The sequence below is a fragment of the Vibrio sp. ZF57 genome, from assembly GCF_001691235.1.
GTDB lineage: Bacteria > Pseudomonadota > Gammaproteobacteria > Enterobacterales > Vibrionaceae > Vibrio > Vibrio crassostreae_C.
On sequence record NZ_MAKD01000072.1, the window covers coordinates 1 to 98,170 of the forward strand.

General features: G+C 43.5%; 88 protein-coding genes, 2 tRNA genes and 7 pseudogenes. 45 read left to right on the top strand and 52 right to left on the bottom strand.

The features are described from left to right. From A6D97_RS08470 to A6D97_RS08485, 4 genes are all read right to left on the bottom strand, one after another. Positions 1-141 (bottom strand): NUDIX domain-containing protein (locus A6D97_RS08470; RefSeq protein WP_139074308.1); only part of this gene is annotated, 141 nt, incomplete at its 3' end. Further along, entirely contained in the window at positions 134-973 is an 840-nt protein-coding gene (locus tag A6D97_RS08475; protein WP_065584197.1) for an HNH endonuclease signature motif containing protein, read from the bottom strand. The genes A6D97_RS08470 and A6D97_RS08475, both read right to left, overlap by 8 nt. Positions 974-1,006: 33 nt before the next feature. After that, on the bottom strand, positions 1,007-2,977 hold the full coding sequence (locus A6D97_RS08480) for a hypothetical protein (protein WP_065584198.1): 1,971 nt from the start codon (positions 2,975-2,977) through the stop codon (positions 1,007-1,009). Then, complete coding sequence (locus tag A6D97_RS08485; protein WP_065584199.1) at positions 2,974-6,465, bottom strand: hypothetical protein; 3,492 nt, start codon at positions 6,463-6,465, stop codon at positions 2,974-2,976. The genes A6D97_RS08480 and A6D97_RS08485 overlap by 4 nt, the downstream gene beginning before the upstream one ends. A gap of 142 nt (positions 6,466-6,607) precedes the next feature. On the opposite strand from A6D97_RS08485, the gene A6D97_RS08490 reads away from it, so the two are divergent. After that, positions 6,608-7,468 carry a WYL domain-containing protein gene (locus tag A6D97_RS08490; protein WP_065584200.1) on the top strand — a complete coding sequence of 287 codons (861 nt, stop codon included), beginning with the start codon at positions 6,608-6,610 and terminating at the stop codon, positions 7,466-7,468. A gap of 96 nt (positions 7,469-7,564) precedes the next feature. On the opposite strand, the gene A6D97_RS22015 is transcribed toward A6D97_RS08490, so the two are convergent. The 5 genes and pseudogenes from A6D97_RS22015 to A6D97_RS08505 form a co-directional block, all read right to left on the bottom strand. Next, on the bottom strand, positions 7,565-7,711 hold the full coding sequence (locus A6D97_RS22015; RefSeq protein ID WP_170791816.1) for a hypothetical protein: 147 nt from the start codon (positions 7,709-7,711) through the stop codon (positions 7,565-7,567). A gap of 28 nt (positions 7,712-7,739) precedes the next feature. Further along, positions 7,740-10,628 carry a UvrD-helicase domain-containing protein gene (locus A6D97_RS08495; protein WP_065584201.1) on the bottom strand — a complete coding sequence of 963 codons (2,889 nt, stop codon included), beginning with the start codon at positions 10,626-10,628 and terminating at the stop codon, positions 7,740-7,742. A 114-nt stretch (positions 10,629-10,742) separates the two neighbouring features. Continuing rightward, a pseudogene (locus A6D97_RS22190) lies at positions 10,743-10,937 on the bottom strand (hypothetical protein); the annotation flags it as partial. Positions 10,938-11,249: 312 nt separating this feature from the next. Next, on the bottom strand, positions 11,250-11,456 hold the full coding sequence (locus A6D97_RS08500; RefSeq protein WP_065584202.1) for a hypothetical protein: 207 nt from the start codon (positions 11,454-11,456) through the stop codon (positions 11,250-11,252). A 208-nt stretch (positions 11,457-11,664) separates the two neighbouring features. Next, positions 11,665-11,853 (bottom strand): AlpA family transcriptional regulator, encoded by a 189-nt coding sequence (locus tag A6D97_RS08505; protein WP_065584203.1) that lies wholly within the window; start codon positions 11,851-11,853, stop codon positions 11,665-11,667. Between the two features lie 1,356 nt (positions 11,854-13,209). Between A6D97_RS08505 and A6D97_RS22020 the strand changes: the two genes are divergently transcribed. Further along, positions 13,210-13,383 carry a hypothetical protein gene (locus A6D97_RS22020; protein WP_170791817.1) on the top strand — a complete coding sequence of 58 codons (174 nt, stop codon included), beginning with the start codon at positions 13,210-13,212 and terminating at the stop codon, positions 13,381-13,383. Between the two features lie 372 nt (positions 13,384-13,755). On the opposite strand, the gene A6D97_RS08510 is transcribed toward A6D97_RS22020, so the two are convergent. After that, positions 13,756-14,682 (bottom strand): LysR substrate-binding domain-containing protein, encoded by a 927-nt coding sequence (locus A6D97_RS08510; protein ID WP_065584204.1) that lies wholly within the window; start codon positions 14,680-14,682, stop codon positions 13,756-13,758. 112 nt (positions 14,683-14,794) lie between these two features. Between A6D97_RS08510 and A6D97_RS08515 the strand changes: the two genes are divergently transcribed. The 7 genes from A6D97_RS08515 to A6D97_RS08545 are packed head-to-tail and all read left to right on the top strand — an operon-like array spanning position 14,795 to position 20,855. Further along, complete coding sequence (locus A6D97_RS08515) at positions 14,795-15,283, top strand: TRAP transporter small permease subunit (protein ID WP_017065560.1); 489 nt, start codon at positions 14,795-14,797, stop codon at positions 15,281-15,283. After that, entirely contained in the window at positions 15,280-16,578 is a 1,299-nt protein-coding gene (locus tag A6D97_RS08520) for a TRAP transporter large permease (RefSeq protein ID WP_017065559.1), read from the top strand. The genes A6D97_RS08515 and A6D97_RS08520 overlap by 4 nt, the downstream gene beginning before the upstream one ends. 13 nt (positions 16,579-16,591) lie before the next feature. Then, positions 16,592-17,617 (top strand): TRAP transporter substrate-binding protein DctP, encoded by a 1,026-nt coding sequence (gene dctP / locus A6D97_RS08525; RefSeq protein WP_054541262.1) that lies wholly within the window; start codon positions 16,592-16,594, stop codon positions 17,615-17,617. Between the two features lie 57 nt (positions 17,618-17,674). Continuing rightward, positions 17,675-18,772, top strand: coding sequence for an FAD-dependent oxidoreductase (locus A6D97_RS08530; protein WP_065584205.1), 1,098 nt, complete (start codon positions 17,675-17,677; stop codon positions 18,770-18,772). Beyond that, entirely contained in the window at positions 18,756-19,052 is a 297-nt protein-coding gene (locus A6D97_RS08535; RefSeq protein WP_065584206.1) for a (2Fe-2S)-binding protein, read from the top strand. The genes A6D97_RS08530 and A6D97_RS08535 overlap by 17 nt, the downstream gene beginning before the upstream one ends. An 11-nt stretch (positions 19,053-19,063) precedes the next feature. After that, positions 19,064-20,524, top strand: a complete 1,461-nt coding sequence (locus A6D97_RS08540; RefSeq protein WP_065584207.1) for an NAD(P)/FAD-dependent oxidoreductase — start codon at positions 19,064-19,066, stop codon at positions 20,522-20,524. Next, positions 20,496-20,855 (top strand): RidA family protein, encoded by a 360-nt coding sequence (locus A6D97_RS08545; RefSeq protein ID WP_065584208.1) that lies wholly within the window; start codon positions 20,496-20,498, stop codon positions 20,853-20,855. Before A6D97_RS08540 ends, A6D97_RS08545 begins: the two co-directional genes overlap by 29 nt. A gap of 108 nt (positions 20,856-20,963) precedes the next feature. Here A6D97_RS08545 and A6D97_RS08550 read toward each other — a convergent pair whose 3' ends face one another. The 8 genes from A6D97_RS08550 to A6D97_RS08585 form a co-directional block, all read right to left on the bottom strand. After that, positions 20,964-22,598, bottom strand: a complete 1,635-nt coding sequence (locus A6D97_RS08550; protein ID WP_065584209.1) for an FGGY-family carbohydrate kinase — start codon at positions 22,596-22,598, stop codon at positions 20,964-20,966. A gap of 11 nt (positions 22,599-22,609) precedes the next feature. Next, positions 22,610-23,569 carry an ABC transporter permease gene (locus tag A6D97_RS08555; protein WP_065584210.1) on the bottom strand — a complete coding sequence of 320 codons (960 nt, stop codon included), beginning with the start codon at positions 23,567-23,569 and terminating at the stop codon, positions 22,610-22,612. Next, on the bottom strand, positions 23,569-24,567 hold the full coding sequence (locus A6D97_RS08560; protein ID WP_065584211.1) for an ABC transporter permease: 999 nt from the start codon (positions 24,565-24,567) through the stop codon (positions 23,569-23,571). The genes A6D97_RS08555 and A6D97_RS08560 overlap by 1 nt, the downstream gene beginning before the upstream one ends. Beyond that, on the bottom strand, positions 24,560-26,053 hold the full coding sequence (locus tag A6D97_RS08565) for a sugar ABC transporter ATP-binding protein (RefSeq protein ID WP_065584212.1): 1,494 nt from the start codon (positions 26,051-26,053) through the stop codon (positions 24,560-24,562). Before A6D97_RS08565 ends, A6D97_RS08560 begins: the two co-directional genes overlap by 8 nt. Before the next feature lie 93 nt (positions 26,054-26,146). Further along, positions 26,147-27,121 (bottom strand): autoinducer 2 ABC transporter substrate-binding protein, encoded by a 975-nt coding sequence (locus tag A6D97_RS08570; RefSeq protein ID WP_048611924.1) that lies wholly within the window; start codon positions 27,119-27,121, stop codon positions 26,147-26,149. A gap of 600 nt (positions 27,122-27,721) precedes the next feature. Continuing rightward, entirely contained in the window at positions 27,722-28,963 is a 1,242-nt protein-coding gene (locus A6D97_RS08575; RefSeq protein WP_065584213.1) for an integrase domain-containing protein, read from the bottom strand. Positions 28,964-29,136: 173 nt separating this feature from the next. Next, positions 29,137-29,213: transfer RNA gene (locus A6D97_RS08580), tRNA-Val, on the bottom strand. 69 nt (positions 29,214-29,282) lie between these two features. Further along, a tRNA-Val gene (locus A6D97_RS08585) sits at positions 29,283-29,359 on the bottom strand. Between the two features lie 758 nt (positions 29,360-30,117). Between A6D97_RS08585 and A6D97_RS08590 the strand changes: the two genes are divergently transcribed. Continuing rightward, positions 30,118-31,131: a porin gene (locus A6D97_RS08590; RefSeq protein WP_065584214.1), complete on the top strand. Its 1,014-nt coding sequence runs from the start codon at positions 30,118-30,120 to the stop codon at positions 31,129-31,131. A gap of 127 nt (positions 31,132-31,258) precedes the next feature. Here A6D97_RS08590 and A6D97_RS08595 read toward each other — a convergent pair whose 3' ends face one another. Next, on the bottom strand, positions 31,259-31,918 hold the full coding sequence (locus tag A6D97_RS08595) for a DUF2726 domain-containing protein (RefSeq protein ID WP_017065541.1): 660 nt from the start codon (positions 31,916-31,918) through the stop codon (positions 31,259-31,261). A gap of 273 nt (positions 31,919-32,191) precedes the next feature. Here A6D97_RS08595 and A6D97_RS08600 point away from each other — a divergent pair, with 273 nt between their 5' ends. After that, a complete protein-coding gene (locus tag A6D97_RS08600) occupies positions 32,192-32,377 on the top strand; it encodes a hypothetical protein (protein WP_017059179.1) in 186 nt (61 codons plus the stop codon). 153 nt (positions 32,378-32,530) lie between these two features. Here the strand turns inward: A6D97_RS08600 and A6D97_RS08605 are convergent, their stop codons facing one another. Then, positions 32,531-34,495: a GGDEF domain-containing protein gene (locus A6D97_RS08605; RefSeq protein WP_065584215.1), complete on the bottom strand. Its 1,965-nt coding sequence runs from the start codon at positions 34,493-34,495 to the stop codon at positions 32,531-32,533. A 260-nt stretch (positions 34,496-34,755) separates the two neighbouring features. Here A6D97_RS08605 and A6D97_RS08610 point away from each other — a divergent pair, with 260 nt between their 5' ends. Beyond that, the gene (locus A6D97_RS08610) at positions 34,756-35,862 is read left to right on the top strand and encodes a M20/M25/M40 family metallo-hydrolase (RefSeq protein ID WP_065584216.1); all 1,107 of its coding nucleotides are present in this window, start codon (positions 34,756-34,758) and stop codon (positions 35,860-35,862) included. A gap of 108 nt (positions 35,863-35,970) precedes the next feature. On the opposite strand, the gene A6D97_RS08615 is transcribed toward A6D97_RS08610, so the two are convergent. Next, on the bottom strand, positions 35,971-36,393 hold the full coding sequence (locus A6D97_RS08615; protein WP_017065538.1) for a DUF3859 domain-containing protein: 423 nt from the start codon (positions 36,391-36,393) through the stop codon (positions 35,971-35,973). Positions 36,394-36,467: 74 nt separating this feature from the next. Next, a complete protein-coding gene (locus A6D97_RS08620) occupies positions 36,468-36,836 on the bottom strand; it encodes an ATP-binding protein (protein ID WP_017065537.1) in 369 nt (122 codons plus the stop codon). 275 nt (positions 36,837-37,111) lie between these two features. Here A6D97_RS08620 and metA point away from each other — a divergent pair, with 275 nt between their 5' ends. Both metA and pilW read left to right on the top strand, forming a co-directional pair. Further along, positions 37,112-38,053, top strand: coding sequence for a homoserine O-succinyltransferase (metA, locus tag A6D97_RS08625; protein WP_017066439.1), 942 nt, complete (start codon positions 37,112-37,114; stop codon positions 38,051-38,053). 168 nt (positions 38,054-38,221) lie between these two features. Next, positions 38,222-38,989 (top strand): type IV pilus biogenesis/stability protein PilW, encoded by a 768-nt coding sequence (gene pilW, locus A6D97_RS08630; protein WP_065584217.1) that lies wholly within the window; start codon positions 38,222-38,224, stop codon positions 38,987-38,989. An 88-nt stretch (positions 38,990-39,077) separates the two neighbouring features. On the opposite strand, the gene rlmF is transcribed toward pilW, so the two are convergent. Together rlmF and A6D97_RS08640 are read right to left on the bottom strand one after the other, a co-directional pair. After that, complete coding sequence (rlmF, locus tag A6D97_RS08635; protein ID WP_017066172.1) at positions 39,078-40,400, bottom strand: 23S rRNA (adenine(1618)-N(6))-methyltransferase RlmF; 1,323 nt, start codon at positions 40,398-40,400, stop codon at positions 39,078-39,080. A 4-nt stretch (positions 40,401-40,404) separates the two neighbouring features. Further along, positions 40,405-40,902 carry a M48 family metallopeptidase gene (locus A6D97_RS08640; protein WP_004734935.1) on the bottom strand — a complete coding sequence of 166 codons (498 nt, stop codon included), beginning with the start codon at positions 40,900-40,902 and terminating at the stop codon, positions 40,405-40,407. 137 nt (positions 40,903-41,039) lie between these two features. Here A6D97_RS08640 and A6D97_RS08645 point away from each other — a divergent pair, with 137 nt between their 5' ends. Continuing rightward, positions 41,040-41,276 (top strand): glutaredoxin family protein, encoded by a 237-nt coding sequence (locus A6D97_RS08645; protein WP_016786183.1) that lies wholly within the window; start codon positions 41,040-41,042, stop codon positions 41,274-41,276. 89 nt (positions 41,277-41,365) lie between these two features. Here A6D97_RS08645 and A6D97_RS08650 read toward each other — a convergent pair whose 3' ends face one another. Continuing rightward, positions 41,366-42,238, bottom strand: a complete 873-nt coding sequence (locus A6D97_RS08650; RefSeq protein ID WP_017066171.1) for a LysR substrate-binding domain-containing protein — start codon at positions 42,236-42,238, stop codon at positions 41,366-41,368. Positions 42,239-42,348: 110 nt separating this feature from the next. On the opposite strand from A6D97_RS08650, the gene A6D97_RS08655 reads away from it, so the two are divergent. Together A6D97_RS08655 and A6D97_RS08660 are read left to right on the top strand one after the other, a co-directional pair. Further along, complete coding sequence (locus A6D97_RS08655) at positions 42,349-43,548, top strand: MFS transporter (RefSeq protein WP_017070902.1); 1,200 nt, start codon at positions 42,349-42,351, stop codon at positions 43,546-43,548. A gap of 85 nt (positions 43,549-43,633) precedes the next feature. Beyond that, positions 43,634-44,200, top strand: a complete 567-nt coding sequence (locus A6D97_RS08660) for a DUF1415 domain-containing protein (protein WP_065584218.1) — start codon at positions 43,634-43,636, stop codon at positions 44,198-44,200. Positions 44,201-44,228: 28 nt separating this feature from the next. Here A6D97_RS08660 and A6D97_RS08665 read toward each other — a convergent pair whose 3' ends face one another. After that, a complete protein-coding gene (locus A6D97_RS08665) occupies positions 44,229-45,299 on the bottom strand; it encodes a diguanylate cyclase (protein WP_065584219.1) in 1,071 nt (356 codons plus the stop codon). Between the two features lie 213 nt (positions 45,300-45,512). On the opposite strand from A6D97_RS08665, the gene A6D97_RS08670 reads away from it, so the two are divergent. Continuing rightward, entirely contained in the window at positions 45,513-46,088 is a 576-nt protein-coding gene (locus tag A6D97_RS08670; RefSeq protein WP_065584220.1) for a nucleoside triphosphate pyrophosphohydrolase family protein, read from the top strand. A 135-nt stretch (positions 46,089-46,223) separates the two neighbouring features. Here the strand turns inward: A6D97_RS08670 and A6D97_RS08675 are convergent, their stop codons facing one another. The 3 genes and pseudogenes from A6D97_RS08675 to A6D97_RS08685 all read right to left on the bottom strand — a co-directional run. Then, positions 46,224-46,712 carry a GNAT family N-acetyltransferase gene (locus tag A6D97_RS08675; protein ID WP_017068284.1) on the bottom strand — a complete coding sequence of 163 codons (489 nt, stop codon included), beginning with the start codon at positions 46,710-46,712 and terminating at the stop codon, positions 46,224-46,226. Positions 46,713-46,826: 114 nt separating this feature from the next. Beyond that, complete coding sequence (locus tag A6D97_RS08680; RefSeq protein ID WP_065584221.1) at positions 46,827-47,336, bottom strand: hypothetical protein; 510 nt, start codon at positions 47,334-47,336, stop codon at positions 46,827-46,829. A 185-nt stretch (positions 47,337-47,521) separates the two neighbouring features. Continuing rightward, positions 47,522-47,800 (bottom strand): annotated as a pseudogene (locus A6D97_RS08685) (hypothetical protein); the annotation flags it as partial. Between A6D97_RS08685 and A6D97_RS08690 the strand changes: the two are divergent. Beyond that, positions 47,733-48,500 (top strand): hypothetical protein, encoded by a 768-nt coding sequence (locus tag A6D97_RS08690; protein WP_065584222.1) that lies wholly within the window; start codon positions 47,733-47,735, stop codon positions 48,498-48,500. The pseudogene A6D97_RS08685 and the gene A6D97_RS08690 overlap by 68 nt on opposite strands. Positions 48,501-48,559: 59 nt before the next feature. Continuing rightward, positions 48,560-48,793, top strand: coding sequence for a hypothetical protein (locus A6D97_RS08695; protein ID WP_065584223.1), 234 nt, complete (start codon positions 48,560-48,562; stop codon positions 48,791-48,793). Between the two features lie 224 nt (positions 48,794-49,017). Here the strand turns inward: A6D97_RS08695 and A6D97_RS08700 are convergent, their stop codons facing one another. The 11 genes from A6D97_RS08700 to A6D97_RS08750 form a co-directional block, all read right to left on the bottom strand. Then, positions 49,018-50,484 carry a lytic polysaccharide monooxygenase gene (locus A6D97_RS08700; RefSeq protein WP_065584245.1) on the bottom strand — a complete coding sequence of 489 codons (1,467 nt, stop codon included), beginning with the start codon at positions 50,482-50,484 and terminating at the stop codon, positions 49,018-49,020. 375 nt (positions 50,485-50,859) lie between these two features. Next, a complete protein-coding gene (locus A6D97_RS08705) occupies positions 50,860-51,219 on the bottom strand; it encodes a DUF6559 family protein (RefSeq protein WP_017066163.1) in 360 nt (119 codons plus the stop codon). A gap of 58 nt (positions 51,220-51,277) precedes the next feature. Beyond that, positions 51,278-52,036 (bottom strand): vitamin B12 ABC transporter ATP-binding protein BtuD, encoded by a 759-nt coding sequence (gene btuD, locus A6D97_RS08710; RefSeq protein ID WP_065584224.1) that lies wholly within the window; start codon positions 52,034-52,036, stop codon positions 51,278-51,280. Then, entirely contained in the window at positions 52,023-53,018 is a 996-nt protein-coding gene (btuC, locus tag A6D97_RS08715; RefSeq protein WP_017070911.1) for a vitamin B12 ABC transporter permease BtuC, read from the bottom strand. The genes btuD and btuC overlap by 14 nt, the downstream gene beginning before the upstream one ends. 133 nt (positions 53,019-53,151) lie before the next feature. Continuing rightward, positions 53,152-54,180, bottom strand: coding sequence for a succinylglutamate desuccinylase (locus A6D97_RS08720; protein ID WP_017059157.1), 1,029 nt, complete (start codon positions 54,178-54,180; stop codon positions 53,152-53,154). Between the two features lie 278 nt (positions 54,181-54,458). After that, complete coding sequence (locus tag A6D97_RS08725; RefSeq protein ID WP_017066161.1) at positions 54,459-56,255, bottom strand: M3 family oligoendopeptidase; 1,797 nt, start codon at positions 56,253-56,255, stop codon at positions 54,459-54,461. 145 nt (positions 56,256-56,400) lie between these two features. Next, complete coding sequence (gene cobC / locus A6D97_RS08730) at positions 56,401-57,018, bottom strand: alpha-ribazole phosphatase family protein (protein WP_017059155.1); 618 nt, start codon at positions 57,016-57,018, stop codon at positions 56,401-56,403. 9 nt (positions 57,019-57,027) lie between these two features. Further along, entirely contained in the window at positions 57,028-57,648 is a 621-nt protein-coding gene (gene cobU, locus A6D97_RS08735) for a bifunctional adenosylcobinamide kinase/adenosylcobinamide-phosphate guanylyltransferase (RefSeq protein WP_017059154.1), read from the bottom strand. 9 nt (positions 57,649-57,657) lie between these two features. Then, complete coding sequence (locus A6D97_RS08740) at positions 57,658-58,464, bottom strand: adenosylcobinamide-GDP ribazoletransferase (protein WP_065584225.1); 807 nt, start codon at positions 58,462-58,464, stop codon at positions 57,658-57,660. Beyond that, positions 58,464-59,528: a nicotinate-nucleotide--dimethylbenzimidazole phosphoribosyltransferase gene (cobT, locus tag A6D97_RS08745; protein WP_065584226.1), complete on the bottom strand. Its 1,065-nt coding sequence runs from the start codon at positions 59,526-59,528 to the stop codon at positions 58,464-58,466. Before cobT ends, A6D97_RS08740 begins: the two co-directional genes overlap by 1 nt. A 43-nt stretch (positions 59,529-59,571) precedes the next feature. After that, a complete protein-coding gene (locus A6D97_RS08750) occupies positions 59,572-60,183 on the bottom strand; it encodes a flavin reductase family protein (protein WP_017099714.1) in 612 nt (203 codons plus the stop codon). Between the two features lie 718 nt (positions 60,184-60,901). Between A6D97_RS08750 and A6D97_RS08755 the strand changes: the two genes are divergently transcribed. Both A6D97_RS08755 and A6D97_RS08760 read left to right on the top strand, forming a co-directional pair. Further along, a complete protein-coding gene (locus A6D97_RS08755; RefSeq protein WP_017059149.1) occupies positions 60,902-61,597 on the top strand; it encodes an NAD-dependent epimerase/dehydratase family protein in 696 nt (231 codons plus the stop codon). A 185-nt stretch (positions 61,598-61,782) separates the two neighbouring features. After that, positions 61,783-63,156: an L-cystine transporter gene (locus A6D97_RS08760; RefSeq protein WP_048611859.1), complete on the top strand. Its 1,374-nt coding sequence runs from the start codon at positions 61,783-61,785 to the stop codon at positions 63,154-63,156. A gap of 111 nt (positions 63,157-63,267) precedes the next feature. Here the strand turns inward: A6D97_RS08760 and A6D97_RS08765 are convergent, their stop codons facing one another. Then, on the bottom strand, positions 63,268-63,660 hold the full coding sequence (locus A6D97_RS08765) for a heme-binding protein (RefSeq protein WP_065584227.1): 393 nt from the start codon (positions 63,658-63,660) through the stop codon (positions 63,268-63,270). A gap of 9 nt (positions 63,661-63,669) precedes the next feature. Further along, positions 63,670-64,680, bottom strand: a complete 1,011-nt coding sequence (locus A6D97_RS08770; protein ID WP_065584228.1) for an aldo/keto reductase — start codon at positions 64,678-64,680, stop codon at positions 63,670-63,672. Positions 64,681-64,812: 132 nt separating this feature from the next. Here A6D97_RS08770 and A6D97_RS08775 point away from each other — a divergent pair, with 132 nt between their 5' ends. Next, positions 64,813-65,697, top strand: coding sequence for a LysR family transcriptional regulator (locus A6D97_RS08775; RefSeq protein ID WP_065584229.1), 885 nt, complete (start codon positions 64,813-64,815; stop codon positions 65,695-65,697). Positions 65,698-66,004: 307 nt separating this feature from the next. Next, a complete protein-coding gene (locus A6D97_RS08780; RefSeq protein WP_017059142.1) occupies positions 66,005-66,226 on the top strand; it encodes a hypothetical protein in 222 nt (73 codons plus the stop codon). A gap of 128 nt (positions 66,227-66,354) precedes the next feature. Here the strand turns inward: A6D97_RS08780 and A6D97_RS08785 are convergent, their stop codons facing one another. Next, positions 66,355-66,876 carry a DUF2058 domain-containing protein gene (locus tag A6D97_RS08785; RefSeq protein WP_065584230.1) on the bottom strand — a complete coding sequence of 174 codons (522 nt, stop codon included), beginning with the start codon at positions 66,874-66,876 and terminating at the stop codon, positions 66,355-66,357. 401 nt (positions 66,877-67,277) lie between these two features. Between A6D97_RS08785 and A6D97_RS08790 the strand changes: the two genes are divergently transcribed. Both A6D97_RS08790 and A6D97_RS08795 read left to right on the top strand, forming a co-directional pair. Continuing rightward, positions 67,278-68,612, top strand: coding sequence for a sphingomyelin phosphodiesterase (locus A6D97_RS08790; protein ID WP_065584231.1), 1,335 nt, complete (start codon positions 67,278-67,280; stop codon positions 68,610-68,612). A gap of 39 nt (positions 68,613-68,651) precedes the next feature. Further along, complete coding sequence (locus tag A6D97_RS08795; protein WP_065584232.1) at positions 68,652-69,602, top strand: chromosome partitioning protein ParA; 951 nt, start codon at positions 68,652-68,654, stop codon at positions 69,600-69,602. Positions 69,603-69,606: 4 nt separating this feature from the next. On the opposite strand, the gene A6D97_RS08800 is transcribed toward A6D97_RS08795, so the two are convergent. Next, positions 69,607-70,641 (bottom strand): AraC family transcriptional regulator, encoded by a 1,035-nt coding sequence (locus A6D97_RS08800; protein ID WP_065584233.1) that lies wholly within the window; start codon positions 70,639-70,641, stop codon positions 69,607-69,609. A gap of 170 nt (positions 70,642-70,811) precedes the next feature. Between A6D97_RS08800 and A6D97_RS08805 the strand changes: the two genes are divergently transcribed. From A6D97_RS08805 to purT, 7 genes are all read left to right on the top strand, one after another. Further along, complete coding sequence (locus tag A6D97_RS08805) at positions 70,812-71,825, top strand: DUF2804 domain-containing protein (protein WP_017070924.1); 1,014 nt, start codon at positions 70,812-70,814, stop codon at positions 71,823-71,825. Between the two features lie 87 nt (positions 71,826-71,912). After that, a complete protein-coding gene (locus tag A6D97_RS08810) occupies positions 71,913-72,761 on the top strand; it encodes a sterol desaturase family protein (RefSeq protein ID WP_065584234.1) in 849 nt (282 codons plus the stop codon). Positions 72,762-72,967: 206 nt separating this feature from the next. Then, on the top strand, positions 72,968-74,392 hold the full coding sequence (gene sbcB, locus A6D97_RS08815) for an exodeoxyribonuclease I (RefSeq protein ID WP_065584235.1): 1,425 nt from the start codon (positions 72,968-72,970) through the stop codon (positions 74,390-74,392). Positions 74,393-74,417: 25 nt separating this feature from the next. Beyond that, positions 74,418-74,789: a CidA/LrgA family protein gene (locus tag A6D97_RS08820; protein ID WP_004734867.1), complete on the top strand. Its 372-nt coding sequence runs from the start codon at positions 74,418-74,420 to the stop codon at positions 74,787-74,789. A 2-nt stretch (positions 74,790-74,791) separates the two neighbouring features. Next, complete coding sequence (locus A6D97_RS08825; protein WP_065584236.1) at positions 74,792-75,469, top strand: LrgB family protein; 678 nt, start codon at positions 74,792-74,794, stop codon at positions 75,467-75,469. A 286-nt stretch (positions 75,470-75,755) separates the two neighbouring features. Further along, positions 75,756-76,643 (top strand): cytidine deaminase, encoded by an 888-nt coding sequence (gene cdd / locus A6D97_RS08830; protein ID WP_017059133.1) that lies wholly within the window; start codon positions 75,756-75,758, stop codon positions 76,641-76,643. Positions 76,644-76,810: 167 nt separating this feature from the next. Beyond that, positions 76,811-77,986 carry a formate-dependent phosphoribosylglycinamide formyltransferase gene (gene purT, locus A6D97_RS08835; protein WP_017059132.1) on the top strand — a complete coding sequence of 392 codons (1,176 nt, stop codon included), beginning with the start codon at positions 76,811-76,813 and terminating at the stop codon, positions 77,984-77,986. A gap of 113 nt (positions 77,987-78,099) precedes the next feature. Here purT and A6D97_RS08840 read toward each other — a convergent pair whose 3' ends face one another. Then, a complete protein-coding gene (locus A6D97_RS08840; protein WP_065584237.1) occupies positions 78,100-78,753 on the bottom strand; it encodes a thiopurine S-methyltransferase in 654 nt (217 codons plus the stop codon). A 324-nt stretch (positions 78,754-79,077) separates the two neighbouring features. Between A6D97_RS08840 and A6D97_RS08845 the strand changes: the two genes are divergently transcribed. Then, complete coding sequence (locus A6D97_RS08845; RefSeq protein WP_017059130.1) at positions 79,078-79,854, top strand: RelA/SpoT domain-containing protein; 777 nt, start codon at positions 79,078-79,080, stop codon at positions 79,852-79,854. Between the two features lie 193 nt (positions 79,855-80,047). After that, positions 80,048-81,042: pseudogene (locus tag A6D97_RS08855) on the top strand (ABC transporter substrate-binding protein). Positions 81,043-81,214: 172 nt separating this feature from the next. On the opposite strand, the gene ihfA reads toward A6D97_RS08855, so the two are convergent. After that, complete coding sequence (gene ihfA / locus A6D97_RS08860) at positions 81,215-81,511, bottom strand: integration host factor subunit alpha (RefSeq protein ID WP_004734853.1); 297 nt, start codon at positions 81,509-81,511, stop codon at positions 81,215-81,217. Between the two features lie 449 nt (positions 81,512-81,960). On the opposite strand from ihfA, the pseudogene A6D97_RS22195 reads away from it, so the two are divergent. Further along, positions 81,961-82,098 (top strand): annotated as a pseudogene (locus A6D97_RS22195) (GTP-binding protein); the annotation flags it as partial. A gap of 117 nt (positions 82,099-82,215) precedes the next feature. Here the strand turns inward: A6D97_RS22195 and A6D97_RS08865 are convergent. After that, a pseudogene (locus A6D97_RS08865) lies at positions 82,216-82,946 on the bottom strand (EamA family transporter); the annotation flags it as partial. On the opposite strand from A6D97_RS08865, the pseudogene A6D97_RS08870 reads away from it, so the two are divergent. Both A6D97_RS08870 and cqsA read left to right on the top strand, forming a co-directional pair. Next, positions 82,937-84,223 (top strand): annotated as a pseudogene (locus A6D97_RS08870) (PLP-dependent aminotransferase family protein); the annotation flags it as partial. The pseudogenes A6D97_RS08865 and A6D97_RS08870 sit on opposite strands and share 10 nt — an antisense overlap. Positions 84,224-84,505: 282 nt before the next feature. Next, a complete protein-coding gene (cqsA, locus tag A6D97_RS08875) occupies positions 84,506-85,687 on the top strand; it encodes an alpha-hydroxyketone-type quorum-sensing autoinducer synthase (RefSeq protein ID WP_017059125.1) in 1,182 nt (393 codons plus the stop codon). Between the two features lie 150 nt (positions 85,688-85,837). On the opposite strand, the gene A6D97_RS08880 is transcribed toward cqsA, so the two are convergent. From A6D97_RS08880 to A6D97_RS08890, 3 genes are all read right to left on the bottom strand, one after another. Continuing rightward, on the bottom strand, positions 85,838-87,886 hold the full coding sequence (locus A6D97_RS08880; RefSeq protein ID WP_065584240.1) for a hybrid sensor histidine kinase/response regulator: 2,049 nt from the start codon (positions 87,884-87,886) through the stop codon (positions 85,838-85,840). A 256-nt stretch (positions 87,887-88,142) separates the two neighbouring features. Continuing rightward, positions 88,143-88,958, bottom strand: a complete 816-nt coding sequence (locus A6D97_RS08885) for a TauD/TfdA family dioxygenase (protein WP_065584241.1) — start codon at positions 88,956-88,958, stop codon at positions 88,143-88,145. Positions 88,959-89,268: 310 nt separating this feature from the next. After that, positions 89,269-90,168, bottom strand: coding sequence for a Vmh family MBL fold metallo-hydrolase (locus A6D97_RS08890; RefSeq protein WP_017066263.1), 900 nt, complete (start codon positions 90,166-90,168; stop codon positions 89,269-89,271). 160 nt (positions 90,169-90,328) lie between these two features. Here A6D97_RS08890 and A6D97_RS08895 point away from each other — a divergent pair, with 160 nt between their 5' ends. Both A6D97_RS08895 and A6D97_RS08900 read left to right on the top strand, forming a co-directional pair. Further along, positions 90,329-91,222 (top strand): LysR family transcriptional regulator, encoded by an 894-nt coding sequence (locus A6D97_RS08895; protein WP_065584242.1) that lies wholly within the window; start codon positions 90,329-90,331, stop codon positions 91,220-91,222. Between the two features lie 145 nt (positions 91,223-91,367). After that, complete coding sequence (locus tag A6D97_RS08900; protein ID WP_017069835.1) at positions 91,368-91,769, top strand: ACT domain-containing protein; 402 nt, start codon at positions 91,368-91,370, stop codon at positions 91,767-91,769. Between the two features lie 106 nt (positions 91,770-91,875). On the opposite strand, the gene A6D97_RS08905 is transcribed toward A6D97_RS08900, so the two are convergent. Both A6D97_RS08905 and A6D97_RS08910 read right to left on the bottom strand, forming a co-directional pair. Continuing rightward, positions 91,876-93,762, bottom strand: a complete 1,887-nt coding sequence (locus A6D97_RS08905; protein ID WP_017065869.1) for a methyl-accepting chemotaxis protein — start codon at positions 93,760-93,762, stop codon at positions 91,876-91,878. 344 nt (positions 93,763-94,106) lie between these two features. After that, on the bottom strand, positions 94,107-94,823 hold the full coding sequence (locus A6D97_RS08910) for a DUF1826 domain-containing protein (RefSeq protein WP_065584243.1): 717 nt from the start codon (positions 94,821-94,823) through the stop codon (positions 94,107-94,109). A 276-nt stretch (positions 94,824-95,099) separates the two neighbouring features. Between A6D97_RS08910 and A6D97_RS08915 the strand changes: the two genes are divergently transcribed. From A6D97_RS08915 to A6D97_RS08930, 5 genes and pseudogenes are all read left to right on the top strand, one after another. After that, positions 95,100-95,672, top strand: coding sequence for a YceI family protein (locus A6D97_RS08915; protein ID WP_017069838.1), 573 nt, complete (start codon positions 95,100-95,102; stop codon positions 95,670-95,672). Positions 95,673-95,993: 321 nt separating this feature from the next. After that, the gene (locus A6D97_RS08920) at positions 95,994-96,689 is read left to right on the top strand and encodes a VC0807 family protein (RefSeq protein WP_017059114.1); all 696 of its coding nucleotides are present in this window, start codon (positions 95,994-95,996) and stop codon (positions 96,687-96,689) included. Between the two features lie 356 nt (positions 96,690-97,045). Continuing rightward, positions 97,046-97,321 (top strand): HU family DNA-binding protein, encoded by a 276-nt coding sequence (locus A6D97_RS08925; RefSeq protein WP_065584244.1) that lies wholly within the window; start codon positions 97,046-97,048, stop codon positions 97,319-97,321. 25 nt (positions 97,322-97,346) lie between these two features. Beyond that, on the top strand, positions 97,347-97,490 hold the full coding sequence (locus A6D97_RS22025) for a hypothetical protein (RefSeq protein ID WP_017059112.1): 144 nt from the start codon (positions 97,347-97,349) through the stop codon (positions 97,488-97,490). A gap of 320 nt (positions 97,491-97,810) precedes the next feature. Next, a pseudogene (locus A6D97_RS08930) lies at positions 97,811-98,095 on the top strand (DUF535 family protein); the annotation flags it as partial. Positions 98,096-98,170: the final 75 nt, after the last annotated feature.

A 98,170-nucleotide genomic window follows, 5' to 3' on the forward strand; every position in this document is an offset into this window, starting at 1 on the left:
TTCACCTGCTTCTACCTTTCCACCAGGAAACTCCCATTTCTGGCTGATATAATCGAGCTGAGACGGCCCTCTTTGGACCGCCAAAAACTGACCACCGTTCATCAGTACGGCAGCCACCACTTCGATATGTTTCTTACTCATTTTCATGCTCTTTTAGTAATTGCTTACAACGAGACTTCAAAGCCTTTACATCGTTTGTGTCATCAACGATGTGCATCTTCTTATGGCAATTTGGGCATAACGCCACTGTATTGTCTGGCGTGTCATCGCCATCTTTGGACAACCAGACGATATGATGCGTCTCAAGGTAAGGATCACCTTTAGCATTGTTAAACGGAGCTGGTTTCAAACAAAGCTGACATTGACCTTTAGCCAATCGTTTAGCAAGTTCAGCTACCCAAACATTTCGTTCATAGCTGGTGGATTGTTGCTGATAACGTGTAGCTGTTTTTCCACCTTTCGCAGCTAAAGCCTGTAGCTCTTCAACTGTTAGCTTTCTGGCTTTACGAACTCGAACGCTCTCAACGCTATCTCGATCTTCTTTTTTAACCTGGCGCTCACCCGTTACAAGCTGTAGAGGGAATAAATATGCTTTTCTTGGATTACCTTGTTCATCATCTTGCGTTTCCGAGTGCGGTTCACCGTCGAGAGCGACTTCGCCAACATAGGTGTACTCTTGGTCCTTAAACACTTCAAATAAGTGAACAGAGACGCCATTGGTTCTCGATTCAGCTAGCGTTTTATTCTGCTGAAACGTTAGGCTTTGATCGCCTTTAGAGCCCATGCCTGTATAGTGGAGAACGTCACCTACCCACCGGTCATCATAAATAGACTTTATGTGGTTCGATACAATGACTAATGTGTTGGTTTTATGTGAACGTCGCATCCCACCTTGTGGGCTACAACCGAAGACTTCGCACAGTTCTGTGTTATTTAGTTTGGTGCCTGGGACAAGTTGGGACTCATGAACCATCTAATTTTCCTTTATAAAACTCTGTCATTCAGTTCACTTCTGCCACTTCTTACTTTCTCGACATTCCGATAAGTACTTAAATGGGAAGGGTTTCACAGTGGCAAGTTTATTGCGAACAAAGTAGCTTTTGGTTAATTCTAAACAAAGCTGCTTTAAGTCATCAGGACCTTCAAGGTACCTGATATGGTTGAACTGTCCACGACTGAACTTAAAACCGCCTTTTTCACTGCCAACAAAATATGCAGAATGCTCTGCGTCGAAGAAGTGTCCCGTTAAGGCTTCGAGGTATTCATTGTGTTCACCTTTCAACGAGTAATTGAGCATTACGCCAGTCTCTTGGAAGTATCCGTCAACGAGTGCTTGCTCGGCATTGGAGCGGTAGCCAATCTTGGCAGCTTTCAGGTCTTCTTTATAAAATTCTTTCTGTAATGGGAGCATCTCCAACATGGACTTGAGTTTGTCATTTATTGGATCATTTACGTAAATTGAGTCGGAGAGATACTGAGCGATAAACTCACGGCTTATGCCTTTTTGGTTACTAGCCTTTAGATGGTCGAGCACTTCAAAGAGCTTTGCGGCATCCGGAATAGCGGCGATTTCTTCATGAACAATGGTACAGATTTTAGGAGGCTGTTGTGCCATATCGATCACGTAGCTCAGCGTTTCAAAATAGCGTTTCTTTTCAGGAAACTCTATACCGAGCCCATCAAAGTAAAACTCATCCTGTTGCTCATAATGAAACCTTCCGTTTTCACATTTCAATATATGGAAAACTGCCTCCTTATCTCTATATTTAGGGTCTTCTATCTCAACAAACCAATAGTTGTCTTTTAGCGTTTGAATTAGGAACTCACCCTTCAAACACTCTTGTTTAATCGCCATTTCTTTTACTACGGCATCAATGATCGGGCTTAACGCATCCCCTTTGGCCTTTGGACGGACAGAAGTAATCGTGGAGTTGTAGATACTTTGCGTCACTCTATCTGTTGTATAAAAGCTTGCCTTGGGGTCAGTTAAGTCAAACTTTTCATAACTTTCAGCTGTATCTAAAACTACGAGTAATGGCTTTCTAGCATCTATATCTACAGTCTCAATAAAATCAATCTGCACGGGCCATTGCTGATGTTTCAGTTTCTCAAAGCCATCCTCTTTCAAAGACGCGTTTACAACCTGTAAACCACCAGCATCATCGATAACCTGATAGATACGTCGATACACATTTTCTACATCACGCTTGTTATAGTGTTCCCGCCAACTGGCCTCAATAGGCTTCAATTGCATAGATACATAGCCAGAGAAATACGTATTCATAAGATCAACGAACTGGTAAATTGCCCCAGTTTTCGTCTTTTGCAGTGAAATAGGCTCTTGACCTGTAATGTCGATAGCATTTGTCGTAAACTTTTTCTTCCCTGGGCTATGCACTATGAGATTACCCTTAGGGTTGCGTCGCAATAGCCCGCTTTCCGTATCAAACTCAAATTTGGCTTGCTTTTCAATGTAGCTGGGCGACTTGTATACCGTTTCTATCGGCGAAAAAGTGGTACCGTCCATCGATATGAATAAGGAGTTAAAACGTACGCTCTCCTTGAGTTCAAATTTTAAGCATTTATAGACAGTATGCTCGAAGAATTTATCTGGCTCGACAAAAAGAAACGTTTCTCCAAGCCCTGAAAAAAACTGGCTTGGTGTAACTTTGCCTATAGCTCGTACGAAAAGGCGCCCCAGTAGGAGCAGATCACAGTCTTCAAACTGTACACGCTCAAAGGCGATATCCACTGATTCAGGCTTGTTTTTTTCTTGTTTTTCGAGCAAGACCCAATAGTAACGAGAGTGTCTAATCAATGCTTTAGGCTTACATGCTCGCTCCACTAAACTCAACTGCTTCGCGTAATCTACTTTCCCCATGTTTTTGTCTAATGACACTTTGTAAATTACGTATTTTTGGCTCAACGCTTCGAAATTAAAGGTTAATTCAATGAGGGTAGTTAAACTTCGGCTCATTTTCTTCGCTCCGTACTTAGATTCAGAAATTCGAGTAATTGACTCATTGGCGGAACATTATTTGTGCCTGACACACCGTCGATAATTCCCGGTATTTCAATAACGTCTGCAAGCTCTGGGCTAGTATGTTTGACAAATTGCTTATCATTAACCACATATTTTCGCGAATTTATTCCTTCCGCTCCGCTCCAAATAGTATTGATATACATCGCTTGCATGTACTTGTTTGCAAACTCGATTGGAGGATTCACCCTAATTTCATCCAACTTGACTTTGCACTTATCCAAGGTGTTGTCGTGAACCAAACAGCCTGTTTCTAAATCCCAATGTTTGACGTCAACCAAAAGGATTTGACTGCCAAGTTCGATGTATCCATCAAACCACTCCACACATCCATCAGGCATAGTTTGAATCTCATAGCCAAACTCCTTCAAAATTGCGCAAACCGCTTCTTCACCAAGCGCCCCCATATAGAGATCAAACATGGCAGGTGCTAACATAAATTGGTTACTACCAAATGTTGTAGCATACCCATTAGCTTCGAAATGTGCATAGACTAAAGGATTTTTCATAAGCAAAGCCAGGCGAGCAGACTGCTCAGAAACATCTCTTAACCCTGGTACATCTGAGGGATCAATGAAAATTTCGGTGATCCCTTTCTCATCGGAATAGTTGATTTGATACTGGTACTGACCTAAAGGTTTCTGTACATCGATATAGTAACGAACCTCCTCGCCTGTTGGTGATTGCAACATAGTTGGTTTTCTCAACATCCAGGACCTCAACCTTTCGTACTGACCGATTGCATTCTCGTTCTGGTGCTCATACACACTAGTGACTAGTCTTTGGATATGCGCAAAATTTCGTGAAGCTCTCGGATGGTAGGACATAGTTTGTTTATCATGCTCCTGTGATTTTCGGTGCTGTTTGATATTGGTTATCAATGCTCTGTACTCATGGGATAAATACGAGAGATTACGACTGTCTTTGGCTAACGTTTCAACAAAATCAGTAACCGCATCATACATGATGGTAATTTCAAGTTGTTTCCATTCGGTACGGCACATTCGACCGAGTGCTTGCTCGATGAAACGATAAACTGCATATCGGTAGTCTTCGCTCCCTTTATAGGTTGTGATCATTGAGCTCACAGCAAAGCCACTAACCTTTGGTGAAATTAGGAACTTGAGTTTTGATTTAACTTCGTTGGCAACAACAATACCTTTTTCGTGAAGCATCAACGCATCATGAATGTTCTTTTTAATTGCCACATCTCGTGCCTTCGCATCTAGATCTTCGCCAATTCTGCTACCAATCAAGCTCTTGGGCTGTTCTAAATAAATAGAATCAATATCAGTTTTACTCTGGAATGGTGCGGTACCCTCAGGACCAACGTACGTCAACGTATGTTTTTCAGAAATTGTGTAAGATGGTGACAACCCCGCCCCAGTCGCCTGATAGTTTGTAATCACTGCAACTTTCTCAGTGGTGTTCTCCAACATATTTAATATTGCCTGGAACTGATCATTCCTAAATGAAGCAGCATTGATGTTCTCGAATATTGTGACACCGTATTTTTGGCCAACTTTCACCATAAAATCCATAAATTCAAGATTCTTATAACTTTTGTTGAGCATACAGAAATGGTATCTGTTATCAGGATGAAGAGAGAACAGACGGATAGATTCAAGCAGCTTATTAGCTCGGTTTACGGCAAATTTCAATTGAGCTATGCCCACATTTAGTAGTTTACACAGCTCATTTTCCAGTAATGCTGGGTGAAGTTTTACCCCTTTGAATTCCTTGTACAGCTCCGCAACACCACCCCACTCCACACGCTCAGATATGCCTTTTACGCTAACTTGAATCTGGTTTACTTCGTACCTACGCTTATCGCAGTATTCCGTTTGTATCGCCACTTTTTGTGCAGGATTAAGAAGAACTAATCGATCTGACAGAACATCACTTAAATACTCGAGATCAAAGTTATGGATTGCAGTTCGGCTTGTAGCAGTTGCACTAATACCAAGGACCCTAGCCCCAGCCAAAACCCAGTGAGCGAGCAAGCCGGTTGATGTTAATGCCAAATCAAACGTGTTAGCGCTAGCGGTATTATCTGTGTCGCTATACTTGGCAATGTTGGCGATTTCGTACCCGCTATCGTGGAAACTATAAGCTTTATGTTCATTTTGGACTTTGAAGCTTAACCGGGAAGAGAGTAAAGACATGATGCTTGGTGTAATTTCCACCAGTCCCAAGTTATTGAGCACTTTACCTACCAGATTCTCTGTAGTGTAGGTTTTCGGGTCTTCTGAGCTTTCTAAGTTCTTTTTAAGTTTAAGGATCGCACTTAGCATACCGTTGCAGAATGTTCTAACAAGCTGAGCGCCATTGTTCACAAACTGTATGGCACTTTCGGCACCGCCAGGGCCAATCTCGTGGCTGACTAACGCATGGTTAATCTGTGATTTCAACACTTCGTGCCTAAAGTTAATGGCATGAATGGACATTCTGTCAGAGAGAAGCGTGAATATTCGATTTTGATTTTCACTTCCCTTCTGAATTGTCGCGTCTGTGATAAACGGACGATAGCTGACAAACCATTTGTCTTTATATTCCGCAAGCGCATTGCGAAACCGGTCAAAGCACTTATCAACTCCGTCAAACTCAGGTGCCCCGTGAATTCTGAAGCTATCAAAACTCGAATAGAACTTGCGGGTTAGAGCAATGATGTCGTAATCAGATACAGTGTTGATTAAGTGGGTAAGGAATTCACTTTGCTGACGGTCGAACTCATCGAGGATCAGCAGTGAGTTATCAAGAAAGTCGCTTATTCTGTAGCTTTTATCTATGCCATGCCACGGGTAGAGCAGCTTGGATGTAGTAAGAAATAGTACCTGAGTTTTACCCTGATCAATCCTTCTCGCCGGGAAGATTCGGTCTAAAATTTCATCTAACTTCGCATCTAGGGTTTCTTTCCCTTTTAAGCATGCTCTTAGCAATGTGAAAATTTTACGGTGTTGATCTCGTAGGTCCTCATCAAACACCGCCGTATTGCTGCTATTTTTTGCTTGATTTAGCAACTCGACCTTATCGAGTATCGTTTTAACTTCCCTTTGCTGCTGTATATCGAGAGTCTCAAATATTGTCGCCCAATCCTCATCGGATAATTCAGCAATGCAAGTATCTTGGGCTGGAATCCAAATAACATTGCGTTTCAGTTCTTCTTTTTGTAAAGAGCTAAGCGTTGCCCTGTCATCAATACGATCAAGCAAAGAGTTATACGCTTCCTTCACGTTGAGTCTTAAGTTCGTTGAGTAAATGAGCGTTATCTTTGAATCAGCTATTAAGTGTTCAAGTTGAAGCTCCGTAGCCTGATAGGTCTTACCAAGGCCTGTTTGGGCATCAACAATTGCCAAAAAACCGTCTTTTGACTGGCAAGTTTCAGGACCTGCCATTTCTAGATAAGTTTCAAGTAATGCGCTCATTACACTCGCTCCAAGATGTTTTCCTAACAGTTAGCCACAGACTAACTTGACGATAAAATAGCCAAGCAATATTATGTCGCTAATGAAGACAGGTAAATACTGAATACATATACACGTCGCATAATTAGACAGGAATTGGAAAATGCGTAAATGGCCAATAAGATGGGATCTACTCTTCCGGTATAGAATGATCGAAGTCATTGCATTATGGGAAGGTAGATTAACAACCAACCATCTGATTCAGAGTTTTGGCATTGGTCGGCAGCAAGCTTCAAAAGACATCAACACTTATCTTACAGATGTAGCCCCTGGTAACCTTACCTATGACAAACAGCTGAAAGGTTACAAACCCAGCAGTAACTTTGTCCCAAAGCTAACGAGCGGTCATGCTGATGAATATTTACACATTCTTTCAAGAAGTGAAGATATAACCATCACATTTAAAGAGCTTGATATGGGCTTTGAAAATACAACGATGGTCCGTCCGGTAACACGTAACATTGCGCCTGAAATCTTACGCCCACTGGTTCAAGCTATCAGAGAGAAGAAACGTGTCGATATAAGCTACACATCACTAAAAGATGGGATTGAGGTTGATCGGTTGATTTCCCCGCATACTCTCGTTTGCACACCACTACGTTGGCACGTTCGAGCTTATTGTGAGTATTCCAGAGGCTATAGAGATTTTGTGTTGAGCCGAATTCGAGGTGTTCCAGCTCTTGATACAAAAAAAATAAAAGGGAAAGAACAAGATGAGCTTTGGAACACTCACCTCTCTATTAAGTTAATCCCCGACTCCAGATTGACCGAAGCCCAGGCCAAAGTGATTGCACACGACTACGGTATGGAAAAAGGCATCCTGGCAATATCGACGAACGCAGCATTGGTTCGCTATGTTCTGGATGCTTATAACATCGATATTAACGTGTTGAATTCGAACCCCAAAGGACAACAGATCATCTTAGGGAATTTTGAAGAGCTGAGACCGTACCTAATATTCTAATCACAGTATATCTTGGCGAGAGACTGCTTATCCGCACATAAAGAGAACTTGCTGTGTGGGCGCCCGTTAATCATCGTCACGTACCAATGAAGTAAGCTAAGCCATCACGGATTCGTCAACCTGTGGGATAAACCCTGCAACGATGATTTCAACCATACATTTTGGCATTAGAACCGTAACATTCAAATCACCGTGTATATCTGCTTGAGCTGTATATCCATCTGGATGCCAGTAACTGTACAAGTTTGCCAACTTTCATGTGCTAGCCCAATCAAAGTTCGTTAGCGGTACAGTTAAGTGTATAACCACAATTTTTATCTGCATTTTTTCTATATGTCGAACAACTCCAAAACTTACCGTACTTACCATTTCTTAGCTTCATCTCACTACCACAACGCTTACAGAGCGGTCGAATGTCGCCACACTCTTCGTTAATGCATTCCTGAAAGCCAGGCTTAGTCGTACTGCTCATCGGGCTACCACACTGGCTACATGGGGTTTCCTTGTGTTTACAGCGAGGATAAAAAGAACACGACAAAAACTTACCGTAGCGACTAACGCGCTCTTTCAATATTCCTGTTTTACAGCTGCTACAAGAAATCTGTTCAAACAGTTTCTGTACAAACGATGCATCAAATTCATCGGTATCTACGAAGTATTTGTTCTTTATAAGTTCGATGACAAAATCACTGACATCAGTCATATCAGCTAATAGGTACGCTCTATGTTTTGCTCTGGTTAAAGCGACATAAAAAAGACGTCTCTCTTCAGCAAACTCGTAATCATCACCTTTAGGTAATAGCGCGTCCACCAGCGGAGGGGTTACTTTTTGAGACGGGAAGCCGTGCTTACCCGTTGTTAATCCCGTAATAATGACATAGTCGGCTTCTTTACCCTTAGAGGCATGGAATGACTGACAGGTAATCTGTAAGGATGGGTACTGTCTATTAATTTCTTGAAGCTGCTGGTAATCAGGCATTTGATGCCAAAATCTGGCTAGTAGATACACCTTATTCTGCGCTGGTTTACCTGAGGTATGAACGCAAGCCAAAACAGCATTAAGCGCTTTTTCTAGGGGAGATACACCTTGTTCATTTCTGCCTTGTCTGAGGATCGATACAGCAGGCTTGTTAACCTTAATAAGGGACTGAATGTCTTTTTTGATTTGTACTGGGTTTCTGGAGACAAATTGCGTTGCCACATCTCCAATCGCACTGTTAAAACGAAACGTTAAATCCAATTTTGTTTCCGAAGTCGCACCGAAATACTCAACAAAATTGGTAGTCAGCTTAACGTCTGCGCCACTGAAGCGATAGATAGCCTGCCAATCATCCCCAACGCAAAACAGCGAGGTACCAGGCAGTGAATCACGCAACGCTTTGACAAGCCTAGCTCTGGACTCTGAGATGTCTTGAAACTCATCCACTAAGATGTATTTCCAGGATGAAACAAACTGTCCGGTTTGGACATACATCAATGCTTTGCTGATCATGTCATTGAAATCTATCCACTGCTTTTCACGAAGAAACAGCTCATACCGATTGTATAGTGGATACAACAGCTCTAACGCTTTCTCTGTTTGCTTAGGGTCGATTGAATTTCTAATGACGTTCTCTATAGCAATATCATCAAGGCAAGCCGCTTTGTACATATCCACCAAAGTACTAAACAATTTAGCCAATTCTGTTACTTGGCCTAACTGGCGAAGGTTATTGAGTAAATCCTGTGGAGGGATGGGGTTAAATTCGACTTCACGCTCCAACAATTTATGTTCAAGCACCTGAAGAAGCTTTCCAACTTTATGTTGGTGATAGAACACCTCAACATAACCAGTCTGGTATTGCTTGTGCGTTTGGCGTTTCCATTCAATCGACTCTTGATAGCGATCTTTATCAATCCACGGGGCTGTATTACCGTGCTCATCAGTACCGTAGTATTCAATGTAAATATCGTGGTCTGGTAAATAAAAGTCTGGGTGATATTGACGATATTGATCTGTACTTACGTCAAATCGATAGCTCGCCTCATACTCATAATTAATTCCGTTTCTAAATAACCAGTTAGCAATGACAACCTCACCGTAACTCTTTACCTGGTCCCCTTTCAACGAACGGATGTCATTGTCAGTTAAGTACTGTAGATACTCACCTTCACTTTGAAACTCAAAATGGTTCTTATCAACAAAGTAATACGAGCTGAAGTACTCAAGTAAAGACTCACGGTAGCCATCATCAAGCATGAGTTGATCTAGGTTATCGTTCATCCATTTTGATTTAGCTTTAATGTCGTCTTCAAATGGGGATAGGTTTGGTTTTGAACCTTCAACTTCAGCGATAATTTTCATACCCAAGCTATGGAACGTGCTGGCTCTCACTTCATCAAAACCCAGTTTGTCTTTGATGCGCTCGTCCATTTCCTTAGCTGCAATACGGCCGTAAGCCAGTAGCAAGATATCATTTGCAGTCGCTTGTTCACTATTAATCAGGTACCCAGTTCTACCAACCATAACACTCGTTTTACCGGTACCCGCTCCGGCTAAAAGTAGATTGTTGTCGTTATCTGTAATACAAGCGATTCTCTGCTTCTCTGTTAACGGGTTGGATTCAACGTTGTCGAAAAACACTCCGTATTCTGTTAGCTGCTTTTGGACGTAGGCATCTCGCATATTCTCAATATCTGACGGCTTCCAGGCACAAATCACATCAAGTGTCTGAGCGACCTTTTGGGCTAGTTCGCTTAACCCTAAAGCTGACCGCCATCCCTTCCACTTTTTCACTTCTTTATTTGCGATGGTTTGAAAGCTTTGAGTTTCAGACGTTCTAATAAAACTTGCGACAGAGGCGTTCTCCACTTGGTTCAAAAATGGAATCAGTTTCTGAGCGTTACTGTTGGCCCAAAAAGGAAAGAAGGTGTGTTTGTGTCGATGTGCAAATAGGTAGCTCAACATCGGAACGGACAAACCGGCGTCATTTGTTTCAAACGACAAAACGCCACCTGAAAAGCCTAATTTGGCTACTGGAGGAGCAACTATCGTATCCCACTTGTACAACGTTTTTATATTGTCTTTGAAGATGGTAATACCGTCTTCGTTAACGTTTACCTGTTGTCGCTTGCCAAGAAGGTGTGCCAAAAAATTGGTTTTGAGGATAAGTTTCGTCATTAAAAATACAATCGCAAAGTTGGGATGATAACGTTATATGCAACTGTAGTTTACATGACAAAGTATGAACTATAGTGATCTACATCGGTATTGGCAGGAATAGAGCTCTGACTTTTACCCAGAGCCCTCTGAAGGTATTGAGCAAGTATTCAATTCGCGTCCTTTAAATAACTCGCCTCGATGATAACGAAGGTATGGTCTGTGGGCCGGCATGATGTTAAATGCCATATCTTCCTTCAAACCGATCACATCAGGTGATTCCAAGTAGCTTGAAATCATTACTTTTCCATAATCATCAAAGGAGATGAAACGCTTTATCTACAACAGTGTTTTCGTTGTAACAGGAGGTATTTTCAGACGTAAACTGACCCATATATCAATCTCATTCGTTGATACATGAGTCGGTTGGATATGATGATTAAGTCTTAATAATTGTGACTTGGGTTGCTGTGCGTCATTACGGTATCAAACCAGGGTTCTGCCTTTGAGCGTAACACCGCATAATCTAATCAAACCTAAGGGGGCAAGCAAACGCCAAATGAGACAGTATCTAGTTCCTGACCTCAGTTCGACTTTGAATCCAATCAGATATATCAGAGCTTAACCATCTGTCCGTCTCGTTTACTCATCTTTATTAATATCCAGCTTTTTATTACACCAAGCCATAATTTTCTCTGCATAGATAGTAACAACACCAACACCTAGCATAAGAAGAATATAGAGCCATCCAAGCCAGTAAAAAGGCTTTGGCACATTCGGAGCTATAATTGCAGCTATGCTACCGAACGACATTAGCGAAAAAACAACTTTCCAGAATAATTCCTGCATAGTGAACCTTTAACTCAGTTAATAGAACACCCAAACTAGCATGTCTTATTTATTTCCAAAATCAGCATGTAGCACCACTCAAACGATCAAAGTAGTTGCATACGAAGGTATGCGTAAAGGAGAAATGGCTTTCCATAACTGTAAATGTTAACTGCTCTAGAATTAGCTTCTTCGCACGTCGGTCACAAGTGCGAAGAAGCTCTCCATTTTACTTGTTACAACCAACACGATGCTGAATCCACTCAGATATATCAGAGCTTAACCACCCTACACTTCTTGGCCCTAGTGAAACACTTTCAGGGAAATGCCCGTCTTTCATCCAACTGTAAATTGTACTTCTGCTAACTCCGACAATTTGCTTAACTTCTTCTAAGCGCAATACTCTTAAATCTTCCATATCAATCACCTGTACACCGTAGTGCTTTCCAATAATTAAGTACTGTTTACAGTATTTAACTGCCGGTATTCTTCGCACAACTGACTTAAGGAAAAAACTAACTGGCGTTTAATCTGTACATTTAGCATCGTGATGTCCTTTTAACTTCCAAATAAAACCAGCATAAAACTATGTGCAAAATTTCCTAAATGCGTGATACACATATCAGGAATACTAAAATCACGATATAACCAATTGTTTTAAAAGAAATTTAAAACTGATTACGGAAAAATGAGATAGAGTTACGGCATTTACCAATGCAATAATTAGTCATAGATGAGACGTAGATCACAAAATAAATCTAAATTTAAACCGAGGAGAACGTTATTAAATGAAGCGTAGGTTCGACGAACCACGAACCGAAGTGTTAAATGAAGTTTTATATTTCCTTTGTCAAAGCCCTAATAAAAATTTAATTATTTACTAAATAAATTAACAATTTTTATTAAACAACGAAATTAATTGTGGCTAGTAAGTCGACCTAGTATTATTCTTGGTAAAAAGTTACCGATGAAACCAACACAAGTATTTACAAATGATTAATACATAATTGACTTCAACTATTCCATTAAATGTTCAGTTAAGACATTGTCGGCATATAGAACTAAACACAGATCGTATATCAAAGAGATAAATATATCGCTCTCGAATGATTTAAATAATAATTTTGGCGATTACCTTGTTGCGGTATCGCGCTGAAGGAAAACAATACATTACTTGAGTAACTATCCAATTGAATGTCGTCAACTCAACCACCTCAGTATAGGTGGCTTACTTTCTCACTTAAAGGCAGTCAGAAATTTGGGCAACATCACTCACATCATAGGTGCCACCTTTGTGCTGTGCTACCTAAAGCCGTTAGAAAAGCATTGTCATTTTTGCCTACAAAAAAGCAGTAAAGTTAATTTCATTAAATCTACTACTTAACGAATGTAGTAACAAAAAGACATGTCTTTTTGTACTATATAGATACTAGTACTAAATCGCATGACTTTTTGTACTACGTGATTGTTGCTCCATCTTGATCGGTTTAGAAACTGACTAAAGGGCCAAACAACTGAACGTGGCACATTCTACTGGTTCCTAGCATTCGCTAGAACGAAAGGTATTCCTCCACTAAATTTAAAGCGTTTCCGTCCTGCTACAATGTTTAAAAAAAGATCGAAACCACCATTTAGAGCACGGTTTTGCATCGTTCCCTGTTTGTTTTATCCGTTTTTCAAAGGTTTTTAATATATCTAAAAACTAAGCGGGGATTTTGGAACTACAGTTTTAATGTTATTGTGATTATATTGCTAGGTTAATTAAGGAAAGGGCATGAAGGACATACTTGACGGTTTGAAAGAACTTATTTTATTCACATTAGCTATCGTACTTTTGTTCCTAGGATGGGCTTTTTCTGGTGGTTTTACACCACTTGACATATTAGTACCATTGGCCATTATGATTCATTACATCTGGGCTCTCAAATTTAAAAATAAAAATCAGTGATACTTAACGCACCAATTAAGGAGGTAACATGTGGTTTTCAGTCATTATAATTTATTCTTTATTCCTCTACTCTAAATATAGGAAAGGCTATTTCTACTTATCAAAACCTAAAAGGAGTTCACCCAATGGCGACTCCATATACGAAGAGGATCATAGACATTCACTCAATCATACATTATCACTCGGAAATATTTACCACAAAAATGACTAATGGTTGTACTGTTCTCTGGGAGAAATTTTTTGGAAATAAAGTATAAGTATAGTTGTGATAGAAAGAAACTAACTATTGGGGTGTTTCTATGTTAAAAAAATCGTTAGGACCTATATTTCATTATTCATTGTGACCGTTTAAATATGCGAACATTAAACGGGTCAAAAATCATTGATATCAGACACAAATGCATCTACTGCTTGTCGGATATTTAAAGCAAAGACCTCAGCAAGCTTTGACATTGGTTTGTGAGCAGGTGTCAGTATTGCGTGATCATAAGCTATAGCTGGAGCAAAGGGGCGAAATACAACGTTCCCTTGATTTCCTTTATATAGTTTGTAACTAGCTGCACTGATGGGGTCACAGATACAAGCACATAGCTGTTGTTCGACAAACTCAAAACCAGAGATGTAGTTCTGTAGCTCAAATCTAGGTCGATAAGTGACGTTATGTTCTTCAAATAACAGTCTTGTGTGTTCACTTGCTGAATGACGGGTAAACAGCGCTGCTAGTGGAACATTATCTAAGTCTTTTGGAGTAATGAGCGGTTTACTCGCTAAAGGGTGATCCTTGTGTAATGCACACACTCCCTCAAGCTGTATAGGTTCTACATGAAATGAATCTCTGTCCTTAGGCAGCTCTGAATAACCTATATCGTACTGCTGAGATGCAATCCAGTCTTGAACAATAGTAGAACTTCGCATCATCATGGATACTTCTACTTCAGGTCTGTCCTTTACATATTCGGCAATAACGTGCGGCATAAAAAATAATGCTGCAGCAGGCATACAAGCAATACGTAACTTCCCTCTAGTGAGGTTTTTCACTTCTGCCATTAACTGCGTTGAACGCGTTAAACGCTCTAAAATCGCATCAGTTTCTTCTAGCAAAAAATATGCTTCAGGGTTGGGGATTAAACGCCCCTTTTGTCGTTCAAAAAGTGTCAACCCTAGCTCCTTCTCAAGACCTACGATCATAGAGCTCACTGCAGGTTGAGTTCGGCATAAAGTTTTTGCAGCCACAGTCACCGATCCCGAACGCATTACAGCACGGAACGTTTCTAATTGTTTTATCGAAAGATTGCTCATGACACCCTATAAGTAAAATTTATGACTTTAGAGTAATTTTAAATTTGTTTTTATTGATTGTCACCAATAAAATAACCAAATAATTACAAATACAACAATAAGGAAACATACAGTGGAGCAAAAATTTCGATACTTGCTCACGGCCTTAATTGCATCAGTAGCTCTAATGCAATTTGTTCAGGTCGTGACACGATATATTTTTGAGGTCCCAATTATGGGACTCGAAGAATCAATGGTCATTCCTACAATCTGGCTATATATGCTTGGGGCAGTTAATGCTTCAAGAGAAGACTCTCAGATACGAGCAAATGTCTTAGAAATTTTCATCAAAAGTGAACGCGGGCACACAATTTTGGCACTAGTAGGCGAAATTATAAGTTTTATTATTTCGAGCTGGCTTACTTACTGGGCATGGGATTATGTCAAGTACGCTTGGCGCGTATGGAAAGAAAGCCCCACTCTCTATATACCTACTTTTTATCATGAATGTTCCGTATTCATCGGACTTCTTCTGATCACACTTTTTATTGCCATACATATCGTAAAGCTGGTTAACCAACTTAGAACTCCATCGTCTTTCGTAAATAAGGTGAAACAATGATTGAAGTCGCTCTATTAGCCGTCTCAGTTTTAGTCATACTACTGACTCTCGGCGTTCCCCTTCCATTTTGTTTCGGCGGTGCACTGATGGTCATGAGTTTTGCCGGTGACATGTCGATGAAAGGCAACATGATGTGGGGCGCTGGGCAATTAATGAACCCCGTTTTGTTGGCTATTCCCCTATTTGTATTGGCAGGAACCATAATGAGTAGAAGTGGAATCGCTGCTAGTCTATTAGGTTTTGTGAACGTATTTGTCGGTCATATACGCGGTGGTCTAGGTATCGTAGCTTCTGTTAGTTGCGCGATTATCGGTGCCATTTCTGGAAGCGGATTAACTGGTATTGCGGCTATCGGGCCACTTCTTATCCCCGAGATGGAAAAACGAGGCTACCCGCGAGCTTATGCGACAGCACTCATTGCTAACTCGTCAATATTAGGTCTACTCATTCCGCCAAGCGTGACAATGATTGTTTATGGTTGGGTTACTGACACATCAATTCTGGCTTGTTTCCTCGCGACACTTGGTCCTGGATTGTTGGTTACGTTCAACTTTGCCGCAATCAATATGTTTATGGCTCGTAAGTTCCCACTTGTTTTAGATGACAAGCTGAGCTTACCAGAGATGTTTAAGAAAGCTTCTAGCCAAACATTTAACGCGGTGCCTGCTTTATTGATGCCAGTAATTATCCTTGGTGGTATTTATGGCGGCATTATGACTCCAACAGAAGCTGCGGCAGTTGCTGTTATCTATGCTGTTCCAGTCGGCTTTATGATCTATAAAGGATTGAGTTGGAAGACATTATTAGAATCCGGCAAAGAGTCTGCAACAGCGGTTGGATCTATCATGTTTATGATTTTATTCAGTCTAATTCTTAGCCAAATGTTTGTTGTAGAAGGAATCCCCCAACAATTAGTTGAAGCTATCTTCAATATTACTGATGACAAATTTTTATTACTAATTTTTATTAATCTGTTGTTGTTTGTCGTTGGTATGGTCGTGAACGATTTGACTGCAATCATTCTTATAGCGCCTTTGCTTTTGCCACTAATGACGGCAATTGGCATCAGCCCAATTCAATTTGCCGCAATCATGGGAGTCAATACCGCGATGGGCGGAGTGACCCCACCATATGCGTCAATCCTATACCTTGGTGCTCGCATTGGTAACGTAAAATTCTCTGAAGTTGTTGGGCCGGCAATGCTACTCATTTTATTTGGGTATCTACCTGTCGTAATTCTTACGTCTTTTTGGTCAGAATTATCTCTGTACCTCCCTACTATGTTTGGTTATTAAAAGGAAATTAACAATGTTAAAAACAAGTAAGTTAAAACCATTAAAAACAATAAAAAATGTCACTATGTTGGCATCACTTATGGCCGCCGCCCTAAGTACTTTCCCTGCACATGCTACAACGCTAAAAATCAGTCATGTACGCCCACAAGGTACCGTAGTTGATAATGACATCAAGCAGTTAAGCAACGATCTAAAAGCCTCGACAGATGGCGACCTTAAACTAAGAGTCTATGCTGCTAACGCTTTAGGTGATTACACGTTAGTACAGGAACGAATTTCAATTGGTGCAATTGATATGGCATTGCAACCAGCCTCCACATCTACCGACCGTAGAATGCAAATTGGTTTATTACCTTTCTTAGCAAACGATTGGCAAGAAGCTCAAAATATCTACGGTTCAAATGCACCAGTACGCGAAGCAATGGAAGAGCTATTTGCTAAACAAGATATAACATTGCTCGCAGCCTACCCTGTTTACTTTGGAGGAATTTCGTTAAACCGTAATGCAGTTGGTGCTGGTGATCCCGATATAACCAAAGGTATTAAGCTTCGTGTACCACCGATCAAGAGTTTCCAGTTATTAGCAGATAACGTCGGCTATATTGGTTCACCCCTACCTTTTTCAGAAGCTTTTACGGCAGTACAAACTGGTGTAGTTGATGGTGTTATTGGTTCTGGAGCTGAAGGCTATTACGCTTCATTCCGTGATGTAACAAAAACCTATATTCCTCTCAATACCCACTTCGAAATCTGGTACCTGATGATCAATTCTGAGCGCTTAGAAGATCTCGATGAAGCAGAGAGAGCAGCTCTCAAAACAGCCGCAGCTCAATTTGAAAACCGTCGTTGGGGCGCTGCACAACTAGACCAGAAAGCCAATGAACAAAAACTGGTAGAAGCTGGTGCAACAATCATAGAAATGACTCCAAGTCAGTTGAGCAAAACAGCTAACAAAGTACGCGCTACAGTATGGCCTCAAATTATTGACGATATCGGTTCTGATTGGAGCCAGCCAATCTTAGACAAAGCGCTTAATTAAGAAACACCAACCAAAGGGGGCACCCCTGCCCCCTCAACGAAAGCATAAGAGAATGTTATGAAACCGGAATATATTGTTGTCGGTGGCGGAATTGTGGGTTGCGCACTAGCTTATGGCCTTCTTAAAGCGGGTCATCAGGTAACAGTACTGGATGGCGGCGACCTCGATCATCGTGCATCTCGTGGCAATTTTGGCTTGGTTTGGTTGTCGAGTAAAGGGCTCGACGCACCTCACTATGCAGCATGGACTCGCCGATCTGTAAAGTTATGGAAAGAGCTCGCAGAAGAATTAGAAAACGTTACCGGACATAGGCTTAACCTAGTGCAAGAAGGGGGATACGATTTCCACTTCTGTGAAGAAGAATTAATGGCTAAAGCTAAGCAGTATGAGCACCTACGTAAGCAATTGAATAGCGACCATCCATATGAAATTTGGGATCGCAAACGCCTAATACAGGAGGAGCCCGAAATTGGCCCTGACGTCGTCGGTGCAATTTACGGAGCAGAAGATGGTCATGTCAATCCATTGAAGTTACTCAATGCGTATACTGCAGCGATCCGAAAGCTCGGTGCTAATTTAATTACTGGAACTAATGTGTCTGATATTAACCAAGATAAGTCGGGAACGTTTCAAGTCACATTAGAAGATGGGAGGATTTATTCTAGCGACAAAGTTGTTTTGTCTGCAGGTTTAGGAGCAGCTCAATTAGGCCCAAAACTCAACTTCAAAGCATTAGTCTCTCCTCAAAAAGGACAAGTTTTAATCACTGAAAAGCTCCCCAAAAAGATGAAGCGCCCCTCCGGTATTATTCGCCAGGTAGATGAAGGTGGTATCCAGATAGGAGACTCTAAGGAAAATGCTGGATTTGACAACAATGACACCATCGAAACTACAGCTGCTATAGCTGAGCGAGCGATTGCTGTTTATCCATTTTTAGAGCACACCAGGCTAATTCGAAGTTGGGGTGCGACTCGGATCGTTTCACCTGATGGCCTACCAATATATCAACAATCAAAAACACATCCAGGAGCTTACCTAGTGAGTTGCCACAGCGGTATTACACTAGCCGCAGTCCATAGTTATTTGTTACCGCATTGGCTTGAGCAATCTACTAACGCACCAGATTTGGAGGTATTCAGTGAAGACAGATTCTAGATTCCAACGACTTGCCTCAGATAAAGAAAAAGCATCAATTCAGTTTGAATGGGAAGGTCAATATTACATGGCGAATGACGGAGATACCATAGCTGCAGCATTGCTAGCAGCAACGGTAGATCATACTCGTACAACGCCTCAATCCGGCTCACCAAGAGCACCGTTTTGTATGATGGGTAGTTGCTTTGAGTGCCGCGTTGAAGTCGATGGAGAACCTAGCGTTCAAGCTTGCATGAATTTGATTAAAGACGGCATGAAAATTCGCCGACAAACAATGTAATAGGAGGTTTCATGCTAGAACAATCAAACATGAATTTTGATGTGTGTGTGATCGGAGCTGGGCCTGCAGGAATGGCTGCGGCAGTTCAATGCGCTATTGCGGGAGCAAATGTCATGGTTATCGACGAGCAAGCTCAACCAGGAGGCCAAATTTATAGAGCCATACAAGAATCAGGTCACCCACACGGACATATCTTCGGGCCAGATTATTTAAGAGGTGCCGAACTCGTTAAAACTTTTAACCAAGCTAACATCTCTTATTTCTCTGGCGCTACGTTATGGCGAATTGATTCGGACAACGCGGTTTATTGGAGTCGCGATGGGAAAGCTCAAAAAGCGACCGCGAAAAAAATCATCATAGCAACGGGGGCAATTGAGAGACCATTCCCATTCTCAGGTTGGACACTACCAGGGGTGATGACAGCTGGGGCTTGCCAAATCATGATGAAAACATCAGGCATTGTCCCTAAAGATGCAATCTTGGTTGGAACAGGTCCCCTTCTCTACCTACTCGCCGTACAGATGAGCGATGCCGGCGCTACACCGAAGGCCATTGTCGATACTCAGCAAAGCGCAAGTTACTTTAAAGCAGCCGGATATTGGTTGAATGCATGGCAAGGACGCAATTACATAGCCAAAGGCTTAACGCTCCTTTCCAAGATTCATAAGCTTGGGATCAAGCGCTATACATCTTCTACTCACATTGAAGCACTAGGTAGCCAACGTTTAGAAGGCTTAACCTTTCAAAGCTCAGGAAGAACCGTCGATCTTAAAGGTGAAACTGTCTTAGCACATATTGGAGTGATTCCTAACGTCCAACTCACTCGCGCTATGGGGTTGGAACATGTTTGGGATTCATTACAAGTTTGCTGGAAGCCTAAGTTAGACAGTAACAACATGAGTTCACGTTACGGTGTCTTTGTTGCTGGCGACAGCGGGGGCATTGGAGGAGCAATCGTTGCAGAATTACAAGGTGAGCTCGTCGCACAAAAAACTCTGCAAGATCTTGAGCTTAACGGTAATCTCATAACTAAAAATAACGATAACCCCATAAAAGCAATAATAAACAAAGAGCTATCAGTACGACCGTTTCTTGATGCGCTGTATACCCCACCTAAGCAAGCCCTCACCCCCAGCGACCAAACGATCGTTTGTCGGTGTGAAGAAGTAACAGCAAAACAAATCCGCGATCACGTAGATCAGGGAGCCTGTGGGATTAATCAAATAAAAACGTTCACTCGCTGTGGCATGGGCCCGTGTCAAGGACGCTATTGCGGATCAACGGTGGCCCATATTATTAGTGACAAAGTCGGCATTTCAATGGAAAAAGTAGGCTACTACCGACTACGCAACCCTATTAAACCATTGAAACTTGGAGAGCTAGCAAGTCTCACCCCCGCAAAGAGTTCATTTATTAAAAAATATAAAAAAGGAAATATTAAATATGAGCAAGATACAGAGACTGCATACTAATCAACGTATGAGCAAAATTGTGACCCATAACGACACAATATATTTATGTGGTCAGGTCGGAGTCCGTGGTACAAGCGTTACAGAGCAAACTAGAGAAGCGCTTACAAGAGTAGAAAGCCTTCTTGTTGAAGCGGGAAGTGATTGTCAGCATGTTTTACAGGTCACAGTATGGCTAGCTGATATGAGCGATTTCAATGAAATGAATACAGTATGGGATGAATGGTTTGATGAAGGGTTCGCACCTGCGCGTGCTTGTGGTGAAGCGAAGCTCGCTAGCCCTGAACTCAAGGTCGAGCTACTTGTGATTGCAGCACGAAAAACCAATATTTAAAATTTGTAGCGATTATCCACCGGTGAAGTCCATGTGTTAACGGTCTAGTTATTGAACTAGACCGTTAACAGAACCATAAATTACATTTTGAAATATATAAGGGCTTGTCTAAAACTCTCCCATTAAGCGTTTGTACTCCACGTCATCTTCATACATCTTGTGGAATACTTTATATTTCGCGTCATAGAACCGCTTAATCTTTTCAGTTTGGGGCATTACGCTCTTACTGATGCGACTCATGGCATTCATAGCGTCTGGGATATCACTGTAGAAGTCAGCGGCGACAGAGCCGAGCATTGCAGAGCCCAGCAATACCGCTTCGCTTTCTTCCGGCAACAAAATCATACAGCCAGTGGCGTTAGCATGTTCCTGTAAGAATACACTATTCTTAGTACCACCACCGCAAGCCATAATGGTATCAATCTCGTATCCAGATTCGTTCATCACTTCAATGATATGACGTGTACCTAAAGCAATACCTTGTAACGTTGCAAGATATTGCATCGCCATATCATCAATGGTTTTCGACATTTTAAGGCCAGTAATAGTGCCAGTTAAATGAGGATTAGCACGTGGCGAACGGTTGCCATGAAAGTAAGGCAACACATGAATATCTTTCGTCAAAAAAGCTATATCTTCTTTGCTACCAGCAAGTTCTAACAAACGGTTATTAAGCAATTGATAGATGGTTTGACCCAATTTATCAGCCTGCTCTTTAGCTCTGTCATAGATTGGATGTGAAGTAATAATGTGGTCAATCAAAGCACCCGTTGCTGATTGCCCACCCTCATTAAGCCAGTAACCAGGTATCATTGCACCGTAGTATGCCCCCCAAACCCCATCGATAAAACGTGCCGTTTTTGATGCCGCCATATGGCAAGAAGAGGTTCCACCAATCAAAGCCAAACGTTTATTGAAATCCGCTTTTTCACCCGTCATCCCCGCAGCACCTAATACTCCTATACCACCAGCATGTGCATCGATGATTGAGGTACCAACAGCTGTTCCGGCTACCAGGCCCAGATCATCCGCCGCATGAACCGTTAGGCCATCCCCGACAGGCTGACCCATTGGCAAAATACGATCGCCAATTGATTGGGCGTTATCTTCAAGTAAGTCTTCTAAACCTATCAGTTCAAAGAAACTCTTATCCCACTTACTTTCGTGACCAAGGTAAGTCCATTTACATACAGTTGAACAAAGCGATCGACTAGCATCAAAGGTAGCTTTCCAAGTCAGGAAATCTGGTAAGTCAAAGAAATAGCCTGCTTTAGACCATGTATTGGGCATATTTTGTTTTAGCCACAATAACTTTGGTGTTTGCATTTCTGGCGAAATACGGTTGCCAACATATGCCAACACTGGGTGTTCAGTAGTGTTGATGCGGTCTGCTTGCGTGATAGCACGGTGATCCATCCACATCACAATATTTTGTTCACTACGACCTGTTGGGCTAACTGTTAAAGGTTCGCCTTTGTTGTCCAATACAACAAGCGAGCATGTAGCATCAAAACCAATGCCTTTTACTTGAATAGGATCGATATTCGCTTGTGAAACGGCGTCTTTTACTGCCAAACACACACACTGCCAAATGTTTTCTGAAGATTGCTCAACAAAGTCTGCTTGTGGCTTAAACATTTGGGTATCACGCTTCGCTTCACCGACTTTACGCCCATGAGCATCGAATACGCCGGCTCGTGCACTACCACTGCCTACGTCAACACCGATAAAATAAATACTCATATCCTTCCCCGTTAAGCCTTATTTTTTTGTAAGAAGATAAATAGGATCAAGATGCCGCCCCACAGCGCCATAGTGAGATAACTGCTCACTCCCAGTAAATTAAGACCGCTTTCTAACGTTTGCAGTACAATCAGTGCTAAGCCAATACCAATAATGCGTCCAAAACCACCATCTGGATTGATGCCACCGAGCACTGAGGCCAAAATCGCAATTAATAGATAAGACTCTCCATAACCAGCTTTCGCTGAGTTGAATTTTGCCATCATTACAATTGCGGCCGCCCAACATAGAATTGAAGAGAGCGCATATACATACAGTGTGGCTTTTTGAGTATTGATGCCTGAGAATCGTGTGGCTTTCTCGTTAGAGCCCATCAAATAAATCGTACGACCAAGACTTGTATGCTCAAGTAAAGCCCACAATCCCATCGCAAAACCGACAAACAAGATAAGTGGCATAGGGATGCCCATTAACGAGCCATTACCTAGAACCAATAGTGCTTCAGGGAATCCTGAAATTACGCTGCCACCTGAGATAAGAACATTAAGGCCATTGATCAACGTCATCATGCCCAAAGTAGCAAGAATTGGAGAGACTCCAAAGTAAGCGATTAATGCTCCGTTAAGAAGGCCAATTACTACTGCTGTAATCAGACCACCCGCTAGTGCTAATACCAACATCGTAGAGCTATCTGGTGCTTGGGTTATGATGCTCGCCATAACTAAGCCACATGCATTTGTAGTAGCGATGATCGATAGGTTAATACCACCAGTCAACATACATACGGCCATTGCCAGTGCCAGCAAACCCAATAGCGGCATTTGCGATGACATCGATTGTAAGTTGCCGATTGAGAAAAATGCTTGACCGCTGGTAAAGCCCATCACCACCAAAATACCAACTAAAATAACCAACAAGTAACGAATGTTCTTATCCGTTGGCAGCTTTAAACTATTTAGAACCTGTTCCATTATGCCCCCTGCGCTGCTTGTTTTTTCTCATTAATAGCGGTCATGCTGATACTGCAAACAATAATCAACCCCGTCACAACGGTGTGCCAGTAAGAAGGCACGCTCAATAGTGTTAAGCCGTTTTTCACTACCGCTAGCAAAATCACACCTAAAATCACACCGAATAAGGTTCCTTTGCCTCCCGTCATACTCGTTCCACCAAGTACTACAGCCGCAAGCACAGTAAGCTCAAAACCCATTAAAGAGTTTGGCGCCACCGATTGAGTAATTTGTGTTTGAACTACTGACGCAATACCCGCTAGCGCTCCCATGTAACCATACACAAACAAATTGATGCCAAAGAGGTTTATACCGATACGGCTCGCGGCATCAGCATTTCCACCCACAGCGTATATTTGAAGGCCTAAACGCGTTTTCGACATTAAAAACGACGTCAGCGCAATCATGGCAATTAAAGTCAGAATTGGCAGTGACAAGCCATAGTCATAACCATCGCTTCCAGTGAAGCTAAATAACTCAACACCATCCATAAACCAATCAGGGAAACCATATAGCCACTCGCCATTGCTAAAATAAATCAGTAGGCCGAAGAACAGGTTCAACGTGGAAATGGTTATGATGATCGCCGGTACTTTAAGCTTATAAACCAATGTTGCGTTAATCATACCCAATAGCACACCAACCAATGCGGCAATACCAAAGGCAATCATAAAGTTACCGCCAATACTTAGAATGTATGTGGCCGCAACATATTGGGCAATTGCTGCCGTGGCGGGAAATGAAATATCAATCCCACCAGCAATAAGTACTACAAATAGACCGCAAGCCATGATGCCAAGTAACGCCGAGCTTACTGACATATCGAAGATATTACCTAACGTAAGAAAATCTTCTGATGTCGCAGTCAGTACCGCCACAATCAGTACGATCATTACGGAGAGATAGAATTCGTGACGCTTGCTAAACGAAGCCAATTGGCGCTTAAATTGATTATGCATTGACGGCCTCCATGATTTGTTGCTCTGAGCAATTAGTCGGCTGGAAGTCATGGGTAAAACGTCCTTCTTTCATCACAATCACTCGGTGGCTGTTGTAAAACACTTCAGGGATTTCATCACTCACCATAATGATCGCCATACCACTTGCAGCAAGGTCTTTGGCAATGTTGTAGATGGCTTCTTTGTTAGCGACATCAACACCGACGGTCGGTGAGTCAAGAATCAGAACTTCGGGCTCTGCCGCGATCCACTTGGCAATCGAAATGCGCTGCGCGTTACCACCAGAAAGGCTAGTAACAGGTAATTTTGGATCTGCAACTTTGATTGATAGTGATGAGATAAGCTTTTCCACTAGCTTATTGGCTTTAAGATGGTCCAGTACACCCGATGGCTTTTGTAAACGCTTTAATACCGAAGCAGTAATGTTGTCTTGAATCGACTGGTCCATGACTAATCCAGTTGACATGCGGTCTTCTGATACATAACCAATCCCTTGTGCGATCGCATCACGATTGGAGCGAAACGACGTCGGTTGACCATTAATTAGGATCTCGCCGCTGTCAGGCTTATTCATTCCAAATAATGCCATGCAAAGCTCGGTGCGACCCGCTCCAAGTAATCCAGTAATGGAGACGATTTCACCAGCACGAACCGACAATGACACATCGTGATATTGACCTTGTTTAGTCAGGTTTTTTACTTCTAGCTTCACATCACCTTGTTGTTGGTATGGCGCTAAAGGCGAAAATTCAAAACGTTGACCTGTCATTAAAAATGCCAACTCGTCGCTATCCACTTCATCGGCTTGATAGGTACCAATGGTACGCCCATCACGGATAACGGTAATACGATCAGAGATCTCCATCACTTCGTCGAGCTTGTGACTAACAAAAACAACGGTAACACCTTTCGATTTTAGATCCGCAACAACTTCGATCAGGTGATTGACCTCTGTACGAGTTAACGAAGCGGTTGGCTCATCCATGATCACTAGCTTGGCGTCAGACGCCATCGCTCGACAAATTGCAACCAATTGACACTCTGCAATCGAAAGTTGCTCTACACGCTTATCCAATGATAGCTTCACGCCGACCTTCGCCATTGCTTTAATCGCAATCTCTTCGATACGCTTTTGCTGAACTAATCCCTTTGTCCACTCAACATGATCTTGAATAGCTATGTTTTCTGCGACGGTAAGGTTAGGGAAAAGCGACAAGTCTTGATAAATAACTTGAATGCCATGCTCAATTGATTGTTGCGGATTTATGCGTGGATATTTTTTACCTTCAAGTAGAATTTCAGCACCTTTTTCCGGCGCATGGACACCCGAAATAACTTTGAACAATGTGCTTTTACCACAGCCATTTTTTCCAGCTAAACAGTGTACTTCGCCTTGATTGAAGGTTAGGTTAATACCATCCAAGGCTTTCACTGAGCCAAAATGTTTTGACACGTTCTTGAGGGTAATGAAAGGAGTACCAGACATATGAATTTCCATAAATCATGGGGTAGAATTGCACTACCCCGAAGTTATTACTTGTTATCAGTAAAACATTAACGAACTTGTCAAAGTTAACGCTTAGAAGCCAAGTTGACGCGCGTTTGTTTTATCGACTTCAAGGATCTTATTAAATTTCACTACGCGTTTTTCTGTATCGATTTCAGCATCACCCAAACCTTTAACGTTTACGCCATCTGTTACTGCTTTGCCATCTAGCATTTGTTTTGCAACAGCGACCATCGCGTAGCCAGCATCAGCAGGGTTCCACAAGTATCCTTTATCAATCTCGCCGCGCATCAAGTAAGGTGCGGCTTGGCTTGGCATTAAGATGCCTACAACACTGATCTTATCTTTAGCTCGTTTCTTCTTAATCGCTTCCCCAGCACCAATGCCACCTAGAGAACCATAAGAAACAATACCTGCCATATCAGGGTGAGCCTTCATCAAGTCGTTGGTCGCTGCGTATGATTGATCGATACTTTCAGCAACAGGCATGCGGCTGGTCACTTCATACATTTCTGGGTAAGTTTGCTTTTGGTAATCTATTGCCAAATTTGCCCAGTTATTGTGTAACGGCACCGTAAGTGAACCTACGTAAACAGCGTATCCACCTTTCTCACCCATATTTTTTGCAAGCTCATCCATAGTCACTTTCGCATAGGATTGGTTATCAATAGTTTCGATATCCCAATCAGCTCCGTGCCCATCCGGAGATTCGTGAGTTAAAACGATAATGCCCTTCTCACGTGCCTTCTTGAATACCGGCTCAAGAACCGTTACATCATTTGGCACAACCGTAATTGCATCGACACCTTTAGCAATCAAGTCTTCAATTATTTTCACTTGTTGTGCTGGGTCTGGTGTAGAAGGACCAAGTTGGCGTGCGTTAACACCAAAGTCAGTCGCTGCTTGTTCAATACCTTTGTTCATTTGGTTAAACCAAGGAATACCAGATACTTTAACGACGTTTACAATTTCATAGTCTTTAGCGTGTGCACCTGCAGCAGCAAGAGCAAGAGTTAGTGCAGCAGCTTTTAGTAATACCTTTTTCATGTCCATCAATCCTTTTTTATTATGTGTAGGGTTCAATAAAATTGACGAATACATGCTATCTCATAGTTCAATACAAAAATTACCATGCACAATCAAACCGTGACACAGACACAGTAACGTTAATTCTGACGATCGATAATGTTAATAAATAGTTAAAATCATACAGTGGGGTATTTGAATAACGGAAAAATACGAAAATTATAACAATTTAACAACATAACGATAACGTAATGTATTCATATTTTGGCGTGGAGAATGTTAGGTGGAGAGTCAGATTTCAGTGGCTAATATTAATGAGTGTTTTATTGGTCAAAACCAGACAATGGTCACTACGTATGAGACGGAAATTCAATATATCTTGTATGGGGAGGTAACTATTGAGGGAACAATGTTATTGAGAATTGATAAATACACTTAGGGGGTGTAATTAAATAACGAATAGTGGCAAGTTCGCGTGGCACTCAGCATGATTAGAATCTGTGTAACCATTTCTAACCACGTTGAGTGTATTACAGTTTCAAAAAGTTCGATAAACTTCTATTGGAATATAGTTGTCGTTAAAGTGTGTAGGTTATACGTTTCTTTTGCACTCCAATGCAACTAACCCACAACCTTAAGGATCTTCTTACCACTCATCGACAAGCTTCCTGTTGCAGCCTCTTCAATATGGTCGCTCCACCACGCCATGAGAACTTTACGACGTTCAAGGTAATCAGTGCGGTTGTATGCGCTTCTTACCTTATCCCTATCCACATGAGAAAGTGCAGCTTCAATAATGTCTGGATCGAAGTTTTGCTCATTTAAGGTGGTACTGGCTAATGCGCGTAAACCATGAGACGTTTGCCTGCCCTTCATGCCCATTCTTACTAATGCCTTATTTGCTGTCTCTTTGTTGATGTGATTCTTGTTACTTTTGTCTGCAGGGAAAAGAAATTCACTATCCCCCGTGATGAAATCAATCGTCTCTAATAGGTCTAAAGTTTGTTTTGTTAAAGGAACAGTGTGTACTCTTCCCTTTTTCATTCGTTCAGCAGGAATGATCCAAAGCATCTTTTCTCTATCAATCTCATCCCAACGTGCCCCGGCCGTTTCAGCAGGTCTTGTCATGGTGTGAAGTTGCCATTCTAGCAAGCAGCGAGTGATGGGTTTAATTGATGCGTAGTTGATTGTTTTGAGAAGTTCTGGAAGCTCATCAGGAGTTAGCGACGCTTGGTTAGTTACCTTAGCAGTCTCAAATGCTTTACCAATGCCAGCAAGCTTGTTGTGTTCAATCACACCCGTGTTCACTGCAAAAGTCATTATCTCATTGAGGTTGCGGCACAAGCGCCCTACTGTTTCTAGCTTACCTTGGTTAGCAATGGGTTTAATTGTTTTGATCGCTTGAGGGGCTGTTATATCACCAAGAGGAAACTTACCTAGGTCAGGTAAGAGGTACTTCTCAATGCGTTGCTTTAATTTCTTAGCCGTGTGCTCTTTGACGCTTGTTCTCTTCACTTCAATCCAGTCATCAAATACCGACTGTAACGTATTCGACAATTCTAACTGTTTCTCTCTAAGAGTAGTGTCACGGTGCTCTTTAGGGTCAATACCATCAGCAAGTAGTTCCCTAGCTTCAATAGCCTTGGTTCGAGCTTTAGCAAGCGATACCGATGGGTATTTACCAATACTGAGGTTTGCTCGTTTACGAGTAATTGGACGGTAATAGTTAAAGAGCCACAATTTGGAACCATTGGGCTTAATTCTCAATGCAAGACCATCACCATCGAGCAGGCTATATTCCTTTTCTTTTGGTTTCGCTTGTAAGATCTGAGTCGCTGTTAATGGGGTTGTTTTCCTAGCCATAGTAACATCACCAATCCATATTTCCTGTAGTGTTACTAACAGTGTTACTTTAAACGGTGGATTTTACAACACATCACGGGACCTCTTGGGACCAAAAGATGGCTAAGAGCCTGATAAAACAAGGAATTATAGGCACAAAAAAGCCCACACTAGGTGGGCTCTTTCGTATAATGTGGTGCCCGCTACTGGACTCGAACCAGTGACACCTTGCATGTCATGCAAGTACTCTAACCAACTGAGCTAAGCGGGCGATGTTCTAGTTTCTTATTACTACCATTGTGACAAACTCAATAGTTATGCAATAAAAACAAATAAGGAATGGTGCGTCCGAGTGAACTCGAATCACCGACCCCCGCCATGTCAAGGCGGTACTCTAACCAACTGAGCTACGGACGCATTCCCTTAGAACGCCAACGATGATATCCATGATAAACAGATGGTGCAAGTATTAACTGGCATCTTGCGATTCGTTTGCTCACTTTGCAATCAAAGACATAACAACATGTCGATTTTACACCCAGATTATCGTCAAACCGCTGAAAAACAAAGTTTAGTTAGAAAAAATTCTAATCCTTGATGACAACCAATTAACTAACCTAATGTGTTCAATTTGGGATTTTTGTTATCTATACCGTTTTTCTTGGCCTTTACAGTAACCATACAGGTATAGATCAATGCCTATATTTAGTGTCAAAAATTTTGCTTGCCCACTGGGTTACCGTAGTATTTTGATCATTATAAGTGAAAGGCACGCAGAGGCTTTGTAACTCACTGAAATACATCATTCATAAAAATCACCACGATTTTGTAATCGTCGTCATCGAATTACTAGGCCGCAATGACTAAATTCGGATTTTTCATATAAAGTGGCCGGGTTATTACCAACATACATAAATACGATAGCACTCTATAGTCGAAAAACATCAGCTACAATTAATCTCCCTCAAGAGCAACAATCTATAAGCAATTCAAAACCCAACCCCACACATCATAGCTATTTGGAATACATACAGCACAGTAATACATAATGAAATTTGCATAATGGTAAAGCGCGCCTATATTCATAACCTGTAGGAATCAATAATCTAAATTCAATGCTATACGTGAATTTATGGTTTACGATAAATACAAGTGTGAAAAATAGGGAATAAATTATGAAAAAATCACATATCGCCATTGCAGTGGTGAGCATACTATCGACATCTGCCGTATCGGCGGCGACCATTTATGAGACAGATGAAACAGTATTCAATATCGGCGGCCGCGCAGAAGTTCGAGGGAATTTCTCTGATGCGAATAAAAGTGCTGGTAATAGTAGCACCTATAGTGATAGATCACGTGTCCGCTTAAGTGTCGATGGCACACAAAAAGCGTCGGACGATATTTCCTTTTTTGGGAAATATGAATTCGAACTAACAGAGTCTGAAGATGGCGCATCAGATGATATCGGCATTAACACTCGATTCTTATATACGGGTGTTCAAACCAATCACGGTAACGTCTATTATGGCCACCAAAATAATGCCGTTACCTACTTAACCGATTGGACGGATATGGCTGAAACCTTCAGCGGCTATATCAATGAATACACGGTGTCGACTGCTGATCGAGCAAAAAATGTTTTACGTTATGAACTGACAAGCGACAACATCACCTTTCAAATTGATGGCAATTTCAATTCAGATAGTGAATCAGCACAAAGTGACGGCTTCGGTGCAGTTGTCGCCGGCAGCACTTCGATTGGGTTAGATATTGGCGTCGGTTATGCGTCAAGTGATGAAACCTATGGCGTTGGGACAGATACAGAAACTTCTGATGCCTATATTGGTGCGGTTAAGTACACCAACGATCAGGGGGTTTGGTTCGCCGCACTCTATCAATTTGGTAGTATTTCAGGTCTAGGCGTAAAAGATTCAGACTACGATTCTGCCGATGCTTACTTGGGATACTCGTTTGGTGTCAACACCGTCAACCTGACCTACAGCTACTTTGAAGCTGACGATATTGCAGATTACGACATTAACTTTATCGGTCTAGAATACGCACGTTATATTGGCGATGTGGCCTTCTTTGGTAGTTATAAGTTTAACATGTTAGACGAGGGCGAAGGTGGGCAAGGCGATAACGACGAAGATGAGCTACAGCTCGGTATGCGTTACGCGTTTTAGTCTAAACCAATCCACTTAATATTAGTAAAGCCGAGCATAATCAATGCTCGGCTTTTTAGTTTGTATAACTTATTCGTATCTAAGCGATTGAATGGAGTCCAACCGGATGCATTACTATCGATACCAACTATTCTTCAACATCGAATACAACGTTGTAGTTTTCGGTATAGGTGCAGTTTGGCTGGCGGCTACAAGTGAAGAAGCGTCGGCCTTTGTAATCGCCTTGGCTTGCCAGTTTGATGATCATTGGGCTACCACACTTCTTACAAAATCGCACTTCTTTTGATGGCTCGATTAAATCGATGTGTGCTGCCAGTAACCTCTTCAAACGGCTCACTTGGTAGCTGTGTTTAATAGATGCACCAATCAGAGGTAAACCTGCCGATTTACACACGTGAATTAGTAGCTTTTCGCGATCGACTTTCCCTTTATTGAGCTCTTTGCCGTTATCAAGTTCGATAATAACGCGGGGCTCTAGCGTTCGCGGGTCGCAAACAACAAAGTCGAAGTAACTACGTGAGATCTTGTTGTTGGCGATAAACCAATTCTTCTTATTGTTCGTCTTAGCAGGAACAAGTACGTTCGACATGCTGACTTTAGCAAACACTTCCCCATGGTTGCCCACAGCTGATTTTAGCGCATTATAGAATGTCGCCTGTTGCGCCGACATCAACGCGCCTTTCTTCTGATAAGCGTGGTCTTTGGTGTCATCGTGTTTCACCACATACTTTTGAATAAAGTAAAAGAACACAACCAGAACAATTACAACGATAAAGATATTAGTCATTTTCCAACACAATCAAGTCTGTATAGGGATTAAGAGAGTAGCTAGCGTATGTAGAAAAGCATCACCTGGCAAGCAAAAGAGCGAGAGTTGCCAACCAGAATCACGACCTTTGAGCGCAGTGCCCAACGAGAGGTCGCTCCTTCGCTAGACACACCTCTCTTATTTTGATAATGAAATCATCAATTACACTCTAGATTGATTTAGATCAATTTACCTAGATTTGTGATCAACTAGTCTGAAAAACGTTAGGCAAATGTTAATAAGGAAATTGATATGGAACTTAAACAAGACCCAAGATGTTATACCGACGTATGTGTAGATGGTAAATGGTTCCACTATGACCACTGTGGAACCCAAGCCTACATGTTAAAGGGAGGAGCTTCGGCTGTGATTGAACTCGCTAGCGAACCAGCGACAGAAGGCGAATTGGTTGAAATGCTTCAAGGTGTCGCTAAGTAACTCATTTAGAAAATGTTGATATAGATAAACTCGACATATCGCTAAGTAAACCCCACTTCTCACTCAAATTTTGATATTAGCGATCTCAGAGTGTTCCAGAAGCCATTCTTATCTCACGAAGATCAGAATGGCTTTTTGTTTCCAGGTTAGCGATTAACTTTCAGCAATGATGACTTGATTCCTACCCGACTCTTTCGCTTGATATAGTGCATCATCCGCGGCTTTGAGGTACTTCTTGTAAGTATCTTGATTGAGTTGCTCATGAACAATACCAATCGACGCTCCTATCGATGTGGTGAGGTCTAAAGAGCCGGAGTGCGTATCAATGGGTGTTTCAGAAATAGCTAAACGGATAACGTTCAACTGTTGCTCAGGATCAATGGAACCAGACAGCAACAAAACAAACTCTTCCCCACCCCATCTTGCCACTACATCGTTTGTTGATAAGATTTTCTCTAAACGCTTAGCGACTTCCACCAGCACTTGGTCACCAATATCATGGCCATAAGTGTCATTAACTTGTTTGAAGCGGTCTAAATCTAGAATAGCGAGCGTATACCCAAACGACGACAAATGATGTGGCATCGGCTGAGTTAACCGTTGCTCTAAGTAACGCCTATTGTATAAGCCTGTCAGTTCGCATCTTGTTGATTGCTTAAGTAGTTCTTTGTTGGTCTTCTGGATCGAGCGTAACCTTATCAATAGTAACGTGGCGCTTATCATCACCATGATACCCAAAGCGACGACGATTCGATTCCGTAATTGCTGCTTATCTAATGTCAGCTCACCCAACTCTTTTTCTGCGTTAAGCAGTTCGTTTTCTTGAGCTAATGATGCCGTAGCGAAATCTTGCTCGAGTAAAAAGATATCACTCTGGCGCTTATCAAATAGCAGCGCTTTATTACCCTTGTAATAGAGCTTGAAGTAGCGAAGTGCGTTCTCGCTGTCGCCTCTTGAATCATAGTATTCAGCAAGTGTTCTTAAGCCGAGGACCTTCCAGCTGCGAGTCCGCACAACATCGAACATTGCAGACGATCGCTTTAGATCAGCAAAAACAAAATTATCTCGGTTCAAACCAATGTTCGCTAAGGCTCTATTTAGGTAACACTGCCCCAATTGAAGTGTGTATTTGTCCACTCCTGGGTATCTAAGACACAAGTTTGCGACTTGTCGTGCTGACTCAAAGTTCTTTTCCGCCAACAACACATCACTCTCTGCTTTTAATAGGATGATTTTGTATCGTTCACTCACGTTATCGCCATTAAGCTTAGCCGCACTTTGATATGCTTCCCGCCCTTTGACCAAATCACCACTGCGCAGATAAGCAAAAGACTCATTCACATGCAGCACTCCAATGGTAGACGCTTCGAGTAGTCCACTCTTGTAATAGAGTTTTTTGGCTCTTTTAATCAGCTTGAGCGCTTTAGGCCAGTCTTCCAAATAGATATAAAGCAGTGCCATATTTGACACTAACTTGATGTTGTAGATGTGATGAGGGTACTTCTTACCAAGGTCTAAACCTTTATGGAAAAAGTATTGAGCTTCAGGAAAGTCATTGCGGATGTTATTGATGACACCAGCCGTGTTATAGGCCTTAATCAACAACTCTTCATAGTGAAGCGATTCTGCGATATCTATCGCTGCTCTGATTTGGATTTCAGATTCCGCTAGCTCACCCTTACTGATGTATTCAATCGCCAATTCAACGAGAGATTGGGCCTTTAGCCAACCCATATGTTCGTGTTGTGCGAGTGCTTTAATCTGCCTGACGTATTCGGAAACCGCTTCGGTATCCAACTTATGTTGCGCGAGGTTGGACAAAATCATCAATTCGTAAGCACGATAGATGGCTTTATCTTGGTCTGGGAACTTGGCTTGGAGAGCCTCAAGTTGTTGGGAAGCTAAATTAGGGTCACCGCGAGATACATCGAGAATATCGATCAACGCAGATCCATATTGAGAGAGTGATAACTCTTTCTCTGGACTATAAACACTCGGGTTTTCAGGGCGAATATGCTTTAAATCGTCGTCATAAGTTGGATAGAGCAAATACAGCCCCAGCACAATACTCATCAGCACCACGAAAAGGAATGAACCTAACACATTGTTTCTATTCATTTATCAGGGCCATTATTGATTGAATTCCAATTTTATTGACGTTTTTTAAGAGCGGTCAAACATTATACCCGACAGATATACAGATTAAAATCCTGCGCACTGGTGGATCTGAATTGGGTTTTTCTCATTAATTAGAATAATCAGGCAACTTTCTTGATTTAACTCAGACAATCATCTACCTCATTGGCGTTATAGTGATTTTCCTGTTCCTACCTCCGCGGCTTCTTTTTGAACAAGCGGAAGCATAATGAGAATTAACAATGACCCAAATTAATGAACAACGTCTTGTAGAACATTTCTGCGATCTAGTGAAAATTGATAGTGAATCTCGTAACGAAAAAGCGATTGCTGAAGCTTTGGCTGAGCAACTCGGTGAACTAGGTTTTGAAGTTCACAAACTGGCGATTCCTGAAGAAGTGTCTAATGGTTTCAACATCTACGCTCGTCTAGATGGCACTCTTCCAGGTAGCACAGTGTTCAGCTGCCACATGGACACAGTAACGCCAGGCATCGGCATTGAGCCAATCATCGAAGACGGTATCATCCGTTCAAACGGCAACACAATTCTAGGTGGTGACGACAAGTCTGGTATCGCAGCTATCATGGAAGCGGTTCGTTGCATTAAAGCTGAAGGACAAGAGCACAAAACTATCGAGATTGCATTTACTGTATTCGAAGAAGGCGGTCTGTTCGGCTCTTTGAACTTCGATATGTCTTACATTCAATCTGAGCACGCAATCGTACTTGATACAGGCGGTCCAATTGGCACTATCGTAAACGCAGCGCCTGGCCAGCAGAAGATTGTTGCTAAAATCAAAGGTCGCCCTGCTCACGCTGGTTTAGCACCAGAAGAAGGCATCAGCGCAATTCAAGTTGCTGCAGACGCTATCACTAAGATGAACCTACTTCGTATCGATGAAGAAACGACAGCAAACGTTGGTATTGTTGAAGGTGGTCAAGCAACTAACATCGTAATGCCAGAGCTTAAAGTCGTGGCTGAAGCACGTTCTCTAAACGGCGAAAAGCTAACGGCTCAAGTTGAACATATGATCTCTACATTCCAAGAAAGTGCTAAGCAGTTCGGCGCTGAAGTAGAAATCGAATCAACTCGTGCTTACGATGCATTCGTTATTGCAGACGATCATCCGCACATTCTTTCTATCAAATCGGCGTTTGAGAAGCTTGGCGTCACAGCGAACACTAAACGCACTGGCGGCGGTAGCGATGCAAACAACTTCAACGCAAAAGGCCTGACAACAGTTAACCTTTCTACTGGTATGGCGAAAGTTCACACCACTGAAGAGTACATTGCAGTGAAAGACATGGTCGCAATCACTGAGTTTGTTGTGGCTTACGTAACGCAATAATCGAATCCATTAGTTGGGTAGTCACTTCTATCTAGCACAATGAAAAAAGCCGAGACATCAACACGATGCTCGGCTTTTTGCTATTTAGGTGAACATAGAAGGTCGAATCTAAAACCCTCTACGCTTCCAGAATTGGCCTTCGTCTTTTGCTACGAGGTCGAATGTCTTATCAGCAATAATGTTGCCTTTTAGCTCAACCGTCATGCGCCATTTACCTAACTTGTTCGAGACAGGTGCCCAGATAGTGTCACCTAAGTAGAAATCCCAGTCATTGTTGCCGACATACTCTTCACCATCGAACGGTTCGAGCACTTCACCTTTGTCTGTGGTGATGTTTGGGTGATAAATGCAGTAACGAATCTTTTCGCCTTTGGCTTTCTTGATATTCAAGATATAGCCAAATTCCACATCGATTTCGGCATCAACGGTAGTGGTGAACTTTTGGATTTTTGGAAGATCTTTAGATTTGGAATCCCATGTGGAATAGATACCATAAGAAGTCATGTCGACCACAACAGAGCGCTTTGCCATTTCAATCGTTACCTTGAAGTTGTTCTATTAATTTGATTCAATTTTCCATTCAGCCAAGCTGGATAAGCACGAGGCTATTCTTGCCAGTCTTTCGCCATACGTTTAATCACCGACGGCTCAATGTCGTGAATCGTGCCATATTGCTCTCGGCACACTTCGATAATTAATTCTGCTTTATATTTGAGTGCAAGTTGGCGGTAGGCTTTCATTTCCCAATGCTTAATAAAGGTATTCGAAACAACCACATCAAACCCTTGCTTTAAGCCGTTTTCAGCTGTGTTTTGACACCACTCATGAGCTTGTTGCAGCTGCCTAGGATCAAAATGGTACTCACCTTGCTCATTCACATAATACATATCGGCTTCGACATGCAATGCATCGTAGGTTTTTGCTTTTGTTGATTTGCCAGAACCGGGCAACCCTCGAATGAGTATTAACTTCATCTGTCACTGTACAGGCTAATTTGAAAACATGAGTTTATCGTAAATAGTAACGAGTTGCTCTGATAACTGCCTCTGCTCAGCATACGAAAACCAAGTACTTACACACGACTCAGACAATCACTGAATACAATGAGACTCCCCTCGAAGCGCGTGGATTGCTTCTGATAGAAAACACAAATAATTTACATCTATCCATTTTGCATATCGACAAGCGTATCAAACTACTATAGATTTAGATGTATAGACGTCTACATATCTAGCTTAGGGAGAAAGCTGTGCCTATTCGCATTCCAGACCAATTGCCAGCATCCGATGTTCTTCGTGAAGAAAACATCTTCGTTATGCCGTTATCAAGAGCATCGACACAGGAAATTCGTCCACTTCGAGTCTTGATCCTCAACCTAATGCCGAAGAAGATTGAAACTGAAACTCAATTTTTACGCCTACTATCGAACAGCCCATTGCAAGTGGATGTAGAGCTGCTGCGCATTGATGACCGACCAAGTAAAAACACACCGACTGAACACCTTGATAACTTCTACCGCCAATTTGAAATGGTCAAAGAAAGAAACTTTGATGGATTGATCATCACTGGTGCGCCGCTTGGCTTGGTTCAATTTGAAGATGTGATCTACTGGGATCACCTGAAAACCATCATGGAATGGGCAAACAAGCACGTTACTTCAACGCTATACGTGTGTTGGGCAGCTCAGGCTGGTTTGAAATTACTCTATGATTTGCCAAAACGCACTCGTAAAGAGAAGCTGTCTGGTGTTTACAACCACGAGATACATAACCCATACCACCCTATTTTACGTGGCTTCGACGATACATTCTTGGCTCCGCACTCTCGCTATGCGGACTTCTCTCAAGAGTACTTAGCGGAACATACTGACCTTGATGTTCTTGCAACTTCTGATGTTGCAGGCGTATACCTAGCAGCAACCAAAGATAAGCGAAACGTGTTTGTAACGGGTCACCCTGAGTACGACTCTCACACACTTCACAATGAGTACATTCGTGATTTGGGTGAAGGCATGGAGCCTGTGATACCAATCAACTACTACCCGAATAACAATCCAGACAACAAACCGGTTGCAAGCTGGCGCAGCCACGGACACTTGTTGTTCTCAAACTGGCTAAACTACTGCGTTTACCAACAAACGCCTTACGATCTGGATCATTTCAGCGAAGACAACTTTACCAAAGACGATTAAGTTCTTTCTTCCGATTCACAAACACATAAACCGTGTTCAGTACGTTGTTGATAAAACGACGAATTGGACGCGTTTTTTTTATGGTGTGTGGGTCGCATTCCATGATAGATTTACGACTTCAATGGGTTTGATTTCATATGATGGGTTGGTGTTCATAAGGAGCTTCACATGCCTGCCAAGCCATCATTTTCAAATCCGATTTCGTTGTCCCGCCCTCTTTCGTTATCAAGTGTGGTACTACTTGCCTCGCTTTCCTTGGCCGGTTGTGTCTCTGTCACTGAAGGACCGCCAAAGATTGAAAGTGATCCTATCGCGATGTCTGAATCTCGAATCGAATTAGGTTTGGGCTATATGGGACAAGGCAATATGGTGAGAGCGCGTGAAAACCTTGAGCTCGCGATTAAACACGCACCTAGCTACTACCGTGCTCGGCTTTCAATGGCGCATTACTACGAACAAGTGGGTGAAGTAGATGAAGCGAGAAGCACTTACCGCAAAGCACTCAGTCTTGATTCAAGAAATGGCAATGTATTGAACAACTACGGTACCTTCTTGTGTAAACAGGGCGAATACGAACAAGCCGATAATTACTTCAATCGCGCCATCGACCAACCCTACTACTACTTGGTGTCTGCAAGTTATGAAAACGCCGCGTTTTGCGCATTTAAGGCTGGCAATACCGACCAAGCGAAGTACTACTTCAGCAGAGCGATTGACCACGATCCAAACCGCGTAAAATCGATACTACAGTTATCAAAAATTGAAGTGAGTGACGCCGATTACAATGACGCTCGAATCCGTTTATTCAAATTCCACCAGCGTTATGGCTACCAAATTCCATCGCTTAAAATCTTGGTCGATCTCGAAAACAAAGCAGGCAACAGAGCTCTAGAGCAGAAATATCAGAGTAAGTTAGATGAGTTGCTTTCTGCTTAGCGTATAGGTAAAACACAAAAAACGGGCTTGTTGCGTTAACAACAAGCCCGTCCGTATTTCAGCTTAATAACTTAACTAAGTGCAGCCGCTATTTTAGCGCAATCCACTCTTGTCTTTGCTCATCGTCCATAAAGGTCCATGCGATAAAGCGACTTACCTTCTGGCCTTGTGACATCTCGACGACTTTTACTTGTTTCGCTCGCAGCTTGCCCAGTTCTGAACGAACCATATCGACGTTGTCTTTCTTAGAAATCAATGTCGTAAACCACAAAACTTGAGTAGCAAAAAGTTGACTCTCTCTTGCCATCTTCATAATGAAAGCGGCTTCACCACCTGGGCACCAAAGCTCGGCTTTTTGACCACCAAAGTTTAAGGTTGGTTTAGCTTGCTTAGTTGATTTATCTAACTTAACTGGCTTCTTGTTCGTTTCAGGCTTGAATGACTGACCGGCTTTCTTAGCACGGTTCGCCGCTAGATTATCCAGTTTACGTTGTGACCCCTTTTCAGCCTCTTCAAGAGAGCTGTGGAATGGAGGATTACAAATAGTGACATCGTAACGTTCATTATCCTTAATCACGCCCTTAAAGATAGATTCAGAGTCAGCTTGTAGGCGAGCGCGGATCTTACCTTTTAGATTAGGGTTGCTTTCCGCTATGAAGTTCGCTGTTTTGATGGAGACTGAATCAACATCTGTCCCTGTACAACGCCACTTATACTCTGTCGCACCAATGATTGGGTAGATACAGTTTGCACCGACACCAATATCTAATGCTTTCACAGACGCGTGGTTATAGGGTTCACCTTGGCCATCGCTATTAAGGATGTCGGCCACTCTGTGAATGTAGTCTGCACGACCAGGAATTGGCGGGCACAAGTAACCAGCAGGAATATCCCAATGTTTAACGCCATAGTGATGCGCCAACAAAGCTTTGTTGAGTAGCTTAACAGCCAATGGATCAGAGAAATTAATGGTGTCTTCGCCAACCGGATTCTTGATCAGATGCTCTTTTAGCTCAGGCAAGGCTGCAACTAGTAACTCGAAGTTATAGCGGCCAGTGTGCTGGTTTCTTGGGTGTAATCCACCTTGAGGTTTTTCAGCCGAGCGTCTTTTCTGAGCTGCGTTCTTGTTAAAAGCCGTTTTATTGAAAGAACCCTTATTCGATGATCCTTTATTGGCACCCGGTTTACCTCTGCTATCTTTTGCAAAAGGTCGCTTTGCTTTGTTATTGCCCGCGCCTTTAGGTGCGCTATTCTTGCGGCTTTTATCAGATGTGTTCTTTGTAGAAATACGCTTGTCGCTGCTTGGCTTAGCTGTACTTGGCTTAACATCAGCTTGGTTGTCTTTTGTTTTTGCTGATGAAGTGCTGTTTTTCGACAGGCTTAGCGTCGTTCTATTTTGTGATTGGCTCATTGGGCTACTTCTTTAAATCTAAATACATCATGAATAAACGGGCATCCAACTCAAGTTGATGATATTCCGGTTCCATGTGACAGCATAGTTGGTAAAAGGCTTTGTCGTGCTCTTTCTCTTTGATATGCGCCAGTTCGTGTACCACCAGCATTCTTAGCAAAGGTTCTGGTGCATTTTTAAAAACACTGGCGATACGAATTTCATTCTTTGATTTGATCTTTCCACCGTGATTCTTAGCAACGTAAGAATGCAGACCTAACGCATTATTGATTAGGTGTATCTTGCCGTCGTAAATCACTTTGCTGATCGGTGGTGTTTTTTTCATGTAGCGATTTTTTATCTCAATCGCATAGTCAAACAGGGCTTTCTCGCTTTTTATTTCATGATTCTTTGGGTAGCGAGCTTCAAACCAAGGCACCAATTTACCCGACTCTACAAGTTGAGTAACAGGATCAAGAATGTGCTTAGGATAGCCTTGAATATAGCGTAAAGAAGGATGCATGCTGAAAGACCGTACAAGTTACACCACGACAATACGTTGTGGTCTTGAAAATTGAGCCGCATAGTGTAACTGATCACACTTTTCTAATCACCTAGGATTCGTTACACTTTAGCGAGATTCACCAAGAGAATGAAAAAATGAAACGTGTTGTATTGTACGTCGCAGACAAATGCCCGCACTGTAAAGATGCCCAAAGGTATTTAGACTCTAAGAAAATTGTTTACCGCCTGACGAATGCAAAGATGCAGCGTGGCCGTAAAGAATTGCAAGCAATGGGTGCTCGTTCTATCCCCGTGCTTAAAATCGGCGATCAAGTGATGGTCGGCTGGAATCAGAAAAACTTCGATAAGATGTATAACTCAAAGAACACCTAACGTGCTCTGAGCCAGTCATACTTCTATACAACAAAGCCCGAATATCCAATCTAGGATGTTCGGGCTTTGTTTATTTAAATCTTACTAAATCACACATACCGCTTAACGAAATCAATAAAGGTTCTGTCAGCTTTCGACAAATACCCTTCCTTTCTCCAGGCCAACGATAGATTCAGTTTTACAGGGTCTTTAAATGGCACGCCTATCACGTCTTTCTCATATTCCGTCACTAAGCTCAACAGCGCGGTGATCGCAAACTCTTGTTTAACGATAGAAAGAATCATCGGGAGCAAGTTGGTTTCAAACGCAATGGTCATATCAAGATCGTACTTCTTACAGGTCGCATCAATAAAATCGCGGTGGAAATAGCCCGATTTAAACATGATCAGCTCTTGAGCAAAGAATTCTTCAAAGGTCATCGAAGGCTGTTGTGCTAGCGGATGCTCCTTACCGACAACGGCGACCATCTCAGAACTTAACAGATGATCCGTTTCCAAATCATCTGGAACGTTCTCATGATTAATTACGCCAATATCGAGTTCGCCGTTTAACAGCATTTCACGAATCGATGCGGTGCCAGCATCAATCAAGGTCAACTTTAGGTTTGGGTATTGGCTTTTAAATGCCATCACTACTTGGGGGAAAAAGTAACTGCCCATCATACTTGGAGCGCCTAATCGAACCTCGCCTTTTTCTAGCCCCTTTAGTTCATTCATCGCGAGCTGAGCATCATCAAACTGCTGGGCGATTCGCTTTGCATGCTCAAACAGTACTTTGCCCTCCTCCGTTAAAGTGACGGATTTATCGCCTCGACGGAATAGAATCAACTCTAGTGTCTGTTCTAGTTTTTTAATAGAAATGCTCAATGCGGGCTGCGCGATATGCAGCGCTTTGGCGGCCTGAGTGAAGTTACCAAACTGCGCAACAGCCAGAAAATGTCGAAGAGGTTTTGATTCAAGCATGGCGATATATTTAATATATAGAGGTGATATTTTTAATATATTTCTTTAATCAAACTTGTGCTGATAACTTGTTCACAAATAGCTTACTAACTCGTGCAGGCACAACGTAAATGTTTGATAAAGGCAGTCTTCAATACAAACGCATCACCCAATCATTGGCGATTGGCTCGTTTATCATTTTCTGTAACCTTTACCTCTTTCAGCCAATCTTGCCGCACATGGCGGAGCACTTCCAAGTATCTGAAACTCAGATCAACTGGTTGTTTGCTGCTACAACACTCGGCCTTTCGATTAGCTTGGTACCTTGGGCAATTGCCTCTGAAACCTTTGGTCGTAAACCCATTATTCTGTTCAGTCTGTTCGCTATCCCATTAATAGGGTTAAGCATGGTGTTCACGACTACCTTGCTGCAACTCGTTATTGCCCGCGCATTTATGGGCATCGCTGTGGCGGCGTTTGCTGGTGTGGCGGTTGCCTATATGGTTGAGGAGTTAACACCCAAAGCCTTTGCTGTCGCGATTGGAGGTTATATTGCGGCCAACTCATTGGGTGGAATCTTCGGACGTGTATTAGGCGGCTTAATTACAGACTATTTCGATTGGCATGCAACTGTACTGTTTTTCGTTGTCGGTTCATTGCTTGGTGCACTCTTTATTGCCTATCGCCTACCTGACCAACAGAACTTCAAACCTCAAAAAGGGCTGTTCTTTCATCACAACCGCTCCGTTGTAATGCACTTAAGAAACCGTACCTTGTGGCTTGCCATGTTGATTGGTGGTGCTAACTTCGCGCTGTTTGTTAACCTGTACTCTGTAATGGGCTTTAGGCTAGTATCCGAACCTCACTCGGTACCCGTTGGTTTAGCTTCACTGATATTCCTATGTTACTTGGCCGGTACGGTAAGCTCTAAGCTCTCCAACAAATGGACACTTCGCTTTGACCCGTTAAGCGGAATATTGATGGGCGTGTGTATTAGCTTAATCGGAATGCTAATTTCTGCAGTCGACAAAGTTCCGTTCATGCTAGCAGGCTTGTTATTGATTAGTGGCGGCGCGTTCTTCGCCCATACCCTTGCCTACTCTTGGGTAAGTCAAAAAGCACCGAGCGCTAAGGCAACGGCAACCGCTCTTTACTTAGTACACTATTACATAGGCGGGAGCTTAGGTGGTTTCTTACTCTTGTATTGCTGGCAACTGTTCGGTTGGAATGGCGTGATTGCGGGCGGTTCAATCTTCTATGTTGCGATATTTGCTTGGGTCTACCAATTAAAACAACTTCAAGTATCGGCCTCTAAACTCGCACAAGCATAAGTACGACTAAGGTTGTAACTCAATTATTGCTTTTGATTGACGTCCGTTCTGATATCCTACGCAAAATTTCATTTCGGAACCTGTTATGTCGAACACTCAAAGCACAGATCTTCAAACCATCCACGACCAAGTAAAACAGTGGTTAGACGATGTCGTTATTGGCCTAAACCTGTGCCCATTCGCAGCCAAGCCACAACGTAATAAACAGATTAAGATCTTTGTGAGTGAAGCGAATACGGAAGAAGCGTTACTGGAAGACATCATGACGCATTTCGTAGAGTTAGATAATACGCCAGTTGCTGAATTAGAGACGACTTTAGTGGTGGTTCCTAACATGCTGCAAGACTTCTTCGACTACAACATGTTCATTGATTGGGTTGAAGCGTTGATCAAACAGCAAGACTGGGAAGGCGTTTACCAAGTGGCAACGTTCCATCCTGACTATTGCTTTGGTGGTGCGGATCCAGAAGACGATGAAAACCTAACGAATCGCTCTCCATACCCTGTTTACCATTTGATTCGTGAAGCAAGCATGGAAAAGGTACTGAAGCACTACCCTAACCCTGAAGCGATCCCAGACACCAACATCGCAAGAGTTGAGTCTTTAACGCCAGAAGAGCGTCGTAAACTGTTCCCTTACTTGTTTAGCTAATAGTTCAGTTAATCGCTAACATGATGGCTCATATTCCTGAGCGCTCTTGATGATATGGACGAGAAATGAACTGATCTCGTCCATTTTGTTTCGCAATGTACAGACACTCATCGGCAACTTTGATGAGCTTATCTAACGCCGACATCCTTTCCCCTTTGGTATCCCCTGTACTCAACTCAAAATGACACGCACCAATTGATATAGTGACAGGCTTTCGATCCAGTGTGATTTTCTTCATCTCTTGCAAAAGAGTCATGAACTTATCTTCAACATAATTTGGTGTTTTATTTGGATACCAAAGAATGAACTCTTCACCACCAAAACGCGCCACAAACTCACCCTTTTGAGTGTTATTATTCAGCACGCTCGCCACTTTCTTTAATACAACATCGCCCATTTGGTGACCGTAAATGTCGTTAACCTGTTTAAAGAAGTCGATGTCGACAACCGCCAAGGTTCCCTTTCCTAAAGAGCCTTTTAACTGCTCCACTTCCGCATTCAACGTTTTAAACAAGCAACGTCTATTTGGCAAGTGTGTCAGAGGATCATACAGAGCTTGATACTCCAATTTCTCATTCAACTCTTTGAGTTTTCGTTCTTGCTGCCTTCTAACCAGCTCCACTTCGATCCATGATGCCATTAGTCTCATCACGTCGACATCGAACTCTTTGAACTCACGATGATAGGGTGCTGGGCTTGAAAAGTTTAAGGTGCCATAAAGCTCATCATTAACGAAAATGGGAACCCCAATATAAGACTCCAAGCCAAAAGACTGGTAAGCAGGATGCTTCGCATACTTATCGTGTTTGCCACAATGCTCAATACAGATAGGACCAATCGATTTACAGGTAATTTCGCAATAGGTTGAACGATAATCAAAAGTGTCACCGCTATTGAGTTCTACCCCTTCAGGCGTAACACAATGTTCAACAACATAAGTATTGCCATCGACTTTCGATAAGATACCAATATCAAGGTTGAAGCGTTCAAGCCCCATAATAAGCAGCTGAGCGATCTGAATATCGAAGCCCTTCCGGTAATCATTGGTGATTTGATACAAGCGACATATAACAATTTCGCTTTCACTGGCTTGGTTCATAACTGGGATCCCACTGCAGCCGAAGTTAATGGCAACATTAATATTTGGTATATTAAGAAGAGTAAAGTGTAAAAAAACATAATAATCAATTGGTTTGTATGCAAAATACCTCATTGGTCCAATGAATAAAAGTCGACTTCTTCGACTTTGCGTTAGCACCCTATTCCTAGCTTTGGTAAAATAATCCATTAACGAAACAGAATGGATAGGAAAATGAACCTTTCTCAACTAAGCCAAGAAATCTACGATCACCTTTACCGCGACATTGAAGAGTTCCGCAGTACTTTTGATCTGCCTGTTGCTGCTCCTGAAACAATGGACGAAAAAGGCGATACGCTACATACCTCTCTAGCGATCGAAGAGCTAACAGAACTTGCAGAAGCTGACTCTAAAATCGAACAAGCGGACGCTATTGTAGACAGCGTTTATGTTTTGATGGGACGTTTGGTTCACCTTGGCCAATCCAAAGTAGAAGACAACCTAGCGATCAGCTACTTAATCGACTTACTGTTGAACGTTGCCAAAAACCGTTCAATTGACTTCTTACCTTGCTGGGACGAAGTACACTCAAGCAACATGAGCAAAGTATGCCGTAATGAAACAGAATACGCAGAAACAGAAGCATTCTATGCTGAGCAGAACATTAAGCTAATGGCGGTTCAAAAAGGTGAATACATCATTGCTAAATGCGCTGAAGATTTTGTATCGGAAGGTAAAACAGTTCGCCAAGGTAAAGTACTAAAATCTGTACACTACCGTCCAGCCAACCTTGAGCCTCTTACAGCTTAAGTAGAGTTAAAACTGAAGCGCTTCAAAGCATCAGTTGACTGAAATAGAAAACGCCACGTTATTGTAACGTGGCGTTTTATTATCTATTGAAGAACTCTAGCTGTTTTAATTGTAGCCTTGGTTAGAAGCCGAGCGCTATACTAGTCGTGCCATATGATAAGCCGCCACATATTCGCCATTTCTGAAAGCGAACCCTGCGGACTCTCCTTCAATCACGAAACCAAACTTCTTATACAGACTGATCGCTCTTTCGTTATCGGTATACACCGTTAACTCCATTCGCTTGATGTTAATCCAGTTATCACACAAGTCGATTGCTGTTGCGAGCAGTTGGCTACCGACACCTTTGCCTAGCACATCGTCCTTAACACCCATACCAAATGAAGCCACATGTCGTCTTCTTGGGTTCACACACACTTCCATTCCCAAGTTGCCAACAATCTCATCGTCGATCATCGCGACATACGAATACACGTTATCAGGCATATTAGAGATTCGTTTTTGCCAGCTTTCCAGAGATGGATTTGGGAGTTGCAGCGTACCGGTATAAGCATTCGTGCATTCGTAAACTTCTTTTATTCCCTTCGCATCTGACGGCTCAGACCGTCTCACTATAATACTCATCGCAACTCCTAATATTTCTTCGCTAAATATGAAACACATCCTCAATGTGCACCTAAACACACTAACAAATAGTGAATATTTAACAATAGGTTAGATGAACTTATCTTATTGGGCTTAATTTATACTGAGTAAACGCCCTCTCTCAATATCTTGCTCAAGTACCTCCGGCGTTAAATCGCCATGTCCATGGTGGTCATGATTATGGTGATGTTCATGATCGTGTCCGTGGGAATGACCTTTGTGTTCATTTGCTCTTTGAGCTAACTTGTCTGAGTCCAAATAGGTATCAGTCAAATCAGCACAATAATCTTCAGTCCATAAACGTCGAGCCTCATCATCACTCATGATTTGCTCGGCTTTAGGGCCCAACTTATCCATGTAGTACATCCCCAGCTCCTCACCTTCTACATTGGCGTGGTTGATAAGGTTCATAAACGCAGGCTCTTGATTCTCATCTGATAGATGACCATTTTTGTAACACACGGTTCGGCCAATAATGTCGTCGCCAAGTTGCTCTAATTCAGGGTTAAAATGATTGTGACTGTGATTATGTTCGGCAGCGGCGACAAGCATTGGAGTAAGTAAAACACATGCGATAGCCAGTAGCTTAATGGTATTTTTCATAGGATAGACCTTCTGTATTTTCGAATACAAATTTGATTAGTTGGTTGACTTAGCTTCTTGTTATTTGAGCTAAGCTGAGGGGAACTTTAAGAGCATTTCAGCCTGAGTACCCCTCTGTCTCACTACAAATAATCAATATGATTGGATAACGAGGCTCGATATAACGAGCGTTCTGTAGACAAAAATCACTTATCAACTACGATTCTTGCTGGTGCGATGGTGTAAGTCATTGGCTTCACCTCCCATTCACCTTTTGCTTCCAATGCAACCGCTAGTGCTTGCGCCTCTTCACATACCTTCGCGGGTTTTCCATCAGCCCAGAATGAAGGACCCGAGGTGTATCCACACATAACAGAAAAAGCGTGTTGGCCATCCTTTATTGTGTATTCCGTCATAATGCCTCCGCCTTCACCGTGCGTGATTTTTAGCGAGCCTTCATCGGCAACATGCATTGCATCGGAAGGTGCTCTACCACTTACGTTACTCAGCAGCGCAGCGTTTGCGACTTCGACTCAAGTTTACATCGAACAAAACGTTGCCTCTAATGCTGCTGATAACGGTGTCTACACCACAGAAGCTGGCGCATTAATCGATACCTCAGAAAATGGACAAGTCTATATCGGTTTTGATGACCAGGGTTGGTTGGCAGCGGGTTACGGGCACGATTTTCACATCAGCGAATCTTTCACGTTCAACTTATACGGTGAACTTGGTAAATGGGACAACGGTGAAGAGTTATTAATCGAAGCTATTATCGATTATCAAGTGAACGACAACTTCAATTTATTCAGTGGATTGGGATATAACCAGTCAGGGCAAGTACTCGAGAATGTAAGCGACACCACGATCAACACCAATAAGTTCATCGCCGGTGCGGGGTACTCACTCGCAGGCTGGGATTTAGCTTATCAATACACTCACGAAAACAGTGATGGATCCAATGGCGGGTTTACCCACAACGATGACAACGTAATCTTTCATCAAGGCGACTACCGTACCAATGAGCACGAAGTCGTTCTCTCTAAAAGCATCGACGACTGGACACCCTACGTGAAATACACCTACTTCAATACCAACGAAGGTGACCTTTACTTGAACGGCCAATCGATGGGCCCGATCGACAACGACAATATCATTACGCTTGGTTTGTCTTACGACTTCTAAACATCTCAGATTCAATTCTCATAGGCAGATGGATTTGCCCACCTTTCGAGGGCACTACTATGAAAATGACTCCTCAACGCAACAAAGCCATTAATATCGCTGCAGCGATCAGTATCGTTTTGTTTTCTGCGATTCCCACCTACGTAAGTGCTGCTCACTTAGACCCCCATTATCTAGAGCCGAGTTATCTAGAAACCAGCTATCTAGACTCCTCCTCCGTCGAATTTATGACACCAGATTTTGATCAGGGGTATCTTAACGATGAGATTAAAGAAAACCTTATTCTGAAATAATTCGTCAACACATTACAAAACGTTATATAGCTCTTGTTTTCTATATAACTCTCATCTTCTTATAGAGCCGTGCTGAGTGATTAAGACTCCGTTCCTGAATCACTTTTTCTAGGCTGATGACATTCAAAACCGCAAATGCAGACGCTAAAAAAGACACCACACTCGTCAAAAAGTGTGGTGTCTTGGTTATTATTGCAAGGCTAATTAACTAACAATAGTTAAGATTAGTTAGCTGGACGCCAAACGCCCCATTTGTCATTTTCGTAAGTCGCTTTAGGGTTAGTACCACCTTGAACCCACCATTGTGCTTTCCATGACTGGTTCGAGTAAGTCACGACTTCGCCACCAAGGTAAGTCGCTGATGAGTCCCACGTACCTGGATCTGGCGTAGGGTCTGGGTCAGGAGTCGGATCAGGATCCGGCGTTGGATCTGGGTCTGGTGTCACGCCACCGTCATCGGCAATTACTTCAAAAGTGAAGGTTTCAACACTGTCGCTTTCAATCGAGCTAGCCATAAACGATAAAGTTTCGTTTGCAGTGATGCCAGTGGTATCAACTACTATAGAAGCCGTGCCGTTATTTTGGATGCTTACTGAAGAACCTTGAGTTTGAGTCAATGTCGCGGCTTCGCTTGTTGCAATCACAACCTTATCGCCAGCATTGACTACATTGTCACTCTTCACTAGCTCGTAGATGTCACCTTTCAATGGTTCAACACCACCGTCGCCACCATCAATCAACGTTAACTGACCAGAAGCACGGCTATCTTTCGAGTTGAAGAAGTTACGTGAAGGATCGTTTTGGAAGTACATGTAGTGCTGCATTTCAGCATGCCAGTCACCAATGAAGATCGCGCCATCTTTAAACTCTTCGTGCCAGCCATTAATTTCTGAAGCTAACAAACGAGCCCAATCGTTAACGTTTGAAGCATCAATGACGATGTCGAAGCTTCGCGCTACTTCACCATACTTGTTGATGATGTCGTATTTAACCGTATCACCAATTTCTGGCGTGCCAAACTGGTCAGAAACAAACAGGTCACCACGCACTAGATCAGGCTCTGGACCCGGCTCTGGTGGAGGGGTTGTGCCACCCGCGATAGTGATGTCTGAACAGTTGTAGAAACCTTCACCCGCGGCATCGTCACGTTGCCAACGAACGTATAAGATTGCGTCGCCAGATCGGTCTGAAGGAATCGTTACGTTGATACGGTATTTGCCACCGCTTACAGGAACATTCCCCACTTCTTGGATAAGATCTAAGTCCCCCCACGCTAGGCCTTTGCTCAGGTCTGCGTTTGGTTTCGTTAGGTAGAATTCCCAGAATGACGGGTTGTGTGGTGCAGTCGCGTTGAATACATATTCAAATGTACCAGTATTTAGCTCGGTTCGAGTCCAACCAGTATGAGGTGCACCCATGCCGCGTTTTTGCGAATCGTTGGCATAACATAACGTGCCGTCAGGAATCGCCGCTTTTACAGCATTGATATTATTGAAATCTTGGACATTTTTCGCGTACTCGTTACGTTGAAAAAACGGGTATGAACCCGAAATGTCTTTTGCTTGAGCACACGCAGCATTAGGTGGTGTACCCGACCAAATCCCGCCTTGCTCGTAACACGTGTTCTGACGTGCACTTGGAAATTCAGACCAACCATGAGCATTTGCCACTGACGGCACACTCGATAGCATAGCCATACCCACTGCTATTTTTAGAATATTATTATTTATTGTTGTCACTTTCCCACTCTCTATTATTTTACCCTAAACACAAAACCAATTGGTTACTAACCAACCAGCACTGTAATTCGAAGGTTTATAATTTCTGACTTAAAGAACAACGAAAAATATATACGTCAATTTTATCAATAACAGCGGGTTTTATATTGATAGGAATCAGCATCACACAACTCAAACAAATGCGTTGTAGATAGATGATGTTGCTTCGAATTATGACATTTCAGTATTCTATGTTGATTGAGGGAACATTATTCGGAATGAATAAAAAAGCGGCTTTATGATTAAGCCGCTTTGGGGATATAAAGGCGTTAGGTAGTAAGAAGATATTTAATAACGGCTATGCATGCCCATGCGATGTGACATGTCATCGTCCATACGACCGCCCTTCCAACCGCCGCCACCCAATAGATTAAGTACATCTCGCGCTGTGTAGTCTTCTCCGCCAAAGAAGTCATTAGACACATCATTACGCAGCAACTGAATAGTTGGAGCTAATTCAACAGCAAGATCTTGTGGATCCGCAAACAAGGCTAAAGCAATCTGTTGTTGGCGTTTACTCAGCTCACGAGAACTTGTTTCAACCTGCCCAATAGAGAAGAAATCACGGCTTCCGTAGCTCTTCACCATCTTTGCAGACAATGACTTAATCACCTTTTTGATTCTTCTTCTTTGGATGTATCTAAACATATTTGCTTCCTTTACTAACTCGCCTTAAACCCAATGAGCAGCTTAACTAATTAGTCTTTTAACCAAACAAAAGATAGGTCTGATTGTCGACTGAGATACTTTTGACTTCGGTGTTGAACACGGACTCTAGCTGCTCAGGGGTAAGCACTTGATCAGCTGAGCCTGATGCTTGAAGTACACCTTTATCGAGCAACAACACTTGGTCTGCGTGTCTTAGTGTTCTGTTCAAATCATGGTTAGCCATGATCACGGCGATGCCCTTCTCAGCCACTCGTTCGATAAGCTTGTACAACAAGGCTTCTTGAGCAATATCCAACGGAGCTGCGGGTTCATCGAGGATCAACAGCTTTGCGTAAGGATTAAGCGTCGGCCAAATTTGCAGGCACATTCCCGCCAAACGTACGCGTTGCCATTCACCACCAGACAGTGTCTGAATTGAGCGATGAAGTTTGTCTGCAATGTCTAGCATCTGGCTGATTTCTTCCAAAGCTGCGTTGATTTCAACATCAAGGCCGTGTGAGGAGCTTGGCAGTGACAATGCAAGATATTGGAACACTTCTAAGTTGAAGGCTGGCCTTGCGCTTTGGCACAAGTAAGCACGATGCAATGATAAATCTTGTAAAGACAGCTCCGACAAATCCTGCCCGTCGATCTTTATATCGCCTTTGGAACCATCACCAATTCCAGATATCGCTTCGAGCAAGGTACTTTTACCGCTGCCATTAGGGCCGATAACGTGAGTCACCTGCCCTTGCTTGAGCTCAAATGATAGTGGTAATAAACGAGCGCCGACGCTCAGGCTCTTAATTTGAATCATGATTTTTAATTAACATCCAAATGAAGATAGGCGCACCGATACTGGTGGTCATCACACCCAAAGGCAGCTCTGCGGAATCTAATAAGGTTCTTGCACAGATATCAGCAAACACCAACAACGCAGCGCCAGCAACGGCAGACAAAGGAAGAAGGTATTTGTTATCAGTACCAATCGCTAAACGCAACAAGTGTGGCACAACCAAGCCAACAAAGCTGATCACGCCACCTAAAGCTACCGCGCAGCCGACTAAAATTGACACGGCGAAAATTAGACGCCAGCGCAATCTCGGTACGTTTACACCTAACTGTGCGGCATGCGTTTCGCCAATCATTAACTTATCTAGCTTACTACCTTGCAGGCACAGCCAAATAATCACGGGGATCATCACCAACGTGAGCGAGTGTTGATACCAAGTGACGCCACCTAAGCTGCCCATCAGCCAATACATCAATAAGCGTAGACTTAAGTCATCACTAAAATAGAACGCCCATGTCACCATCGCGCCAGAAAGAATGCCTAACGCGACACCCACTAGCAGTAATTTAGCCGTGGTGAGTCGCATCGTTTTTACCATGCTCACCAGTATCACGGTGAAACAGAGCGAGCCTAAAACGGCGGCAATCATGAACAGTTCAGGTGTGGGAGCAAACGGCAAGAAGAACAGCACAATAACCATGGCTAAGCTTGCACCGCCAGAAATGCCGAGCACACCAGGCTCAGCCAATACGTTGCCTAATAAGACTTGTAAGCTTGCGCCAGATACTGCTAGCCCTGCCCCGATAGCAATAGCTGCTAATAATCGAGGTAAGCGTAAATCAATCAGTAGTTTTTGTTCTAACGTGGACAAGGTGTCCAGAGGGGAAATGAAGAGATCGCCAACCATTAGGTAAATCGCACTCAGCGCGACAAGCAGTGCTGCCATCAGATAAATGGCTCTAGTCCATTTGCGCTGTTTTTGGTGAAGAAGTTGTTGGAAATCCATATCAAGCTACTTTGAAAATGTTCGCGTAACCTTACCTGTATCCCCAAATAAACTCAAGGCTCACACCGTAATGTGAACCTTGATATTTCAACCAGTTGAGCGGTTGTTTTCGTCGTTTAAACCCGAGTCGATATTAATCGTACACAAGCTGACCATGGTCGAATCGCGTTTCAACTTCACACACCATTAAGGCTGCTCGTTGACCGATAGCAACATTACGATTAGGGAACACCACCGCTTCGTTTTCATTCTTAGCCATTAACGGTTTATCACCATCATGACCGAATACTTCACCGTGCTTGAACGCGGTAAAGTTCTCTACAGAATCTGAGAACATGAAATCGAAGTCATCATGTAAACGAACAATGGTTCTGCTCACGCGATAAGTGATGGTTCGCTTAGGTAAATGCTCTGGCTCAACTTCAGCAATCAAGTTACGCATCGCCAAGTCAAAAGCCGTTAGCTTATCAAGTTGGTTCTCACCAATTCTCGCGACCTGCCCTAGTTCCATTGTCAGTGCTTGCGCTTCGAAGTTTTCAGCACTGTACCAACTGAATGTACTGGTTGGCGCATTTGACAACAACACTGCTTCCACGTGCGCACTGTTAATGAAATCAAACAGCTCTTTACTGCGTACTTCGTGGCGAACTTTAGGGCTCACTGCAAACGAGTAATGCTTAGATAAACGGATTGCACAGTGCAAATCTAGATGCCAACGAGTGGCAGGTTCCGTTTCTTTGTAAAACTCAGTCACCAAGAACTTCAAGTTCTTCGCGATATCCACTTCTCGATTGCTCTCGTACTGCTTTTCATCAAACAGACGATTCATGTTCACATCAAGAAAACGAGTATGCGCGTTAGTGGCTTCTGGGTGAGCTATGATAAACAAGCATCTCGCGTTTACTACTTGGAAACCTGTTTCAATATCCTCAATGAGCTTATCGATCAGCTCCATTGGTGAAGTTTCGTCGCCATGAACACCGGTTGAAAAAATGATGTTCTTGGTTTCAGAATTAAAATCCGCGGGAATCACTTCCAAGACACCGCGTTGATGAAGCTTAATTTGAACACCGTTACTCAGTACGGTCTGTCCTGCAAACACTTCTTGCTCAAGATCTAGGCTGTCAAAAAGAAATGATTGGCGAAAGAGGGTCTTCGTCATGCGCTACTCCTTAATTGCACGGCCGTATGTTAATAAATTGTACATAGAAATTGTGTTGCTAGGATCGCACTTATCAACAGAAACTCCGTTATCACTCACAAATACTACCCATATATTTTTATATTACCTGCTGACTTTACTAACCGACATCTGTTCCAAATAACTTTCTCTATTTAAAGAGACTTTTGGTTGTTTCGGCTTATCTCAGGTTATGCCAGCAAGATAAGAGCCACGTAAGCTAACACAGCTCTTACCTGCTATGAACAGATTGAGATCAATTAATCTTCCTGATCGAGCAATCTTTCAAATTCATCGATTTGAACTTTGACCATGTCGATGCTTTGTTGCCAAAAATCAGCTTGAGTCAGGTCCATTCCTAAGTGCTTTTGAACGACTTCTTCCGCCATCATGCTGCCCGTATCACGAAGCAACGAAACGTAATCGCCGTAGAATTGCTCACCTTTCGCATCGCGCTGAGCGTAAACACCTTTACTGAACAGGTAACCGAACAAGTATGGGTAGTTGTAGAAGCTTACTTGAGAGATGCTGAAATGCAGTTTGCTCGCCCAGAAGTAAGGGTCAGCTTCTGTCATTGCATCGCCATACCACTCTTTCCAAGTCGTTTCCATCAAGTCACACAGCTGCTGAGCCGTTAGCTCGCCTTTTTCACGCTGCTCGTAGAAGGCTTTTTCAAACTCAAAACGAACGGGAATGTTCACCATTAATGCCAAAGAAGAAGAAAGCTCTTCCCACAGCATTTCAAGTTTCTCATTACGTGTTTGTGCTTGTTTTAACAAATGGTCTCGAACGATATTTTCAGCAAAGATCGAAGCGGTTTCTGCCAGCGTCATTGGGTAGCGTGTTTGACACAACGGCATGTCTTTCATCACCCAGTTGTGGAACGCGTGGCCTAACTCGTGTGCCAATGTCATTAAATCTGAGCGGCTACCGCTCCATGTCATGAACACAAGCGGAGTGCGTGTAGCAGCAAACTTGGTGCAGTAAGCGCCTAAACGTTTGTTGGCTGCTGGTGCGGCATCAATCCAACCATTATCAACCATCAAAGCGACAAAATCAGCCATCTCTGGATTTACTTCAGCGAACGCAGTTTTGATCACGTCGATCGCCTCATCAAATGGGTAAACCTTAGATTCAGCGTCACCCAGCGGCGGCATCGCAGCTAAGTGATTCCAAGGCTTCATTTCATCTAGCCCGTGAACTCTTGCCATTAACAAACCTGCTTTCTGACCAACAGCTCGATTAGCTTTCGCTACCGACATCATGGTGTCTAGCGTTTCTGGCACAATGCGGCTGCCGTGTAGGCTTGGATCTAGGAAATGCACATCGCTAATCTTCGAACGCTTTTTGTTTTCAGTCAGTCGCCAACCCGCCAATGCATTTAGAATCGAAGCAAAAGACTCTTGGTGCGTTTTCATCGCACCTTGAACCGCGCGCCATGCTGGTTCTTGTTTGTCGAATTCGCTGCCGTACAACAGGCTCGCGGCTTGTGAAAAGCCTAGGGCTTCCTCTTCACCGTCCAGCTTTAGCGACAGTTTTAAAGATCCGGTTAGGTTATCGTATAAACGACCCCATCCGTCACGACCATCAACCTTCATCGCTGCTAATAACTGCTCTTCAGCAACACTGAGTCGGCTGCTTGATAACTTACGAGAGCTTTCAATCGCAAAGCGCTGCCCTGCTACGTCCGCACTATCATGCTCTAATACTGCATCAATAAATTCTGGTTCTGCGTGAATTAGCGTATCTTCGTAAGGGCTGAACGCTTGAGACATTTCAGAGTTCAGCTTCGCTACACGACCAAGCAATGCTTTCGCTTCTGTGTGTGTCGCGTCGACCGATGCGTGGCAATTAGCGAAGGTGTTGATTGTACTCAGTAACGTGCCTGCCGCTTCTGAAGTCTGAATCGCGTTTTGCATCGCTAGAATGATATGACGCTTTTCAACGTGTAGGTTCAACAGCTCAATGCACTGCTGAATGAGTTCAATGTCCTGTTCGATTTTTGCATCATTAAGATCGCTATAAGCAATGCTTAGATCCCAACTTGGTGTTGTCATGACTAAATTCCTTTCACGTAGGTAGTAATACCAATCAGGTATAGCGGCTGTGAACGCCGCTTTATACTTCTATTTATATTTATATTTCTGTTTCTATTTACAGATCTAAAAGATTGTTAATTCTTAAACTGTGTTTTTTGAACACTCAGAGAACAGGTATCCCTATCGATTTAACGCTGATAAAGCTCTGCGCAAACTGAGTGATTTGAATATGCGTTATCGATGCGTTTTCTATCGATAACTTCGAGTACAAACTCGGGTTTTTCCAATCAATATTAAGGCAGTGCGCTAGCAGTATGCGAATCACACCACCATGAGTAACCAACAATATGTTGTCACTTGAATCATTCAAAAGTTGCGACCAAGCTTGAGTTACTCTGTCGTGGAAGCTCTGTAAACTTTCTGCGCCAGTTAATTGATGATTAGCAGGGTCTTTCCAAAAGGTTTCTAACATTCCCCACTTGTCTTCAAGTTCATCAAATGGGACACCATCTACTTCACCGAAGTTCATTTCCTGAAAACCCGATGCAACTGATAAAGGCACAGACATACGCTCTGCAAACAAGCTCGCGAGATCACCACATCGTCTTAGTGGAGAGCTAACCACGCTATCAAAGGTAATGTCTTGTGTAGTTAGTGCCTCACATATCTGTTCTTGAAGATCAGAGTTGACCAGCACATCAGATAAACCATTGAGCGCAGCTTTTCCTTCGACTTTGCCATGTCTTAACAAATAGATGTTTTTGGTTGTTCCATTGACCATGTGTGCGACCTAGCCTTGAATATCAAGCAAGTGATTAGATGGTTTTAAGTGCAGCGGCAATCCGGCAGCAACCAGCGTGACGCGCTCAACGACGCGAGCTAGCGCTTGGTTCATTCGTCCTGCATTGTCCACAAACAAGCGAGACACTTTACCCAGCGGCACCACACCTAAACCGACTTCGTTAGAGACCATGATAATTTGCGCCGGACTTTGCTCGACGCTTTTGACCAATACTTCAACCACGGCTTCAACCTGTTCATTAGTTGCGTCATCACCCAGTTCAAAGATGATGTTGTTCAACCACAAGGTTAGGCAATCAATCAATACCACATCTTCTTTCTCAAAAGACTGCAGTTTTTCGGCTAATTCGACGGGTACTTCATGCTCAATCCACTGCTCGCCACGACGTTGTTGATGGTGCGCGATTCGTTCTCGCATTTCATCATCAAGATATGTCGCTGTCGCAATATAATTGAGGCGTCCATTTGAACATGCTTCAAGCGCACATAATGCTTGTTGCTCTGCAAAACTAGACTTACCAGAACGAGCCCCGCCCAATACCAAATGGCTGTTTCGCTGACTTGCTTGATTAATTTGATTAGCTTGAATAGTTTCATTCGTGTTGGTCATAGGAAGCCGTTATAGAAAGCCATTGTAAAATGCAGTAATGAATACAAGGTAAGTCAGCAACTCCATTAACTGTTGAGCCGCACCCAAGCAGTCCCCAGTAAAGCCGCCAATTCGAGCCGTTAACCACGTTTTAAAACCTGTTCTGAACAGATAGGCGACGACAGATAAAACCAAAGCGAATTCAAGACCAAACCACAGGCTAGGCAGCACGCCTACCAGCAACAAGAAGACAAGTTCGCCTTTGGTTTGCTTGTTGGCCAATGGTTTACTTTTACTGGTATCTAAATCACTGACATAAGGCATGTCGTAAATTAGCGATGCAGCAATCGCGCGGCTAAAGGTATAACTGGTCACGATTACCATAAACAGTCCCGTCATGCTTATGAGTTCATTCAACAGCACCCACTTGCCAAGCAGAGCCATAATCAGAGCAGACGCACCATAAGTACCGATTCGACTGTCTTTCATGATGGTCAAACGGCGTTCTAGGGTCATGCCGCCACCAATGCCATCGGCCATATCAGTCAAACCATCTTCATGGAATGCGCCAGTGAGCATCAGGCTAAAACTCATCATCAAAAAGATCGCTACTGCACTCGGCAGTACCACATCAAGTAGCAAAAACACACCGCCACATAGAGCACCTAGCAACAAACCAACCGTTGAAAAGTAACGACCCGAACGATTCATTCGCTCTGATGAATAGGGCATATTCTTCGGCATTGGCAAGCGAGAAAAGAAACCCATCGCCAGTGCAAACAGCTCCCACTGATGGGTGACTCGATCTTTCAACGATCTTTCTGGTACATCACTCATTAAACCGTGACTCCAGCACTTTCGAAGCTCGCCATGTTGTTATAGAACTCGGCTGCCGCACGAATGATTGGCATAGCTAGCGCAGCACCTGTGCCTTCACCTAATCTCAATCCAAGATCGAGCAGTGGCTCAGCGTCGAGCAGTTCTAAAAGAATTTTGTGCCCCGACTCTTCAGAGCGATGTGCGAAGATCATATAGTCTCGGCAGTTTGGTTCAATTAAAGTCGCGACATACGCCGCAACCGACACGATAAAGCCATCGACCAACACTGGTGTTCTGTTTTGGTAAGCGCCAAGGAAGCCACCGACCATTTGAACGATTTCATAGCCACCGACTTGTGCGAGTACCTCTTTAATATCTTTAAGATCTGTAAGCTCTTTAACTTCTTTCGCATCTAAATCTTTGCAACGCGCGACACCTTGCTCAACCACAGCCACTTTACGTGCAAGCTGTTCATTGTTGATGCCAGTGCCTAGGCCAACACACTCCGCTGCAGCACGATTCGCTAATGCACTTAAGATCGCTGATGCGCTGCTGGTATTTCCGATACCCATTTCACCAAACATGATGATATTGGTGCCATTCGAAATGGTTCTAGAGACAAGATCTGTACCCAGTTCAATCCCACGTTCAACCGTTTCTAAACTCATTGCCGCTTCATTGGCAAAGTTATTGGTTCGCGTACCCAAACGCTGAGAGATCAACATGTCACTGTCTGATTCCACAGGCAACAATATCCCCGTGTCGACTACCGTGATATCAATATTATTCACCGCACAGAAGCAATTGATCGCCGCGCCATCGCTTAAGAAGTTCAACACCATCTGTTGTGTTACCGCGCTTGGAGCAATACTCACGCCTTCGTCAGCAATGCCATGCTCGCCAGCAAAAATGATGATACTTGGCTTATTCAATTCGATGTGTTCAACCGCAGCTTCTTTGCCTTGGCTCTGAATCAAAGCCAGTTGATGTGCGACTTTTTCTAGTAAGCCAAGTGCGCCAAGTGGCTTGGTTTTTTGGTCAATTCGGTGTTGGATGTACTGCGAGTATTGGGTATCTAACATAGTTTTTAAAAACGCTTATTCTGGGTACGTTGATATAGGGCTGCTACTTAGGGCGTGCGACAGAAAACACATTGGAAAGCGTGGCGTATTCACCGCCACCCAATCGAGATAAAGGATCAAGTGCTAACGCGTCGATCTTAAGACGCTCACTCTCTTTGTCGATCACGTCTTCGGAAATGTACACGGTTTCGACTTGAGCAAAGATAAGGCTTTGTGGCACTTCTCCAACCTCTTTTACTTCGTACAAGGTGCATCCAAAAGCGACCGCGCACTCTTTCAATCTCGGTAAAGAGAAGCCTTCAAATTCAACCAGATCAATGTTATTCGCGGTGACTTCCGAATCACCATGTTCAAGGGTAGCTGCTGTCGCCGTCATGGTTTCGGCAGAACTTGAAGAAGCAATGTGAATCACTAGCTTACCCGTTTCTAGGGCATTACGAGTGGTATCTTTGATTTCGCCGGACGGCTTCTTCCCAACCGATAACATCAGTAACGGCGGATTACTAGAAACAGGCGTGAAATAAGAGAAAGGCGCGAGGTTGTACTCTTGGTCAGAAGATTCCGTCAATGCCCACGCAATCGGGCGAGGAACAACGGTTTGTGTCATCAGGTGATAAATCTGAGTGGGAGCAAGAGTATCAAGCTTGAGGTTCATAGCACGTCCTTGGTCTATGTGAATTACGACTCAGTTTACGTGTTAAGCAAGGCTGTATCTATGGCTATGTGGCAGAAACCGCAGAGAGTGTTCTTAATTTAAACAGATCACACTGGTTTTTTCTCAGATTGACAGTCAAATTGACGAACCCTAAAACACAAATAATACTGATAATAGATTTATCAATAACTTACATTTTGGCATCGTTTATGCCTTATCTAAATTACTTATTAATCTCTCCATTGATAAGTACCCATACAGTGAATGCCCACAACACTGACGCTACACGAAGAAAGACAATCGATTGAAAGACAAAACAGAACAACGATTTAGGAGGTGTTATGATTCCAAATTCAAGTAAAAGAAAACCAAATAAATCAAGTAAGAAAGCTAGCAAAAAGGTAAGGAAAATCCCACTGTCCTTTACCTAGTAAGAAGCAAGAAAAGTAACAAAGCCCGTCGCCCAGCGGGCTTTGTTATGTTTAACGCCTAACTTAAGTTTCAAACCGCATTTATCTTTCCCACCGCCATTATGTTTCATATCGTACTTATGCTTCAGACCGTACTTATGCGTCGAGCCAAACTAAATCATCTCTTTTTCCATAAACAGGCGACTCCCCACATACTACTGACCACTCGTTTAACAAACTTTTATTCGCTTAAAATTCAAACACTGTTTATATTAAACAAGCACTTGTGGAGTGAAGAAGGGATTAAAATGAGCATTTCTGGAGACAAAACATCGGTCGTGGTGGCTGGTGCAACCGGGTTAATTGGTCATCATGTGATGAAGTTGCTCATCGATGAACCCGCCGTTGATCATATCTATGCCCTATCTCGCCGAGCGTTAGATTCACAGTTTGATTCCAACAAGCTCCACACACTCATTCACAGCGACCTGCAAGTTACCAGTTGGGATGACACGAATGCGACGCCTAATCTTGGCGTTATCTGCTTAGGTACGACTAAGAAAAAGGCAGGATCAAAAGAAGCGCTTCGCAAAATCGATGTGGAACTGGTTAGCCAAGTCGCACAGTCGATGAAGTTTCTTGGGGTTCAACGCGTAGCGGTCGTTTCTAGCTATGGCGCTTCACCAGATTCCTATTCGCACTACCTTCGCTGTAAAGGACAAATGGAACAAAATTTAAAACGTATTGGCTTCAAGCAGCTTTTCATCGCACGCCCTGGGCCTCTGGTGGGTGAGCGTGATGAACCTAGAGCTGATGAAAAACTCCTGCAAAGTGTCTTTCCTCTGCTGTCTCCATTTATGCTTGGTAAGTTCAAAAACCTACGCCCTATTCAGTCGGAAGACGTAGCCAAAGCAATGTTGTTCCGGTTATTCGAAAATAATTTCCAAAATATCGAAATTTACTCGTCAAGTGACATGCTCAATTTATTGGCAAAATATCGCTAAAAAGCTCACCTATTCATCACAATGTTGAATATCCACCCATCCTATTGAGTGGATATTACTAATCGTTCTAATAAATTACTTTTCCTTATTTTACGTTTTGTTACAGGTCGCTACTGTAGCTAACAGTATTTGCGCCCATATATCTAAGCGCCCTATCGATTTAAAGAAATTCATAAGGAAAACAAATGTCATTTTCAGCTATCGCTGCCTTAGCGGTATTCACTGGTATCCTCTTTTTTCTCTACGGACAGCAGAAAAAAGAAAACACACTTTCTCGCCTCGTTTTACTCGGTTTAGTATTTGGTAGCGCATTTGGTCTTGGTCTACAGCTGTTATTTGGTGAAGGCAATCCGGTCATCAACGAAACACTAGACTGGGTAAATATTGTTGGCCGTGGTTATGTTGGCCTACTGAAAATGGTGATCATGCCATTAGTATTGGTTTCAATGATTGCAGCAGTAGTGAAGCTTGAAAAAGGCGGCTCACTGGGCAAGATTTCTGGTATCACCATTTCTGTACTGTTAGCAACAACCGCGATTTCTGCGATTGTTGGTATTGTTGTAACGCAAGCATTCGGCCTATCTGCTGAAGGTTTAACAGAAGGCGCTCGCGAAACAGCACGTATCGCAACACTTGAAAGCCGCATCGGTAGCGTTTCAGACCTAACAATTCCACAAATGCTGATCAGCTTTATTCCGACTAACCCATTTGCAGACCTAACGGGTGCTCGCTCTACGTCTATCATCGCGGTTGTTATCTTTGGTGTGCTAACGGGCATCGCTGCTCGTAAAGTGATGGCAGAGAAAGAAGAACTAGAATCTCCGATCCGTACGTTTGTTGAAGCGGCACAATCTATCGTTATGCGCTTAGTTAAGATGATCATGGCACTAACGCCATACGGCATCGCAGCGTTAATGGCGAAGGTAGTTGCAACATCAAGTGCTTCTGACATCCTCAGCCTACTAGGTTTCATCGTTGCATCTTACGTTGCGATTCTACTGATGTTCGTTGTACACGGTGTGTTGGTTTCTTTTGTTGGTGTAAACCCGAAAGAGTATTTCCAAAAGATCTGGCCTGTACTGACGTTCGCTTTCACGTCTCGTAGTTCTGCAGCAACGATTCCACTGAACGTTGAAGCTCAAATCACTAAGCTAAACGTGCCACCAGCGATTGCTAACCTGTCTGCCTCTTTCGGTGCAACGATTGGTCAAAACGGTTGTGCGGGTATCTACCCTGCAATGCTAGCAGTCATGGTTGCACCTACGGTTGGCATCGACCCAATGGACATCAACTTCATTCTGTCTCTGATTGCTATTATCACAGTGAGCTCATTCGGTATTGCTGGCGTAGGTGGCGGTGCAACGTTCGCGGCGCTTATCGTACTTCCAGCTATGGGTCTTCCTGTAACTATCGCAGCACTGCTTATCTCTATCGAGCCACTTATCGATATGGCACGTACGGCGCTTAACGTATCTGGTGCAATGACAGCCGGTACGATCACAAGCCGCCTATTGGGTAAGAAAGACAAGCAACAAGATCTGGAACAAGCGAACGCTTAATGGGTTCGATTGATTCAATCACTTGGGTCTCGTTAAGCAAAAAACCGATGCACATGCATCGGTTTTTTATTATCTGTTACTTCTAACTTCCATTACTTCACGAGCAACAGCTTAGAACACAAGTTGAATGACTTTTTCGGCAAGTGCTTCATCGTCGTCTTCACTTAATCCGCTGACACCAATAGCGCCAATCACCTGCCCATTTAATTCAATGGGAACACCGCCTTTAAAGCCAGTGATCTTTGGGTCAGTCCAGTAACTTAAGTCTTTACCAGTTTCTCTCGCCCAAGCACCTAAGTTACCGCTTGGCTGTCTATCTCTTGCAGATGTATAAGCTTTGTTCTGTGCTAACAATCCGGCTTGAACACTCACATTATCCATGCGAATAAACGCCAGTAACTCACCGTGCGTATCACACCCGCTCACCGCGATTGCTTGTTGATTACGCTCAGCAATGTCTAGAGCGTTAGACACCAGTTGTTGCGCGATCTTTTGATTCAACATATTCATTCCTTATGGCAGTGCTTGACCACGTGAGTACACGTATAGGTTGTACCACTCTTCACGAGACAGGTTTATCTGAGTCGCGACTGCCGAAGCTTTGATTCGGTCTAGATTTGTGGTGCCAATTACAGGTTGGATACGAGCAGGGTGACGAAGCAAAAATGCCAACACAATCGCTTCACTTTCTACGCCATATTGGTTCGCTAACTGAGCCACGTAGTGCGCTGTCTTTTTCACGTTTTCATGTTCTGAATACAAACCTTGCTCAGCAAATCGGCCTTGTGCCAAACAGCCCCAAGCTTGCAGTTGGATGTTATTCAATTGGCAATGTTCAAGAGTGCCTGCGGCGAAGTCTGATTGATGGTGCCCTTGCGAGTTAATCATCACCCCATCATTCAACCAATCCAATTTGGCTAAGCTCATCTCAACTTGATTCGCGACGATGGGTTGCCCAAGCGCAGATTGCAGGTACTGAATTTGATGGCTGTTCATGTTCGACACACCAAAATAATCGACCTTACCTTGCGCTTTTAAGTTCTCTAACGTTCTTGCTAGCTCATCGAGTTCCATCAAAGGATCAGGGCGGTGCAATAACAGCACATCAAGCTTTTCAGTATTCAATCGATTGAGAATACCGTCTACCGATTGGCCTACCCAATCAGCCGAGAAATCATAACGACCAACATTGCCCTCGCCTTCAAAACGAATCCCACACTTAGATTGAATGAACATCTGTTCACGCAGATCAGGCGCTTGTTGTAATGCTTGACCAAAGGCTTGCTCAGCTTTGCTGAAGGTATAGATATCCGCATGGTCGAATAAGTTAATGCCCGATTCTAGTGCGGTGCCGATTACGCTTCGTGTTTGAGCAACATCCGCACTCGTCACTGGATTATCATTCCAGCCACCACCTAACCCCATGCAGCCATAGGCAATTTGCCCAACATTCGGTAGATAATTTGATAATGGGATACGTTTTTTGTCATTCGTTTTGTTTGTAGATTCAGTGCTGTTCGTCATATCGATTCTCGCTTAGAAGATTTGCTGACCAGAAATATGCCTCTATCATATTGTTCTTTTTAAAAAACAGAATATGCTAGTTACGAAATGATTGTTTGATATGACGAACAATAGATTGGTAGGAACGCGCGAATGAACGAACACAAAAGAATAGAACGACTGATCCTGTTTGTAGAACTTGCTCAGCAACTCAACTTTACCAAGGCAGCCGAAAAGCTCGGTATCTCTAAGAGCTACCTTTCTGAACAGATCAAACGTTTAGAGAACGATTTACAGTGCCCGCTTTTGGTCAGAACCACGCGCAGTGTTCGTTTAACCCAAGAAGGCGAACGCGCGTTACAACAAGGCTTAACGATTCGCTCGCAAGTCTTACAGCTTGAACGCAGTGTTTCTGAGCAACACGACATCGTCAAAGGCCTATTACGCCTCACTGCGCCAAAGATGTTTACTGAGGTATATCTATTCGATATCTGCCAACAGTTTAGGCAGCAATACCCTGAGATTCGTTTCGAGATAAACAGTAGCTACACCAACTTTAATCTCAATCAAGATGATATCGATATCGCGTTTCGTGCCACCAATACGCCACCTGACAACATGGTGGCGAAACACTTGATTAGCTATCAACATGATTTAGTCGCGACTCCCGGTTATCTTAACCAATTTGGTCGCCCTACCAATGTGAGTGACTTAAGTGATCATCAATGCTTAGCAACGCTGCACCAAACCGAGTGGCCTTTAAAATCGGTAAATATTGATGTGTCCGGCTGGCTTTCAAGTAATGACAACCACCTGCTTAAGCAACAAGCCATGGCAGGCAGTGGCATCATCCGTATTGCAAGTTACTACGTTGCGAAAGAGATCGAGCTTGGAGAGTTAGAGCGAGTGCTGCCTGATGAATGTCTGCAACAAGGCAACAGTATTTATCTGTTCTATCCGCAAGTTATTTATCCGGCAAAGAAACACCAAGTGTTCGTTAAATTTGTTCAGCATTACTTTGAAAGCTTAAGTCGATAAAATGATGCACAGCTCACTAGGGCTTGTTGGTTTCATCTGGCCAACATATTCGTCGTAGCGAGCTCTACTTCAACCTCTTCGGCTGAATGTGATACCAGTGAAAGTCGACTATATGGCCGATCTACTTTCAAGCCTACTCGTCCTAGTTCTTTTATTTTTTCTTGCTCTTACATTTACATTAATACCTAAACATTCACTCTACGAATCGTTTTTTATTGACTTAAAAATGAAATCATAACGACACACTAATTTGCGTAACTTAGGGTGCAAATAGGCAATCAGATTACAGTGCCTATCAGGAGGATGTATGAAACCAAATCGATCTACGGTACTCACTGGACATGTAAAACACTGCCCATGCTGCTCTACCGAACTGGTCATCAAAGACCACATTCACGTTTGCCCGCGCAATGAAATTGGCGACTGTTACTTCGATGGCTATGACCAACACGAACAGCGCGCTAATACCGATTTTATCGATCATGCAAGTGCCAATGATAGCCTTGTTTACGGCATGTCAGAACACTAAGCTTTATTCAAGATTTGTTGAAGTCATTTCGCGCCAAAAAAAATGCAGCGCCAATCGAGTGATTGTTCGCTGCATTCTTAGATCCTGTAAACTTAGCTAACCATTAAAATGGAGCTAGGTAAAACGGATTACCACATTAGATCATCTGGGATCACGAAGTCTTTGTACGGGTCATCTTCGTCTACTTCGTCTGTGCTACCTGCCTGCGTATCAACGATAGATTCTTCGTCGCGCATAGCAATCTTGTCCGCTACTGCTGTTGGAATAACAACATAGCTCTCGCCTTGACGAGCAATACTTAGAATGCCTTTACTTAGTTGCTTTTGAGTCAGCTCTTCTACGTAAAGATATTTAACTAGCGTACCGTCGGTGAAGTTGTATTTGATCTCACCGTTCTTCTGTTCGATCTTGTTCATCTCAATCAGTTGCTTCACTTGAGCTTTAATTTCTTTGCTCAACTGCTGTTCTTTCAACTGTTGGTTTAACTCTTTGTCTTTCGCTTGCTGCGCCAGTTTAGTTTCTTCTGCTGCCGCTTTTGCTTCACGAGACTGAACGCGAGACTTTTTAGAGCCCTTCTTCGCCTTCTTTAATTTTTTCTCATTTACCAAGCCAGCTTTAAGCATTTGCTCTTGGAGTGTTAACTTTGCCATGACTTTCCCAGTTCAGGATTAAAAACGACACTATCATACCTGTTTTTGAGGAATCTGTTTACTGAACAATGGCAAAATTTATGCTGATAGAGCAAGGCGGTTAGCGTTTTCCCTTATCGTGATTCACAGCATCCATTTCTGGTTATTTACCGACCTATGATTTCCACGAAAACAACCAGTAGTGACTTACCCTCAAACCCAAATCGTTCCTCTATTTTTTAGCGTGCGCGCGTATCACTTATCATTCAGGCAAAGCAATATGTTAATTTTCAATGAGTAATCTAATTTATAAAACCATGGCATATATCTGATATTTGGATAATTCCCATAGAGTTATAACTCCAATGTCACAACTCTTTACTACGTTATTCTTTAAACCAATCAGTAAGGATAACGTGAAAATGAAAACTCAATGGACTTGCCTGAGTGCAATACTTGCATCAGCTTCATTCATTTCAACCTCGGCTATTGCAGATACCGATGTGTACCTGACCAATAACACCAGCCAAGAAATGACGATTCAAACCAATCACACGGGTACCGACCAGCTTCAATTCGGTGATGAGTGGCAACAGCATGTTGAACAGATTGGCCCTTGGGAGACGAAGAAGCTGATCAGTTTCAATCGCTGGACTGGTGTGAAATCGGGGAAGACCTATGAGTTTGACACTGTGGTATCGAACGCTGTGGGTGAGAGTGTCACGCTCAACCAAACCATGAAGGGTCATTGGTACAACTCGACACTGCAACATGGCTTGAGTGCTGCAGACGTCAACCTAACGTTGCATGACGATCGTAATATTCATCGCAGCACAACCGATGCATTCGGGGTTAATGCAGAGCTAGCACTTAAAGCCGATTCTACTGCGCGCTACGATGATATTTATTACACCATCACCCCACCAAAAGTGGATGAGCAACCAGAGCCAGATGCCAATACACTCAAAGTCATGACTTATAACATCTGGGCGCTGCCTGCCATCGCTTCACATATTGGTGACCGCTACGATCTTCTACCTCAATACGTAAAGGGCTATGACGTGTTGGCGCTACAAGAGGTGTTTGCTAACGGCAGAGATGAATTCTTGCGTGAACTTGCAAAAGAGTATCCATATCAAACCAAAATGCTCGATAAAGACGGGATTAACATCTATGACGGCGGCGTGATCATTGTCAGCCGCTACCCTATCGTCAACGAAGCGCAATACGTGTTCCCTGATTGTACAGGCACAGATTGTTTCGCTGATAAGGGCGTGAATTACGCCGAGATCATCAAGAATGGTCAGGCTTACCATGTGTTTGGCACTCACACCGCATCATTCGATACGGACACCGCTCGTGACTACCGACAACGTCAATTCAAGCAGATGCGTGCACTAGCGCAGTCTCTGAATATCTCGGCATCAGAAACTGTGGTTTACAGCGGTGACTTCAACGTGAACAAGCTCAAGTTCCCAGGCGACTATCAACAGATGTTTGCTAACCTGCAGGCTGAAGAGCCACAATATTCAGGTTACACCGCTTCTACCTTTGACCCACGCATCAACAACTTTGCGGGAGAACCTATGTCGGGTGGCGAGAACGTTGAGTATCTCGATTATGTGGTAGTGAGCTCAGAGTATGCCGCTAAAGCGCATAACTACAATCGCGTGGATGTCCCAAGATCAACAAGCAGTGAGTTATGGAAGCACTACAACCTTTCAGACCACTTCCCTGTTAGCGCCGTGATCAAGTAACTCGGTGAACCAATAATGCATCGAGTTATATTAATCCTAATGCTCGTCTTAACGGCGAGCATTATTTGCTATTCGTGGTCATCAAAAACGAACGAAACAGCGCTATCTTCTGCTCAACACACAGAACCTAAGCCGCGTGTTTCTACGACAACTAATGACGATAATTCCACGCCTACTGCAACCGCTAGTTCGGAAAACTCCGCATCGCACAGCAATCAAGCCCAAGCCGGAGCACTGGACGGTAAAATTCTTGCTGAAAACTTGAGTGAGCTTGAAGGCAAGGCTTTGTTCGATGAACTCGATGGGTTCTGGAAGCTTTGCCAACAACGCGATGACTGCGCAGAGCAACTCGCACGATTGAAATCAGAATTGCCGGGCATATGGTTTGAGTTACTGAGCGACTATCCGCAGCTATCGGTTGACTGGCAATTAACACAAAGCACTATCCCACTTGAATCCATAGAGACTCTTGAAGATCGTGTTGCCTTATTCAAGCAATCTGCACAACAAGTATGGGGAGAGTTGGCCCACCAGCTATTCGCTGACCAGTTTGCTCATCTGGATTTTACGCTTGACGCTAACACCCTTGAAAAGAACGAAGCGAGCCAGTTTTTGGCCAACTATCAAGATTTGCTTAGTGAATGGCAAAACAATACGGGCACGTTAAACGCCGAAACACAGCTTCAAAAATATGAACTGGCAGTATCTTTGATACCCAGCAGCTATAGCCCTGCTGAAGTAGCATCAGTCAAAGCCGACCTTCAAGATGCCTACTTAGATGAAGCGCAGGCCAGCAACATTGCCGCGCGAGAACAACAAGTCGCACAACAGCAACAAACCGTGATGAGTTATCACGAGCAACTGGATCAGCTCAAAGCGACCTTAGACTCTCAGCGCTCATCAAGTTATGCCACTTGGACTCAACAAGATTGGGACAGTTATTATCAACAGCAAGTCACCGATTTCAGGGAGCAGTTCTTTAGCAAGTAACGCCTTAACTTAAACCATCACGAAACTGAGCGGGCGTTTTATTGAGCCAACCTTTAAACGCCCTTCTGAAATTTGCAGGGTCGCTATAACCGAGCCTTTCACCGATGTCATCAATGCTCATGGTTGTGCCGAGTAATAGCTCTTTGGCCAGCTCCACTCGAACTTCGGTAAGCAATATTTGGTAACTGGATTCATGGGTCACTAGCTCTCGCCTGAGTGTACGAGAGCTACAACCAAACTCATCCGCGAGTTGTTCAATATTCGGGAAACTGCCTGCGGTTTGATAAAAGATCGTTTTGATCTGGTTAGTCAGCAGATGCTCAGAGTCCAACGTTTCCATTATCGACTGGCAAGACGCAAGATAGCGCTTCAGTGTCGCTGCATCATGAGTCAATAAGGTTTGCGACAAAACCGATACATCAAAACGCAGTTCACAATGGCTCTGCTCAAAAACTACAGGGCACTGGAAACGATCGTCATAGAGCTTGGCGTAATTAGTGCGTGTATAAGGCAAAGCCAAAATATGAATATCCAACTCATGACCAGTCAGCTCTTTGAATAAAGAGACGATTGAACTCAAGAAATATTCACTGCAGAAAGGAAGCAGATCGCCCACTTCCAATGTGTTCTCAATCTGAATCACTGCTTGCTCGGAATCTAGAAACAATTTAACCGAGAAGATAGGACCGTTCAGGCGCAAATACTTGAAGCCCGACTTGATGGCCTCCCCGACATTTTGACTGGTTGATAGCGCATAACCCAACACACCAAAGTGGCTCAAGCTAGCGTGCTCTCCCAACCAAAGCCCCAAACCATCGTGAGGAAAACTCTGATTAGCCGCGCTAAACAACGAAAGCTTGTCAGCGTAAGTCAGTTTTCCATTCGGACCTCGCCAATCCATGTTCGGCAAACCCACATCATTGAGTAGCCTTTCAATATCGATACCTCGTTGCTCTAGCGTATTCAACAGCAGCGCGATATCTAATGTACCCAACTGGTGCCTATGTCCGGTTGGCTTATACTCCGCGATAATCTCCAATCGTCTCTCCTTATATCGAGCCCATTCCCATCAACATGACTACTCAGCCTTAACAACACATGCTGACAAAATCGTGATTGGTAACGCGCTCTTGTCCGAATATGACCTCCCAATTCTACGCTACTCATCGCACAATGGCTTTAGTTGTTAAAATAATGTGAACCATCGCAATGATAAAAACCAACCCAGCCCCACACAGTTTGATTAATTCTAATGGTCAGCCGATCATTGGGCATTTCGATGGCATCCTTAAACACCTAAACATCGAGAACTTTGACTACCGAAACTCGATGGATTCAAAAGCAAACCCTTGGCAGAAGCACTTCCACTATAAGCAATTCCAGTTTGTCAGCATCGTCACCGACACACACATTATCGGCGTCGCTATCGCGGATATTCGCTACTTAGGCTCGGCATTTTGTTATCTGTACGACATAGAAAACAACCATCTGCAAGAGTCATCTTGGTTGAGGCCATTAGGGTTTGATAAGCATGTAACGCCTTCACCATTTGAAGGAAAGACAAGCATTGCAGATCAAAGCATTGCTTTCTATATCGAGGGCGGACAATGGCGAGTTCGCTTGAATACGAAATTCATCAAGGCCGATATTTCTTTAGAGCCTGAAACCGACAGCTTGCCCATGGCGATGTGCAGCCCAACGGGTTATTCAGGTTGGACTTACACCCAAAAGCACAATGCTTTGCGCATCAGCGGTGAAATCCAAATCAAGGGAGAATCACTCGTTCTCGAACAAGCTCGTGCCGGTTATGACTTTTCAGCGGGTTACATGAGACGTGAAACCAGTTGGCGCTGGGCAAGCATCAACACGCAATCCAATGGGACAGATATTGGCTTGAACCTCGCAGCAGGCGTCAATGAAACCGGAGGCTGCGAGAACGTTTTATGGATCAATGGAACTCGGCACTTACTTAACCCGGTACAGTTTGCGTTTAGTCGCCAAGACACCAATTTACCTTGGCAGATAACATCACAAGATGGACGTATAAACCTGACCTTTACGCCCTTAAATAATCGCAGCGAAAAGCTCAATTTATGGCTGTTAAAAAGTAACTTTCGTCAGTTCATTGGTCACTTTTCTGGCTCGATTGAAGACAACAATGGAGTGACACATCAACTCGATGGTGTTCTTGGCCTAACAGAAGATCACTTTGCTCGCTGGTAGCGAAATTTTGCTAACTGAATTTCAGGCGAGCAAGTCTAAGTAAACTTGATACTAAGAACGCGTATGGCGTCTCAACAAGGATAAAACATGAATATCGACGCATTAATCAATTACCCAGAATGGCTACTGCTGGTATTAGCGCCCTTGTTCGTGGTGTGCATGTTGGCTGAGTATTTTATCGGTCAGAAGCAAGGTCGACTGCCTGATAACTCCAGCTATAAGCTTTCAGAAGTGATGTGTAATTTCACGCTGGCGGGAATGCATCAACTCTCCGATTTGCTCACCGGGTTATTGATCGTGCAGCTGTATCTCTGGATGTTTGGTTGGCGCTTATTGGACATTGAAATGGGCGTGCTGAGTTTTGTTGTATTGATGGTGTTGCAAGACTTTTGCTATTACTGGTTCCACAGAGCAAGCCATCGTGTTCGCTGGATGTGGGCAGCACACGTGGCACACCACAGTTCAGAAAGCATGAACTTCAGTACGGCTTTCCGTCAAAGCTTAATGTATCCACTTGCTGGGATGTGGCTTTTCTGGATACCGTTGGTCATCATAGGTTTTGCCCCTAAGTGGGTCATCTTTGTGGTGCTTCTCAATCTAGGTTTGCAGTTCTTCGTCCATACACAATGGATACGAAGCTTGGGGCCACTTGAATACATCTTTAATACCCCTTCGCATCATCGAGTACATCACGGCAAAAACCCGCAATACATTGATAAGAACTACGCCGGCGTTCTTATTATCTGGGATAAGTTATTTGGTACATTCGAACCTGAAGTTGAAACTGTACGTTATGGCGTCACCAAACCTGTGAACAGTTTTAATCCGATAGTGGTCACCTTTCAAGAATGGAAGGCCATATTCAAAGATTTGAAGAACCGAGAGTTAACCATGAAGCAGAAAGTCCAGTTGATACTCTCGCCTCCATCGGATTAAACGGACGATAGACAGATTGTATTAACTAAGAAACCGCCTCAATTGGTTTCAAAACCTTCCCCACTGACTCGATTGAATAGTAAAGCACCGTTTTCCGGCAATTTATTTGTGATCTGGGTTGCACGCGTACCGCATACTATCAGATACTGAACAAAACTAACCTTCAGCCACAGTAAACGTTCCGCGCTTGCTGTTCAGGAAATTCAATGAGTTCAGATAATCAGCCAACCTACTTCTTTTTCGATTACGAAACATGGGGCGTTAGCCCAGCAAAAGACCGTCCGAGTCAGTTTGCGGGTGTTCGTACCGACCAAGATTTCAATGTTATTGGAGAGCCTCTGGTTATCTATTGCCAACCTCCCGCTGATTACCTCCCTACGCCTGAAGCTGCACTTATCACCCGTATCACACCACAAAAAGCGGCTTCACAAGGTCTCCCTGAGCCAGAGTTTATCGCTAAGATCCATGCTGAGTTAGCGAAACCTAACACCACAAGCCTTGGCTACAACAGTATTCGATTTGATGATGAAGTAACGCGTTACACCTGTTACCGAAACTTCATCGACCCATATGCGTGGAGCTGGCAGAATGGCAACTCTCGTTGGGATTTATTAGATGTAATGCGCGCTGTTCACGCACTGCGTCCTGAAGGCATTGTTTGGCCAGAGAACGAAGAAGGTTACCCAAGCTTCAAACTGGAACACCTATCTGTGGCAAACGGCATTGAACACGAGAACGCGCACGATGCGATGGCCGATGTTATTGCGACCATCGAGTTAGCGAAGAAGCTGAAAGCTGCGCAACCTAAGATGTTCGATTACCTTTACAACATGCGTCATAAGCGTAAGCTGAATGATCTGGTTGATATCGTAAACATGACACCATTGATGCACGTTTCGGGCATGTTTGGCCGTGACTGCAACTACACAAGTTGGATTGTGCCTATGGCTTGGCACCCAACCAATCAAAATGCGGTTATCGTGGTTGATTTAGCCAAAGATCCAAGCCCACTGTTAGAACTGGACGCTGATGAACTCAGAGAAAGGCTCTATACCAAACGCAGTGAACTGGGTGAAGACGAACTACCCGTACCCATCAAATTGGTTCAGCTAAACAAGTGCCCTATTCTTGCTCCAGCCAAAACGCTAACGGCTGAAAATGCTGAAACCATCGGTATCGATCGCCAACAATGCCTGAAAAACTTGGCACTGCTGCGCGAACACCCAGAGATCCGCGAAAAACTGATCGGCCTGTATTCACAAGAGCGCGAGTACGAAAAGAGTGATGATGTTGATACACACCTTTATGACGGTTTCTTCTCACCTGCTGATAAAACAGCGATGAACATCATTCGCGAAACTGACCCAAATAACTTGGCAGCTTTAGATATCACCTTCGGTGATGAACGTATTAAACCGTTACTGTTCCGTTACCGTGCGCGTAACTTCCCATGGACGCTCGACGAAGCTGAGCAATTGAAATGGGCGAACCATTGTCGTGAGTTTTATGAGTGCCGTTTAGAAGAGTACATGCTCAACCTTGAAAACCTCGCGCACGAACATGAAAGTGACGAGAAGAAAATGGCTATCTTGAAGGCGGTTTATCAATACGTAGAAAAGTTAGCTAGCTAATTCCATTATCAAGAGACGTAACACTTTGAAAGAAAGATTGATCCAACTGGTTTACTGCTTAATCTCCTTCACCTTAATCATAGGTGCACTTACAGCAGGTAACGCGTTACAGCACTTTTTGGATACCTCAATTCCAGGCAGTATTTTTGGCATGTTGATTCTGTTTGCCGCCATGGTGATTGGTATTGTTCCTTCGCACTGGGTACAACCCGGCGCAAGCTTGATTATCCGCCTAATGATCTTACTGTTTGTTCCGATCAGTGTTGGGTTGATGGATCACTTCGACATGCTCATCGCGAACGCATTGCCAATTATGGCGAGCGCCGTTGGTGGCACATTATTGGTGTTAGTATCCTTATCATGGTTCTTAGACCGCTTGCTTTCGAGAGGTAACTGATCATGTGGATTCTACTCACCATCGTGGTATTCCTATTTGCTCGCTGGGTAAGTCAAAAAGTAAACTCGCCGCTGTGTAACCCCCTGCTTATCAGCATTGGTATCATCATTCCGATTCTCACGTCCTTTAGAGTACCGTTTGAGACTTACTATGCTGACAACACTTGGATCACCTACATGCTGCAGCCTGCGGTTGTTGCACTTGCTTACCCACTTTATGAGCAGCTACCTCAAATCAGAGCCAACTGGCGCATCATTACCTTTGCGTGCACGCTAGGCAGTGTGATGTCGATGACAACAACGGCAGTGATCGCAGTAGCATTTAAAGCGGACTTAACTTTAATTGCGAGCTTGTTAGGCAAATCAGTCACCACGCCAATTGCAATGGAAGTATCGAGCCATTTAGGTGGTGAAGCAGCGATTGCGGCAATACTGGTATTGATTGTGGGTCTATTTGGGGCAATTTTTGCTTACCCAATCTACAACCTCATTGGTATTAAGAGCCCGATCGCCCGTGGTTTAACCATGGGTACCGTGTCTCACGCTTTAGGCACCGCGACTTGTGCGGAAAAGAATCAGGAAGATGCAGCATTTAGTTCTTTGGCTCTTGTGCTTTGTGGCGTCATTACCTCAATCATCGCACCGAGTATATTTTCGCTCGTGGTTTGGTTCTATTCTTAACCTAAACGATCACTACGCGATTCAGCCCAACCAGAATGCTGTTTATTACAGTGTCTGTTTGGGCTTTTTATTCGCATTTATTTAGCAATAGCAGTCAAGTCACGGTCTTTTACGAGCACTAAGTGCGATATCAGCTGTATAAATGGCTCTTGCAATCGATTTCATCTGTGACTTCACTCTAATTATGCAAGCCAATGTAACAACAACAACGCAATAGTGATCATTGTCACAGACAAATCCTGAGCATTGCATAGAATTAAAGCCTAAGGTCAATTAAGGATTCAACATGAACAGTCGTATTACCCTGGCGCTGGAAAGTGCTCCATCATCAATGAAAGCGCTTTTGAGTGACATCGTATTAGCAGACAACTTTGACGCGACATTGTCTCCAGAACAATTTGCTAGCCTACTGCAAGCAAGTGGTCTAGCGGATGACGAACTACGTATTGCGCTACTTCCTTTTGCCGCAGCGTATTCTTACGCTCCGTTATCTGACTTTTATGTTGGTGCAATCGTACGTGGTTTGTCTGGTACTCTGTATTTTGGTGCAAACCTTGAAATCGCTGGTGCTCAACTTGGTCAAACCGTTCACGCTGAGCAATCTGCAATCAGCCACGCTTGGATGAAAGGCGAACTCGGTATCTCAGATATCACCATCAACTTCAGTCCTTGTGGTCACTGTCGTCAATTCATGAACGAACTGACAACAGCAAAAGAACTTAAAGTTCAGCTGCCACAACGTGATGAAATGTCTCTGCAAGAGTACCTACCAGACTCGTTCGGCCCTGCTGATTTAGGTGTGACAACTGGCCTAATGACAAAGCTTGATCATAAGTACACGACCGAAGAAACAACGCCTATTGTTGTAGAAGCGCTAGCAGCACTAAACCGCAGCCATGCTCCTTACACCAAAAACCTAAGTGGTGTTTCACTACAACTGACGTCAGGTGAAATTTTTACGGGTGCTTACGCAGAAAATGCGGCGTTCAACCCGAGCCTACCACCCCTTCAAGTCGCGTTAATTCAACTTAAACTGGCTGGCTTCGATTTCGAACAAATTGAAAGTGCTGCTTTGGTTGAAATCGCAGAAGGTAGCATCAGTCACCTAGCGGATACGCAATCTACATTAGAAGCGATTAATCCCGACATTCCAGTGACTTACTTAGCAATATAAGCACATCTGATTAACAAAAATTTAAATAAGCAGCCCTATTTAACAGGGCTGCTTTTTTTATACCTGTAATTAAAGCAACAACTTGCGCAAACGTTTGCTTTTGTCATTGAAATAAGTATGATCACCCCGTTTTCAATCAATCGTTCAAAAGATCGGAAGGAATTTCTATGTTTGGTACTGCTACTCGTGAAAATGCTACTCGTGTACTTCTATTAGGTTCAGGTGAACTCGGCAAAGAAGTTGCTATCGAGTGCCAACGTTTAGGTTTGGAAGTTATTGCTTGTGACCGTTATGCAGACGCACCAGCAATGCAAGTTGCGCATCGTAGCCATGTATTAGACATGTTAGACGGCGATGCACTTCAAGCAATCATTGAACTAGAAAAGCCAGATTATGTGGTTCCTGAAATTGAAGCTATTGCCACCAGCAAGTTGGTAGAGCTAGAAGCACAAGGCTTAAATGTCGTTCCAACTGCGAATGCGACCAAGCTAACGATGAACCGCGAGGGTATCCGTCGTCTAGCGGCAGAAGAACTAAAACTGAGCACTTCTCCTTACCGCTTTGCAGACACCTTTGAAGATTTCTCTGCCGCTGTTGAATTCGTAGGTATGCCTTGCGTTGTTAAGCCGGTAATGAGTTCTTCAGGCAAAGGCCAAAGCGTTATCAAAACCGAAGAAGATATCCAGAAATCTTGGGACTACGCACAAGAAGGTGGCCGTACTGGCGCGGGTCGTGTAATCGTTGAAGGCTTCATCGACTTTGATTACGAAATCACGCTTCTAACCGTTCGTGCTGTCGACGGTGTTCACTTCTGTGCACCTATCGGTCACCGTCAAGAAGACGGTGATTACCGTGAATCATGGCAGCCACAGGTCATGTCTGACAACGCACTTAAAGCGGCGCAATACACGGCAGAGCAAGTGGTTAACGCATTAGGCGGTCACGGCATCTTTGGTGTTGAACTGTTCGTTAAAGGCGACCACGTGATCTTCAATGAAGTCTCCCCTCGCCCACATGATACTGGCTTGGTTACTCTGATGTCTCAAGACTCATCGGAATTTGCACTGCACGTACGCGCCTTTACCGGTATGCCGATCAAATCCATCACGCAATACGGCCCATGTGCATCAGCGGTTATCCTTGGCCAAGGTACTTCAACCAACATTCGTTTTGAAGGTCTTACAGAGGCGCTAGACGCACCACAAACACAAGTTCGCCTGTTTGGTAAGCCTGATATCGATGGTCGCCGTCGTTTAGGTGTGGCGCTTACTCGTCGTAACAGCACAGAAACAGCGATTGAAGATGCCATTGAGAGCGCGTCAAAAGTAAAAGTGATTTACTAACCTGCTATTCAATTCTGAACAATCACGAGTTCAAATCTGAACCATAAAAAGACGGGCTATCGAGCCCGTCTTTTTGTTGGTGTTATCTGTTCGCTTAACTAAGCAGACTGAACTTAAGCGTCTGACTCAATCAAATACACTTCTTCACAGAAGCGAGACAACCCTTTCTTAGCAATCTTCGGATGTTCATCGTTCGCTATATCTTGATTCAACAATGTAATTTTGTATCCTGCAAACAATTGAGCAATCTCTAACTTAGGTACGCTAAACGGAGGCCCCGCCATCTCGCTTTGATCATAATCCAGTGTTACCAAAAGAATCTTACCACCCGGTTTCAGTAGTTGTTTCAAACGCTCGACATACTGCACTCGCATCTCTTCAGGCAATGCGACTAAAGACGCGCGATCATAAATGGTATCGACAGGTTGGATTGGCGCTGAAAAGTAATCGCCCGTGTAGATGTTCAGTTCATCGAATTGGTAGAGCTCGTGCTGACCGCTAATTTGAGTCACAGTCGGGGTATAAAGGTGCTCTGCAAAAAATGCGCGAACCGCAATCTGGCTTAACTCGACACCTTGAACATCTTCATGCTTTGAAGCTAGCCAAATCAGATCTTCACTTTTGCCACAAAGTGGAACAAACACACTCTTCTCGCAGCTAGGCTCAGTCTTTTCCCAAAATTTAATCAGAAGTGGGTTTACATCTTCGAGGTGGAAACCAATTTGGTTGGCTGCCCATTTATTGTGCCAAAATTCAGGATTATTCATCTTTCGTTCATGTTAAACAGTCATAATGCAAGGGTACAGGATAGAGAGGTAAGAGCAACCTTAGCTTGGTTTAAAGTACTAAATTGATTTCGATAAAATCAGAAACTGGCTAAGTTCAAAGTTCTGATAATTGCGGAACTAACGGTTGGGTTATTTGGCTATATCTTCACATTTTAAAGCAATATTAAACGTTAGAATTGGTTTCTGTCTTAGCTAGCCTCATTTAATATGTAGTGAAATTAGTTAAGCTGTTTTTACTCTTGTGCGTTACTGGTTACCCCTTTTGACTACCCGTTTTTTGTAACCTTGTATTTTGGAGTTTGAATGAGTGTATTTCTCCGTACGACGGCCCTAATGCTTTTGGTATTGAGCCGAGCGCCTGCATTCGCAGCAGCACCTGTTTCAACAAGTTCAACAGATCAAACGCGCACTCCTGCGCAAAACCAAGTATCTTCAAACGTATTCCGTCATAGTTTGAGCGGCCTTTACGGCATCAAAGCCTTCGACTCACGCCCGACTCAGCCTTACACCGACTTCGATATTTTGTACAGCAAAGCGCATCAAGGCCAAGCTGAACTAGAAACTATCTGTAAAAGTACTGCCCTACTCACCAATTCTGAAGCGCTATTTGCTGGCGTTAAATCTCAAGCTCGCGCAGAAGAAAAAATCGCCCTTGAGCTTGATGGTGATGTGACAAAAATTACCGACTTAGCCCGTGCAACTATCATCGCGAACGATGTAGAGAGCTTGGTTGAAGTTTACGAAGCGCTAAGCCGTGAAGCAGACGTTGTTAAGCTGAAAAATAAGTTTAAATCGCCGGCTGACTCTGGTTACCGTGACCTTAACTTGTTGGTTCGTTTGCCTAAAACCAACATCATTGCAGAGGTTCAACTTCACTTAAAAGCGATTGCTGACGTGAAAAGTGGTCCTGAGCACGAGCTGTACGAAATTATCCAAGGCATTGAGCGTCACGCAATTGCAGAACATCGCCCAATCAACGATATCGAAGCGGCACAAATCAATAGCCTACGACGCCAATCTTTAGAGCTTTACCAACAAGCATGGCAACCGTACATTACAACGCACATTAAAGCGGCTTAACACATAGATAGGCTATTCCAATAAACATCACAAGGGCTGCACTCGCAGCCCTTTTTAGTACTTGTTGAGTAGCCTCTCCACTTCCTATCCCAAATAATCAGATCGTTTAAATTTAGATCTCAGTCTCTTTTCTCCGTCGAACATTTCTGTTTCTATAGCGAATAAGCTTCTGACAAGAAAAGGAATTACGTCAATGCAGAATAACAAATCCATGCTTTCCATCGCGCTACTTGCTGCGTTTTCTGTACACGCTAGTGCTGACGAATGCGGAAAGATCACCATTGCAGACATGAACTGGAACTCGGCGAGCCTATTGCTCATGTCGACCAATTCATTTTGAATAACGGCTACGGCTGTGAAGCGGACTTAATCCCCGGTGATAGCGTCCCTACGGGCACGTCAATGATTGAAAAAGGTCAACCTGATGTTGCGCCAGAGCTTTGGACTAATGGCATCAAAGAAGCGTTGGATAAGGGTGTTGCGGATAAGCGTCTACGTTACGCGGGCAAGTCTTGGGTCAACGGCGGTGAAGAAGGTTTCTGGGTACCAAACTACCTTGTTGAACAGTACCCAGAGCTTACAACCATTGAAGGTGTGATTAAAAACGCAAAGCTGTTTGAACACCCAGAAGATGATGAGAAGTTTGCGTTTTATAGCTGCCCTGCGGGTTGGACTTGTCAGATTACCTCCGGTCACCTGTTCGATGCGCTTAAGTTAGAAGATCACAATTTTGAAATGGTTGATCCCGGCTCAGGCGCCGCTTTAGCAGGTACGATAGCGAAAGCTTACGAACGCAAAAAAGCATGGTTTGGATATTACTGGTCGCCTACGCCTGTGCTAGGTAAGTATGAAATGGTGAAGGTTGATTTCGGAAGTGGTACTGACATTGAGGAATTCCGTAACTGTACGACACAACCTGATTGTGAATCTCCTAAAGTGACCATGTATCCACCAGCACCGGTTCACACAATCACCACAGAAGCCTTTGCTAATAACGAACCTCTTGCCTACCAATACTTTGAAAAGCGTGGTTTTACCAATAAACAAATGAGTGAGTTGCTGGCCTCGATGGAAGACAACCAAGCCGACGCCGAAGAAGCCATGTATTACTTTCTAGAAAGCTCACCACACGTATGGAAGCCTTGGGTGTCTGAAGACATCGCAAGTAAGGTTCAACAAGCCCTTTAGAGTGAAGATTCAAAGTCAGAGGCCTAGCCTCTGTTTTCGCATCTAAAGCAAGTTCTTACCGGACAGTAAATAGATGGAGTTTGAGAAAGGTTACTAAAAATTAAAGAAATGCGTTTAGCTTAAACTCTATGCAGATACAAAAAGACCACGCTAGGCGTGGTCTATTGCTTGGCTACTTCTCGATTTTAATATTTTCGACACGGGCCTTTAGTTTTTGTCCCGGTCTAAAAGTAACAACACGTCGAGCAGAAATTGGAATGTCTTCACCAGTTTTCGGGTTACGACCAGGTCGCTCGTTTTTCTCGCGAAGATCAAAATTACCAAAACCAGACAGTTTTACCTGTTCGCCATTTTCGAGCGCTTTACGAACTTCTTCGAAAAACACTTCCACCGTTTCCTTGGCATCCCGCTTGCTGTATCCGAGTGTCTCAAACAGGTTCTCAGCCAAATCGGCCTTCGTGAGTGCCATAAAACTTTCCTCAAAGCTATGTTAAACATTGCTACCATCGCCAGTAGCGCCAAAGCATTTACCCTATTCAATCAATGAGATAAGGTCATTTACAAGGAAAGTGTATGCCAAGCTTCTGATTTTCGCCAACTTTTTTATCTTAACTATTTAATTATTCTTTCAAATCAGAAAGATAACTCGCTTCAAATTTCACATATATAGCTAAAAACCATCTACTCAACAGTAACGAAATGGCGTTATATTCCATACAAACAACCATTAATAGAATTTAAAACTTTAGCGAACTAAATAATAATTTTTGAGACTTTTCTCCGATACCCAATAAAATCAGCCACTTGATTTGATATGGGACTCAACAGAGGTTACTAAATAAGCGTTATTAAATATAAGATTTGTATCATTTCAGAATTTAATTCGAATTCACTTATAAAAGCCTATGTTCTTTTGAGGTTTTCGGTTACAACTTAACAGAGGATGGCTTGACGGAATCAGAACTCGATGAGTGTATCGAAATCAGAATAGAAATGATCGGTCTAGAAATAGACGATGATCTTGAGAGCCAGTTACTTGCGTGTATGGTTAGTTGATTGCTTAGTAAGTTGGTTATTTAAATAACTTCACTTCTTCGACATAGAATAAGACCTCACAAGTGCGAGGTCTTATTTGTCATTCAAAGCTGCTCATGCAATATCAGCTTTCTTCAATCATTTTTGTTCAGCAAGTGTTTGTGTCGCTTTGGTATTCGTTACATTCGCAGGTTTCACAATCAAACCAATTCCGACAAGAAACAGTATTGATGCAACAACCTGAGCCACAGACAGCACCTCATCATACATAAAGTAACCGCTAATCAATGCGAAGATAGGCACTAACAAGGTTAACGGCGCGGTCGTGCTTAAAGGGTATTGGATTAGCAGCTTATTCCATACCCAATAACCAAATAGCGTGGTTGGGTAAGCCTGAAACAGCACCGCAATCGTCGTGTTCCAATCCCATTGTTCGATGCCCTTCCAGATAATTTGGTCACCATGTAACATCACGGCAAATAACACTAATGGCACTGGAGCAAACAGCATCCCCCAGACATTGAACGCAAAAGCTTGAGTGGTTTTCGATGCCTTAACGATCACGCCCATCAAGGTCCAACTGCACGCCGCAATCATAATCAAGATCACGCCATTAACGGTGACATTGCCCGTTGCTGCAGATACCAATACCGCCAACGCACACATGGCTAGCATCGCACCCATTAATTTACGTACGGAAGCACTCTCCTTGAACACCCACACGCCAACCCCATGCCGATTAATACGTTGGTTGAAAGCAAGACCGATGAAAGCCCAGACGATAAACTAGCAGTGATCGACCATGAAGCCATACCCCAGATACCCACACCGAACACAAAGCCATAACTGACTAAGTAGCGCCAAGCAACAGGCGATCAGCATGTCGACCGTGGTGAGCTGCTACCAAAAACTGGAATCACAAGGTTGGATTCATTCTCGACCGCAAGCGGGATATTTTGTTTCTCCTCATAAACCTGCTCACTCAACCCCAGAGTGGGCACAGTTTGAGAGTAAGGTGTCCAGCGTTAGGCAAACCTCATCGACTCACAACTCAATCAATGGGCCTTTAGGGGTTTCGAGCACCACTAATGATGAGCAGTCGATCGTTGAACTGGAACGAAGTTTTCGTCGCGCTATTAGGCGTATGAGCAACAGGCTTAACCATTACCCAGATACACAAGGTGAGCCGATTTTACGACAGGCATTATCCACTCATTTTGCCAAGCTCGATGTGCACTTTTCACCTGAAGAGATGGTGATTACGGCTGGCTGTATGTCTGCGATTAAGGCCGCACTTGAATCTTGCACTAAAGAAGGCGACACCATCGCTATTAGCTCGCCATGTTTCAACGGTATTCTGGAATTGCTCGGACAAATGTCGCGAAAAATCATCGAGATCCCGTCTCTAGATGATGGTGTCGACTTGCAACAACTGGAAGCGCATTTGAAAAATAAACAAGTCGATGCCGCGATCTTTTGTACCTCTCATATGAACCCTCAAGGGATCAACATGTCAGCCACTCAAAAGCAGAAACTGGCTGAATTAGCGAATCACTATCGAGTGCCGATCATTGAAGATGATGTGTATCTGGAACTGTCCTACTCCTCACACACGCCGCTCCCCGCGAAATACTACGACAAAGGCGGTTTTGTCTTATGGTGTGGATCAGTATCGAAAAGTTTGTCACCGAGTTACCGTTTGGGATGGTGCTTGCCGGGCAGGTTTATCAACGAATACAAGGCTCAGTTCTCAGCTGCGAGCTACGGCGTTGCCCTGCCCACTCAGCTTGCGGTTGCTGACTTTATTGGATCTGGCCAATACGCTAAGCACGTGAGGAGAAGGTGCACTCAGATCTTGTCTTTGCGCCAACAATACCTAAGTTATTTGGCTCAGCACCTTCCTCAAGATGTGAAGATAAGTAATCCACAAGGTGGCATGGTGCTTTGGCTGCAAACCCCAAGCTTGAACCAGTCAGCCTTTGCTCAGGGCATTACCGAGAAGAACATTGATATTAGGCTTGGACACCTGTTCAGCACTCTCGACCTTTACAGCAATTGCTTACGCATCAATATTGGGTATTCGTTAGAGGGTGGAGCCAAGCAGCAATTGGATGCCTTAATCGAGCTTATCCATATTCACAGCTAACAGCACGTAGCACGTAGCACGTAGCCTTTCAAAATCCGCTTTTTTAAATGCCTTCGAATGCCGAATTCTAATAGCCTTTTGTCATAAAAAAGAAGGCTATTATTCCTATCTTAATTCGGGTAAAGCCCCGAACCGTAAGGAAACCCACTCGCCTCAAAACCCTTAAATGCTGAGTTTGCAAGCACCCACAAAATTATGCAACTTGGCTAATGACACATCACTTTTTATCGTCAATATACAGCCGTCAGCGCTGGCGTTTTCCTGTATTTGAAGAGAACTATTATGAGTGATAAAACAAAAAACAAACCACTACCTTCCTTTATCGAAGAACGCTTGAACTTCTATATTCAAGACCTGATTACCCAGAACCAAAGCCAAAAGCATTTGGTATTGGGTAAACGCCCCCAGCGCAGTGCCGTTGTGATGCAGAGCAATGATTACCTAGCGCTGTCACACAACAAACAGATCCAACAAGCCCATCAAGCGGCGATCTGTGAGCACGATGACAACGTGGTGATGTCTGCGATTTTCTTACAAGATGAGCAGTCTAAACCTGCGTTCGAAACTGAGCTTGCGAACTATGTTGGAATGGAGAGCTGTTTGCTTTCTCAATCGGGCTGGGCGGCCAATATTGGGCTATTGCAAACCATCTGCCCACCGGGCACACCTGTGTATATTGATTTCCTTGCACACATGTCGCTATGGGAAGGGATTCGGGCTGCCGGCGCAGTTGCCCATCCGTTTATGCATAACAATATGAATCACCTACGCAAACAGTTAGAGCGCCACGGCTCAGGTGTCATTGTTGTCGACTCGGTTTACAGCACAATAGGCACCATTGCCCCACTGTGCGACATCTACGAAATGGCGCAAGAGTTTGATTGTGCGGTCGTCGTTGATGAATCCCATTCACTGGGTACACATGGAGAGAATGGTGCAGGCTTAGTGCAAGCATTGGGGCTCACCAACCAAGTCGACTTCATCACCGTTAGCTTGGCAAAAACCTTTGCTTATCGCGCTGGGGCAATCCTTGGCCCTAAACAACTGTCTAAAACCTTGCCGTTTGTGGCGTACCCTGCGATTTTTAGCTCAACAGTGTTACCACAAGAAGTGGTTCGTTTAGAGAAAACGTTGGAGGTGATCAAAGGTGCGGAAGACAAACGAGAAGCCTTATTCAATCGGGCTAAGTCGCTGACTACGGGGCTAAAGCGAATTGGCTTTAATATCCGCAGTGAGTCTCAAATTGTAGCGCTAGAGTGCGGCAATGAAAGAAACACGGAGCGTGTGCGAGACTTCTTAGAAGAACGTGATGTGTTCGGTGCGGTATTCTGCCGCCCTGCGACTGGCAAGAACAAAAACATCATCCGTTTTTCAGTGAATGCCGATATGACGCCAAGAGACATTGACCATGTGCTCACGGTTTGTCACGAAGCGTACCATCACCCCGAGTTAGAGTTCGTGTAACCTTTTTCGAACCATATTTATAACCAACACCAACGGCAGGACTGAATGGACGCTATCATGTCGCGATACAAAAAGAGCCCAGCAATTCGCTGAGCTCTTTCTTGAATCTATGTCTACCCAATGGCCGTGAACTTCAGACTATTACACCCGCTAAATCCAGTGAGCAATTTTATCAAACAGTCGGTTTTTATCGGCAGGTTTAACAATAAAGTCCGACATGCCTGATGATTCCATCTTTTCCAAGGTAACGGGAGAACTGTCACCCGTGTGAGCAATAATCGGCACCGAAGAGTATTCTTTGTCGGCACTGCGAATTCGGCGAGAAGCTTCAACACCGTCCATGATTGGCATTTCAATATCCATTAGGATCAAGTCGATTTCGTCGGTATCAAGCGCATCTAAGGCTTGTTGTCCGTCTTCTTTTTGCACAACATCAAAGCCCTGTTTTTCCAATAACATTGCCGTAAATCGGCGTAGAGATTCATTGTCATCGACCACCATAATCGTACGTTTAGTGGTGGCCTCTAGCGGTTTTACAGCAACCGATGGTATCACGTAGTTGGAGTCAAACAGTAAACGGTCAATGGTCGCTTTAGTATTCAGTAGCCAGACTTGTGTTTCCACCAAAATAGGCTCGAAAGAAATGTTACGTACACGCTTGATAGGATGACGCTCATACAAGTAAATGATTCGCGCCTCAGTAAACGAAAGTAACGATTCAATCCTATCGAGGCAATTGGCTCTTAAATCCAAGCTCTCCATATCAACGAAAATCAAGTCGAACTCAAACTGATATTCCTTATTCTGTAGCACTGACGCCACATCCAAAATCTGGAGGTCAAAACCCATAAAGCGAGAGATTTCAGTCATTTTACTGGAAAGCACTGTCTGATCACTGATCATCAGCACCGTCTTGAGTTTAGTCAGTTCGCTCTTGATTTCCTCTACCGAATTGGAAGTCAAAGATGGGAAAATCATCGTGAACTGTGTCCATTGATCCACTTCAGACTGGCATTTAATCTCACCACCAAACGAGCGCATGACCTTCTGACAAAATGGCAAACCTAAACCGTAATTACCCGACTGACCTGTGGTGTAAAAGTCTTGGAAAATACGACGAATGATATCGCTCGAAATACCAGAGCCGTTATCCGTCACCATTATCTGGTTCGTCACTTCATCACTGAACATGGTGACATGAATATGAAAATCTTCAGGGCTACGATGATGGAACGCATTCTTGAACAGATTATACATGACGTATTTCAACAAGGTGTCGCTACCCAAGAACTCAAAGTTACTCTGCACATCCAAGGAGATTGCTGACTTATCAGCAGAGCGCTTGTAATTGAAACTGTCTATCGCATCCTCAACCACCGCTTGCGCTGAATGCTTCTTAAACGTAGATCGAGAGACTCGGTTTTCATCAATTGAAGTCAGTAACAGATCTATCGTTTCGTTACCGGAATGAATGATCTCCATCGCTTCATCGCCCACTTCACGCAACTGAATCACTTCTTCATTGCTTAACGCATATTGCCCTTTTTGATCGCCACTTTTAGGGTTCGGCAATATGGACTGCATGACATCAATAGAGGTAAGTAATCCGCTTAGAGGGTTTCGCATCTCATGGGCAATACCCGCACCAAAAGACTTCGCCAATGACACCTTGTTTTCATGTTCCACCTGATTGCGGAAGTAGAACAAGTTGCCGAATAAGTAGATAAACAAAAAGATTGGCACATGCGTCCAATCCATTGTGAGTTCGAGGTAGAAGCCTTGTGTAATCCAAGCACACAAGGTAGCAATCCCAATACCGGCAAAGGTTTGTGCAAACATCACTCTCGTCACGTGCACCAATAAAATATGGAGGAAAATAGCCGACATGAATGACATAACCCAAACGTTGGACCAATTATTCATTAGCAGCATGTAGAAGAAGAAACCTGGCAAACAGATAGTTACGGCAACTTGATAATAAGCCGGAAGGTATTTTCGCCATTCAAATGGGACGCGATTGCGAAATATAATGCCAAAGAACAATACCGAGCAAAACAGGCGAAGCGCTAAGTTTTCGTAGGGTTGCGGGAACAAAAACTCCCACACAATGTAGTAAATTGGGAAGCCGACAAAGCCCATCCAACCCACGAGGGTTAAATTCGGTTCTGCGTACTGGTAAACTTTACGAATCGCGTTCATACGAAATACTTTGCTCTCTAAGCCCCGACGTTTATTAATTCTATGATTTGGTTTTTATACTTATATTTTGGCGCCGATTATATTACACATCACGTCCGAGCAGTGAGGTTTCAATCAAATATGTACCAACGCATTTGTTTTTATTATTAAGCGTAGATGAATGATGCACCCTGCTGACGCTTAAATTTAAGTACGAGTGCTTGGTTCAGGGATGGGCATGCGCGGTGTTCTTTTGATAACTGTGTTCAGCTTACTGCTATGTCACTGTTACTCGATGCATTTTTCTTGGAGTATCCCCGTAATCTATCACTGCGTAATGTTGCGTTACCCTGTTATCCCAGATCGCCATTGAGCCGTTGTCCCATTTGAAACGAACTTGAAACTCAGGGCGTCTCGCAATTTCAAACAGTTGGCTGAGTAAAACATCACTCTCTTTGCGGTCGAGTTCGTTGATATAACGAGTAAACTGTTCATTGATACAGAGCGTTTCTTTATCCGTTTCAGGATGAACTTGAACAACAGAGTGAACCACTGGCGGATTCTCCTGTGCTGTTTTAATCAAGGATTTGTGCCAATCGAGATCAATGTCTTCTGATTCTACACCTTCAAAGGCCACAAGCGAATGAGTCGCCGACAACCCTCTCAACTTAGCTTTCATATCTTCATGTAGAGATTCAAAAACCGCAGTCATAGAACACCAGATAGTGTCACCACCAATGCTTGGAATGTGTTGAGCATGCAACAGGGAAGCTTTCGACGGCAAGCTGCGCCACGTTAAGTCGGTATGCCAATAACTTTCCTTTGGCGCATTGCCACGGGTTGTTTCAATCACACTCACCTGTGGCGCACTTTCCACGCGAGGGAAGAAAGGATGTGCAGGTTCTAACGTTCCAAAGCGCTGTGCAATCATCAAGTGTTGTTCTGGAGACAAAGTCTGCCCGTCGAGAAAGATCACTTGATGGGCAATAAGTGCCTGATACACCTTATCGAGTTCATCAGCACTGCATGTAGAAAGCTCTAGTTCGTGAATACGAGCGCCGATGTGAGGAGTAATGGGTTCTATTTTCAACATACTTTCGCTTATTGGTGATATTGAGTTGCAGGGCGGATCTGGCTACTAGGCTAATCTGACTACTAACAGTAAATCGGGTAAATGCTGATTTTCTTTCTCACTTGAAATAGAAAGTCGTCTCTCCGAAACAAAAAAAGAGCTCCTAAGCTGGAGCTCTTTTCGTTTTTTGATACTTCCTGTATCCATAGACAAGTCCAATCTGTAGTACTTTCACTGAAAGCCAGATCATCGATATCTCCAGTTGTGTATCGCCAATAAATCTAGCATACAATCTTCAGACTGTTCTGGGACACAACCGAGATAATCAACTCTAGTGCCAAGCCATCTCGCCGCTTAGCACTTTCGCGCCAAGTTCTAAATCGCCTTCCGTAGCCTCAAATTTCGGGTAGGCTTTCTTCATGTAATCACTGATCTCGACCGATGTTGGATTACTTTTGCTCGCCAACGCTTTTTCAATATCAGCCACATAATCCTTCGTGAAGTGAACTGCATTTATTCCTGTTGGCATTTCACCTAAATAGTGACCCGGAATTACAACCTCTGGCTCTAGTGCTTTCATACGCTCCAACGATTGTGACCACTGGCTACGAATCTCTTTCGATGCAGTATCTGCCATCCATACATGCACACCGCTATACACCGACACGCCACCAAACACCGTTTTTTCAGACGGAACCCATAGGTAAGCTTGGTGTGTATTTATCTCTTTCACTTCGATGGTTTCACCTTCGATGCTTAATGTTGTGTCGTTCATCACCATTGGAACAATCACCTTAGAGGGCGCGTTGCCTTCTAATATAGGCCCCCAGTATTCAAGCTTTGCATCTTTGGTGCGTTTGATATGCGCGACAACGGCTTCACTGGCAACGACTTTAACGTTAGGAAATGCCGAAACTATCGGTTCCAAACCAAAGTAGTAATCTGGGTCGCCGCTACTGATGTAAATCATCGATAATTTTTTGCCAGTCGCTTTGATTTGCTCCACCAAATTTTGTCCATCAGCCACACTAAATTGCGCATCAAACAGAATCACTTCTTTCTCACCCGAGACCAATACCGAGCTTGCCGGGAATATCGCGTTCTCGCCGGGGTTATAGTGAGTAATGTTCAGTTCTGTCGCTAGCGCAACACTTGATGCCAGCACGGTTCCTAGGCTTATGGTTCCTAAAAGCATGCTTTTTGATAACAGGGTTTTCGATAACGTATTCATGGCTTTATTCCGATATTTGGAGTTGAACACCTGCCAACTCGCTGAATGTCCAAATATCTTATTTGATTGTTTTTAGATGAAATAGACATCAAATTAACTTTAACTGTTGCAGTTTTCGGACATATACTGAGGTCGGTTTAATTCTCTAGGCAATAAAACAATGGATAAACTCGAGGCAATGAATGTCTTTGTCACCATAGTGGAACGTGGCAGTTTAAGCGCTGCGGCAGAGCACCTTGATCTCTCACGAACCAAGGTCACTCGTTATTTGGGTGAGTTAGAAGCATGGATGGACACACGCTTGCTTCACAGAACAACACGAAGCTTGAGTTTAACCAGCGCAGGTAAAGAAACACTTGAGGTCGCCAGAGAACTTTTGGCACTGGAAACATCCCTAGCTGGGATCAGAAACCAAAACCGAGAGCATTTAAAAGGTCAGCTGCGTATTACTGCGAGCTACTCGATTGTCGATAGCTTCTTGATGGAATCAATTAGTCGCTTCATCGCCAAATGGCCAGAGGTTTCTATCGACATTATCTCGACTGATCAGACCGTCAACCTGGTTGAGTCACGCATCGATTTGGCCATTCGCATAACCAACGAACTGACGCCCAATATTGTCGCGAAGCAGATCGGTGAATGCCGCTCCGTGATTTGCTCATCGCCTCAATATCTAAAAGAGAAAGGCACACCCACAGAAGCCCAAGATCTAGCGCACCACAACTGTTTATCGTTCAGTTACTTTGGCAAAACCGCTTGGACGTTCAATGGCCCCAATGGGCTCGAATCGGTTCCGATTAAAGGGAATATCAGTGCAAACACCTCAGAGGTTCTGCTTTCTGCCACACTCAAAGGCAACGGTATCTGTTTACTGCCCTTCCCTTCAGTGGAAACCTTGATGCGTGATGGTCTATTAGTGCCACTGCTTTCTGAATGGCAACCTAAAACGCTCGGTGTTCATGCTATTTATGGAACGCGTAAACAAGTCACACCGCTGTTAAGAGCCTTTATCGACCATTTATCTGACGAGATGGAACAATCGACAAGCTGGTAGAAGTACGATGCCATCACTAAGGAGGAAAACTTGCCATTAGTAAAACTGATGCAGAATTAAAATCATTAATTTTACTTAACTGTCAGTTGCTTCTATCGTGACTGCATACATCATCAATTAGCTTATTAACGCAGGGAAACTGACTATGACTGCCATTACCGATTTAGACATTTTGTTAAAGTCCATGTCACCAGAACTCATTGAAGGCAACTATGTTTTCTGTACTGTCGACGGAGCGTTAACAGACTATGTTCAGCTCAATCCAATCTCAACTTTTCGTGAGAAAGAAGGTTTAACGCTGGTTCTGGAAGAAGACGTTGCGACCAAAGCTCAGCTAAACTTCGACGGTGTATTTAGCCTTATCACTTTATCGGTACATTCGAGCCTTGAAGCGGTTGGATTAACGGCGGCGTTTGCGACAAAGCTTGGCTCTTACGGCATTAGCGCTAACGTGGTTGCGGGCTACTATCACGACCACATCTTCGTTCAAAAAGACAAAGCAGAAGCTGCAATGAGTGCGCTGAAAGAGTTTTCAGAAGTAGATTAGTAAAGAATTCGATTACTCACAAATACAAAAAAAGCGACGTAATCTACGTCGCTTTGGCTTATTGCTTAACGTGCACTCACTGATCAGGCATCAGTGAGCGAACCAGTTAAGCAAGCTTAAAAGTCGCCACTTTGTCACTTAAGCCAGCGGCTTGGCTCTTAAGTTCGTTCGACTCAGTTAAGCTGTCCTGTGCGCCCACAACTAAGTGGTCGGTAACATCTTTAATGGTCGCCACGTTCTGGGTAATTTCACCCGTCACATGTGTTTGCTCTTCAGCAGCCGTCGCGATTTGAGTCGCCATATCGCTGATCAAAGCAACTGCAGTATTGATCTCTTCAAGCGCATGCGAAGCTCGATCGGCATCTTCTACTGAATGTATTGCCAACTTAGAACTGCTCTCCATCAGCTCAACCGCTTGCGCCGTTGTACGCTGCAGGATATCAATTGTTGATTTGATCTCTTCCGTTGAAGAGTGGGTACGCTGTGAAAGCACACGTACTTCATCCGCTACCACAGCAAATCCACGACCTTGTTCACCAGCACGAGCCGCTTCAATCGCTGCATTCAAAGCAAGTAAGTTGGTTTGTTCTGCAATGCCTTGAATCGTTGCGAGTACAGTCGAGATCTCTTGAGCATGCTTGTTAAGTTCGCTAATCACACTACCCGCTTCGTTCACTTCATTGGCTAGGTTATTGATTGAACCTTTGGTATCCACAACCAGAGCGTGACCGCTGTTAGTGCTTGTCGCTGAATCTTGCGCCGCTTTTGCTGTTTGCTCGGCATGCGATGCTATCTCTTGCGTGGCGCTCGCCATTTCAGTTACGGCCGTCGCGACCATGGTGATTTCTTGCTGCTGATGATTAAGCTCATCCACCGAACGGTTCGCACGCTGAGCACTTTGCTCTGACTGGCTGTTTAGCTGCTCTGACTGCCCACGGATATGGCCAATCAACTGCTGTAAACTTCCAACGAAGGTATTGAAGTTATGAGCCAACTCGCCCACTTCATCTTGGTTTTCAACATGAATGCGTTGAGTTAAATCACCACTACCATTCGCGATTTGCGCCAGTGCTTGAGATACGTGGTTCAACGGACGGAATAGAATCGTACACAACAGGTTAAACAGTATGGTACATACGATCACCACAAGTAGCGTCACCAACACTTGACCAATCACTGCATCAAATAGTGGCGCAACCAGAGAGTCATGGTTAACAACGCTCACAGTAATCAGGCTCGTTCCATCAATCGCACGTGCGTACAGAACATAGTCGCTGCCATTCAACTCGATAGAAGTGTCTTTACCGCTAGTCAGCGCCTTTTGTACGTCCGCAAAATCTAACCCAAGTGAGCTGATATTTTTGTTCAGTAACTTGGTGTCAGGGTGCGTATAAACCGTGCCTTTATTGGTCGCGATGAACATGTAACCTTCACCCGGAAGAATCACTTGCTCTAGGCTATTAAGAATGTCGGTAATTTCAACATCCGCGCCTAACACAACCTGTTGACCATGTAATTGCATGGCAGTACCCAGCGACACAACATTCGCCCCAGTTGCAGCTGCAACCGTTGGATTATCCATGAACACCTTACTAGGGTTTGCTACCGCGTTGGTGTACCAACCCCATAGACGTGGGTCATCATTGCCCGGCGGCAATACCACTCCGTTTGCGTTCTTTTGCGAACCGTCTGGAAACGCCAAGAAGACATTATCAAAAGAGGCTGAATCACGAACCTGTTTTAGGTGAGTCACCAAGCTTTCTTGTTTGGATTCTTTCGAAAGAGAAGTAAGCGCACGCTCTTTGGATAAGATCCAATCCGATACATATTGATTGTAAGAAGCCGATGCGCCTTCTAAACGCTGTTCAACTTCTGTATCCAACCTTTGCAATGAAGCACGAAAAGACAATGCCTCGACCAAGATCCCCCCCAGGATAATGGCCATACTGGCTGAAATCGCCAGCTTATTTTTAAGCGAGAGTTTCTTGAACATAGGAAACCTATAATTTGGAAGTAAAAAACCGTGGCGAACAAATTGGTTGCCAAAGCGGTTTGCAAGCGGGATATATTTTACGCTTTAAAATAAATTAAGAAACCAGCTAACCGGTTGAATTATTCATATGTGTGAGTAAGAGCACGCATCGTAACCCATTGATTTAGAGAATGGTGAACTCTAAATTTTAAATTAATGTGTTAAACATGGTCAGCTGATGAGTGTCTCTGTTTGAGAGTAATAACGGCACAGATCGCGCTATACCGTTAGATCATTAGGAAGGTATTTAAACGTGTTGAACGTCTGAATAGAAACAGGTTGCGGACAAAGTAGTCAAAAGTTGATCAACCAAAGTCCAACGTTAACAGCAATCGTGTTTCGTCAGATGAAGTGACTGGTGAACGGTGAACAAGGCCTCTATTCTCATTGCCACTCCAACGCTCCCCTTTTAATAACGCAAAATCACCACTGGCCATTTTCTGGATGTCAGATTCGTCGTTGTACAGGCCTGAAACAGAATCAGGCTGTCCGTTAGCCCCTAGCCCTAGCTTAGAACGGTCGACTAAGTCGTTTGGGAACCATTGAGTCGAAACACCATGATAGGTTGCCACTAAGCGGCAAGGAACTTGGTCAAAATGAAAACGAGGACACATCGCTTTATTCAGAACGGCTAAACGCAACCCGACTTCTTCAAGCTCAAACAAACAACAGAACATATCCACCAGCTCTGCCATGTTTTCTAACAGCGCTTTAGAGGCGGTGCCATCGGTGGCAAATTCCAACTTATCGAAAGCATTTTCAGGTGACACGCTAACAGACTTACTAAAGTTTGGATTCAAGGCGATAAATTCACTAATTGCCGTCGTTAAGCCTTCATCAAACTGTCGCTGCCATACCGCTATATTAATATCACTTTGGTAGATTTCCGCTAATACCGTTGGCTGCTCAGAAGCACTCAAGCTTGGCTTGTGATTTGCCTTATCCTGAATACTCACAGCTGAACTAATGTTGAGTGGCTGGCTGCTATTGGTAGCCAAAGGCTTGGTTAACACGGCATTCATTACGTCGTCTCCTTGATACATGCTCATCGCTTCCCTTTTACCAACAGAATAATTATTCTTGGCAAGAGTGATTTTGGTTATGTTATAACATAACTAAAAATAAACAAGTCACTTCGTCGATCATGATTCCAGTAATACAGCGACGCTCTTCTTTTCCTGCGGTAATTTTTCGAATGCTGAACTAAGCTTCTCTCAATCACTCTTTCCAAAAAGTCATTTTAAAAACGTACGACTCAAGAACGTAAACCTGTGAATTCATCAATCTGGTGACAACTTATGAAAAAACTAATCTCTACATTCGGCCTCCTATGCACCGTTATCTCCGCTCAATCTTTCGCGGAGTCGGGCTACACATTAGATCCGAAGTTATCGAACATCACATTCGCGACCATTAAAAAGCAGTTTGTTGTCGAGCCCGCATCCATCAAACCTATGTCTGGAGGGCTTACCGAAGAGGGCCAGTTTTCAATAGTATTGGACTTGAAAAGCGTGAGCACCGGAGTCGCTATTCGTGACCAGAGACTGAATGAACTCTACTTTGAATCGATGACTTTTCCTGAAGTGAAGATCTCTGGGAAGGTTGAACCGTCGATGCTATCTGGTGATCCAAAAAGAACAACAGTAGCAGCGGAAGTTACTTTACACGGCGTAACCAAAACGATCGATTTCCCAGTTGTGGTGGTTCCATCCTCAGGGTTTGTCATGGTTAGCTCAGCTTCGACAATCATCGTCAACGGCGCTGATTTTGGGATATCGACAGAGAATCTAAACAAACTTTCAGCGACCGTGGGTGGATTAGCGATTTCCGACCAAATCCCTTTAAGCTTTAACCTACTTTTCGACCAATAATGGACTTATAACTATTCCTTTCTATTCTCCCTCATTTCACATTCATCAATCGTTTAAGAGCAGTGAATGTGAGTAAGAGTACGCGACAACGCAATAAACTGAATTAGGTTTGAATAAACTAAACCAAAATTTCCACTCGATTTCCCCAAGTCGGCCAGATAAACATCCCTCACAAAGTATTAAATTGAGCGTTATATAGGCTCAGAGATGTCGTTGATGTCACATGTCGTTACACAGCATGACGCCTTAAGGCTTTACATCTTGGGCGAGGTAAACAACAATCCCTGAGAACAAATCCATAACATAATGTATTTAGAAATTATGAGTAACACAGAAAACAAAAAATCGAGTCCTCTTTTCGAAGTCGTGTTTAACGTCTTTCTTCCTTCATTCATTTTAATGAAGTTCAGTGGAGATGAGCATCTCGGAACAGGCTTAGCTTTGCTTGTTGCCCTTGCCTTCCCTATTGCTTATGGTGGCATGGAGTTAATCCGCAATAAGAAGTTCAACTTCATCGCTGCGCTCGGCTTTGTAAGCGTGCTATTGACGGGCGGTATTGGTTTCTTTGAGCTAGACACTCGTTGGTTAGCACTAAAAGAAGCATTAATCCCTGGTCTAATTGGTTTGGCGGTTCTTGGCTCAACCTTCACCCGCTACCCGTTTATCCAGAAAGTTATCTTCACACCGGCCCTGTTAAATATCTCTCTTATTGAAGAGCGCCTAAAGCAGTTCGGTAACCAAGCAAAGTTTGATCGTTGTCTAATGACATCCAACTACCTATTCGCGAGTACTTTCGCATTTTCTTCAGCTATGAACTACTTCCTAGCGACTTGGATTGTGACTAGCCCTGCTGGCACCGCTGCCTTTAATGAAGAACTTGGCAAGCTGACACTTTACAGCTACCCAGCAATCGCCATCCCAAGCATGCTGATGATGTTAGGTATTTTCTACTACATTTGGCGTCAAGTTCGCACGATGACATCACTAGAAACAGAACAAATTTTTATTACTAAATAGTTCTGAATTAACAAATCGCTCTGACAGCATAACATGAAGCCCAGCAATTAAGCTGGGCTTCTTTGTTTTTACTCTTTCGTTATCAACGTGATAGATGACAGCTTCGATTTGGATTATGAATCGAACGGGCAACCCTAATGCTCTTTTCTCAAGTAAATTTGGGCAACATGTCTATAAACCAATAATAATCAATGAATTGCATTGATTGAACCGACAGATGCTTTTATAGTCAATTCTGTTGGTTACTTTACAAAGCTCTACCCGCTCACTGACATTATTTCAATTGCTGTTGATAAGATCGCATAAGCTAGGTGCTAAAGGTAGACGCCAGCCGTACTCAATAAGGAATATAGATTATGAACAAATCTCAATTAGTTGAACACATCGCGACTTCTGCAGACATCTCAAAAGACCAAGCAGGCACAGCACTAAATGCGCTAGTTGAAGGTATCTCTACTTCGCTTGCGAACGGTGATGACGTATCGATCCTTGGATTTGGTAGCTTTAAAGTTAACTCTCGAGCTGCTCGCACTGGTCGTAACCCGCGAACCGGAGAAGAGATTCAGATTGCCCCATCAAAGACGCCAGCATTTAAAGCGGGCAAGGCACTAAAAGAGACGTGCAACCTGTAACACAAAAAACACAAGGAAGATTACGATGACGACTAAGGAAAAAGCGAAAACGAGCCGAAGCAAAAAAGCAGGCAAGTCGACTAAAGCGCAAGCCGAAACGCCTAAGACTCGTCAACGCATTGAAGAGCTTCTCGAAGAGCGTGAACTGGCTAAACTGTTAGAACTTTAGTTTATATAAGAACTAATGTTTAGGTTTAAGCAAGGTGATAGTTTGTTATCGTTCTAATGCCACTGCAGATTTGTAGTGGCATTTTTGATTTAGGAGCAAGCGCCTCTAATAAATAACATTGATACCCCTCCCCACTAAAGCGACAAACACATCTGTCCAAAATCTGAACGCTAAGTAACTGATTGAGTTACATAGCTATACATATCCATACTTACCCAAATCACCTTTTTCACTATCATCATTTTCTTGTTATTGGTGAGATTATTGGAAGGGTTCATGACACGACTATGTTCGAGCAATCCTTCTTCTTTGAGGTGATTATGAATGTCGTTCGCATGGGGATTGAAGCAAATACCCATAAAAATAAGGGTAAGTACAAAGCGATAGTTAAGTTTACTATTCGAGCCCTGTTTTATTATTCAGCTACTCGAAAAATGAGTAATAATTTCAACTCTGAAGAGAGAAAGTTATTATTTATCAAGCAACCCAACTTCCTTTCTAAATTTGTGACTCCCTACTTATGTACTGGCTTTAGCAATAAAGAAAAGATCGATATCTTATCCAAACACTACGACTGGTTTGAAAACACCTTCGCAACAGAAGCTAGCCCTATCTGGCAGGGTAGATGTCACTGTTAAAATTTAACCAGTTTGGGCGATAAAGAGTAATTGTGTCTCGTA

Coding starts and splice junctions, on each gene's coding strand:
- A6D97_RS08590 (WP_065584214.1), top strand. CDS start 30,118: ATGAAAAAATCACATATCGCCATTGCAGTGGTGAGCATACTATCGACA.
- rlmF (WP_017066172.1), bottom strand. CDS start 40,400: ATGAGCCAATCACAAAATAGAACGACGCTAAGCCTGTCGAAAAACAGC.
- A6D97_RS08890 (WP_017066263.1), bottom strand. CDS start 90,168: ATGAATACGTTATCGAAAACCCTGTTATCAAAAAGCATGCTTTTAGGA.
- A6D97_RS22020 (WP_170791817.1), top strand. CDS start 13,210: ATGAAGGACATACTTGACGGTTTGAAAGAACTTATTTTATTCACATTA.
- A6D97_RS08910 (WP_065584243.1), bottom strand. CDS start 94,823: ATGAATGCCGTGTTAACCAAGCCTTTGGCTACCAATAGCAGCCAGCCA.
- A6D97_RS08500 (WP_065584202.1), bottom strand. CDS start 11,456: ATGCAGGAATTATTCTGGAAAGTTGTTTTTTCGCTAATGTCGTTCGGT.
- A6D97_RS08810 (WP_065584234.1), top strand. CDS start 71,913: ATGAATATCGACGCATTAATCAATTACCCAGAATGGCTACTGCTGGTA.
- A6D97_RS08885 (WP_065584241.1), bottom strand. CDS start 88,958: ATGTTGAAAATAGAACCCATTACTCCTCACATCGGCGCTCGTATTCAC.
- cobT (WP_065584226.1), bottom strand. CDS start 59,528: ATGTTAGATACCCAATACTCGCAGTACATCCAACACCGAATTGACCAA.
- A6D97_RS08770 (WP_065584228.1), bottom strand. CDS start 64,680: ATGACGAACAGCACTGAATCTACAAACAAAACGAATGACAAAAAACGT.
- A6D97_RS08695 (WP_065584223.1), top strand. CDS start 48,560: ATGAAAATGACTCCTCAACGCAACAAAGCCATTAATATCGCTGCAGCG.
- A6D97_RS08755 (WP_017059149.1), top strand. CDS start 60,902: ATGAGCATTTCTGGAGACAAAACATCGGTCGTGGTGGCTGGTGCAACC.
- A6D97_RS08660 (WP_065584218.1), top strand. CDS start 43,634: ATGTCGAACACTCAAAGCACAGATCTTCAAACCATCCACGACCAAGTA.
- A6D97_RS08505 (WP_065584203.1), bottom strand. CDS start 11,853: ATGGAAGATTTAAGAGTATTGCGCTTAGAAGAAGTTAAGCAAATTGTC.
- A6D97_RS08510 (WP_065584204.1), bottom strand. CDS start 14,682: ATGAGCAATCTTTCGATAAAACAATTAGAAACGTTCCGTGCTGTAATG.
- cdd (WP_017059133.1), top strand. CDS start 75,756: ATGAACAGTCGTATTACCCTGGCGCTGGAAAGTGCTCCATCATCAATG.
- A6D97_RS08655 (WP_017070902.1), top strand. CDS start 42,349: ATGTTTGATAAAGGCAGTCTTCAATACAAACGCATCACCCAATCATTG.
- A6D97_RS08725 (WP_017066161.1), bottom strand. CDS start 56,255: ATGACAACACCAAGTTGGGATCTAAGCATTGCTTATAGCGATCTTAAT.
- A6D97_RS08555 (WP_065584210.1), bottom strand. CDS start 23,569: ATGGAACAGGTTCTAAATAGTTTAAAGCTGCCAACGGATAAGAACATT.
- A6D97_RS08760 (WP_048611859.1), top strand. CDS start 61,783: ATGTCATTTTCAGCTATCGCTGCCTTAGCGGTATTCACTGGTATCCTC.
- A6D97_RS08475 (WP_065584197.1), bottom strand. CDS start 973: ATGGTTCATGAGTCCCAACTTGTCCCAGGCACCAAACTAAATAACACA.
- A6D97_RS08805 (WP_017070924.1), top strand. CDS start 70,812: ATGATAAAAACCAACCCAGCCCCACACAGTTTGATTAATTCTAATGGT.
- A6D97_RS08920 (WP_017059114.1), top strand. CDS start 95,994: ATGAGTAACACAGAAAACAAAAAATCGAGTCCTCTTTTCGAAGTCGTG.
- A6D97_RS08545 (WP_065584208.1), top strand. CDS start 20,496: ATGAGCAAGATACAGAGACTGCATACTAATCAACGTATGAGCAAAATT.
- A6D97_RS08615 (WP_017065538.1), bottom strand. CDS start 36,393: ATGGCAAAGCGCTCTGTTGTGGTCGACATGACTTCTTATGGTATCTAT.
- A6D97_RS08700 (WP_065584245.1), bottom strand. CDS start 50,484: ATGCTATCGAGTGTGCCGTCAGTGGCAAATGCTCATGGTTGGTCTGAA.
- A6D97_RS08540 (WP_065584207.1), top strand. CDS start 19,064: ATGCTAGAACAATCAAACATGAATTTTGATGTGTGTGTGATCGGAGCT.
- A6D97_RS08705 (WP_017066163.1), bottom strand. CDS start 51,219: ATGTTTAGATACATCCAAAGAAGAAGAATCAAAAAGGTGATTAAGTCA.
- A6D97_RS08740 (WP_065584225.1), bottom strand. CDS start 58,464: ATGAGTGATGTACCAGAAAGATCGTTGAAAGATCGAGTCACCCATCAG.
- A6D97_RS08600 (WP_017059179.1), top strand. CDS start 32,192: ATGGAACTTAAACAAGACCCAAGATGTTATACCGACGTATGTGTAGAT.
- dctP (WP_054541262.1), top strand. CDS start 16,592: ATGTTAAAAACAAGTAAGTTAAAACCATTAAAAACAATAAAAAATGTC.
- A6D97_RS08840 (WP_065584237.1), bottom strand. CDS start 78,753: ATGAATAATCCTGAATTTTGGCACAATAAATGGGCAGCCAACCAAATT.
- A6D97_RS08765 (WP_065584227.1), bottom strand. CDS start 63,660: ATGTTGAATCAAAAGATCGCGCAACAACTGGTGTCTAACGCTCTAGAC.
- A6D97_RS08575 (WP_065584213.1), bottom strand. CDS start 28,963: ATGGCTAGGAAAACAACCCCATTAACAGCGACTCAGATCTTACAAGCG.
- A6D97_RS08490 (WP_065584200.1), top strand. CDS start 6,608: ATGCGTAAATGGCCAATAAGATGGGATCTACTCTTCCGGTATAGAATG.
- A6D97_RS08485 (WP_065584199.1), bottom strand. CDS start 6,465: ATGAGCGCATTACTTGAAACTTATCTAGAAATGGCAGGTCCTGAAACT.
- A6D97_RS08780 (WP_017059142.1), top strand. CDS start 66,005: ATGAAACCAAATCGATCTACGGTACTCACTGGACATGTAAAACACTGC.
- A6D97_RS08905 (WP_017065869.1), bottom strand. CDS start 93,762: ATGTTCAAGAAACTCTCGCTTAAAAATAAGCTGGCGATTTCAGCCAGT.
- cobU (WP_017059154.1), bottom strand. CDS start 57,648: ATGACCAACACGAATGAAACTATTCAAGCTAATCAAATTAATCAAGCA.
- A6D97_RS08550 (WP_065584209.1), bottom strand. CDS start 22,598: ATGAGTATTTATTTTATCGGTGTTGACGTAGGCAGTGGTAGTGCACGA.
- pilW (WP_065584217.1), top strand. CDS start 38,222: ATGCCTGCCAAGCCATCATTTTCAAATCCGATTTCGTTGTCCCGCCCT.
- A6D97_RS08795 (WP_065584232.1), top strand. CDS start 68,652: ATGCTCGTCTTAACGGCGAGCATTATTTGCTATTCGTGGTCATCAAAA.
- A6D97_RS08785 (WP_065584230.1), bottom strand. CDS start 66,876: ATGGCAAAGTTAACACTCCAAGAGCAAATGCTTAAAGCTGGCTTGGTA.
- A6D97_RS08595 (WP_017065541.1), bottom strand. CDS start 31,918: ATGACTAATATCTTTATCGTTGTAATTGTTCTGGTTGTGTTCTTTTAC.
- A6D97_RS08900 (WP_017069835.1), top strand. CDS start 91,368: ATGACTGCCATTACCGATTTAGACATTTTGTTAAAGTCCATGTCACCA.
- ihfA (WP_004734853.1), bottom strand. CDS start 81,511: ATGGCACTCACGAAGGCCGATTTGGCTGAGAACCTGTTTGAGACACTC.
- A6D97_RS08565 (WP_065584212.1), bottom strand. CDS start 26,053: ATGTCTGGTACTCCTTTCATTACCCTCAAGAACGTGTCAAAACATTTT.
- A6D97_RS08605 (WP_065584215.1), bottom strand. CDS start 34,495: ATGAATAGAAACAATGTGTTAGGTTCATTCCTTTTCGTGGTGCTGATG.
- btuC (WP_017070911.1), bottom strand. CDS start 53,018: ATGGATTTCCAACAACTTCTTCACCAAAAACAGCGCAAATGGACTAGA.
- A6D97_RS08530 (WP_065584205.1), top strand. CDS start 17,675: ATGAAACCGGAATATATTGTTGTCGGTGGCGGAATTGTGGGTTGCGCA.
- A6D97_RS08640 (WP_004734935.1), bottom strand. CDS start 40,902: ATGCATCCTTCTTTACGCTATATTCAAGGCTATCCTAAGCACATTCTT.
- A6D97_RS08925 (WP_065584244.1), top strand. CDS start 97,046: ATGAACAAATCTCAATTAGTTGAACACATCGCGACTTCTGCAGACATC.
- cqsA (WP_017059125.1), top strand. CDS start 84,506: ATGAGTGATAAAACAAAAAACAAACCACTACCTTCCTTTATCGAAGAA.
- A6D97_RS08570 (WP_048611924.1), bottom strand. CDS start 27,121: ATGAAAAAGGTATTACTAAAAGCTGCTGCACTAACTCTTGCTCTTGCT.
- A6D97_RS08895 (WP_065584242.1), top strand. CDS start 90,329: ATGGATAAACTCGAGGCAATGAATGTCTTTGTCACCATAGTGGAACGT.
- A6D97_RS08675 (WP_017068284.1), bottom strand. CDS start 46,712: ATGAGTATTATAGTGAGACGGTCTGAGCCGTCAGATGCGAAGGGAATA.
- sbcB (WP_065584235.1), top strand. CDS start 72,968: ATGAGTTCAGATAATCAGCCAACCTACTTCTTTTTCGATTACGAAACA.
- A6D97_RS08720 (WP_017059157.1), bottom strand. CDS start 54,180: ATGACGAAGACCCTCTTTCGCCAATCATTTCTTTTTGACAGCCTAGAT.
- A6D97_RS08665 (WP_065584219.1), bottom strand. CDS start 45,299: ATGAACCAAGCCAGTGAAAGCGAAATTGTTATATGTCGCTTGTATCAA.
- A6D97_RS08915 (WP_017069838.1), top strand. CDS start 95,100: ATGAAAAAACTAATCTCTACATTCGGCCTCCTATGCACCGTTATCTCC.
- A6D97_RS08670 (WP_065584220.1), top strand. CDS start 45,513: ATGAACCTTTCTCAACTAAGCCAAGAAATCTACGATCACCTTTACCGC.
- A6D97_RS08880 (WP_065584240.1), bottom strand. CDS start 87,886: ATGAACGCGATTCGTAAAGTTTACCAGTACGCAGAACCGAATTTAACC.
- cobC (WP_017059155.1), bottom strand. CDS start 57,018: ATGGTCAATGGAACAACCAAAAACATCTATTTGTTAAGACATGGCAAA.
- purT (WP_017059132.1), top strand. CDS start 76,811: ATGTTTGGTACTGCTACTCGTGAAAATGCTACTCGTGTACTTCTATTA.
- A6D97_RS08750 (WP_017099714.1), bottom strand. CDS start 60,183: ATGAACCTCAAGCTTGATACTCTTGCTCCCACTCAGATTTATCACCTG.
- A6D97_RS08825 (WP_065584236.1), top strand. CDS start 74,792: ATGTGGATTCTACTCACCATCGTGGTATTCCTATTTGCTCGCTGGGTA.
- A6D97_RS08845 (WP_017059130.1), top strand. CDS start 79,078: ATGAGTGTATTTCTCCGTACGACGGCCCTAATGCTTTTGGTATTGAGC.
- A6D97_RS08680 (WP_065584221.1), bottom strand. CDS start 47,336: ATGAAAAATACCATTAAGCTACTGGCTATCGCATGTGTTTTACTTACT.
- A6D97_RS08645 (WP_016786183.1), top strand. CDS start 41,040: ATGAAACGTGTTGTATTGTACGTCGCAGACAAATGCCCGCACTGTAAA.
- A6D97_RS08480 (WP_065584198.1), bottom strand. CDS start 2,977: ATGAGCCGAAGTTTAACTACCCTCATTGAATTAACCTTTAATTTCGAA.
- A6D97_RS08560 (WP_065584211.1), bottom strand. CDS start 24,567: ATGCATAATCAATTTAAGCGCCAATTGGCTTCGTTTAGCAAGCGTCAC.
- A6D97_RS08620 (WP_017065537.1), bottom strand. CDS start 36,836: ATGAAGTTAATACTCATTCGAGGGTTGCCCGGTTCTGGCAAATCAACA.
- A6D97_RS08495 (WP_065584201.1), bottom strand. CDS start 10,628: ATGACGAAACTTATCCTCAAAACCAATTTTTTGGCACACCTTCTTGGC.
- A6D97_RS08790 (WP_065584231.1), top strand. CDS start 67,278: ATGAAAACTCAATGGACTTGCCTGAGTGCAATACTTGCATCAGCTTCA.
- A6D97_RS22025 (WP_017059112.1), top strand. CDS start 97,347: ATGACGACTAAGGAAAAAGCGAAAACGAGCCGAAGCAAAAAAGCAGGC.
- A6D97_RS08520 (WP_017065559.1), top strand. CDS start 15,280: ATGATTGAAGTCGCTCTATTAGCCGTCTCAGTTTTAGTCATACTACTG.
- A6D97_RS08690 (WP_065584222.1), top strand. CDS start 47,733: ATGCCTCCGCCTTCACCGTGCGTGATTTTTAGCGAGCCTTCATCGGCA.
- A6D97_RS08650 (WP_017066171.1), bottom strand. CDS start 42,238: ATGCTTGAATCAAAACCTCTTCGACATTTTCTGGCTGTTGCGCAGTTT.
- A6D97_RS08775 (WP_065584229.1), top strand. CDS start 64,813: ATGAACGAACACAAAAGAATAGAACGACTGATCCTGTTTGTAGAACTT.
- A6D97_RS08610 (WP_065584216.1), top strand. CDS start 34,756: ATGACCCAAATTAATGAACAACGTCTTGTAGAACATTTCTGCGATCTA.
- btuD (WP_065584224.1), bottom strand. CDS start 52,036: ATGATTCAAATTAAGAGCCTGAGCGTCGGCGCTCGTTTATTACCACTA.